The organism is Paenibacillus tyrphae (assembly GCF_000722545.1).
Taxonomy (GTDB): Bacteria; Bacillota; Bacilli; order Paenibacillales; family NBRC-103111; genus Paenibacillus_G; species Paenibacillus_G tyrfis.
Window position 1 is genome coordinate 230,686 of record NZ_JNVM01000002.1, and the last position, 115,343, is coordinate 346,028.

The 115,343-nt window shown below is 53.7% G+C and carries 92 protein-coding genes, 4 pseudogenes and 1 riboswitch (2 of these 97 only partly in view); of the genes and pseudogenes, 19 read left to right on the forward strand and 77 right to left on the reverse strand.

Going from position 1 to position 115,343, the window contains the following annotated elements; genetic code table 11:
• From ET33_RS01540 to ET33_RS01550, 3 genes are all read right to left on the reverse strand, one after another.
• Window positions 1-8,944, reverse strand: partial view of a non-ribosomal peptide synthetase gene (locus ET33_RS01540; protein WP_036675518.1) — the 5' end (the start) only. Its footprint begins 12,485 nt before the window's first position; the window shows 8,944 of its 21,429 coding nt (coding positions 1-8,944); it begins with the start codon at window positions 8,942-8,944; the stop codon falls past the left edge of the window.
• Between the two features lie 26 nt (window positions 8,945-8,970).
• Entirely contained in the window at window positions 8,971-10,149 is a 1,179-nt protein-coding gene (fabD, locus tag ET33_RS01545) for an ACP S-malonyltransferase (protein ID WP_051775030.1), read from the reverse strand.
• A 336-nt stretch (window positions 10,150-10,485) separates the two neighbouring features.
• Window positions 10,486-11,361 carry a LysR family transcriptional regulator gene (locus ET33_RS01550; RefSeq protein ID WP_036675521.1) on the reverse strand — a complete coding sequence of 292 codons (876 nt, stop codon included), beginning with the start codon at window positions 11,359-11,361 and terminating at the stop codon, window positions 10,486-10,488.
• 122 nt (window positions 11,362-11,483) lie between these two features.
• On the opposite strand from ET33_RS01550, the gene ET33_RS01555 reads away from it, so the two are divergent.
• A complete protein-coding gene (locus tag ET33_RS01555; RefSeq protein WP_036675524.1) occupies window positions 11,484-12,695 on the forward strand; it encodes an MFS transporter in 1,212 nt (403 codons plus the stop codon).
• A gap of 253 nt (window positions 12,696-12,948) precedes the next feature.
• Here the strand turns inward: ET33_RS01555 and ET33_RS01560 are convergent, their stop codons facing one another.
• From ET33_RS01560 to ET33_RS01670, 23 genes and pseudogenes are all read right to left on the reverse strand, one after another.
• Window positions 12,949-13,434: a MarR family winged helix-turn-helix transcriptional regulator gene (locus tag ET33_RS01560; RefSeq protein WP_036675526.1), complete on the reverse strand. Its 486-nt coding sequence runs from the start codon at window positions 13,432-13,434 to the stop codon at window positions 12,949-12,951.
• A gap of 75 nt (window positions 13,435-13,509) precedes the next feature.
• Window positions 13,510-15,018 carry a monooxygenase gene (locus tag ET33_RS01565; RefSeq protein WP_036675529.1) on the reverse strand — a complete coding sequence of 503 codons (1,509 nt, stop codon included), beginning with the start codon at window positions 15,016-15,018 and terminating at the stop codon, window positions 13,510-13,512.
• Between the two features lie 525 nt (window positions 15,019-15,543).
• A complete protein-coding gene (locus ET33_RS01575; protein WP_036675534.1) occupies window positions 15,544-16,566 on the reverse strand; it encodes a hypothetical protein in 1,023 nt (340 codons plus the stop codon).
• Window positions 16,563-17,882: a c-type cytochrome gene (locus ET33_RS01580; RefSeq protein WP_036675537.1), complete on the reverse strand. Its 1,320-nt coding sequence runs from the start codon at window positions 17,880-17,882 to the stop codon at window positions 16,563-16,565. The genes ET33_RS01575 and ET33_RS01580 overlap by 4 nt, the downstream gene beginning before the upstream one ends.
• Window positions 17,883-18,020: 138 nt before the next feature.
• A complete protein-coding gene (locus tag ET33_RS01585; RefSeq protein ID WP_036675539.1) occupies window positions 18,021-18,359 on the reverse strand; it encodes a DUF6262 family protein in 339 nt (112 codons plus the stop codon).
• 220 nt (window positions 18,360-18,579) lie between these two features.
• The gene (locus ET33_RS01590) at window positions 18,580-19,455 is read right to left on the reverse strand and encodes a sensor histidine kinase (RefSeq protein ID WP_036675542.1); all 876 of its coding nucleotides are present in this window, start codon (window positions 19,453-19,455) and stop codon (window positions 18,580-18,582) included.
• Between the two features lie 179 nt (window positions 19,456-19,634).
• Complete coding sequence (locus tag ET33_RS01595) at window positions 19,635-20,720, reverse strand: class I SAM-dependent methyltransferase (RefSeq protein ID WP_036675544.1); 1,086 nt, start codon at window positions 20,718-20,720, stop codon at window positions 19,635-19,637.
• Between the two features lie 20 nt (window positions 20,721-20,740).
• Complete coding sequence (locus ET33_RS01600; RefSeq protein ID WP_036675545.1) at window positions 20,741-21,748, reverse strand: ABC transporter substrate-binding protein; 1,008 nt, start codon at window positions 21,746-21,748, stop codon at window positions 20,741-20,743.
• Window positions 21,745-22,551, reverse strand: a complete 807-nt coding sequence (locus tag ET33_RS01605; protein WP_036675547.1) for an ABC transporter ATP-binding protein — start codon at window positions 22,549-22,551, stop codon at window positions 21,745-21,747. Before ET33_RS01605 ends, ET33_RS01600 begins: the two co-directional genes overlap by 4 nt.
• Before the next feature lie 17 nt (window positions 22,552-22,568).
• Window positions 22,569-23,651, reverse strand: coding sequence for a FecCD family ABC transporter permease (locus ET33_RS01610; RefSeq protein ID WP_081890157.1), 1,083 nt, complete (start codon window positions 23,649-23,651; stop codon window positions 22,569-22,571).
• A 162-nt stretch (window positions 23,652-23,813) separates the two neighbouring features.
• Window positions 23,814-24,016, reverse strand: a riboswitch (cobalamin riboswitch).
• 51 nt (window positions 24,017-24,067) lie between these two features.
• A complete protein-coding gene (locus tag ET33_RS36140; RefSeq protein WP_235206613.1) occupies window positions 24,068-24,616 on the reverse strand; it encodes a barstar family protein in 549 nt (182 codons plus the stop codon).
• Window positions 24,617-24,997: 381 nt separating this feature from the next.
• Window positions 24,998-25,657: a hypothetical protein gene (locus tag ET33_RS01620; RefSeq protein ID WP_036675548.1), complete on the reverse strand. Its 660-nt coding sequence runs from the start codon at window positions 25,655-25,657 to the stop codon at window positions 24,998-25,000.
• Window positions 25,658-25,778: 121 nt separating this feature from the next.
• Window positions 25,779-26,510, reverse strand: coding sequence for a barstar family protein (locus ET33_RS36145; RefSeq protein ID WP_051775032.1), 732 nt, complete (start codon window positions 26,508-26,510; stop codon window positions 25,779-25,781).
• 134 nt (window positions 26,511-26,644) lie between these two features.
• Window positions 26,645-27,244 (reverse strand): hypothetical protein, encoded by a 600-nt coding sequence (locus ET33_RS01630; RefSeq protein ID WP_152570573.1) that lies wholly within the window; start codon window positions 27,242-27,244, stop codon window positions 26,645-26,647.
• A gap of 5 nt (window positions 27,245-27,249) precedes the next feature.
• Entirely contained in the window at window positions 27,250-32,712 is a 5,463-nt protein-coding gene (locus ET33_RS01635; protein ID WP_152570574.1) for a DUF6531 domain-containing protein, read from the reverse strand.
• A gap of 73 nt (window positions 32,713-32,785) precedes the next feature.
• The gene (locus ET33_RS01640; RefSeq protein WP_051775035.1) at window positions 32,786-33,187 is read right to left on the reverse strand and encodes a DUF4280 domain-containing protein; all 402 of its coding nucleotides are present in this window, start codon (window positions 33,185-33,187) and stop codon (window positions 32,786-32,788) included.
• A gap of 402 nt (window positions 33,188-33,589) precedes the next feature.
• Window positions 33,590-34,084 (reverse strand): annotated as a pseudogene (locus tag ET33_RS01645) (imm11 family protein); the annotation flags it as partial.
• 26 nt (window positions 34,085-34,110) lie between these two features.
• A complete protein-coding gene (locus ET33_RS01650; protein WP_036675552.1) occupies window positions 34,111-35,241 on the reverse strand; it encodes a pentapeptide repeat-containing protein in 1,131 nt (376 codons plus the stop codon).
• Window positions 35,242-35,290: 49 nt separating this feature from the next.
• The gene (locus ET33_RS01655) at window positions 35,291-36,772 is read right to left on the reverse strand and encodes a hypothetical protein (protein ID WP_036675554.1); all 1,482 of its coding nucleotides are present in this window, start codon (window positions 36,770-36,772) and stop codon (window positions 35,291-35,293) included.
• Between the two features lie 3 nt (window positions 36,773-36,775).
• Window positions 36,776-37,408, reverse strand: a complete 633-nt coding sequence (locus ET33_RS01660; RefSeq protein ID WP_036675557.1) for a hypothetical protein — start codon at window positions 37,406-37,408, stop codon at window positions 36,776-36,778.
• A 240-nt stretch (window positions 37,409-37,648) separates the two neighbouring features.
• The gene (locus tag ET33_RS01665; RefSeq protein ID WP_235206614.1) at window positions 37,649-37,945 is read right to left on the reverse strand and encodes a helix-turn-helix transcriptional regulator; all 297 of its coding nucleotides are present in this window, start codon (window positions 37,943-37,945) and stop codon (window positions 37,649-37,651) included.
• Entirely contained in the window at window positions 37,935-38,057 is a 123-nt protein-coding gene (locus ET33_RS40205; RefSeq protein ID WP_268808304.1) for a hypothetical protein, read from the reverse strand. Before ET33_RS40205 ends, ET33_RS01665 begins: the two co-directional genes overlap by 11 nt.
• A 68-nt stretch (window positions 38,058-38,125) precedes the next feature.
• Complete coding sequence (locus tag ET33_RS01670) at window positions 38,126-38,740, reverse strand: superoxide dismutase (protein WP_036675561.1); 615 nt, start codon at window positions 38,738-38,740, stop codon at window positions 38,126-38,128.
• A gap of 656 nt (window positions 38,741-39,396) precedes the next feature.
• Here ET33_RS01670 and ET33_RS01675 point away from each other — a divergent pair.
• Window positions 39,397-39,900 carry a fascin domain-containing protein gene (locus ET33_RS01675; protein ID WP_036675565.1) on the forward strand — a complete coding sequence of 168 codons (504 nt, stop codon included), beginning with the start codon at window positions 39,397-39,399 and terminating at the stop codon, window positions 39,898-39,900.
• Window positions 39,901-40,009: 109 nt separating this feature from the next.
• Here ET33_RS01675 and ET33_RS01680 read toward each other — a convergent pair whose 3' ends face one another.
• The 13 genes and pseudogenes from ET33_RS01680 to ET33_RS01740 all read right to left on the reverse strand — a co-directional run bounded on the left by ET33_RS01680 (window position 40,010) and on the right by ET33_RS01740 (window position 52,611).
• Window positions 40,010-41,017 (reverse strand): hypothetical protein, encoded by a 1,008-nt coding sequence (locus tag ET33_RS01680; RefSeq protein WP_036675568.1) that lies wholly within the window; start codon window positions 41,015-41,017, stop codon window positions 40,010-40,012.
• A pseudogene (locus tag ET33_RS39585) lies at window positions 41,005-41,220 on the reverse strand (hypothetical protein); the annotation flags it as partial. The pseudogene ET33_RS39585 and the gene ET33_RS01680, both read right to left, overlap by 13 nt.
• A 223-nt stretch (window positions 41,221-41,443) precedes the next feature.
• The gene (locus ET33_RS36955) at window positions 41,444-42,631 is read right to left on the reverse strand and encodes a 2OG-Fe(II) oxygenase (RefSeq protein ID WP_063761609.1); all 1,188 of its coding nucleotides are present in this window, start codon (window positions 42,629-42,631) and stop codon (window positions 41,444-41,446) included.
• A 144-nt stretch (window positions 42,632-42,775) separates the two neighbouring features.
• Window positions 42,776-43,291: a DUF4358 domain-containing protein gene (locus ET33_RS01695; RefSeq protein WP_309599535.1), complete on the reverse strand. Its 516-nt coding sequence runs from the start codon at window positions 43,289-43,291 to the stop codon at window positions 42,776-42,778.
• 23 nt (window positions 43,292-43,314) lie between these two features.
• Window positions 43,315-44,463 (reverse strand): DHHW family protein, encoded by a 1,149-nt coding sequence (locus tag ET33_RS01700; RefSeq protein WP_036675576.1) that lies wholly within the window; start codon window positions 44,461-44,463, stop codon window positions 43,315-43,317.
• A 17-nt stretch (window positions 44,464-44,480) separates the two neighbouring features.
• The gene (locus tag ET33_RS01705) at window positions 44,481-45,887 is read right to left on the reverse strand and encodes an MBOAT family O-acyltransferase (protein ID WP_036675580.1); all 1,407 of its coding nucleotides are present in this window, start codon (window positions 45,885-45,887) and stop codon (window positions 44,481-44,483) included.
• A gap of 27 nt (window positions 45,888-45,914) precedes the next feature.
• Window positions 45,915-46,583 carry a GDSL-type esterase/lipase family protein gene (locus tag ET33_RS01710; protein WP_081890160.1) on the reverse strand — a complete coding sequence of 223 codons (669 nt, stop codon included), beginning with the start codon at window positions 46,581-46,583 and terminating at the stop codon, window positions 45,915-45,917.
• A gap of 23 nt (window positions 46,584-46,606) precedes the next feature.
• Entirely contained in the window at window positions 46,607-47,389 is a 783-nt protein-coding gene (locus tag ET33_RS01715) for a polysaccharide deacetylase family protein (RefSeq protein ID WP_036675584.1), read from the reverse strand.
• 121 nt (window positions 47,390-47,510) lie between these two features.
• Window positions 47,511-49,334, reverse strand: a complete 1,824-nt coding sequence (locus ET33_RS01720; protein ID WP_036675588.1) for a sensor histidine kinase — start codon at window positions 49,332-49,334, stop codon at window positions 47,511-47,513.
• Window positions 49,331-50,008 carry a response regulator transcription factor gene (locus ET33_RS01725; RefSeq protein ID WP_036675966.1) on the reverse strand — a complete coding sequence of 226 codons (678 nt, stop codon included), beginning with the start codon at window positions 50,006-50,008 and terminating at the stop codon, window positions 49,331-49,333. Before ET33_RS01725 ends, ET33_RS01720 begins: the two co-directional genes overlap by 4 nt.
• Before the next feature lie 127 nt (window positions 50,009-50,135).
• Window positions 50,136-51,254: an FtsW/RodA/SpoVE family cell cycle protein gene (locus ET33_RS01730; RefSeq protein ID WP_036675593.1), complete on the reverse strand. Its 1,119-nt coding sequence runs from the start codon at window positions 51,252-51,254 to the stop codon at window positions 50,136-50,138.
• A 149-nt stretch (window positions 51,255-51,403) separates the two neighbouring features.
• The gene (locus tag ET33_RS01735; protein WP_051775036.1) at window positions 51,404-51,784 is read right to left on the reverse strand and encodes a DUF1634 domain-containing protein; all 381 of its coding nucleotides are present in this window, start codon (window positions 51,782-51,784) and stop codon (window positions 51,404-51,406) included.
• Entirely contained in the window at window positions 51,781-52,611 is an 831-nt protein-coding gene (locus tag ET33_RS01740; RefSeq protein ID WP_235206624.1) for a sulfite exporter TauE/SafE family protein, read from the reverse strand. The genes ET33_RS01735 and ET33_RS01740 overlap by 4 nt, the downstream gene beginning before the upstream one ends.
• 144 nt (window positions 52,612-52,755) lie before the next feature.
• Here ET33_RS01740 and ET33_RS01745 point away from each other — a divergent pair, with 144 nt between their 5' ends.
• A complete protein-coding gene (locus ET33_RS01745; protein ID WP_036675600.1) occupies window positions 52,756-53,211 on the forward strand; it encodes an Lrp/AsnC family transcriptional regulator in 456 nt (151 codons plus the stop codon).
• 29 nt (window positions 53,212-53,240) lie between these two features.
• On the opposite strand, the gene ET33_RS39590 is transcribed toward ET33_RS01745, so the two are convergent.
• Window positions 53,241-53,585, reverse strand: a complete 345-nt coding sequence (locus ET33_RS39590; protein WP_235206615.1) for a spore germination protein — start codon at window positions 53,583-53,585, stop codon at window positions 53,241-53,243.
• Window positions 53,586-53,951: 366 nt separating this feature from the next.
• Window positions 53,952-55,667 (reverse strand): ABC transporter ATP-binding protein, encoded by a 1,716-nt coding sequence (locus ET33_RS01755; protein ID WP_036675603.1) that lies wholly within the window; start codon window positions 55,665-55,667, stop codon window positions 53,952-53,954.
• 573 nt (window positions 55,668-56,240) lie between these two features.
• Between ET33_RS01755 and ET33_RS01765 the strand changes: the two genes are divergently transcribed.
• Entirely contained in the window at window positions 56,241-57,926 is a 1,686-nt protein-coding gene (locus tag ET33_RS01765) for an alkaline phosphatase (RefSeq protein WP_051775038.1), read from the forward strand.
• Window positions 57,927-57,933: 7 nt separating this feature from the next.
• Here the strand turns inward: ET33_RS01765 and ET33_RS01770 are convergent, their stop codons facing one another.
• On the reverse strand, window positions 57,934-58,743 hold the full coding sequence (locus ET33_RS01770) for a DUF817 domain-containing protein (protein ID WP_036675615.1): 810 nt from the start codon (window positions 58,741-58,743) through the stop codon (window positions 57,934-57,936).
• Window positions 58,744-59,111: 368 nt separating this feature from the next.
• Here ET33_RS01770 and ET33_RS01775 point away from each other — a divergent pair, with 368 nt between their 5' ends.
• Entirely contained in the window at window positions 59,112-60,026 is a 915-nt protein-coding gene (locus tag ET33_RS01775) for a class I SAM-dependent methyltransferase (RefSeq protein WP_036675619.1), read from the forward strand.
• Window positions 60,027-60,126: 100 nt separating this feature from the next.
• Here ET33_RS01775 and ET33_RS01780 read toward each other — a convergent pair whose 3' ends face one another.
• Window positions 60,127-60,405: a DUF2277 domain-containing protein gene (locus ET33_RS01780; RefSeq protein WP_036675623.1), complete on the reverse strand. Its 279-nt coding sequence runs from the start codon at window positions 60,403-60,405 to the stop codon at window positions 60,127-60,129.
• Window positions 60,406-60,784: 379 nt separating this feature from the next.
• The gene (locus tag ET33_RS01785) at window positions 60,785-61,120 is read right to left on the reverse strand and encodes an ArsR/SmtB family transcription factor (protein ID WP_036675627.1); all 336 of its coding nucleotides are present in this window, start codon (window positions 61,118-61,120) and stop codon (window positions 60,785-60,787) included.
• A gap of 149 nt (window positions 61,121-61,269) precedes the next feature.
• Between ET33_RS01785 and ET33_RS01790 the strand changes: the two genes are divergently transcribed.
• From ET33_RS01790 to ET33_RS01800, 3 genes are all read left to right on the forward strand, one after another.
• On the forward strand, window positions 61,270-61,680 hold the full coding sequence (locus tag ET33_RS01790; RefSeq protein ID WP_036675629.1) for a VOC family protein: 411 nt from the start codon (window positions 61,270-61,272) through the stop codon (window positions 61,678-61,680).
• Between the two features lie 331 nt (window positions 61,681-62,011).
• Complete coding sequence (locus tag ET33_RS01795) at window positions 62,012-62,290, forward strand: hypothetical protein (protein WP_152570576.1); 279 nt, start codon at window positions 62,012-62,014, stop codon at window positions 62,288-62,290.
• Between the two features lie 145 nt (window positions 62,291-62,435).
• Window positions 62,436-62,723 carry a hypothetical protein gene (locus tag ET33_RS01800; protein WP_036675632.1) on the forward strand — a complete coding sequence of 96 codons (288 nt, stop codon included), beginning with the start codon at window positions 62,436-62,438 and terminating at the stop codon, window positions 62,721-62,723.
• 93 nt (window positions 62,724-62,816) lie between these two features.
• On the opposite strand, the gene ET33_RS01805 is transcribed toward ET33_RS01800, so the two are convergent.
• On the reverse strand, window positions 62,817-63,449 hold the full coding sequence (locus ET33_RS01805; protein WP_036675635.1) for an HXXEE domain-containing protein: 633 nt from the start codon (window positions 63,447-63,449) through the stop codon (window positions 62,817-62,819).
• 21 nt (window positions 63,450-63,470) lie between these two features.
• Window positions 63,471-64,055: a TetR/AcrR family transcriptional regulator gene (locus ET33_RS01810; protein ID WP_036675638.1), complete on the reverse strand. Its 585-nt coding sequence runs from the start codon at window positions 64,053-64,055 to the stop codon at window positions 63,471-63,473.
• A gap of 232 nt (window positions 64,056-64,287) precedes the next feature.
• On the opposite strand from ET33_RS01810, the gene ET33_RS01815 reads away from it, so the two are divergent.
• The 3 genes from ET33_RS01815 (at window position 64,288) to ET33_RS01825 (ending at window position 68,120) form a co-directional block, all read left to right on the forward strand.
• The gene (locus ET33_RS01815) at window positions 64,288-65,805 is read left to right on the forward strand and encodes a M36 family metallopeptidase (protein ID WP_036675640.1); all 1,518 of its coding nucleotides are present in this window, start codon (window positions 64,288-64,290) and stop codon (window positions 65,803-65,805) included.
• 240 nt (window positions 65,806-66,045) lie between these two features.
• A complete protein-coding gene (locus ET33_RS01820) occupies window positions 66,046-66,720 on the forward strand; it encodes an ArsR/SmtB family transcription factor (protein ID WP_036675643.1) in 675 nt (224 codons plus the stop codon).
• Window positions 66,721-66,803: 83 nt separating this feature from the next.
• Window positions 66,804-68,120 (forward strand): MFS transporter, encoded by a 1,317-nt coding sequence (locus ET33_RS01825; protein WP_036675645.1) that lies wholly within the window; start codon window positions 66,804-66,806, stop codon window positions 68,118-68,120.
• Between the two features lie 72 nt (window positions 68,121-68,192).
• Here the strand turns inward: ET33_RS01825 and ET33_RS01830 are convergent, their stop codons facing one another.
• The gene (locus tag ET33_RS01830) at window positions 68,193-71,063 is read right to left on the reverse strand and encodes an endo-beta-N-acetylglucosaminidase (protein ID WP_235206616.1); all 2,871 of its coding nucleotides are present in this window, start codon (window positions 71,061-71,063) and stop codon (window positions 68,193-68,195) included.
• Window positions 71,064-71,429: 366 nt separating this feature from the next.
• Between ET33_RS01830 and ET33_RS01835 the strand changes: the two genes are divergently transcribed.
• Window positions 71,430-71,711 (forward strand): ArsR/SmtB family transcription factor, encoded by a 282-nt coding sequence (locus tag ET33_RS01835; protein ID WP_025850439.1) that lies wholly within the window; start codon window positions 71,430-71,432, stop codon window positions 71,709-71,711.
• Window positions 71,712-71,782: 71 nt separating this feature from the next.
• The gene (locus ET33_RS01840; protein WP_036675654.1) at window positions 71,783-72,973 is read left to right on the forward strand and encodes an MFS transporter; all 1,191 of its coding nucleotides are present in this window, start codon (window positions 71,783-71,785) and stop codon (window positions 72,971-72,973) included.
• Between the two features lie 57 nt (window positions 72,974-73,030).
• Here the strand turns inward: ET33_RS01840 and ET33_RS37170 are convergent.
• The 3 genes and pseudogenes from ET33_RS37170 to ET33_RS01850 form a co-directional block, all read right to left on the reverse strand.
• Window positions 73,031-73,177: pseudogene (locus tag ET33_RS37170) on the reverse strand (SDR family oxidoreductase); the annotation flags it as partial.
• Between the two features lie 11 nt (window positions 73,178-73,188).
• Window positions 73,189-74,385 carry a hypothetical protein gene (locus ET33_RS01845; RefSeq protein ID WP_036675657.1) on the reverse strand — a complete coding sequence of 399 codons (1,197 nt, stop codon included), beginning with the start codon at window positions 74,383-74,385 and terminating at the stop codon, window positions 73,189-73,191.
• 105 nt (window positions 74,386-74,490) lie between these two features.
• Window positions 74,491-74,727: pseudogene (locus tag ET33_RS01850) on the reverse strand (DinB family protein); the annotation flags it as partial.
• Window positions 74,728-74,820: 93 nt separating this feature from the next.
• On the opposite strand from ET33_RS01850, the gene ET33_RS39595 reads away from it, so the two are divergent.
• The 3 genes from ET33_RS39595 (at window position 74,821) to ET33_RS39605 (ending at window position 76,791) form a co-directional block, all read left to right on the forward strand.
• Window positions 74,821-75,033 (forward strand): hypothetical protein, encoded by a 213-nt coding sequence (locus tag ET33_RS39595; protein ID WP_235206617.1) that lies wholly within the window; start codon window positions 74,821-74,823, stop codon window positions 75,031-75,033.
• Between the two features lie 39 nt (window positions 75,034-75,072).
• Window positions 75,073-75,567 (forward strand): hypothetical protein, encoded by a 495-nt coding sequence (locus ET33_RS39600; RefSeq protein WP_235206618.1) that lies wholly within the window; start codon window positions 75,073-75,075, stop codon window positions 75,565-75,567.
• 123 nt (window positions 75,568-75,690) lie between these two features.
• Window positions 75,691-76,791 (forward strand): hypothetical protein, encoded by a 1,101-nt coding sequence (locus ET33_RS39605; RefSeq protein ID WP_235206619.1) that lies wholly within the window; start codon window positions 75,691-75,693, stop codon window positions 76,789-76,791.
• 88 nt (window positions 76,792-76,879) lie between these two features.
• Here the strand turns inward: ET33_RS39605 and ET33_RS01860 are convergent, their stop codons facing one another.
• The 10 genes from ET33_RS01860 to ET33_RS01905 form a co-directional block, all read right to left on the reverse strand.
• Window positions 76,880-80,185 (reverse strand): DEAD/DEAH box helicase, encoded by a 3,306-nt coding sequence (locus tag ET33_RS01860; protein ID WP_036675659.1) that lies wholly within the window; start codon window positions 80,183-80,185, stop codon window positions 76,880-76,882.
• A gap of 24 nt (window positions 80,186-80,209) precedes the next feature.
• On the reverse strand, window positions 80,210-80,896 hold the full coding sequence (locus ET33_RS01865) for a serine/threonine-protein kinase (RefSeq protein WP_036675661.1): 687 nt from the start codon (window positions 80,894-80,896) through the stop codon (window positions 80,210-80,212).
• A gap of 364 nt (window positions 80,897-81,260) precedes the next feature.
• Window positions 81,261-81,914, reverse strand: coding sequence for a FusB/FusC family EF-G-binding protein (locus tag ET33_RS01870; protein WP_036675663.1), 654 nt, complete (start codon window positions 81,912-81,914; stop codon window positions 81,261-81,263).
• A gap of 313 nt (window positions 81,915-82,227) precedes the next feature.
• Complete coding sequence (locus ET33_RS01875) at window positions 82,228-82,674, reverse strand: DUF6376 family protein (RefSeq protein WP_036675666.1); 447 nt, start codon at window positions 82,672-82,674, stop codon at window positions 82,228-82,230.
• A 66-nt stretch (window positions 82,675-82,740) separates the two neighbouring features.
• Entirely contained in the window at window positions 82,741-83,628 is an 888-nt protein-coding gene (locus ET33_RS01880) for a CPBP family intramembrane glutamic endopeptidase (protein ID WP_051775039.1), read from the reverse strand.
• 258 nt (window positions 83,629-83,886) lie between these two features.
• Complete coding sequence (locus ET33_RS01885; RefSeq protein WP_051775040.1) at window positions 83,887-84,165, reverse strand: acyl carrier protein; 279 nt, start codon at window positions 84,163-84,165, stop codon at window positions 83,887-83,889.
• Window positions 84,162-85,220, reverse strand: coding sequence for an HAD-IIIC family phosphatase (locus tag ET33_RS01890; RefSeq protein ID WP_036675668.1), 1,059 nt, complete (start codon window positions 85,218-85,220; stop codon window positions 84,162-84,164). The genes ET33_RS01885 and ET33_RS01890 overlap by 4 nt, the downstream gene beginning before the upstream one ends.
• An 18-nt stretch (window positions 85,221-85,238) precedes the next feature.
• A complete protein-coding gene (locus tag ET33_RS01895; protein WP_235206620.1) occupies window positions 85,239-85,736 on the reverse strand; it encodes a GNAT family N-acetyltransferase in 498 nt (165 codons plus the stop codon).
• A 2-nt stretch (window positions 85,737-85,738) separates the two neighbouring features.
• The gene (locus ET33_RS01900; RefSeq protein ID WP_036675670.1) at window positions 85,739-86,902 is read right to left on the reverse strand and encodes a bis-aminopropyl spermidine synthase family protein; all 1,164 of its coding nucleotides are present in this window, start codon (window positions 86,900-86,902) and stop codon (window positions 85,739-85,741) included.
• A gap of 5 nt (window positions 86,903-86,907) precedes the next feature.
• The gene (locus ET33_RS01905; RefSeq protein WP_036675673.1) at window positions 86,908-88,893 is read right to left on the reverse strand and encodes an endonuclease MutS2; all 1,986 of its coding nucleotides are present in this window, start codon (window positions 88,891-88,893) and stop codon (window positions 86,908-86,910) included.
• 542 nt (window positions 88,894-89,435) lie between these two features.
• Here ET33_RS01905 and ET33_RS01910 point away from each other — a divergent pair.
• Window positions 89,436-90,614: an MFS transporter gene (locus ET33_RS01910; RefSeq protein WP_235206625.1), complete on the forward strand. Its 1,179-nt coding sequence runs from the start codon at window positions 89,436-89,438 to the stop codon at window positions 90,612-90,614.
• 31 nt (window positions 90,615-90,645) lie between these two features.
• Here the strand turns inward: ET33_RS01910 and ET33_RS01915 are convergent, their stop codons facing one another.
• Window positions 90,646-91,212, reverse strand: coding sequence for a TetR/AcrR family transcriptional regulator (locus ET33_RS01915; protein WP_051775041.1), 567 nt, complete (start codon window positions 91,210-91,212; stop codon window positions 90,646-90,648).
• A 151-nt stretch (window positions 91,213-91,363) separates the two neighbouring features.
• Here ET33_RS01915 and ET33_RS01920 point away from each other — a divergent pair, with 151 nt between their 5' ends.
• Window positions 91,364-92,794, forward strand: a complete 1,431-nt coding sequence (locus ET33_RS01920) for a carboxylesterase family protein (protein WP_051775042.1) — start codon at window positions 91,364-91,366, stop codon at window positions 92,792-92,794.
• 86 nt (window positions 92,795-92,880) lie between these two features.
• Here the strand turns inward: ET33_RS01920 and ET33_RS01925 are convergent, their stop codons facing one another.
• The 16 genes from ET33_RS01925 to ET33_RS02000 all read right to left on the reverse strand — a co-directional run bounded on the left by ET33_RS01925 (window position 92,881) and on the right by ET33_RS02000 (window position 114,684).
• Window positions 92,881-93,720 (reverse strand): alpha/beta fold hydrolase, encoded by an 840-nt coding sequence (locus tag ET33_RS01925; protein WP_036675678.1) that lies wholly within the window; start codon window positions 93,718-93,720, stop codon window positions 92,881-92,883.
• A 402-nt stretch (window positions 93,721-94,122) separates the two neighbouring features.
• Window positions 94,123-95,091 (reverse strand): helix-turn-helix transcriptional regulator, encoded by a 969-nt coding sequence (locus ET33_RS01930; protein ID WP_036675681.1) that lies wholly within the window; start codon window positions 95,089-95,091, stop codon window positions 94,123-94,125.
• 186 nt (window positions 95,092-95,277) lie between these two features.
• A complete protein-coding gene (locus tag ET33_RS01935) occupies window positions 95,278-97,014 on the reverse strand; it encodes an ABC transporter ATP-binding protein (protein WP_036675682.1) in 1,737 nt (578 codons plus the stop codon).
• Window positions 97,011-98,816 carry an ABC transporter ATP-binding protein gene (locus ET33_RS01940; protein ID WP_036675685.1) on the reverse strand — a complete coding sequence of 602 codons (1,806 nt, stop codon included), beginning with the start codon at window positions 98,814-98,816 and terminating at the stop codon, window positions 97,011-97,013. The genes ET33_RS01935 and ET33_RS01940 overlap by 4 nt, the downstream gene beginning before the upstream one ends.
• Window positions 98,817-99,675: 859 nt before the next feature.
• Window positions 99,676-100,314 (reverse strand): rhomboid family intramembrane serine protease, encoded by a 639-nt coding sequence (locus ET33_RS01945; protein ID WP_036675688.1) that lies wholly within the window; start codon window positions 100,312-100,314, stop codon window positions 99,676-99,678.
• Window positions 100,315-100,467: 153 nt separating this feature from the next.
• Window positions 100,468-102,975 (reverse strand): excinuclease ABC subunit UvrA, encoded by a 2,508-nt coding sequence (gene uvrA / locus ET33_RS01950; RefSeq protein WP_036675691.1) that lies wholly within the window; start codon window positions 102,973-102,975, stop codon window positions 100,468-100,470.
• Between the two features lie 352 nt (window positions 102,976-103,327).
• A complete protein-coding gene (locus ET33_RS01955; RefSeq protein WP_036675693.1) occupies window positions 103,328-104,173 on the reverse strand; it encodes an SDR family oxidoreductase in 846 nt (281 codons plus the stop codon).
• A gap of 28 nt (window positions 104,174-104,201) precedes the next feature.
• Window positions 104,202-105,353: a GNAT family N-acetyltransferase gene (locus tag ET33_RS01960; RefSeq protein WP_036675986.1), complete on the reverse strand. Its 1,152-nt coding sequence runs from the start codon at window positions 105,351-105,353 to the stop codon at window positions 104,202-104,204.
• Entirely contained in the window at window positions 105,334-106,677 is a 1,344-nt protein-coding gene (locus ET33_RS01965; RefSeq protein ID WP_036675695.1) for a F390 synthetase-related protein, read from the reverse strand. The genes ET33_RS01960 and ET33_RS01965 overlap by 20 nt, the downstream gene beginning before the upstream one ends.
• Complete coding sequence (locus ET33_RS01970; protein WP_051775043.1) at window positions 106,677-107,561, reverse strand: MBL fold metallo-hydrolase; 885 nt, start codon at window positions 107,559-107,561, stop codon at window positions 106,677-106,679. The genes ET33_RS01965 and ET33_RS01970 overlap by 1 nt, the downstream gene beginning before the upstream one ends.
• The gene (locus ET33_RS01975; RefSeq protein WP_036675698.1) at window positions 107,551-108,555 is read right to left on the reverse strand and encodes an NAD-dependent epimerase/dehydratase family protein; all 1,005 of its coding nucleotides are present in this window, start codon (window positions 108,553-108,555) and stop codon (window positions 107,551-107,553) included. Before ET33_RS01975 ends, ET33_RS01970 begins: the two co-directional genes overlap by 11 nt.
• Window positions 108,552-109,823 (reverse strand): ATP-grasp domain-containing protein, encoded by a 1,272-nt coding sequence (locus tag ET33_RS01980; protein WP_051775044.1) that lies wholly within the window; start codon window positions 109,821-109,823, stop codon window positions 108,552-108,554. Before ET33_RS01980 ends, ET33_RS01975 begins: the two co-directional genes overlap by 4 nt.
• A complete protein-coding gene (locus ET33_RS01985; RefSeq protein ID WP_036675701.1) occupies window positions 109,813-110,811 on the reverse strand; it encodes a beta-ketoacyl-ACP synthase III in 999 nt (332 codons plus the stop codon). Before ET33_RS01985 ends, ET33_RS01980 begins: the two co-directional genes overlap by 11 nt.
• Before the next feature lie 240 nt (window positions 110,812-111,051).
• Window positions 111,052-111,612, reverse strand: coding sequence for a DUF1700 domain-containing protein (locus ET33_RS36960; RefSeq protein ID WP_036675704.1), 561 nt, complete (start codon window positions 111,610-111,612; stop codon window positions 111,052-111,054).
• Window positions 111,609-111,950 carry a PadR family transcriptional regulator gene (locus ET33_RS01995; RefSeq protein WP_051775061.1) on the reverse strand — a complete coding sequence of 114 codons (342 nt, stop codon included), beginning with the start codon at window positions 111,948-111,950 and terminating at the stop codon, window positions 111,609-111,611. The genes ET33_RS36960 and ET33_RS01995 overlap by 4 nt, the downstream gene beginning before the upstream one ends.
• A 154-nt stretch (window positions 111,951-112,104) precedes the next feature.
• Window positions 112,105-114,684 (reverse strand): metallophosphoesterase, encoded by a 2,580-nt coding sequence (locus ET33_RS02000; protein WP_036675708.1) that lies wholly within the window; start codon window positions 114,682-114,684, stop codon window positions 112,105-112,107.
• Between the two features lie 261 nt (window positions 114,685-114,945).
• Between ET33_RS02000 and ET33_RS02005 the strand changes: the two genes are divergently transcribed.
• Window positions 114,946-115,343 carry the 5' end (the start) of an AraC family transcriptional regulator gene (locus ET33_RS02005; protein ID WP_036675711.1) on the forward strand. It continues 469 nt past the right edge of the window, so the window shows 398 of its 867 coding nt (coding positions 1-398); it begins with the start codon at window positions 114,946-114,948; its stop codon lies beyond the right edge, outside the window.

Below are 115,343 nucleotides of genomic sequence, written 5' to 3' on the forward strand. Positions count from 1 at the left end.
TATCCGCATGTTTTCTGCCGGATACCGGTGTCCCGACGATGATATCGTCTTGTCCCGAATAGTTGGCGAGCAGGACATTGTACGCCGCCAGCAGCACCATATACAGCGTCGTTCCCGACTCCTGCGCCAGCTTGTAAAGCGATGCCGTCAGCTCGGGGTCCAGCTTCTGAGAGAAGGTGTCTCCTTCAAAGCTTTGCAGCTGCGGGCGCGGATAATCGGTCGGCATGTTCAGCACCGGAAGCTCGCCACCAAGCTCGCTTAACCAATACGCTTCCTGCTGCTCAAAGGCGCCTTCGGCGATCCGGTTCTGCTGCCAGACAGCATAGTCTTTGTAATGCACGTTTCTTGGCGCCAGCTGCCTTCCCTGATACGTTTGAAGCAGCTCGTCCAGCAGCACCGCCATCGAAAATCCGTCAGCCACAGCATGATGCATATCGACCAAAAGCATAAAGCGGTCGACTGCAAATTGCAGCAGCTCGGCGCGGAACAACGGAGCCAGACCGAGATCGAACGGTCGGACAAACCGCGCTCGCGCTTCATCCGCCTCTTCTTCGCTAATCCGTGTCACCTGAACGTCCAATACGGCGTCCGGGCTGATTTTCTGAACGATCTCGCCATCCTCCAGCACAAAATAAGTGCGCAGCGACTCATGCCTCCCGAATACGTGCCGGAGCGCTTCGATCAAACGCGCCGTATCCAGCTCCCCTTCGATCTTAAGCTGCCCGGAAATGTTATATGTCGTGCTGTCGCCTTGCTGATGCAGTACGTACATACGCTTTTGCGAAGACGACACGGGGTACGCCTCCTGTGGCTCCACCGGTTCTATCGGCGCGTAGGCGCTCTTTTCCCCGCCCCGGATATATCGGACCAGTTCATCAATGGTCTGAAGCTCGAACAGGTGACCGAGCGGAATATGTACCTGAAATTCCTTGTTCACCCTAGACAAAATTACCGTTGCTTTCAGGGAGTCCCCGCCTAGCTGGAAAAAGTTATCACGACGGCCCACGTTCGCCGCCCCAAGCACTTCTTTCCAGATGCGGACCAGCGTCTCCTCCGTAACGTCTCCTCCGTGAACATCGGAGGCTGAGGCAAAGCCGCCCCCTTCCCCGGGCTCCGGCAGCTGCGCCCAGTCCGGCTCTCCGCTTGGCATAAGCGGGAGGCTTGCCATCTTGACCACGTAGCGGGGCTGCGTGTAATCCGGGAGCGCTGCGCTCATCGCTTGCTTGAGCCCGGACTCCTCCCAAGGGTGCGACGGATCGACAACGATGTATGCGGTCAGATCAGCAGCGGTGTCCGTATCTGCTTCAGAGCGAACGGTGAAGACGCAAGCGCGAAGACCGAACGCACGACGTACGTGCTCCTCCAACTGCTGGAGGTTGACTTGATGTCCGCGAAGCCGGACAAAACGGGACGTTTTCCCGACAGGCGTCAGCTTTCCGTCTTCCGCATAATGCACCCATTCCCCGGTGCGAAGGAAGGAGTCCCGGGAATTCCGGGAACTCCCGTCCGCAGGCCGCACGATATACAGCTCCCCCATCGTTCCTGACGGAACCGGCTGAAGGTATGCATCCAGCACGCAGGGATAGCTGCCTTCCGCATCGGCAAGGGCGGCCCAGGCCGCCCATTTTTGCGCGATTTCCCCGTCATCCAGCAAGGAAAGCCCGGAGATGTGCAGCGACTGCTCCTGTGCGATCGTATGCAGCAAATGCACATAGTATCTCGTCCATGTCCGGACCGTTTCGGCCGGGAACAAATCGGCGCTGTAATCGAAATCGAGCCGCAGCTCGCTTCCGATCTCGATCGCATTCAGGAAAAGCTCGTATTTGCTGTACGAAATCGGATTCGGCAGCAGCTCGGCATCCAGCTCATGGAAGCGTAGCCTCGGCAGACGGTCCATATTGAAGACGGCCGTGATCGCCGGCAGATGCCCGAGCCCCCTTTCCGCCAAGGCGGCGAAGCTGTAGGGCTGAAACGGTTCGATTTCGTTCATTCCGTTTTTGACGGCTTGCGCATATTCGGCAAACGTAAGCTCCGGCTTCACCTCGCTCGCGACCGGCAGCAGATTGACGCAGTTGCCAACGAGCGAGAACGCCTCCATCTGCGCTTGTCCGGCTGTCGGAATGCCCACCGTGATCTGCTGCAGCCCGGTCAGCCGGTGCAGAAACAGCTGGAACGCGGACAGCAGCGTCACGAACAAGCTGCTGCCCAGCCGGATGCTGGCCGTTTTAAGCTCCTTCGCGAGCCGGCTGTCCAGCATGACCGTATGCCGGCCTCCACGGGAAGTCGGAACCGACGTTCCCCGCCGGAGCGACGGCAGCTCCAGCACCGGAAGCCGCCTGTCGGACAAAGCCGCCCAGTACGCTGCGGCCTCCCGGCTTTCCGGCTGCTCAAGCTTATGCCGCTGCCAAGCGGCATAGTCCCGGAAAGCGGCGGGAGTAGGGAGCGCCCAGCTCTCCTGCCGTACGAGCGCGGAGTAAATACGCTCCAGCTCCTGGATGAACACGCCCATGGACCAACCGTCGGCGATCAAATGATGAAAAGTAAACAGCGCAATATGCTCGTCCTTGGATTTTTTCAGCAGACAAATGCGAAACAACGGCTCGCCCGCCGACATGGCGAACGGTGCTTCTGCATTCCGGTCCAGCCATTCGCGCTGGCGCTGCTTTTGTGCCCCGACGGCGAAGTCGCTCACATCGAACAGTCGAATGCGGATCGTCATCTCGGGTGCAACAACCTGCGTCTCCCCGTCTCCGCTCATATAGGTGCGCAGCGCTTCGTGCCGCCGGACGACGGCATTTACCGCTTCGCTCCACGCTTCGATGTGCAGAGGCCCGCGCAGCCGAAGCAGTGCGGTCTCGTGCAGCGATTGCGCCTCGCTCCGGCCGGACATCGAAGCGAACCATAGCTGCTTCTGCTCCGGCGTCAAAGCAATGACGGCGTCCTGCCCTTTATCCCGCGATTCCGTCCTAGGCACGGACCACTTACCCGGACCGCTCCCATCCGGAGGCACATCCGGCAAGAAACCGCCGTCTCGCAGCTCCCGGATGCTGTCTTTCACCGCCTGTACGATCCGTCGGATATCCGATTCCGAGTGGGCCGTCGACAGGAAGCAGTTGCGGCCCTCCCAGATATAGACCCCTTTATCGAGCATATGATAGAAGAACAGCTCCAAATCGCCTTTGAGCACGAAGCGGAACAAAGAACCGAAGTGAACGATTTTCATCGGTACGTTGTCTTGGACGAAATAGTCGTTCAGCTCCGCCGCCAAGGCGGCCGTTCTGGCGTTCAATTTGGCCTGCAGCTTCCCTCCGCTTTGTTCAAGCTTCTCCAGCACGGCCAAGGCTGCCGCCATCGCCAGCGGATGATGGCAGAAGGTGCCGGCAACGAACGTCCGACGCTCCTCCTGCCGTGGATATGAATCGTCACCGAAGCGCCAGAAGCCGCCGTCGATTCCGTCCATAAACGCCGCCTTCCCGCCCACGATGCCGATCGGCATGCCGCCTCCGATGACTTTGCCGTAGGTCACTAGATCGGCTTGGATGCCGAACCACGCCTGCGCGCCTCCAGAATGCACGCGGAAGCCCGTAATCACCTCGTCGAAAATGAACGCGGTGCCCGACTGCGCCGTAATCCGACGGATCTCCGTCAGAAACGCCTGCGGCTGGAAGTCGGGCCGCCGGCTTTGCACCGGTTCCACGAGCACGGCCGCCAGCTCATGCGCATGCGCGCGAAGGTAGGCCAGCGCCTCTTCCGTGCCGTAATTCAGCACGACCACATCGTCGACCATGTGCTGCAAGATGCCCGGCGCCAAAGGCACGGAATGCTCTTGATCCGCTCCGGCGCTGCCGAGCGCCAGCACGCCGTCGAACGTGCCGTGGTACGATCCGGCAAAAAGGACAACCTTGGCCCGTCCGGTTGCCGCCCGGGCCAGACGCAGCGCCACCATCACGGCTTCCGTGCCGGTGTTGAACAGCGCGATGCGGTCTACACCCGTCATTTTGCATATGCCTTCGGCTACCTGTCCAGCCAGATTGGACATCGGACCGACGCACATGCCGTTTTGCAGCCCGGCTTCAATTTTTTCCCGAATGAAATCCGGGTTGTGCCCGAATAAATTGACGCCGAAGCCCATAGTCAGATCGATATATTCGTTTCCGTCCAGATCCCAGATTTTAGAGCCTTCGGCGCGTTCCGCCACAATCTGGTACACCATTTCCTTCAGCACGGGCCGGAAACCGGCCACATTGCGGTTGTTCGCATAGACGGGGCGGTATCTCTGCGTATATTCCTTCGTCCGGCGGGTGCGAGCCGTATACCGTTCGATCAAATCGCGCAGATGCTTCTCTTGGCGGAACGGCATCGATTCGCGCGCTTTCACGTCAATCGTCTTGAAGGGCGCGAACGGCTTCGCCTCGGCGCTGTCCGGCTGACGTACGGCGGAAACACTTGATGCGGCCGCCACCTCCCTGCTCGCATCGGCATGCACGAGGCTGTCCGGCCGGGAAACAACGCTAGGCACAGGTAATGCGGCCTGCTCGCGCAGCACGGCTGGTGAAGGCGCCGGATGCAGCCGCAGCATGTCGAGCTGCTGGGACATCAGGCGGAGCTGCTGCTCCATGATGCGCTCCACCCCGGCAGAGGCGGCGCTCCCTGGAAGCGGCAGATGCGGTTCCGCTGCAGCAAGAGGCGCTTCCCAATCGCCGGACGCAGGTGCGGGTGCCTGGCTTGACGGTTGGGCCACCGCCCCACCGACTTCGGCAAGCCTGTTCCCCTCCTCCCGGACTTGCGGGACAAGAGGCTGCGTCAGCGCCGGATGCTGCGCGATGTAATCCGTTAACAGCTCCAGATTCGTTAACGATTCGAAGAAGCTGTTCATCGGAATATCCAGTCCGAACGTATTTTTAATACCGTGCTGCACCTGAGTTAAGACGATCGAGTCCAGTCCGAGCTCCAGAAAGTGCGTTTGCGGTTGAAGCTCGTCCATGTCAAGCTGCGATACGTTACGGATCATCTGCATCAGGGAAATTCTGACCGACTGCCGATGGAGATCGGAGACGGCCTCTGTGCCGGAATGGTCGTTCATCGGTTTAACACGCTCCTCTGCTATCTCAGCTATCGCAGCCAAGGTTGCCGTCTTGTTGCTGCGCCCCGGCCGTACTGCGGGCACATCGATCCAGCATCTTTTCCGTTCGAACGGGTACGTGGGCAGCGACACCCTCGGATAACGCCGATCCGCGTACAGCGAGCTCCAGTCGATCTTCGCTCCCCGTACATACTCTTGCGCTACTTGCGCCACTCCTTCCAACGTATCCCAGCGCAGAAGCCCCGTCTCCGTCTCGCCGGACGTACTCTCAGCCGTTCCGCCGGATCCGCTCCGATATACGCCTTCCTCCGCCAAGCCTTCGCTATGCAGCCGAATCACTTTCGTCCGCAGCTCGGCAGCTCCGGCAGCGGTCACCGCAATCCGGTGCGTCAAGTGGCTCCGCCCCGTATTCGCCGTAAAGCATACGCTGCGCATATCCAGCTCCGGCAGGCGTTCAAACAGCTCCGCATACCGCCCGACCATCGCCCGCAGCGCGGTTTCGCTGCGCGCCGACAAGGTCAACAGCATCGGCCCGCTGTCGGGTGAACTCGGCAGCTCCGGCGCCGTATTGTCAGGAGCATACTCTTCCAGCACCATATGGCAGTTCGTCCCGCTGAATCCGAACGAACTGATGCCACATCTTCTCGGAATCCCGTCCGGCTGCCAGTTTTTCAGCTCCGTATTGGGGTAAACCGGCGATTCCTCGAAGCTGATCTTGCTATTCGGCTGACGGAAATGCACCAAAGGGGCAATTTGCCGATGCTGAAGCGACAGCACCGCTTTGATCAAACCGGCGATCCCCGCTGCTTCGTATAGATGACCGATGTTCGTTTTCACCGTGCCCAGGGCGCAAAACTGCTTGCGCTGCGTTTGTTTGCGGAACGCTTTCGTCAAGCCGTCGATTTCGACGGGATCGCCCAGCTTCGTCCCCGTCCCGTGCGCTTCGATGTAAGTGATCGTTTCCGGATCGACGCGCGCGCTGCGCCAAGCCTGCGCAATCACTTCCGCTTGCGACGAGGCGTTCGGAGCGGAGATGCCGACCGTGCTGCCGTCCTGATTGATCGCGCTCCCTTTAATAACCGCGACAATGTTGTCCCCGTCCTGCACGGCTTTGCGCAAAGGCTTCAGAAGCACGGCTCCGACACCCTCGCCCCAGCCCGTTCCGTCCGAGTTGTCGTCGAACGCTCTGGCCCGGTCGTCGGAAGATTCCATGCCGATGCCCGCCTTGTGCGGCAGCATAATAGTTTTGACGCCGCCCGCCAGCGCCATCTCGCAATCCCCGCCGAGAATCGCCTGGCAGGCGAGATGCACCGCGACGAGCGAAGACGAGCAGGCAGTGTCGACCGTGACCGCAGGACCTTTCAAATCAAGCAGGTAAGCGATGCGGCTAGAAATGATCGACGGCAGGTTGCCGATCACAAAATGAGGCAGCGCTTCCGGCGCGACTTCCGTCAGCAGGCGCTCGTATTCAAAGCTCGTTTTGGAAAATCCGACGTATACGCCGACTTTTTTGCCGGACAACGGGGTTCCGCCGTATCCCGCGTCTTCGATGGCGCTCCACGCCGTCTGGAGAAAAAGACGCTGGTTCGGGTCCATCAGCGAAGCTTCGCGTGGCGTCAGCCGGAAGAACGAGTAGTCGAACGTATCGATCTCGTCCAAATAACCGCCCTCCACCGGTCGAAGATCCCGATCTCCGGTATGCAGATGAGCGATATAGGACTCGGCGTCCTTCGTTCTTTTTTCGTTAAAAGGTCCTATGCAGTCTTTGCCTTCCGCCAGATTCGCCCAGAACTGCTCCAGCGTATCTGCTTGGGGAAACTTGCCAGCCATGCCGATGATCGCAATATCCCGGTCTCTTGGATCTCCCGCCTCGGGTTCGTGCTCTGCAGACGCCTCCTGCTCTCCTTCGGCAATATAGGCAGCCAGCTTCGCGATGGTGGGATACGAAAAGAAATCGGTCACGGCGATGTTCACGCCGAGCTGGCTTTCCAACTGCTCCGCCATTTGCGTCAGCTGCAGCGAATTCGCGCCAAGATCGAAGTAGCTTTCGTCGGTGCCGATGGCATCGGTCTGCAAAATTTGCTTGCAGATGTCCAGCAGCTTGCGCTCCACTTCGTTCTGCGGAATAGCGACGGGCCTTGCCTCTTTTTCCTTCCGCAGCAGCTCTGCCAACTGCTTCGAGACCGGTTGAAACTGCCCGGCTTCGTACTCCTGCGCCAGCTTGAAGCGCTGCACCTTACCGCTCGTTGTTTTGGGGATGCGCCGGATCGGCACGATATCGTGAAGCTCCCAGCCGCCCCGATAGTTCAGATGCTTCCTTAGCCGTTGGGCAACCGGAGCGAAATCCCCGACCTTCTTCGTATGCATCACGAGGACGACAATGCGGTCCTGCCGGGCCTCGGCGTCATGAACGCCGCACACCGCTACCTTGCCAAGCTCCACGCCGTCGACTTCCTCGGCGACCCGCTCGATATCGTGAGGATAAACGTTCTGGCCGTTCACGAAAATAATATCCTTCGCCCGCCCGGTAATGACCAGCCGCCCGCTGCGCATAAAGCCCAGATCGCCGGTTTTGAGCCAGCCGTCCGCCGTCATCACTTTGGCCGTCGCCTGCGGGTTGTTGTAATAGCCGCCGGTCACATTTTTACCGCTGATTTGAATGTGCCCGATCACGTTGTCGGCCAGCACCGTATCGTCATCGCCGCAGATGCGGATATGGCTGCTTGCGAAAGGAGAACCGACATCGACGAAGGTTACGCAGCGATTGTCAGAAGGCTCGATGGGCACGACCGCTTCGCCGATGTTCAGCCGCTCCCGGTTCAAATGTACGGGAAGATACATTTCTTCGAGCGGTGGATAGGAAAGGCCGACGCAGGCTTCCGCCATCCCATAAACGCACAACATCGCCGATCTCTGGAGCCCGTGCTTCTCCATGGCATCAAGGAACTGATCGCAAACTTCGGTAGAAATCGGCTCTGCGCCGTTGTAAACGATTCGAATGTGTGACAAATCCCAGTCTGCAGCCGTCTCAGGCTTATATTGGGCCAGGAAAAATTTATAGCCGAAGTTCGGAGAGCAGATCTGGGTCACTTGGTGCTCGGACGCCTTTTTCAACCATAAGGTCGGGCGCCGGATAAAAAGCGCCGTCGGCATAATGTACTGATTGGCATTGCCGATGACGCAGGTCAAGTGAAAAGCGATCAACCCTAAATCATGCGTCAAGGGCATCCAGCCGAGGTAGCCGTCCCGCTCGTCCATGTGCGCCCCCAATGCCGCATCGCGAATATTGTGAACCAGATTTTCATGCGTCAGCATGACTCCTTTCGGATCGCCCGTTGACCCGGAGGAGAACTGAATGAAGGCAAGCTGCTCCGCTTTGGCCGGATAAATAACCCCTCTATTCTGAGAGGAAAAATCAAGTTTATCTGTAAATAAAACCGTTTGCTTCATCGCTTCGAACGAATGTTGCAGTTCGCTTTGTCCGACGTACTTCTCCAGATGGTCCAGCGCTTTGGCATCGCTCATCAGATAAGGCCGGTTCAGCATCCCCCATATTTTGAACAGCTTCATTTTGTGCTCGTCGTTGTTGCCTACCGTGACGGGCACCGGAATGATGCCTCCGAGCAGGCAGCCCCAGAACACCGACAAGAACGTGCGGTTATCGTCGATCTGCATCAGCAATTCATCCCCGGGCTTCATGCCGCTGCTCTGCAGCTCGTGCAGCGCGCAGAGCGCCCGGTCGAACAAGGTGCCGTAAGACTCGTACTCTTCCTCCCGGTCTCCGGAAATGTAAGTGATGCCTCTTGTTGCCAGCTTGCTTCGGTCCTGCAGGACGTCGATTAACGTTTGAAACTGATCCATCGTATCCCTCCGCAACTAGGTTGAAGTCATAGAGAACGCTTTTTTCCTTCCGGTCCCCGCTTGGTCTGCAGTACAAGATTCATGCAATCCAATGCTTCCTTTCTTTGCGCATGAGCCTGAGCTCCTGTGATACCGCTTTCTTTTTCATTTTGCAGCATTTCCTTCAGCCTGCGCACAGGCTGCATCACGCCGGTATGGTACTCCTCCTCGTTCCAATTGGCATTGGGCGCAGCTACCGCTTCCGACAGGCAACGGGCTATAAAATCGTGAAGCGGAAACAGCCGGGCCAATTGGACGGCGTCCTCTTCCCGCTCGAAAGCGAACGTCCGGATCTTATCGGTCATATCTTTCGCCAAATTTTTCAAGACGGACCGTGGACCTAATTCGACGGCCAGCTCCACCTTCTGCTCCTCCAAATACCGCATCGTTTGCAGCCATTTGACTGGATGTGTCATCTGTAAGATCAAGCCGTCCCGGATTTGCTCCGCATTGGCATACGGGAGCGCCGTCACGTTGGATATGACCGGCCATTGGCTTTCCCGGAACGTATACTTTCGCATCACGCCGGACAAACGCTCCGCAGCTTGCGACATCAGCGGACTGTGAAACGGACCGCTGACCTGCAAACGGGTAACTTGAGCGCCTCTCAGCTCCGCTGCGATCGTTACCCGGGCAACGGCTGCTTGATGGCCTGTCAGCACATACTGCCGTGGCGAATTGTAGCAACCGATGGCAACGGGCTGATCCGGCAACGAATGCTTTTCGCACAATGCTTCCAGCGTCTCAAGCGCCACGCCCCGCACGGCGGCCATTTCGCCCAGACCGGCATCGGCGGCCTCCTGCATAGCAATTCCCCGCTGCTGCACCAGGCGCAAGGCGTCCGCAAACGAGAGAACACCGCTGCTCACCAGCGCGGAGTATTCCCCGAGGCTGTGTCCGGCGGAAAGCACGGGAACGATGCCGATCTCTTGCCTGTACTGTTCCAAGGCAATGACGCTTACCGTCAGCAGAGCCGGCTGCGTATACTCCGTTCTCGACAGTATGGCGGCGCTGCCTTCGGTGCAGATCGACTTCAAGTCATACCCGAGGATGTCATTCGCTTCCTCGAACCATCGGTCGGCGCCTTGAAATTTTTTGGACCAAACTTTGCCCATTCCTTCGTATTGGGACCCTTGACCTGGAAATAGTAAGGCGACACGCTTCATGTCTAACCCCTTTCCGAGCACCGACATAAGAACCATGGAATGCTTCTACAAGAAGCTGTTAGCTAAATCGTAGGATGAGTGATTTACAAATGAAAACGAAATAGGAAATGCAGTATGCTGAAGTCACGAAGCTGAGGAGTGAGTGATGGAGGGTGCATGTTTCAAACAAAAAACCATTAACTGCCATTAAATCTTGATTCATGTAATTATTAAATATATTACATATTTTATGATAGATTATAAGATAGAGCACAAAGATGTCAATCCAATTAATTACAAATTAAGAATTAATTCATAAATAATTTAGGCAACATAACCGCCAGTAGGACGGTTACGTCAGCTTCTGAAATAATCGATGACAAAATCCCGGAACCGCTCCGCCGCAGGCGACAGGTAACGTCCTTCGATCCAGCCGATGCCGATCACCCGGCGGCACTCGGGCCAACGTACGCGCAGGAATGAAATGTTGGCGCGTTCGATTCCTTTCGTGTCGGGGATGACGGCAACGCCAAGCCCGGCCGCGACGAGCCCGGCGATCGTATGGACTTCGTCCCCTTCGAATCGGATATCGGGAGCGATTCCGGCTTGCTCGAACAGCTTGTCGGTAATTTTTCGCAGTCCGTAGCCTTTCTTGAACGAAATCAGCGGCTCGCTGCGTATTTCCTCCAGCAGAACGGATTCGGAAGCGGCAAGCGGGTGATCTTTAGGAACGATAACAAATAACTCTTCGTTCCATAGCGAGACCCATTGCATGTGCTTCGTTTCTTGAGGGGCAGCCATACAGAGGTCAATCCCCCCTGCCGAAAGCTGATCCAGAAGGAACTGGGTGCTGTTTTGATGCAGTTGAAAATGGATCTGCGGGTAAGCCGAGCGAAAGGACCGGATGACATCCGGAATCGAGTGGACGCCGAGCGTATGAAGAAATCCCAAGGATACCTCCCCATGCTCCGGATGAATCAAATCCTCCAGCTCCCGCTTGCACTCTTGATATTCGCTCATGATCCGGTTGACGCGGTTCAAAAACAGTCGTCCATACCGGTTGAGCACGATCGCCCGGCCGCTGCGCTCGAAGAGCGGGACGCCGAGCTCTTTCTCCAGCCGGGCAATCGAGCGGCTTAAAGCCGGCTGGGTAATACATAGCGTCTGCGCCGCTAAGGTCATATGCTGCAAACGGGCAACCGTGTGAAAATACTCGAGCTGCTGCCATTCCATTCCGATCCCTCCGTTTTCTCATTACACAAAAAACATCGTTATAATAAAAACAATGCATTAGACAGCACTCCTTGTCAATCCTATACTTAAATTGTCAATTCAACGGATGGAGGCGCCACAAGATGAACTATATCGAACTCGGTAGCCGGGCGCATCGGAAGGCTTCGGTCAGCATGCTGCTGGGGAGCATCGTCACGTTTGCCATATTATACAGTCCGCAGCCGCTTATCAGTTTATTTTCGCAGCAGTATCAGCTTTCGCCGGCCACCGCCAGCGCTTCGATTTCGGTAACGACCATCGCCTTGGGGATGAGCTTGCTGTTTTTCACAGTCGTCTCCAATATCTGGGGCCGAAAAGGAATCATGAGCCTCTCGCTGCTGCTCACTTCGATATTCGCCATCGCTTCGGCCTTTATTCATGATTTTCAGGCTTTCCTCGTATTGCGGTTTCTGGAGGGCATCAGCATCGCAGGGTTTCCGTCGATCGCCATGGCTTATTTGAACGAGGAATTTTCGCCCCGGGCCATCGGGAGAGTCGTCGGGGTCTATGTGGCCGGAACGGCTATAGGCGGTTTCATAGGCCGGATTATCATCGGAGGATTGACCGATCTCTTCAATTGGCAGTTCGCCATGCTGATGATGGGGATCGTCAGTTTGCTGCTTAGCTTGTGGTTCTGGTTCTATCTCCCGGCCTCCGGCAACTTTACCCCTAGCAAAACGTCCGTACGGCAGTGGCTTGCCGGGATGCGAGCCAGTCTGGGCGATAAAAATCTGCTGTCCATGTTTGTCACGGGCTTCCTGCTGATGGGCGGTTACATCACGGTATTGAACTATATCGGTTACCCGCTTACGCAAGCGCCGTATCATGTCAGCCAAACGATTTTCGGCTTTCTGTTCGTAGTCAATCTGGTAGGGACCTGGAGCTCGATCTGGTTCGGGAAGCTGGCGGACCGTTATTCTCGAAGGCGGGTTATCGGCCTTGCGATTGCCATTTTTATTCTGGGCGCACTGATGACGTTAAGCAGCCTTCTTGCCGTCAAGGTATTGGGGATTGCGGTCGTCGCGTTCGGCTTTTTTGCCGGTCATTCGGTGGCGAGCGGTTGGGTAGGCGTATTGGCGGTAAAAGATTTCAAAGCGCAGGCTTCTTCCTTTTACTTGCTGTTTTATTATGCGGGGTCGAGTTTGGTCGGCTGGTCGGGCGGCTTCTTTCTGAACCGGTTCGGCTGGAACGGTCTGGTTTATTATACTTGCGCCTTGCTGATGGTCTCGATGCTGGTCTCATCGCAGGTGAAGCCGAAAGCAGAAAAGAGGGGGCTCTCCCCCTCAGAATGTTGACAAAATGGTCAAATGAAATAATAGAGGTTACGAGGGGGCGGGGTATCCACTTCCGACCGCTCTTGTCATCGGGAAATTTTGATTGGAAGCCGCTNNCGCTATCGCTTCTCCAGTGGATACTCCGCCTCCGTATGCATCTCTATTTTTATAAAGCCCTCTTTCTCAACAAGCTCAGGGGGCTCTCCCCTTCTTGAACGCTCCTTACCATACAATAAGCTTAGCTTCCGCCGGCGTGCGGGTTTTCGTTGACCGCTCAGTAATCCCATTCCAGCAAATCCTGCAGCAGCTCCCGGGCAAAGGCCAGTTGCTCCGGCGTATATTTATCCAATAAGAGCATAAACCGCTGCTCGATCTCGCCATGTACCCGGTCATGAATTTTGTACAGCTTCTGGCCTTTGGCCGTTAAGCGGAAATAAACTTCTTTCTTATTGTCGTGAAGCTGCTGCTTTTTGATCAAATCCGAGGCTAGCAGCTTTTGGGTGATCCGCGTGACGGAACCTTTCGTCAAATCGGTTTTCTCCGAAATCGTCGTCACGTTGATGGGCCCATGATCCCCAATACAGGCGATCAGGTGAACCTCGGACAAATGGAGATCCAGCTTCTGGCCCAGCTCGGATTCTACCTTCTGCTTCTCTTCTCCGAATCGGACGGCAAATTTGCTGTCTCTCGTCTCCTGCTGCGTGATAAGTTCTAGGAAAAGCTTGAAAATCCACTGCTTGTTAAGCTCGGTTTTGGACATCGGTTTAGGGTCTCCTCTTCGCGCATCATCTCCTTCTTATTATACACTTATTGTTTTACACGAAACAATCTATTTTTAAATAGGACGGCTTCCGCACCAACGGGCGATTCCCCGCTTGACGGCTTCCAGCGGCTGCAGCTCCGATCGTGGAACCGCCCATGCTATATATCCGTCCGGGCGAATCAGCGCCGTATGCACGTCGTCCCATTCGGCTTCCTTCCCGGCGATCGAGGCGCGAACGACCCGGATATGCCCGTACTCCTCCCAAGGGACAGCGTTGTTCAGCCGATCATCGGAAGCGAGATGGAGCAGGACGAAGCAGCCGGAGTGAAAAAGCTCATAAGCATTCAGAAAGGCACCGCTATCCAGCCGCAGCTTCAATTCCGTAAAGCGGCGTCCGTTCAACGCGTGCGGCAGCGCCTCCTCATCCGGCGCATACCGGACAGCGAACGCCCCGATCCGGGTAGCTAACTCCTTATTCGCCTCGGGAATACGAAGCAAGTCGGACAGCATGCTGCGCAGTTCTATCATTCTCGGCGAGAATTCAGATCCCATCAGCAGCGTTTGCGCCTGGGTATTGCGAAGCAGCGCCGTATTCACGGGGAATCGTTCCGTATGGTAGCTGTCCAGAAGCCAAGCGGGAGCCCGCCCCTTCAGCTCCGCCGCCAGCTTCCAGCCAAGATTCATCGCTTCCTGCAGCCCTACGTTCAGCCCCTGACCGCCGGCTGGGAAATGAATATGCGCCGCATCCCCCGCGAGGAAAATCCGTCCCTCCCGGTAACGCTTCGCTTGACGAGTCGCATTGCCGAAGCGGGATAGCCAGTACGGCTCGGAAATGCCCAGATCGCATCCGAGAATGCGCTCCAGCCCCGAACGCAGCTCCTCCAGCGTTACCGGCTCTTCCTTCGGCACCATCGTCCTCGTGGGATCGATCATCACAATCCGATGCAGCCGGTCCGTCACGGGGAGAATCATGACCAGCCCGTGCTCGGTGAAGCGGGTAAGCACTTTCGTTTCCGGAGGATACGCCAGAACGACGTCTCCAAGCATCGCGGTTAAGGTCGCGTCCGTACCTTCGAACGGGATGCCCGCCTGCTTGCGGACAAGGCTGCCTGCTCCGTCTGCGCCGACAACATACGCTGCGGTCAGTACGGCTTCCCCTTTCGGACCGACGACAGTAACCTCCACGCCTTGCGCATCCTGGCGCACCGACACCACCTCCGCCTCCCGCCGAATTTCCACGCCGAGACTTTGCGCCCACACTTCCAGCACTTTCTCGGTATCGTGCTGCGGAATATACAGGTTGAAATTGGAGGAAGAATCAAATACCGAAAAATCCAATTTGGTATCCAGCGCCGCATAATGCCCTATTGGAAGCGGTTTTCCGATGCTCGCCAGCTTCGTTTTCAAGCCGCGCAAATCGAACGTCTCAAGCGAGCGGGGGTGGAGATTCAGCGCCCGGGAATACGGCATCGTTTCCTTCAAGCGCTCAAACAAGCATACCTTTACTCCGGCCAAAGCCAGCTCCGATGCCAGCATCATACCGACCGGACCTCCGCCGACAACGATCACTTCATAATCCATTCGTATCCTCTCCTTTTCTCCAATTACCGCTACGGTTTTTTTGTTTCGCACTAAATAATATAGGTGTTTTGTTTCGCGAGAAACAATATCATTATAGCAGATTGGCAATTTTATACAACCCTGTATTTTTGGCTCTTTTCTAAAAGTTTGTTACCATAAGACGACTCTGCTATAATTAAAACCAGAACGTTTGTTTGCGCGAGTAAATAACAATGCGCGTAGTAAGATAGCGTCATATGGAGATGAAGATGTTGAACAATAAAAACATGAAACTCAGGATTGCCTGGATTGTTCCAAACGTATTCATGTACCTTCTTTTCATTGGCTTTGGAGGCTTCGTACTTATTCATGCGGATGAATTAAGAGTTATCAATCGAATTGGCATTTGGCTATTCTTGTTGCTTCTTGTGCTACTTGTGGCATTGTTGGGATCCTATCGAATTTAGTCTTGGATAAAGCAAGGAAAATTGTGAAAAAGGGCCGAGCATCGGCCCTCTCCCTATTGCCTAAGCCCCCTCCGTGGACTTATTTTTGCACGGTGCGCGGTGACTCTTCCATATACGGCTGCAAGTAAATCTCCCTCACCTCATGCCGGATCCAGCTCATCAGCGTCAGCACGATCAGCAGCACGCTAACAGTGGTGGCGAAGAGCCTTCGCCCGTCCTGCCTGACCAGGCGGACCAGCAGCCAGCATAAGCCGATGGCCAGCAGCACTGCGACCGCGAGCAGCGCGGTATGGAACGCGGAACCGCCCATAAACGCATGTTGGACGCGTCCGTCCATACTAAGCAGCAGCAGCGGTCCTGCAAGCAGTTGAAGCAGCGTGAAGCCCGCCGCCATCGTTTTGCCGTAACGCTTGGCTGCATCCGTGACCGGTCCGGTGCCGTTCCGCTCGCGGCGTCTCGCCCACCCGTACAGGAACAGGCCGAGCATCGTGAAGCTCGCCGCCATAAAGTGAAGGTAGCGCTGCCAGATGGTCGGATACGCGAACAGCGAGCGCCAGAAGCCGCGCTCCGGGTCCCACAGCTCGGGATGGAGCATCGAGGTCACGTTCGTGATGAACAGCAGCGGAACGAACAGCAAGATCAGCGTGCCGAACAGGCCGAAGCTAAGGTGCAGCGCCTTGCGCTTCTGCCAGCGCTCCCATGTGAATTTATAGACGTACAGCGCCAGAAATGCGACGGTCAGCAGCGGAATGAGCAGCAGCCACATTTTCCCGATCAGGATCGTCGACGGATAAAAAAACTGGGTGTAAATGGTGCTGATGATCAGCAGCGGCGCAATGCCGAGCACGACGGCGATGCTTTTGACAATCGATACATGCGTCGCCATATGCTGCGCTAGACGGTCCAGAACCGCGTCCTTTCGGACGATACCCTTCAGCTCGTTGTACACCGCGGACACGGAACCGGCCACCAGAATATTGACGAAAATGATATGAAGAATAAATCCGACGACCATCAGCACTTCGAAAAATGGCAGGTCGCCCGGAATGGCCAGCCCCAGATCGTTGGGCACCGGCGATTTGGCGGTCAAATAGGCGTTCACTCTGCACCGTTCCTCTCCGAAACCATCTTGTGAATATAGGCGGCCAGCGCCTTAACTTCCTCCTCCGTTCCCGCAAACGGTGGCATGACCGGACGGATATTGTGCATTTGAGGGATGAAGGACGCCAGCGCTTCCTCGCTCCAGCCCTTCGCCCTCTCCGTCATGACCCGGCTGCGCCGGGGACCGTCGATGCTGTGACAGGCGATGCACTGCATGCGGAACAGCTCTTCCCCGGCCTGGAGCTTGTTCGCCTCGGTCACCTCCCGGATCGGAGAAAGCTTCGCTTGCGCCAGCGCGCCATCCTTGCGAAACCGCTCGACATCCGTTTTCAGCACGCCGTTGGCGTACATGTAATTGTAAATGACGTAGGGCTTGCGAATATTTTCCCGGACGATCTCGAATTCGGTAATCAGCAGCAGCGAGAATGCCGCCGTGAATACGGTGAGCACAACCGGGTACTTCGTTCGGCCATCCATCAGCATGACGCCGAGCACGAACATGAGCAGCAGCCCGAGCACGTTGATAAAGGCGAACGTGAAGTCGCTCATCCCCGACGCCCAGACGACCAGCGTTTGCGCTTGATCGGGCAGCGTCTTTAGATACCACCACCCGGATGCGAGCATCAGCGGCACGGAAACGACGAGCCATTTGCCGTACAGCTTCAAGACAATGTGACGGTCAAGCGAGTCTTTTACAAACCATCGGTTCAGTGGCGTCAATACCGCAACCCCCAGCGTAATAGCGGCGAAGGTGCGGAACAGCGTCGAAGGCACCCAAGTCGTATTCAAGAACGCGCTCCAGAACGACAGCGTCTCGACCCAATCGCCCGGATTGATCTGGGCGGCCAAAATGCCGGTAATGATCACCATCGTGAACCAGGACATGATGCACAGCGCAAGGCCAGTCCGCAAATGCAGCTTTTTCTTCTCTCCCTTCCAGCGGTCCCATGTGTAAAAATACGTCAACAGCAAGACGACTTCCGATACGAACACCAGCCATTCCGTAAACCAAGCCCAATGGAAAATACGCAGCAACGAGCCGATCGCATTGGGCAGTATAACGGTCGTTGTAAACCAAATGCCTACTCCCGTCATCGCTCCGGCCGTCGTCGTGATGATCAGAATCCATTTGCTCAGCCATCTGGCGTAGGCCTCCAGCCTTTCGTTACCTCTTTTGAAAGCGGCATACTCCATGGATACCATAAGAACGGACCCGCCGATGGCTACGGCATGATTGATCATGACGTGCAGCACCGCCATCATGCCGATCAGGTTGCCGTTGCCGACCCAACCGAAATCGATTGTCGGAAATTCCACCTTCCCGCACTCCCTTTCTATAAAAAAAATAATCCTTGCCGCAAGCGACAAGAATTATTGTATAGAAGTCGTTTTCGTTCAAAATGACTCCCCAGGGCTAATATATTGATAAAAAAGTGAACAAACACGTCATTTACTTTAAATAATAACCGGTATTTTCGATTTTCTCAGAATTTCTTGCAATTTCCGCACTTCTTTTCGCAACTTCTCGTTTTCTTCCTCCAGCCGCTGCGTAAGCCTGCATTTCTCGCTCGACTCCGTCTGCTCTTGCATGCGCAGCCGCTCGATCTTGTCGCGAAGCTCAGGATGGGTATACAGAAACGGCTTGGACACGCCGGCTTCAATCGATACGGTATTGAAATTAATCTTCAGCTTTTCCTTCCTCAACCGTTCAATGGCTGTTACGGCCTTGCGGTACGCCTCAATCGTCTTTTGCTCGCTGAATTTTTTAATCCCTTCGACATTTCTACGCTGCATAAGGCTACCTCCCTGCATTCAGTTCTTTTCGCGAAACCTTGTCTTTATTATAACGAACAATAAAAGGCGAAAAATGACCCCTTTGAGTCAATTTTCCGCCTTTTTTATGAACAAACGGTGGATGACCGGCTTCCGCGTCCTTCTGTCCATTTGGGCCATCGGTGCTTCAATAAATTCCCACCGTTTCTTGCTCCATTTCCAAGGAAACGGTGCGGCTTACTCAAACACGTATTTGGCTTTCTTGTCCCTTATGCCCGAATGCCGCATCATCCGGCTTGCTCACAGTCAGCACGGTGCGCCCGTTCTCTCTGCGGAGAGCGAACGACCAGCCCATCTTCGCCGTGCGGTCTTGGATGATTTTCAAGCCGTAGCCGTTCTTCTTCGACAGTGGATCGGATACGAAGCCTTGGCCGTCGTCCGCAATCGTACACCTCCAGCCGTCATCCGGTCCTGGGGCGTCCTTGCCTTGTATCCAGACGTTCGCCGCCGCCGCATGCTTGAAGACATTGATTAAAGCTTCGCGAAGCGTAGCGTACAGCTCCACCTTTTCTTTCACGGTCATGCGCTCCTCGGACAGCTCCCATTCCAGGTGGACGGCAATGCCGGTATCTTCCCTGAAATCCGCAATCAGGTGCTGGACGGACTCCATCCACGGCTGCGCTTGCGGCACGGCCGGATACCGCAAGCCGTCGATCGCCTGGCGGACATAGTCGTTCACTTCGTGTACGGTTTTCCGCAGGCTTTGATACAACTCTCCCATCGGAACTGCATGGCTTTGTTCCATCCGGTCCACGCGGACCGATAACAAAAATAACGATTGGGCGATGCCGTCATGAAGCTCCGAAGCCACTCTCTCCCGCTCTTCCAAAGCCGCCTTCGCGGCCTGCTCCTGCTGCAGTTGCTCCTGCAATTGCTCCATCAGCGCAAATAGCTTCCGAAGCAGCGTCATCGTGACGAGGTAAACGAGCAAAGGCGCCAGCCAATTGCCCAAATCCATCGAAATGTAAGGAAGCAAAAACGCATGCCGGGTATACTCCCATATCCCGATCGTTAGCGTAGGAATGATTAAAATCAAGCTTTTCAAATGCTTATACAATGAGACAAATCCTCCCGGTATGAACTCGGCGTCGGCGAAACCACGCTCCTTCATCTAAACATAATTAAGCAACCATGCCTATGACTCGCCGGGGCTATCTTTTCTAACGAAAAACGTCTGCAAAAAAATAATCCTTGCCGCCTTCGACAAGGATTATGGTATAGATGCAGCCTGCCCGATCAGCGCTTCTTCGCTAGGATCGTGAAGGACGTGGCCGCCGCGTGCGCGTTCATTCCGACGTCCGTTCCAACCGGAAAGCTTCCTGCGCGCCATACCTCCGGCGTGTAGGGCAGCGTCGCCGAGCCGAGACGTCCCTCGGACTCAAGCGTCTCCAAGGTTTCGTCCGGCTTCAGATCGGACATGACCCGGTCAAGCCCGCTCGGAAGCACGGTGCTCCACGGCTTGCTGCCGCCTTCGTTTTCCACGAGACCGACCACCTCGAAGCCCTCCGACTCCAGCAGCAGCACGAGCTCCTTCGGCGTCATCAGGGCCAACTCCCGTTCCACCCGGTATCTGGGCTGCTCCAAGCCTTGCACGAACGTTTCGTAGGTGGCTGTCAGCCGGTAGATTTGACGCCGCAGCGACGTTTCCCCTTCCACGTGCTTGTAGACGATTTTGTCCTTCGGCAGCACCTTGCGCTGCACCGTTTTCCAGCTCGCTTGCACGGGCGGCAGCAGCAGCTCCACGGCAAGCAGCCCTTGGGGAACCAGATGCTTCCGGATGTTCCCGAGCACGGTCCGTTGCTCGCTCATCCGGGTCACATGCTGGATAATTCCCTCGGAGCACAGAACATGCGTGAACGTCTCGGCCAGCTCCAGCATGTCCTGCTCCGCCAGCTCCAGCGTGTCCGCACGGTCCTTAAGCACGCGCTGGCGCTTCGTTTCCGCGAGCTTCAGCATGTCCGGACTGTGGTCCACGCCGCATACCCGGATGCCATGCTGCGCCAGCTCGACCGCGATTCGACCGGTGCCGGTGCCAAGCTCCAGCACGCTGGGCGGCTGGGAGAAGCCAGCAGCGGTGCCCATGATCCAGTCGCGGGCAAAGACGATGCCGGCCTTCCCCGCAAACTGGTCGTACAGCTCCGCTTCCAGCCCCGCATACGGTGCATTGGCCCGCGGCTCGTGCCGTGCGCCCTGGAGGCCGCACCGCGAACAGACCGTTCCGGCCAAAGCCCCGATCGCTACGCCCGCCGGCACGCCGTTGCGGCAATCGCCGAACCACTCGTCATAAATATAATGGCAAAATGAACATTCCCTAGTTGTCAATGCCGCTCCTCCTGACGATGTTAGTTAAACTTCTCGGGGTAAAAGCCCTTCGCCATTTTTTCCAAAGCCGTCGTGTTTCTTACCCCTTCGAACACGTCGGAAAGCGGCATGATGACGAATTTGTTGTTCTTGATGGCTGTTACGTTCGCCAAGGCCGGAAGGCTCTGCAGAAACTTAATCTTCTCCGCGGCTGACGGCTTGTCGTAGTCGAAAATCAGAATAACCTCCGGATCGCGCTTGACGACTTCCTCCCAGCTGACCTTCGCCCAGCCTTTTTCGACATCGTCGAATATATTTTTGCCGCCCGCAAGCTCGATCAATTGAGTCGTCAACGACTTGCCCGCCGTATAGGCTGTGTCTTGTCCGCTATCAAAAGCAAATACCCGCAACGGCTTCTCGGGCTTCCCAACCTTCGCTTGAATCTCTTTTACTTTCGCTTTCATCGACTCGACGAGCGCGTCGGCTTTGGCCTGCACGTTGAATATCCGCCCGATATTCGAAATATCCTCGTACACGTCCTCCAGCGTGCCGAACGGCACGTACGTCCCTTTGGCCACATAGGCCTCGATTCCTTTTTCCTTCAACGCTTCGACGGTGCCGACGCCTTTTTCGACAAAAGCGCTTTTACGGCCGTAGACGAAATCCGGTTCCGCGCCGAGCAGCACTTCCAGCGAAGGATATTTATCGGCCAACACCGGAATGGCGGCATACTTCTCCTTTAGTTCCGGGAGAATCTCGTCGTCCATATATGCGGTACCGACCATCGATTTCTCCAGGCCGAGCGACAGCATAATTTCCGTCGTATGCTGGTTTAAGCTGACGGCCCGCTTGGGCGCTTCCTTGAAGGTCAGCGTGCGGCCCATATTTTCTATCGTCACGGGGCTGTAGGCCGCCGTCTTGGACGTACCGTTCTGCGGGGTGTCCCCGCTTGCCGCCGGGCTTTTCGACGTCGTTTGACCGCAAGCGGCCAAGAGAAGCAGTGAACAGACGAACAGTAAGGATATTGTATTAGCTAAGATGCGTTTCATGAAATTAAAGCTCCTTTTTGCGTCAAATGATGTTGTAGCGATTCTGGAAAATACGTAATGCTGAGCTTCCGGGTCACCGGGTGTACGATCAACTGCGCGCTCACGCCGAACACCTGGCGCAGCAGCTCCGCTGACATCACTTCTTCGGGCGTGCCCGAAGCGTACACTTCGCCCTCATTCATCACAATGAGCCGGTCACAGAAATAACAGGCCATGTTCAAATCGTGCAGCGCGGATAAGGCGGTCATCCGGAGCGTTTTGACCAAGTCCATCATTTGCAGCTGGTACCGGATATCCAAGTGGTTCGTCGGCTCGTCCATAATTAAAAATTGCGACTGCTGCGCCAGCGCCCGGGCGATCAGCACGCGCTGCTTCTCTCCTCCGGACAGGCTGGAGAAGCTCCGCCGCGCATACGCTTCCATCCCCACGCGCTCCAGCGCTTCGCCGACCAAGGCGTCGTCTTCCCGCGTGTCTGCGGCAAACATCCGTTTATGTGGATGGCGTCCCATGAGCACGATATCCCATACTGTAAAATCAAATGCAGACGAGCTCTCTTGGCTGACGACGGCCATCCGCTGCGCGGTTTCCTTATGGGTCAGCTCAGACAGCTGCTGCCCGTCCAAGGAGATCCATCCCGCTTGGGGCTTCAGCACGCGGTAGATGTTTTTGAGCAGCGTTGATTTGCCGCTTCCGTTCGGGCCGATAATGCCAACAAACTCGCCGGGATGGATCTGCAGGTCCACGCCTTGAATAATAGGTACTCCCTTCACGCCGTAGGAGAGCCCTTGAACCTCCACCTTCATCTTCTTGGTCCCTCCCTCTAGAACGAGTACGTGCTGCGACGCAGAAGCCAAATGAAGAACGGTCCGCCGCACAACGCCGTCACAATCCCCACCGGAAGCTCCTCCGGCGCAATGACGAGCCTCGCAAACACGTCGGCCCAGATCATAAACGACGCTCCGAGCAATACGCTGACCGGTAAAACGCGGCGATGATCGGAGCCGACCATCAGCCGAACCAAGTGCGGGATCATCAAGCCAATAAACCCGATGGCTCCGCTCACGGCAACGATTACCCCCGTTAGCAAGGAGGTCAGAATAACCAGCACTTTACGGAAGCGATCCATGTTCACCCCCAAGGTCACGGCCGTCTCTTCCCCCATGAGCAGCGCGTTCAGCGAACGGTATTGGAGCAGCAGATACAGCGTACCGGCAACGACAATACAGGACGGAAACGTTAAGAAGCTCCATTTGGCCCCGGTCAGGCTTCCCATCATCCAGAACATCGCCGAGCGGATGCCTTCTTCCTTGGGAGCCATCGTGACGATGAAGCTGGTCAAAGCCGACAACATCATCGATACCGCAATACCGGCGAGTAGCAAGCGGGTATTGGACAGCGCGCCTCCTACGCGGGCCAGCATGTACACCAGAACGATGGCAATTAACGAACCGATAAAAGCCGACACGGATAAAGCGTACTGCCCGAACAGCTGAAAAGCCCCGAATAAAATAACGAGCGTCGCGGCAGTCGATGCCCCGGAGGACACTCCCAGAATATACGGGTCCGACAGCGGGTTGCGGGTCAATGCTTGAATCGCGGTGCCTACCACAGCCAGTCCGCCTCCGACCACGGCGCCAAGCAGCACGCGCGGGAAGCGGATATCCCAGACGATGTTACCCTGCGCCTTGGACCAATCCGGCTCCAGCCACAGATCCAGTCCAGGTATATGCGAGAAGGCAATTTTCCAGACGGTCGACGGTTCGATGCGAACCGGTCCCATCATAACCGCAAGTGTAATCGAACCAAGCAAAATTCCGAACAGCCCCAGCAGCACCAAGGGGAAACGTCCTTCGGCTACGGCCAGGTCCGCTCGTGCAGACCTCTCTTGTGTGATGCTGCTCATCGGACTCCCCCTCTTTTTCCTATGTACATGCAAAAAGGAGCATCTCCAACCACAACCAGCGGTTAGAAATGCTCCTCCATAAGAGATGACGACCCGATGGACCCATCAAGGTCTCGAATTAGCTCCAGCATCCTAACACCTCCCCATTCTCCGCAGGTTATAGCAGTGTTGTCAAAACAGGCAGGTCTCCTGACTCAGGGTTTCTCCTTCGGCGTCTTCCCGGAAATAAGCTCCAGTGACGCAATGCCGAAAAATAGCCGGACCTTCCGGCTCCCATAACAGTGGCGGGACCGCGACGGATTTGCACCGTACTTCCCTTTTAAGCTTCAGCCGTTTGCTGAAGCACCTGTTTCCACCTATTCGGTTGTCCACAGTAAGTCTATAGCAGTCCGGAAGCCAGTGTCAACTGAAATTATTCATGCAAAGACAACCGTGACGCCCTGTTCTTGCAAGTTTTCAACGATCGCTTGAAATAACGGCCGGTTGCCTAACTCTTCGAATATGGCTTCTGCGTTGAGTTTGACATCGCGCTTTCGCTTATAGTCAATCTCTTTGAGCCATGCTTGAAGATCTAAGTATTTTTGCGCGACCTGCACATTTTTCCATATCAGAGTGAAAGGCGCCCTTGCTCCGAATCCACCGTGCAAGCAATCGATGAAAGAATTAAAATCGAATCCGTAATAGCCTCCCGGACCCCGAATTGCTTCCCCTAACGCGCAGAAAAAGGAACAATAATCCGTGACGTAGGTTCCATCCAAGAAAAATAGCCTTTGTTCGCTTTCTTCATCATCACGTCGTTTGGGTTGGTAGGTAGAAACTATTTTAAGCCAAGCTCTTCGGTGATCCTCGTCAAGCATCGCCCATTCATTGATTGCCACAGGATAGGATGCTCTCCATTTCTCCCAAATGTCCAACTCTTCGCTCGTCATCACATAGGGCAAATCGCCGTTCAAAACAACATTCACAGAGCCTTCCGGGAATCCGTCTTTATGGTAGTAAATCTTATCATAGATATGGAATGGATATTTTCCTATTACCTTTTTTTCATGGTTTACGATACCTATATAAGCTAGTATCTTGTCAATCTTTAAATTGTGGATAAAGGCGTTTTAGTTTGATTCTTGCATCGGAGGTCGTGAACTGCCTGTCCACACCCCTTTGGCTTTGGTTCGGACACGCTCCCATGCCGATAGTTCACGATCCAATTCGGAGATGGAAGGGATACGTCGTCCCAGATGAGGATAGACAGTAAATACACGGAAGAACAATTCTATTTCTAACATACGTAAATCAATCGAATAAAACTATTTAATCCTCATATGGAATCTTAGCGGATTGTTAACATTTTAAAGCTCGTACAAATAATCTAAAATGTTTTCAATTTGTGTATCATCGTCTAGGATAGTTCCTAACGCAATTCTTAGATCATCAAGAAATTTCTCACTAATCTCAAACCCATCGTCATTCATAATTTCACCATGATATTTCTTGTACGTAACCTCTATTACAATAGACAACACCTCCAAAAACTCTGCAAAAGATTTAGCGATTATTGTGAAATCATTCATTTCGTAGCGTGCAAGAACAGGCGAGCCTGGTTTACTTGTATCTACCATAATAGGATCTTCATTTCTATCAGCAATGATAACCCAAGCACGTTCCCAGCTATCATCTTCCCTATATGGTTCTTTTACACCGACCCAACGAAATCCTAATTGCCTTTTATACAGCATCTCTGGTGTACTTATATATGCAATAGACGTGCCGGTGTCAATACTCACTCCATTTAGGATGGAACCATCTTCTAAAATAGCCTTTTTTAATGTGCAATTATCATAAAAAAATTTCAATTCAGGTGAGAGTGGTATACGTTTGTCGATCAAATTTGAAAACATATTCGTTTCAAGAATAATTTCGTCTTCTTTAAATTGACAATGAGTATAGTATTCTCGATATGTATTTCTAATTTCTATAAATTTTTTTAACGCTGCTTCTAATTGTTTCAAATTAATTCAACCTTTCTTGACAACGCTAATACTAGTAGTATGAATAATGGGCATCTATAACAACTATTTTTCATTTATAGTCATTACAGATCGCCCACCTCATACTATCCATTACTGTTTCTCATTCAAAAGTGGCTACCATATGTTTTTTAAAAATATCCATCAAATGGTTAGAAAAATTTTCGTTGGCAATTTTATAATAGGGTATATCAAGTGTTTTTAGATGTCTAAAATTTTTAAAGTGGATACTAAATTCATTTATATTTTTCAAGCATCGCAAACAATCAACTAAGGCATCTAAATTCCGCCCCATATATCCACTGTAGCCTAAAAAAGTTTCACCAATCAAACAATACACATCCATCTTTGAATTAATAATAGAACAGTCAATTATTAAATCCTTATCCGAACTATTGATTGTTTGTTGTAATCCATTCCAGTCTAAGCAAGCATTAAGCCAGACTCTTTTTTTAAAGATAGAGAGGTCTCTCCAGTTATATTTTTGTTCTCTATTGCTCCATGATTTAATTAAGTCAAGGTAAAAACTACAGAAGTCCGCTCTTATCCAACCATATTCTGCTTTAATGCATATGGGTTGAGGTTTCTCTCTTTGGATTAGATATTGCTTTTCGAGACAGTATATAGACATAATTGATGAACCAACATTTGTTTTTACAAAAAGTAAGCTCCCTTGTTCTAATGGATAATCACGTAACATTATCGCATTTTCCAGTTCTATTAAGTATATGCCATTGCTTTCTTTGATATGGAATCTATCAGCCTTTAAAAGAATACTTTCTGACCCTAGTTCATCAATCTCTAAGTGTATTTCTAGCTTTTTTATCCTGGACATCTATTTTACTCCAATCATCATGAATCTTTGTATAATAATCTTTGGAATATCCTAATTTTTTTACTAATTTCCCATTTTATAACACAAAAAAACATATGTAAAGAAGAATTATATCTTCTCTACATATGTTTAGTCTATGGATTGATCCCCATGATTTTACAGAGTTGATTATACTTATTTTCAAAATTTTTCTTAAAGTAATCAATACCTTTTTTTGATAATTTCTTTTCTTCAAAGCTCCAAGACAAAAGATATTCTTTAAACGAGCAATCTAAATCTAATTCACAGGGAATAATATCAGTTTCATCTACTCCTCTTTCTTTTGAAATTGAAAGTAAATAGCTTGTCCGTAACATTAAAGGATATTCTATCCATTCATGATGTAAACCAATTTTTTTTATTAATTCTTCATCATTAAGAATCTTACATACCATTTCATAAGATATGAGATCATTCGAGAAGTAGCGATCCATAAATGTAGCCCTCTTACTTTTATCATTCACTTCACTAAACAATTGTAAAAAATCATCATTTTTTTTAATCAAAAAAACAATTGTATAGTTTATAAAATAATCTATATAGCGATGAAAAGTTGTTTTGGCAGAAGAATCTAGCTTTACATCTAAAATCAGCGAAAGAACTTTAGAGAATTCCTTTTTCTTATCCCAAAAGTTCTCCATAGATTTTGGATTCCTATAATAACTATCCAAAATATCAAATAAATTTCCGTTCATATTTATTATGGACATCCTCCTTTTGGACCTCTAGCTCCTGGTTTAAATGGTCGACCACCTACCATTGATCCTCCAACTTTTCTAATGTAATTTGCTATTCTTTTTTCCGCTCTACGCATTTTTCCAATCACAGATTTATCTTTTAGCAATTCGGTTACTTGTTTATTTAATTTACCATCAATCAATTTACCATCTGCCTTTATTTTACCTATAGACTTCCCGTTTTCCTCAATATGGAAATGAATAGGATCAGCATGCTCCCTAACTAAATCTGCATAATAATGCACTATACTTGTACTCCCACTTGAAGCAATTACTCTGTTTGGTAAAGACGGTAGCGTATTCAATCCAAATGGATCAATCCATGCATTTGGATCACCAACATACGCATAAAGCGTCGGATTTCCACCAGCAAGTCCGATGGGGTCTGGCTGTGTATAAACACCCTCATGTGGCAAGTAGTAACGGAAACGGTTGTAATACAGCCCCGTCTCCTCATCCTCATACTGACCCGGATACCGGAACGGGCATGCACTTCGCTCCCCAAAAAGATCTTGCCGCCGAACCTTCCCGTAAATGTCCAGTTCACACGACCAAATCTTTTCCCCTGTATCGTCGTAGATCTCAACAGGCGTACCCAGATGATTTGTTATGATACTGTACGAGCCTTCCGGTGTGATTTTCGCTGCAGGATGAAATGTTCCGTCTTCGAAGATCCATGTAATCAAACCATCAGGATTCAGCACTCGTCCGTTCCATGCTACCCCACTCTCAGTTTGGGACTTCTCCACTTTCCACTCATGCAGGATAATGTTTTCATCCCATACATAACAGTGTACCACACCGTTAAAATGCTTCTCAATCCTGCGACCAAGGCTATCATACGTAAACGTAACTTCCTGCCCGTCCGGCCGCACAACCTTGCTCATCATATTATTACCATAATACTCATAGCGCCAATGCGTGCCGTCCGGTTCTATTTTCTCCGTGAGATTTCCTTCTTCATCGTAGCTGTATTTCGTTCCATTGAACTCCAGTAACCGCCCGCCGGCTCCGTATGTCCGGTCCGTTTTGTGACCGGTGCTATACAGGTTACCAACATCGTCGGCCATGCGGAAGATTTTGATGAAGTCGTTTGTAGCCCCGATCAAGGTTCCAAAATCGTCGTATCCGTACTGCGTTTTCTTGCCTGTCAGCTCGTTGAGCACGGACTTTAGACGGTTATTCACATCCCACGTATACTTTCGTTTGCGCGTTTCCCGTCCGCCTGCTTTTATACTGTGTCGTTCAGGCCGTCCCGCGATATCGTACTGCCAGCTGCTGATTACTCCGCCGGGCAACAGTCTCTCGATCTCCTGTCCAAGCGCATCGTACTTCATCTGCGCCGTCCACGGCGTGCCGACGTTCTGAGCTGCGTCGCCTCCGCGCTGCTGTTGAGCCTGCATCTGGCTAACTTGTCCCGAAATGTCGCGTTCCATCGTCACATATGCGCCAAGGCTGCTGCTTACTTCCGTCCGGTTACCCATTTCATCGTATTGGCTTGCTACCCAGTACGCATCCCGCCATTCCTTCATTACGCGACCGGCCCGGTCATATTCCAGCTTCACCGCTGCAAAAGGATTGGCTGTCTCCAGTAACTCCCCCATCCGATTATACCTAAACGTCTCCACAAGACCGTCGCTATATTCCACTTGCGTTACGCGCCCCATGACGTCATGGCTATAAGCCGTCCATCGTCCTCCGGGCCGCTCCACCTTCTGTAGCAAACCCGCGGGGCTTCGCACGTATTGCCGTACAATTCCGTCAAAGCCTGTTTCGCGAACGATGCTTCCGTTCGCATCGCGCTCCAGCACATACCGCTCGCCGCGCTCGTTGATGACTTCGGTCAGTTCATCTTCCTTATTGTAGGTCAACTTGACACGCTTACCCTTTTCTTCGCGCCAAGTCAGCTTACCAAGCGGGGTATACCCGAATGCTACACGGTGCTGGTTATCTTCCGCGAGGATCACTTCGTCGTAGGCGTTATACTTCAGCTTAATTACATTGCCATCCGGCAGCTCGGAACGCACAACTCGGCCCAGCGCATCGTAAACCAGCACTTGCTTTGCTCCCAGTGGATTCGTCTCCTGCAAACATTCTCCCCGGTGGTTGTACGCCCACTTTCCGCTCGTCCCGTCGGGCAGCGTGACCTCGATCAGGTTATCCTGCCCATCGTAAACGAGTCGCGTTACCGCCCCTTTCGGATCGTGTACTTCGCTGATCCGATGCCGCTCATCGTAGGCAAAACGCGTCACCGTCTGATCGGCCCCTACAACTCCCTTCACCCGACCCAGCTCATCATACTGCCATGCCCGGATGCCGCCTTCCGGGTCCATCACCTGCTCCAGTCTTCCGTCTTCACGGTACGTATACTTCCATGCGCCTCCATCCGGCTGCACTTCCTCGACGATCCGTCCGAACTCATCGTACGCATACCGCGTGATCCGGCCTTCCTCATCCGTTTCGCTCAGCAGTTCGCCCAGCTCGTTGTACTCATACTGCACAACGCCGCCCAGCGGGTCGACGATCCGGGTACAATAATACTCCGAGTTGTATTCGTACGTCGTCGAATGCCCCTGGCTGTTGCTCACTTCATTCCAGCCGTCATTGTACACGATGCGTCCTTCCAACAGCCCGTCGTCCCCGTACGTATGAACGCAGCGCGCTCCGGTGGTCGGGCCGTCATAACGCCAGTGGAAGCTGTACCCGTTGCGGTCCGTCTTCTTGAGCATCAGGTGACCTTCATAAGACATGCGGGTCGTCTGTCCCAACGCATCCGTTACCGCAATAAGGTCCCCTGCCTCGTTATAGCCGTACTGCACCAGCACCTCGCGCTGCTCCCCACGGTAGACATGGGTCACTTTCGTGATGCGTCCGGCTTCGTCCGTCTGGATGTCCAGCCTCCGGTCCACACTATCCGTCACCTGTTTCAAATACCCGCGGTCATCGTACGAGAGGACGATGGAATGTCCCCATTCCTGCCCGATCCGTTCCAGACGGAATTTCGTTTCCATCCCAGTCTTTTTTCCAAAATGATACGTCAGACGGCTGTCTTCCTCGAAAAGCGCATACCCGGTTCCCTCCCGGCGTAAGACCATCTGTTCCTTCAGGTTTCGCGTTTCCATCAGGCCCCGATGCAAACGTTCGAACGAAACCGCCCGTCCGTCAGCGAGCAATACACCGATGCCATCATCCAGCACCTCCAGTCGCATATCCAGACTGTGATGCACGCCATGACCGAGCAAGCCCCGATGACCGCTGTCGCTGATCCAGCGTCGATCCCATTGGAGCGGTAGCGGGCCCGGAAATTCGAAGTCTGTCGCTTCGCTCATCATCCGTCCCGTGATCAGATCGACCGGCTCAAAGCCCCATTTACAGAAACGGTCGCCAAGGCCTTTGGTGCACTCGAATTTCTTCAACACTTTATGGTTGAACTTGGTAAGCGCCTTCTTCACCCCGGATTTTTCCAGCGCTTTCTGGAGCAGCGCCTTCCCCTTCTCCGCCAGATTCTGCTGCATATCCTGCAGCTTCTTCTGCAGAAGCTCCCGCAGCTCCTCGGCCTTCTGCTTCAGCTTCCTGGCTCCCGTCATCACCTTGTTCAACGTATTTTTCCCGAACTGTACCGCCTTCTTAGCCGCGGCCCGGCCGATTTTCCCAGCCATCTTGCTGCCTGCCTTCGCCGCCGCTTTGGCCGCGACCTTGGCTACGCCTTTCGCCGCCAGCTTCGCTGCGCCGAACGCCGCGCCTCCGATCGGCAGCATCGAGCCGATAGATAAGGCCGCGCCAAGGAAGTCCCCGCGGCAAATGCTCACGACTGCGCTTGCCGCTCCCGCGATGATGCCAAGACCCGGCACCATGCTCAGCACATCTAGCGCCATGCCGAGCTTTTCCAGGAAGCCGTCCTTCTCCTTGTCGCTCTTGGCCTGTTCCGCTTCCGGGTTACTGAGCGCCTCGAACGATTGCCGCTCGCTGCCCGTCATCATGACCTGCTGGCCCATCACGTCGGTCATGTCGGTCAGCATCATGCTGCTTTTGCCGCCTGCGATCCACAGCTCTTCCTGAGCCTCCGCACGGAACGTTTTCAGCTCGCTAAACGATAGTTCCTGCTCCGCCATCAGCACGAGGTCCCTATCGCTTTGCAGAGTGATCCCGTCTTCTTCGCCGATGGTGATGAACAGCGCGCCTTCCTTCGCTGTAAACGAAATATCCTTCGTCCCCAGTTCGAATTCCTTGCCTCCGCCTGTGGAGAACGACTTTACGGTCGTATCGGCCATTTTCTTGTTCGCCTTCTCTGCCGCCTCGCCCTGCTGAGAAAACGGCGTTCGCACCGACTGGATCAGCATCGCTTCCGCTTCGTCGTGCGTCGGAAAATACAGCTTGATCCGCGATCCGACCGGCGGCATGGCATGGAAAATATGGCTCGTCGGCGACGAGTACGGGAACCAGACGGCTTCGTGCTCCGGCTGGTTTTTGTCAATATCCAGATGCACTTTCGCTTTCTTGACACCGATCGCTAAAATTTTCCCATCCATCGCCAGACCCGGCAGGTTCTCGTTATATCGCTTGTTTTGCCGCAGCCCTGCCGGTGTGGTGCACAAGTATTCGAACTGCAGGATGCCATGGTCCAGTGCTCCCTGAATGCCAGCAACGACAAACAGACGGTCGTTTCTCTCCACCTCAGCCCCAAGCTCCAACCACTGGTCCTTTGCGACGATAAAACGCGTAAAATCTTCTTCCTGGAAGCGTTCCACTTTCGTTTCCACCGCTGTCAGAAACGATTGCACATCGTGCCGGATGCCGTATGCGCCCTCTTCCAGCTTCACATGCTGCCTGCCCGACGGCGTACCGATCCACAGACGCGGGGCATGGGTGCTGACGTCCGGCATCACCACTGCGCCTGCATGGGAAGCAATCCGTTGAATAAATTCCCAGTCGGTCTCCTCGTATTGGAGCACCAGATCGCCGAGCGAAGCCCCGCGCTGGAATGCGTCGGTTTCCAGAAAGTTTCCACCCGGATACGCGTGGATCACTTCAGACAGCACATCCGTATAAAGCATGCCCGCATGCTGGAAGGAACGGCTTTTGCGCCCAACGTCCAACTGGTACGTATGCGAGATGACGTCCACTTGTACGTTGTATACCCCATGGATATGATCGACTTGGATTTCATGCAGTTGCCCGAGGAATAAAGGCTCCTCCGGCTGCCCTTCCCGAGCCACATACAGGCCTATATGGTCGCGATGGCTGCTTTGCCGCAGCAGCGCTTGGCTGTCTTCCTCGCTCATGATACCCCCGAACTGCATGCGTGCATGGGCTCCGGGAAACCGCGTCATTTTTATTTCTTCAAGCCGTAGCTTTCCGTACGGCCATTTCAGTACTAGATCCTGTACGGTCAAGCCCGACAGGCGATCCGATTCGTTATTTGACACGTCCATCCCCCTCAAATCTATTGCAAGTAAAAGATGGCGTAAGGCTCAATAAACCAACTGCCGCTGACGGAAGCTATTCTTTCTTCTGCCCGTCATCGGCAATATAGATGACTCCGTTCGCATGCTTCATGCACATGATGTAGGAGTCGCTGGTTAACACCGGCTTACCGTCGATGAGCACGTCCGCTTTCCCGTTCATCCACTCCATGTTCACCTGCGGTTCGCACGGTGCATCCAGCGCCTCGCATACGCCGAAGGTCACCGGAATATTGACGACGGGCTTGCTGTCCGCGACATTCATGAGCGGCTGCCCTTGAATGTATGCGCCATGGCACGTCGGCAGATTGAGCAGATTCGGGTTGCTGCCGCATTCGCACTCCAGCATGGCTCCCCTTACGACATAGCTGGCTTCCTGCCCCGCTGGCGCTTCAACGGCAGGACCCGCGGGCTTTATGAACGATCTGACACTAGGCATTTGTTTCCCTCCTCCGGGCTTTGCTTTTGCAAAGCCGACTTCGTAAGCGTTACTAGGCTTTGCTCTGGCAAAGCCTGCTTCGTAAGCGTTACTGGGCTTTGCTCTGGCAAAGCCATCTTCGTAAGCATTACTGACTTTGCTATCTTACTAGGATTTGCTTTGCGAAACTTAGAGTGTTGGGAAAGTGGTTTTGACTAGAATAGAGATACATACGGAAGTGGGGTATCTACTGGAGGAGCGATAGCGTGCGCCTTTGTCTGCGGGAAATATCCGCTGCTAAGCGGCTTCCAATAAAAATTTCCTGCAGACAACAGCGACCGGAAGTAGATACCCCACCCCCTCGTACACTCTATTACCTCAATCTGGCCACTTTCTCAACAAGCTCAGAGCAACGCTATTCCCCTAATCCAACTCCACCGGGGTCAAATGAAGCCCGGTAAACGCCCGTCGGAGCAAGCTTTCCGCGATGTCCAGCCGGACGATCAGCACATCTTCCTGCAAGCCCGCCACGCGAAAAATGCGCTCCCGCCGCACGTTTGGCGCCGACAGCACCAAGCGTCGGCAAGTCCTGCCGGCGTCCACCTGCGTCTTCCCGGACAAACAATCCAGCTCGCCCGGCTCCATAAACCAGTAAATGTCTTGACGCTGCGTGCTTCGCCCGGTCACGATAGCGGATTGAAACCGCAGCCGGTCGTCGTATTTCTCAAGCAGCGCTTTCAGCCGGTCCGATACGAGCCGGCGCGGGTGGTCGATGAAGTCGAGGTAAACCGGCTTGTCCCCGTCCTCTTTCACAAACACGATGTTCCGCTCCTTAATCTCCATATCCCGGCTGACTTGCTCCAGCCTCAAGCCGTCGATGAACCGCTTATCCTGCTGCAAACGAAAATAGTACATGAGCCCGTTCTGTCCTCCCCGGCATGGGTCTAGTTCCGAACCTCAACCAGCCGCCCCGTCTCGTCTTCTTCCATCCATCGCACCTGCCGCTTCTGCTCCTCGCTAAGCGTAAACTTGGCCGCCTCCTGCAGAATGATCTTGGCTTCCCGCAAATCGGCTCCTTGGAAGTCCGCATGCTCCAAGTCCGCAAACATCAGGTTCGCCCCTTGCAGGTTCGCCCCGGCAAAGCTGACGCCGAAGGTGCCCATAACCTGCCCTTCATGAATAAGCGGCTCACCACCGACGGCTTCCTGAAAATTCGCCCCCTGCAGGTCGCAATGGCTGAAGTTAGCGTCATACAGCACGCTTTGGCTCAGATCGACGTCCCGCATGCGGCTGCCACTGAAATCGACCCCTAAGCAGACGCTTTTGTTCAGGCGGCTTCCCGTCAGATTAGAGCTGGCCAGATGGCTGTAAGCCACATCGGCCCCTTCGTAGCGACCGCCGCTCAAATCGAGCTTGCGCCAGTCCTGATAGCGGAAAAGCGTGCCGTCCTGCCGCTCCAGCGAAGCGCGGATCGCCGCCGCATCCTTTTCCTCGCGCACTTCCACCCACACGTCCTCGCTCAGATCAAGGTACTCGCCCGCGCGAATGCGGAACGTATCTGCCCGCTGGATTCGTTGAAACTCCGGCAGCTCCACAATATGCGAAGCGGCCGCCCGGACGAGGCTGACGACATAATGGCCGGCGATAGACACGTCTTCCATCCAGACGCGGTCGCTTTCCAAGGGCAAAATATCGGTGCCGTAGCTTTTGCGTGCCTCGTCTATTTTTTTCCGGTACATTTCCAAATGATCATACAGCCAAGGCAGCTCGTGCAGCTCCATACAAGCCGCCCGGTCCAAATACCAAGTATCGTCGTACGCTTCCAGACTGCACATGAGCTTTCCTTGTCCAAGCCACGAGCGCAAATAAGAGACGTGGATATAGGCTATGGGACGCTTGTCACCGGCCTCTTGCATCGCATGAATGCGAAGGCAAAGCTTGCGGAACGGCTCGATCCACTCCCGAATGCGGGCCTTGGCCTGCTCCCGGACCTCCGCGCCCAAACGCTTAATCAATGCCTCCTGCTGCGGCGCGACCTCCTGCGTCAGCCATCGTTCTAACGGTTCCTGCTGCAATCGTTTCTCCTCCCCGGCATTTGTCCGCTCGCGCAAGCGTGCGCTTCGTTTAGTTGTTATGAACCTGGGTGCCTTTCACATCGACGCGGTCCTCCAGCACGACGGAGCTGGCTTTGCAGGTCAATTCGATTTTTTCCTGAGCGGAAATCGTTATTTTTTTCGAGGTCATCGTCACTTCCTCGGTCGCTTTCACCGTTACGTTTTTGCTGCTGATAATCGAGATGCCGTCCGCATCGCTGAGCGTGATCGACACGCCGTCGCCTGTGATGAGAATGTGGTCTGGAGCGAGCACGATCATTTTGCCGTTCTTAGTCTTGATCGTTTTGATGCTCGGGTCTTCCATCGGATCGCTTCCGCCACCGCCGGCCGCCCCCGACGCTCCGCCTCCTCCTGCCGCTCCACCGCCGCCTACGGCTCCCGCCTCGGGCTTTGGCTTTGGCACGGAGCTGATCGCAATCGCATCCTCTTCCTTGTGCGTCGGAAAATAAATGCGCACATCGTCCCCGTTCTCGGGCATGCAATACCAGCCGGCATTGTCCTCGGAAGCATAGATCGTCGAGTATGGAAACCAGAACGCTTTTCCTGTGTCCTGCGCTGGATCGATGTTCAAATGCGCTTTGATTTTGTCTTTGGCGACCGCAATCACTTTCCCTTGCAGCGACGCCCCGACGATGGACATGTTATACTGCTTCCGCACGCTCAGACCCGGACGCGTGGTCAACAGATACTTATATTTCAGAAGTCCGTCGAGCATGCTCACCCGGACCTCATAGACAACGAGCCGCTGCCGGTCAAACGTCACTTCCATGCCGATTTCGAACACTTGATCGGTTTCCACTTCATAAAAGATGCAATCGCTCTCGCTTAACTCCGGAATCAGCCCCTGTACTGATTGTTGGTACAGCTCCATCCGTTTGTGCACGCGGTAATGATAAGCGTTCACTTCCCCTTTGAAGCCGAGGTCCGGAACGCCGAAATGGACTCTTGGGGAATCAAAGGCGACGGCAGGCACGAGCCCGGTATGGAAATGGGAGGCTAACCGTTTCAGCAATTCCCAGTCCGTCTCCCGGTACTGCAGAACAACACGGCCGATCGCAGCGCCGTTCGAGGCCGCATCCATCACGTCTGCGCCGTCATAGTCCTGCACGACCTTGTCCACCAGCTGCGAATAGGCCATTCCCACGTCCTGAAACGTGCGGTCCTTGCGCGTCACATCGAATTGATACGACAGCGATACGGCTTCCAGCTCCAACTGGTAAACGTCCCGCACTTGATGAATTTGCATGCTCATAATCATGCCCTGAAACAGGTGGATTTTCCCACCCTGCTCGGTCTTTTGGGAAACGGTGATATTCGTCCGGGCATGATTCATTTCCATGTAGCTGGCTTTCAGCTCTTCCGGGACGATGCCGGTCAAGCGAAGCGTGGCATGCTCGTTGATTTGCTTGACGATCGCCAGCTCCTGGATCGATTCGAACGCAAAAGGCGTAACTTCCAGATCCTGATAAGTCGCATAAGACCGTTCTGCCACCCTTTATTCCTCTCCTTCCCGCTTCGGATTGATTTGTAGGACGTCCATGATGCCGTGGGCGATCGGGCGCCACTGCTCCGTATATTTCTCCATGCAGTTCAAGCCAAAAAAGACGCCTTTTCCATCCAGTTCAATGAAAAAGATGCCGTTATACATGACTCCGTCCAGCACCGGCACGGAAAATTCATAAAAGCCCATCTTGCGGCCGCCGACCTCGCGGACGCCTTCGCCGATCCATTTGGCATTCGGCTGCATCCGCCGGATCATGAAGCTGAGATCCTTGACGAACGTGTCCATTTCGTCGTTTACCATCCGGTTGGCCGTCGGATTTACGGTCAGGTTAATCTCCAGCGTCGGGTCGGTATAGATCAGCTTCGGCCGGCGGTCGGCCGGATATTTGATCTTGGCGTAATCCTCCGGCATAGGCTCGAAGGAATCCGGCACAAACATGAACACTTGTCCGGGGACCACTTCCGTTCTGGAAAACGTGATCGTCTCGTCGCCCAGCACAAGCTCCCCCGCTTGAATCGCCCGGCTGACGTTCTCTGCCGACAAGGCCGCCTTCAGCGCCTTCTGACGTTCTTCCTGCTCCTGCTTGCCTATTAGCTCAAGCCACTGCTCGTCCATATGCTCCATCGTTCAGCCTGCCTTCCGTTCCGTCTCCATATTGCGCGGAATCTTTGATTTTTCTGCAAATTCGTTCCAGATTACACTTTTCATTGTATATCGGACAGGGCGCTTGAGATTTTTAGATATTTTTAGTAATTTTTCCATAAGTGTGTTAACAATCACAAATTTGAGCCGCAGGCGGCAGCCAAAACAAAAAAAGCAGCTCATCCTCTAAGAGGCTGGCTGCGTCGCTATGCTTACATCGTTTTAAGATTTGCGGATCTCGCTCGGGTTGTAGCCTAACGTTTTGCGGAACAGCAGGGAGAAATGACTTAAATTATGATAGCCGACCATCCCGGCCGCTTCGCTGACATTGACTTTGCCCTGCTCCAGCAGGCTGCGCGCTTCGTTCATCCGCAGTGCGCACACATAGCCGAATACCGTCGTGCCGAACAACTCTTTGAAGCCCAGCTTAAGCTTGTAATCGTTGAGACCGGCCATTCTCGCAAGCTCAAGCAGACCGGGAGGCTCTTTCCACATGCGGGACAAAATATCATTCGCCAAGTGCAAGCACCGGATATCTTCCACCTTCAGCTTCGATTTCGCCTGATGCCCTGCCGCATTCTCCGTCGCCGCGTCTCCCTAGGTCTTTGGAATTTACTTGCAGCTTCATCATGCGGACCTCCTTGTCGCTGTACGCGGAAAATGGCCGAAGCAGCTTGCCGCCTCGGCCAACATTGCATTTTAACGAATCGCTTCGTTATATCGGCGGTTGACCTCTTCCCAGTTGACGACATTCCACCAGGAAGACACGAAGTCCGGCCTCTTGTTCTGATACTGCAAATAATAGGCATGCTCCCACACATCGACGACCAGAATCGGGGTTTTATTTTCCATAAAAGGAGTGTCCTGATTCGGTGTACTGGTCACTTCCAGTTTGTCTCCGTCGACAACAAGCCATCCCCAGCCCGATCCGAAACGGCTGATTGCCGCTTTCGTCAGCTCGTCCTTCATTTGCTCGAAACTGCCGAAATACTTCTCGATCCCCTTGGCAATATCTCCATAGGGCGCTCCGCCCCCGTTAGGACTCATGATGGACCAGTACAGGCTATGACCGTAATGCCCGCCCCCGTGATTCCGGATGGCCATCCGAATATCCTCCGGCACATCGTTCAGATTGCTGATCAGCTCTTCGACGGTTGCATTCTTAAACTGCGAATGGCCCTCCAGCGCCTTGTTTAAATTCGCTATATACGTTGCATGATGCTTGCTATGATGAATTTCCATCGTCCTGGCATCCAGATAAGGCTCCAGCTCGTCATATCCGTAAGGCAGCTCCGGCAAAATAAATTGTTCCATTCCATAATCTCCTTTTTCCAATTGTTTGTTACACCCCAAGTTTACACGATTGGAACATTTTTGTATATATACAATTATGTTTCCTTAGGTAAACATTTATTCAGTAGAATATCTGCTGCCTCTCGCCATAGGATTGATACAAACAATTTCATAAATACTTCGTTCGCTGCTCGTCGCCGTTCCGTTGATCTCCACGCTGGGATTTTTCCCAAGCTTTTTTGCAGGTATTTCTCGTGTTTACCCTTGTCAGTCTGGTTGATCTTGTTGTGGTGGATTGGCTTATCTTTTGCTTCGTCGCACCTGCCTTCACAGATGCGACCGCTCCCGTTTCACTTAAAAAGATTGCCGCTAATCGGCTTTGAGCCGTGCTGGGTCGGCAGTCTTTTTTTATTTTCTGCAAAACGGTGAAAACCACGCAGTTCTTTGTCGTCCACGCATCCAGAAAATAAAGACATTTTTTTAGTAGTTCTAACCAATGGATTTAATAACATATATTGTAATAATTTACATCAAAAGGAGGTGAATGAGGTGGCATGGATTGTTCCGCGCAAGGATCGTCTGAGGACGACGGGTTTTTACCCTTAACTCCAAGAGCACGGAATTAAGCGCGAAGAAATCAATAAAACGAAAAAAAGAATCAAAAGGAGAGTTACCATATGAAAATGTTATTGAAAAAAGTTCCGCTTTTCCTGTTCGCTATCGTTATGGCGTTTTCCTTCTCGCTCGCAGCAAGCGCGGCTCCGTCCGCCGACCAAGCCGCTGCGGCGTCTGTCATCAGCTTTCAGTCGGCTAATGGATCGTGGATTAAAGTTAATGGAGACGGCAGCGTAACGGCAGACGCCAGCTCGGCGGATCAAGCGGCCAAATTTGATCTGGTCCCGGTGGACGCGCAGTATTTCGCATTAAAATCTCATAACAACGGCAAGTTTGCTTCCTTCAAGGCCGACGGCACCGTAGTCGCGAATGCCGCTTCGATCGGCACGACTGAAAAAGTAACCATCACCTACGTGGTTAACACGCCTCAAGAAAAAGCGATTCAGGCCAAAGCTTCAAGCAACGGCAAATATATCAGTGCCGTCAACGGCGGCGGCGGAAAAGTTGTCGTAAACGTTGCCACTCCGTCCAAATTCGAAACATTCAAAGTGAAAAACTGGCAATAACCCGCACCCTTGACCGTCAGGGTGACGATTAAATAAAGAAAGGCGCCAAGAAGTCGCGAACGCGACATCATTGGCGCCTTTTGCGGCTGAGAATTCAGAGACTGAGGTCTTACTTTAGGCTTCCGGGCAGACCTGTTCTGACCGCCAGCCCCCAACCAAAAAACTCGGTGTGCGCCACTTCCGCGCGAATCGTATTGGACCCGGCCTTCCATTGCACCGGGATATGGGCATGATCGGGCCGGATTCGTCCGTCGCTGGCCGGCGGATTCCACTTCCAGCTTCCTTGGTATACCTCTTTTTCATTAACCCACAGGCGAATGTGGTCGGAGAAACCGACGGTTAACAGCGACTCCGTATCCTCCGCAACAGAAATCTCGGCACAGGCTTCGACACAAAGACCCTGTTCCGCTTTATGCAGTCTGTTCAAATTGAGGACGCCGTTTTCTTCCACCACCGCTTTCGTCCTGTGCGGCTCCTCCGGTCGTTCGTCTTGTACATATGGCTGCGAAACGTGCCATTCCGTAACGAAATCCTCTTCGGCCGATTGCCGGGCGTTCGCTGCTTTGCTTCCTATGGTTGCAGGCGCCAGTTGCTCTACGGTCAGCTTGGAAACGTAGCAGGGCAAGAAGCTCCACAGGCCAATCTTGCCAACAGCGCCTCCGTGCTGAAGGTTCGAGATCACGAGTTGAGGCTCCGGGTCGTCTCCCAAATAAGCGGCCGCTCCGTCCGGATGAACCTCGACGGTGAACGTTTTCCATCCCCCCGTCGTATTCGGCAACGGCTTTTGATACGAAGGGCCGTTGTAAATCTGCCATGTCATCGACCCGTTCATCACCGGATCGTATTGAATTTCCTCCGGAGCAAGATAGATCAACTCGTAATTGGCCGTATCCTTGGTTCCGAACGCGAAACCTACAAACCCTATGGGTTCGGGTATCGCTACCTCCGCCCGAAGACGAAAGGAGCGAAAAGGTATTTCGTCACGGAGAAAGACAGCAGAGTTCATTTTTTCCATATAGAGCGCCTTCCGGCCATTCCACACCGCTGCACGGGCTTCGGAATCGCCCAAGTCCCATTTTTCCAATTCGTCGCCTGGATAATAAGTCAAGCTTGCCATCCTTGCACCTCATTTTCGAAAAATTTTGCTGCTGTAACATCAATATAAAACGGCTGTCGGAACCGGATGCGGTCGAATTGCTCTATGGACGACGACGGCACATGCTTGCCGACGCGGACCAACAGACAGTTGGCCGGATGGGAGCAGATCTCCGGGTCGTCGGTTGCGTACCAGACCATATCGACGCATTGCATCCGCCGCTCCGCCGAAACAGGCCCTTCCACTACAAACGTATTATTTTGCCGTTGTACCGTCTTGGAGTGATAAAGCTTGGGATGCGCTCCTATCGTTCAGATCGGGGATATTTGCAGTCCTCGGAGTTGGAATATTTCCCCTCACTATCTATCATTGACCGCGCTTTCCGCGGGTGTCAAGTTTGTTTTCAAATAAAAAACTATCATGAGCCTTCATGATAGTTTTGCGCTATTAATCGTTTGTTTTGATATGAGCGAAGCTCCCGCTAACCGGCTGAGGATCGGTCAACAGATGCAGGCTGGGACAAGACCTCTCAATTGCTTTATGAAGCCTCAAAATCTCGTCCGTCGAGTGTGGCGACCGGATGTTAAGCTTGTAAGTGATGTTCCGAGGGGCCGCGGGAGTCCAAATGTCAATCGCGCTCAGCTCGCCTGTGACTTCAACGTCCACATAATGCAGCGTAATTCCTCTTGCAGCGGCAAGCGACAAAGCGACTTGGACGAGCCCGCTGCCCAGCGCACCGAGCATCATCTCCGCCGGACCGGGCCCCATGCTGTACCGCTCCCCGGCTACGGCTATAATATCCGTGGTAATCTGGAAGTCGCGCATATGGATTTCCCGTTTCCCGGAGGCCCCTTTCGCTACGACTTTGGCTTGCAGCTTGGGCGGCTCGCCCGAACGAAGCTGCTCTTGTCTCCGGGCGGTCACGTCCTCTTGCAGCTTCATGACTTCAGCTTGTTGATCCGCCTTCGCAGGAGGCAGCATCGCCGGGACGGACGGAGCGGTCTCTTGCGGATCGGAAGCCGCCCGACGAGACTCGTACTGCGGCCGCTCCCGAAACCATAAGGTCGCGATCCATTTCTCCCCTTCTCTTAGCTCGCGGGAGCCGTGTAAAGAGAGCGAGTGCCGTTCGTTGGTGCCTCGCTTGCACGTTTCGAATACGATCAAAGTGCCTTCGGAAGGGGCAATGTCCAGATTCAACTCCGGAAAATAGGTTTCCCCGCCCGCATCGACGGTATTTAAATACAGGAGAGCCGTGTAAAGACGCTGGCCCCCTTGATCGTAGAACCTTTTACCGTCCACCGTATGCAGATCGTACGTATCGAAATGCGCTCCGAACTTGCCGCCGACCCCGTATCTCGCAATTTGCAAACTTTCCGCGTAATGAAGCGGCCGGCCCACTAGAGCTGCGAGCCGTTCGGACACTTCCCGTACGAGCGGATGCGAATCATGGTGAAACCAGGCAAATTCCGATTTTCGGAATTCGGAGGCGACGACTTCCTTTTCCCCGATCACCTTGGCAGGCTCCAGCTGATGTCTTGCCAATTCGATCAACTGCCTGCATTCCGGCCCGGATACGGCTTGCTCATAGCTTGCGACAAGCGGCTCTTCATGAAAGACAACCGAAGGTTCCTTCACCGTTACTCTCCTCCAGTGGTTTAATATGCATGCGGATAAGCACCATCCTTCATAACATATTAAAAGTCGCCGTGCCCCGTGTGGACGAATGAAAAGGCGCATAAGCCTTATTCAAAATCCATCTCGCAACAAGCAGCAGCGCGGTCAATTCCGCCGAAGAGCCTCGTCGAAGACTTGCTCTATACGGTCGGCGTCCTTCGAGACTGCGAATAGAACAAAGCGGCCTACTCGCTTCAAGACATGCTTTTGGATTAAACCGTACTCCTCCGGGCGGTAATCTTTAAATTTCGCCGTCTGCGCATCGATTCTTTTCGATACGTTTTGCTTGACGCGTTCCGCTTGGGCCGCATCCTTCGCTTGAATGACAGCTACTTCATCTGCTTTCACATTCGATGCGGCCGTATACAGAACGAAGTCCTCGACTTCGTCGTCGCCGAGACGATACAACCGCTGGAGCGTTTCCTTGTCCCGCCGCTTCAGCTCCTCCAACTTCACCGCTTGCTTCAGGCGCTGTGCCAGTTCGCCGATCGTCACCTCGCTGCGCTCCCCCTCCGGTTTGCCGGAGCATCCTGTCATCACGGCGGTGAAAACTGCCGTAATCGCCAGCAGCAGGATCAAACGCTTCCTATTTACAATTGCAAACAAACTTATCATCGACATCGTACTTTCCTCTCCTCTTCGGCTCATTCCGCCGGCTCACCCAACCTGTTCAACGACGGATCTTCAAAAAACGTATTGGCGTTATACAACAGCAGCACGTCGCGGATGCTACGCTCTTGAATGAGCGTCTTCAAGTCCTCCTCGTAATATCTCGGATCAACGACATAAATTTCGCTGAAATGCGGCGTCAGAAAAGGAATGAGGCTGTTGGCATACGAATCCTTGACTACCAGCAATTTCGCTCTGTCGCGAAGGCCTGTCGTTATCCGGATTAACGAATGATTGCCGTCGAAAAATACCGTGTACTTGTCCTTCTTGCCAAGATTGTCCATCGCATACATGGAATCCGAGGTTCGCCCCTCTTCGACGTAGGCTACGGTACAGTTCCCTCCCGCCTTCGGCATATAAAGCTCAATGCTGTCGGGCTCGACATGCCGGAAGCCGCTCTTCGAATACAGCGATCCATAGAACTCGTCCGTCACTGTGCGGATCGTAAAATCCTCTTCCTTCCTCGGGGTCAGCCCCATCCGCTTGCTTAGCTCCTGATAGGCGTAGAATGCGCCTCTTGTCGTCCAATGGTGATCGGTTTTATAGTAAACGGACTGTTCCCGCTGCGCACGAAGCGCGGGATATACGTCGACGAAACGGATATCCCTGTTGAGCGACCGCCTCATCTGATCGAGATACGCCAGCTCCTCGCCGGCCGGAGCGTAGTCCGGAAGCTTGTCCGCAAGCACGCTGACGGCGGTAGGTACGAGCATGACGAACATGCGCAGTCCGGGCGCAGCCTTCGCGAGGGAATGGATCGCATTGACTTTCACTTCCAAATCGCCGTCCGCAGACGGGGTGAACTTTTGAATCAAGTAGCCGTCTTTCCCGAGGTAAACCCCGTTGCTCTCCTTCTTCCCCATCGCCCGATCCGTATCGGATTTGATACCGATCCAGAAATCTCTGGCCATAAATTGATCGGAGATATATTTCTCAAAGCCGGAAGTAAATTTCCCCGAAACGAGGCTGTGCAACGAAAGCTGCGGAATCTGCTCCAGGCTTCGGTTTTCCGCTTCCGAAAACGATGTGCTCGGCTTGAACAAATTTACAATCAGCACGCCTCCGAGAAAAAGCAAGAGCAGCATAGCAATAAGCGATTGCGATCGTTTACCGTACTTGTGCATGAATAAGATCACCGTCTTCAAAATCTAAAATAGAGGAAAGGATTGTAGGTGGCATTGACCAAATATGCCGTTGACAGAAACAGCAAGACGAAATACACCGCAGGGACGGCGATAACGCCAGTCCTTTGGAACCTTGCAGTAAGCCAAGCTAGAGCTTTACTCGGAAACGGGGTCGAGCATAAAGCCAATACGATCAACAGGAGAAAATTCGCCGACAAATCGTACCATGTGCGTTTGTCCGCGAAGCCGTGCGCCCCGAAGCCAAACATCGTTCCGATATATGCGGTGGCTGACGACAGCTTCTCGAATTCGAAAAATACCCAGCCGATCGTTACGATCACCAGTGTATACGCATGCCCGACCATGCGGGGCTTACTTTGCAGCCATCTTAACAGAAACAGCTTTTCGACCGTGACGAAGAACCCGAAATATAAGCCCCAGACGACGAAATTCCAGCTCGCCCCGTGCCATAATCCGGTTAAAAACCATACAACCAGCAAATTCCGGAATTGGTTCAGCATGCCCGCCCGATTGCCACCAAGCGGAATATATACATACTCCCGAAACCAGGAGCCTAACGAAATGTGCCACCTGCGCCAAAACTCCGTGACGCTTCTGGACATATACGGATAGTTGAAGTTTTCCATAAAATCAAATCCGAACATTTTGCCAAGGCCGCGCGCCATATCCGAATAACCACTGAAATCGAAATAAATTTGAAACGTAAAAGCGATGATGCCCAGCCAGGCGGAAGCCGCGGTCAGCTCATCCGCGGGCGTCGCTTTCACACTTGCCCACAGCAGCCCGATGTTGTTGGCCAGAAGCACTTTTTTGGCAAGTCCCCGGACGAACAGCGCCGCTCCTTCGCCGAACCGGTCCAGCGTCACGCTCCGGTCCGCAAGCTGATGCGCAATATCGCCGTACTTGACCATCGGACCCGCAACAAGCTGCGGAAACATCGTAATATAGGTGCCGAACGACAGCAGATTGCGCTGCACCGGGATTTTGTCCCGGTACACGTCCACCACATAAGACATGGTCTGAAACGTATAGAACGAGATGCCGACCGGAAGCGGGAGCGCGGCCGCCTGAATCGACAAGCCGAACAGCTGATTGAGATTGTCCACGAGGAAGCCGTAATATTTGAAGAAGCCGAGAATTCCCAAATTGACGGCGATGGAGCCGACGAATATCGTTCGGGCGACGCCTTTGCGGCTTCTGTACTTATCGATCAGCAGCCCGTTCACATAGTCGAATAGCGTAGAAAAGACCATGATAACGATATATACGGGCTCTCCCCAGGCATAAAACACCAGACTGACGAAGAGCAGAACGGCATTCCGAAGCCCGGCAGGCGACACATAATAAACGAAAAGCGTCAAAGGCAGAAACAAGAACAGAAAGATCAGACTGCTGAATACCAATGCCCGTTCACTCCTTGCCGAAAGCTCCTATTTCACTTGATCCTGCAAAAGCTTCAGCAGCTGCGCATAATATTCGGCCTTCATATGGATGCCGTCCGTATCGTGAAGGTCCGGATGAGCCGTAAAAATCGGGGATACATCGGTATAATCCACCTTTTCCTTGGCAGCAAGCTCCTTCAGGCCTTGATTATAATCCGCAATGTTTTGATAACGGGACTCGCTCTTCTCCGCTTCCGCCGTCACCGGAGTGACCGACATGATCGTAATTTTGGCTTTCGGCAGCTTTTCCTTGATTTTACCGATCAGCTGCGCGTAGTTTGTCAGCGAAAATTGCTTGGGATTGTCCGTAGGCCACAAGAGGTCGTCCGATCCTAATTGGATGAAAACATGCTTCGGGTTTCGTCCGGCCAAGTCGTCTACATCCTCCAAGGCGAACATCGCGGTCGCCCCCGCTTTGCCCATCACGTTTTTATCATCCAGCACTCCATGGAACGATAGCCCTTCCGTAATTGAATCCCCGAGAAAGACGCTTGAGCTATACATCGATTTATACGAAGAAGCCTCGGCGGTCGCAGCAGCCGCTTCCTTCTCTCGGGTCGCAGCGGCCAGGCCTTGCTCCCGTTCTTGATTTCCGCAGGCCGCCAACGTTAATGCGATAGCTCCTGCCAGTACGATGGCCGTCATTTTGTTTCCCATTTCAATTCCCACTCCTTTGTGATTTACAAGCGATGATCCTTCATGAAATTCAGGTGAAAATGCTTCGTTTCGTCATAGACGGCGAACTTGTAGCCCTTTTGCTTATAAAAATCGATGATTTCCTGCAGCACTTGCAGCGTTTGCGGTTTTTCGTGCATGAGCACGACTTCCAGATCCGCCTTCGTCTGCTTCTTGATGTTGTCGACGATCTCGCTCGGGCGGTCTTTGAGCTTCCAATCGTTCGAATCAATGGTCCAGTCCCACACCTTGACTCCCGCTTGCACAATTTGATCGCGGAGGCGCTTATCGTTTAATCCCGGCGCCGAACCGTACGGCGGGCGCACCAAATGCGGATTCTCGCCCGTGATCTGGTGGATGAGCGACAACGTTTGCTTCATCTCCGGCACGAATTGCTTCTCTTCGTACAGCTTCTTATATTGATGCGTCATGCTGTGGCCGCCGACGTAGTGCCCTTCCCGTACGGCACGTCTCACTTGATCCTGCAAATTGGCGCGTTTTAAATTGCTCCCCTGCATGTAGAAGGTCGCCTTGATGTTATTCCGCTTCAGGACGTCCAGAAATTCCCCCGTCCACTCGCTCGGGCCGTCATCAAACGTTAAGTAGACGACTTTCCCTTTCTGCGAGTCATCGGCAGCCGCTGCTGACGCTCTCGCAGCTACAGGCACTCCGTCGGATTTCGGGACCTCCTTTTCAGGAAAGACCGGCAACTCCGACAACCCGATGAACAGCAGCCCTGCGGCAGCCAGTATGACGCCCCATCTTCTTGCTCTTTTCCTGCTTCCCACTCCATCCATCTCCTTTCTCTGTTGATAGATTAATAGAGTAAGATGAAGTGCAGATCGCATTCAGATGAGTTAAAGAATAGCAAGCGCTGCAAGCACACAAAAAAAGTGCAGAACCGAAGTTCTACACTTTCTTATTCAGACGGAAAAAGAACAGCACGCCGTCCGCCGTATTGGTCACTCCATAAGCTACCCCGTGCAGCTCCAATATTTTTTTGCAGATCGCAAGCCCCAACCCGGTTCCTCCCGTGGAACGATGACGGGAAGGCTCGCCGCGGTAAAACCGATCCCAGATTTTTTCCAGATGCTCGTCCGGGATGGAAGCCCCTTTATTTTCAATACGGATCATCACCGTATCGCGCTCCTCGACGGTCGAAACGTAAATGGATTCTCGTTCCGGCGTATACCGAATGGCGTTGGTTAAGAAATTGACGACCACCTGTTCGATCCGATGCTGATTGGCAACCACGACAGCCGGGGACAGCTGGAGGTGCAGCTGCAATTGCTTTTGCTCGATTTCGATGGCTAACTTCTCGCATACCTGCCCGATGACAGCATCGATCGCGAACGAATCCATCTTCATCCTATACGTCCCCGACTCGTATTTCGCCAGATCGAGCATATCGACGATCAGCAGGTCCATCTTCTTCACTTCGTTCTCCATGGCGGCGAAATAGTGGTCTCTCTTGTGGCTTGCCACCCCGTCCCTCAGAATCGACAAACAGCTTTGGATCACGCTCAGCGGCGTCTTCAATTCATGCGATACACCGGAAATAAATTCTTTCCTCGTATGCTCCAGCTGCTTTTCTTTCTCGATATCCTGCTGCAGCTGTTCGATGTAGGAATGCAGCCGGTCGGAAAGCTCGTTAATATTGCGCGACAGGTCCCCGATCTCATCCTTGGTTGTAATCGGAATTTTTTCAGAAAAGTCCAGGTCCGCAATCTTTCTTGTCGTATGGTTGATGCGCAGTAAAGGACGGGCAATCCCGCGGGAATAATAGAACGATGCCAGCAGCACGAGGAGCAGTGTAGCGATAATGATATACACATAGTAATCTTGCATCACCCCCGCGGCCTCATCTACAGGCTGCAGTGACGTCATCGCGAAAATGTACATGGGATTCCCTGCCGGATCTTCGATACGGTCCACGAATATTTTGTAATTCACATGGTTTTCTTCATAATTCATGATCCGGCTCGCATTCGAATCACCGTCATAGTCTCCGTACAGAAGATCCGCCTGAAAAGCTTTGACCCGTTCCAGAAACAAATGGTTCGTATAGCGCGAAACGCCCGCCCCTTCCGGTGTCCGGACTTTCGTAATCGTTCCGGTTACAAGATGGGATGGATATTTTTCGTGATATTGGACCGGATTCTCGAACCGGGGGACGACTTCATACTCCTTCTTCACCAGTTGCTGATTTTCCAGACGGTTTTCCTCTCTCAGATTGGATGCATTCGATCCCATCCGCTGCGGAAACAACCGATTTTTCACCATGATGCCTTCCATAGCAATCCGCTGCCCCTCTTTAATAAATGGTTCAAGGAACGGATTGCCTTTACTGAAATCCTCCACATTCATGACACTGTACAGCGGGATGGCCATCGTATTATTGGAAAGGGCGTGGGTGTCAGTAGAGCGCTCCAAGCGGAACTCCATGTAAAAATCGTCCGTATATTTCAAATTGCCCATGGCGTCCAATGCCGTGATCCAGGTGCTATGCTTTTGATAAAAATCTTGCTCAAGCCTGGCCATGGCCTGTGCGTCTCCGGCATTTTTCAGGTAGTCTTGTTTATAAGCTTGAAGGGCCGTCTTGACCTTCCCTTCTTTTTGATGTACATAAAATTGCTTAAAAAATACGGCTTGTCCGCCAAAAATGATCGTCAGAATAAGCACGCATAAAGCAGTTGTCAGCAAAAACAGCTTAGATACGATGCCTCTCTTCATGCGTGATCCTCGAATTTATAGCCCGAACGGACAACCGTGCCGATGCATTTGGACTTGTCCCCTAATTTGTGGCGCAGATTGCGGATATGGCTATTCACGGTGCGTTCGTCGCCTACGAAGTCGTATCCCCATATTTTGGTAACGAGCTGTTCTCTTGTGATGACGATCCCTTTATTTTTCATTAAGTACGTTAATATTTCGAATTCGGTATGCGTCAAATTGCAGTTCGTCCCGTCTACCGTCACGGTGCGGGAGGGAATACGCACCACAATGCCGCTGCTTTCCAACCTATCGCCCGCAAGCTCGCGAACTCCCCTGCTGTCCAGCAGCCGCTTCGCTCTTGCCAATAAAATGGGAGGGCTGTACGGTTTAGCCACATAGTCATCCGCGCCGAGTTCAAATCCGAGCAGCGTATCATCCTCGTCCACCCGGACCGTCAGCATAAGAATAGGAACGTTCGAACTCTTGCGGATGCGCAGGCACACGGACCAGCCGTCCAGCTCCGGCAGCATGATATCCAAAATAATCAAATGCACTTCGCGTTCCTGAAAGAGCGACAGCGCCTCTTTCCCGTCCCCCGCTTCCAGCACTTCATATCCTTCGTTGATGAAATAGTCCTTCATAATTTCGCGTAAAATAGGTTCGTCTTCTACAATTAATATCGTTCTGTGCATCGATTGCTCTCCCATTGCCGTCGTTGTCCCTATCATTCTATTCCCCTCCAGACCCCGCTTCAAGAAAGAATAATAGGAAAAAGTGAAGATAAAATGCAGATCCAGTGCAGATCGGGTGAAGAAACGCTCATTCGAACGAGCCCTGATGAATTTTAACGCTTAAGACAAGGCCGAGCGCAACCATATTGGTGAGCAGCGAGCTTCCTCCGTAGCTGATGAACGGCAGAGAGATCCCGGTCAACGGCACCAATCCGATATGCATTCCGATATTCACATAAATCTGAAAGACGAGCATAGCCGTCATCCCCGCTACGAGGTAGGAGCCTGCTAATTCCTTCGTCTCCAAAATAATGCCGACCATCCGGTATACCAGCAAAAAATACAGCATGAGCAAAATCGTCGCGCCCAAAAATCCGTACTTTTCGCCGACAACCGCAAAGATCGAATCCGAGTAGGCATAAGGGACAAACCCTTGCTGCTGGTACAGACCGTTATTTCCATGCAGTTGGCCCGAACCGATGGCGATCCGCGCTTGTTCGTAATGCCACGACTTCTGGGGATCGCTTGCTGGGTCCAGGAACGTCTGGATTCTCGCCATCTGATGCGGCTTGATGATCTTCGACAGCAGTTCATGGTCGGCATAATACAGCCACAGCACTGACCCTACCGCAATCCCGGCAGCGCCAACGGCGGTCAGCATATACGACAATCGGATGTTGCCCGTCCACAGCATCCCGAAGAAGATCCCGACAAATACGAGAGCCGTCCCCAAATCGGGCTGCTTCAAAATAAATAGGATAGGCAAGGCAAAAACGGCACAGACGGGAAGAAGATCCTGAACAAAACGCAGCTTCTCTCCCTCCCGCTTTTGTAGCAAATGCGCAGCAAGCAGAATCGTGAACAGTTTCACCGGTTCGGAGGGTTGAATTTCCACGGAGCCGATGCTTAACCACCGGGCCGCGCCGTTCACGACCTGCCCCTTCCAATGGACGTAGGCCAGCATTCCGATGCCGAAGGCGTACAAATAATATGCCAGCTTGCCTGTGAGCAATCGGTAATTGAGTACCGTGACTAACAGCATCGGAATGCAAAAGACGCCGAAATACATCATGCTGCTGATTTGCAGTCCATCCAGTTTAGTCCCCGCGGTGGCCCGGTAAACCGCCACTGTGCCGGCGGCCATCAAGCACAGCATAAGCACAACGATGCCGCGGTCTATTTTTTTCAGCTTATCTAAAAATATCATACGGATACCTCGACCTTCGATTCTTGGGATTTGCACAATCATTCCGCCATAAAACCCTGCACTATAAAGACGATCACCATGGCAAAAAGTAGCAAGGTGCATTCCCAAGCCTTCAGAATAGCCCGGGGAGAATCGAAGCCGTCACGCGCTTAAGCCTTGCCGAGTAAAAAACTGACGATCAGAATGAGAAAAACAAGCAGGCTGATGCCCGCGTATAAATAATCTTTTTCCTTCAAGAAGACGAGGATCGAAACCCCTACGCGAAATACCGGCGTCAGGATTAACATTAGTAGCCCCGTCAAAATCACGGCGTATGGTTTAAGCTGCAGCAGGCCTTGCCCGATTTCCGGCAGACGGGCCGGAAATGTCCGCCCCGGATATCCGCTGTCTCCCAGAATCAGGAAGAGTGCCAGCCCCAATAAAATGACGGCCGCGCTGAGAAGCACTCCCGCCCGCAAATATTGGCTGATCCTAAGCTCAACGACAGCGATCGAACGGCCGCTCTCTTTACGCCCATCCCCTTGGCTCATACGATAACCCCCGTTCCTTGCAGGATCATTTGTACGGCAACGTACGTCAGCACGGGAATGAACCATTTGCGAATCGTCGTGCTTTTCATCCGCTGCATGATTCTGGCCCCGGCCGTCGCTCCGATCAATACGCCCAAAGCGACGGGAGCGGCTATCCCCGGATCGATGTCCCCCCTGAACAAATACACGCCCGCGCTGGCCGCCCCGGTCACGCCCATCATAAAATTGCTCGTCGCGCTGGATACCTTGAGCGGAAGCTTCATAAACACGTCCATCGCCATCACCTTGAAGCTGCCGCTGCCGATCCCAAGCAAGCCGGATACGACGCCGGCGCCGTACATGACTCCGAAGCCGCCGTACACATTGTCGACGTGATAGGAGACGTTTTCGTTCAACGCCTTGTCATAGTACGTGCCTTGCAATTTGAGCTTCCGGGCTACCGGATGCAGCGGGACGTCTTGGGGCAGCTCGCTCTTCCCTTTCTTCAGCATCGCCAATGCGGAATACAGCAGCAGCAGCCCGAAAATGACATACAGGATCGCAGGTGACATCAGGCCGCCCAGGAAAGCTCCCGTAATCGCCCCGATCGTCGTCGCGATCTCCAAAAACATGCCGACTCTGACATTGGTGATCCGGTCTTTGATGTAAGCAATCGCCGCTCCGCTCGAAGTCGCGATAACGGATATGATGCTTGCACCGATGGCAAGCCGGATGTCTACGCCGAACAGAAGCGTCAGCGCCGGCGTCACGACGATGCCTCCTCCAAGCCCGAGGACGGAACCGACAATGCCCGCCAAGATGGAAATCAATAAAATTTCCGCTGCCATGATAGTCAAAATCTCCCACTCCCTTCGTGTTACCCGCATACATATGTATACTACATAATTTACTTTCGATCAATATATGTACATGTTAACTTTACATTGTATATGATATAATGAGCATAAAGTTTCCGCGAAAGGTTGAAGCGAATGCAATTTAAACATTTGGACGAGATCGACACGCAGATTCTGAAGCATTTATCCGAAAACGGGCGGCTGAGCAACGCAGAATTGGGCCGCCTTGTCAACCTGACCCGCGCGGCCGTCCGCGACCGGATCAATCAATTGGTCAGCAACGGCATTATCGACCGGTTCACAATTACCGTGAATCCGCTCAAAGCGGGCAAAATGCTGTCGATGTATTTTGACATCGAAGTCACGTGGGAAAGCATGCAGCAGGTGATCGGTGAATTGAAGGCAGACGAGGAAATCACGAACGTGTACCAGATGAGCGGCTCGCCTCATTTGCATGTCCACGCTCTGCTGGACGATCCGGAGCATGCCGAGCAGTACATGAAGAAGCTTCAGTCGATTCGGGGGATCACTTCGGTTCACAGCGAGATTGTCATCGCTCGCCATAAGGAGCGGGGCGGGTTATTAATTTAAGAGGACGGCGGCTTGGCCTGTCGGGGCGCTTATAGGCCTGCCCGGTCGAGCAGCCAGCCAAGCCACCGGAGCGGATTGATTTTGTGATGGACAAAAATGCTTATCCATACGATACAGCCAAAGCAGGACAAGGTGACGAACAGTCCGATTTCCTTTAGCGATTTATGGCTGCGCAGCATCATGGCAAGGTCGGCGCCGGGCGTCGCGAGGAAACTGCAAAGGCTGAAACGCAGAGCGGCCGTACGGATTCTTTTGCGGATCAAGCCGCCATTCGTGGCAATGTCCTCGATAAACGCTTCGTGCGGTCCCTGCACCATCGTTTCCGTCTTGGGCTCGATCACAGCACGCTGGTAAAATTTCGCCGTATCGAGCACGAGCACATGCTCCGATTCCGGAATGACGAGCAGGCACTTTCCTTCCAGAAGACTTATAGGTGCCTTCCAGGTTGGGGCCGAAGGTAAACGATTGATGAAAGAGGTCCGGCGGATTTCCAACCGTATGAATCAGCAGATCGACGAAAGATCGGGCGTCGCTTTTGTCAAGTTGAGGGTTATCGATTGGCGGTTTGGTCCCTTCGATCATACGAAACCTCCAGCTTTTCGTTATGCTTCATTTATTTTCAATCGATGGAGGAGTAATACTAGAAGTCCAAAAGAAAAAACACCGCCGAAAGGCAGTGTTTGCGTGAAAAAGCGTCTCCCGGACAATTCGCGGTCTCCGGTCCGCGAGACGCCGGTTCATCAGGTGCCGAACTGCGCCCGGTGCAATCGGCTGTACATGCCGCCGGCAGCCACCAGCTCCTGATGCTTCCCTTGCTCGGTAATGCCGTTTTCCGTAACGACGACGATGCGGTCGGCATTTTTGATCGTAGCCAGACGGTGCGCAATCACGAGCGTCGTACGCCCTTTCGACAGCTCGGCTAGCGATTGCTGGATCACAGCCTCCGTCTCCGTATCCAGCGCCGACGTCGCTTCGTCCAAAATAAGAATCGGCGGGTTCTTCAGAAACATCCGGGCGATCGAGAGCCGCTGCTTCTGTCCTCCCGACAGCTTGACGCCCCGTTCTCCGATGACCGTGTTCAGCCCTTCGGGCTGCGACCGTATGAACTCTTCGAGCCGCGCGCGCCGGGCCGCCTCCCAGATTTCTTCCTCGGACGCTCCCAGCTTGCCGTACAAGATGTTCTCGCGAATCGTCCCCGAGAACAGGAACACATCCTGCTGCACGATGCCGATCTGTTTTCGGAGAGAGCTCAGCTTCATTTTCCGGATATCGGTGCCGTCGATGGAGATGGTGCCTGTTTCCGCCTCATAGAAGCGCGGCAGCAGGCTGCACAAGGTTGTTTTTCCCGCGCCGGACGGACCGACGAAGGCGATCGTCTCCCCCTTGCGGATGGTCAGATCGATGTTATTCAATACACGTGAGCCACTATCGTAACCGAAGGAAACGTTGTCAAAGCGGATTTCCCGCTGCAGCTCGCCGATCTCCACCGCATTCGGGGCATCGGCGACGTCCGGTTCGGTCTCCAACAGCTCGACATAGCGTTTGAACCCGGCAAATCCTTGCGGATAACTCTCGATAATGGCATTAATCTTCTCGATCGGCCGGAAAAACACGTTCGCCAGCAGCAGGAAGCCGATAAATTGGCCGTAGGTCAGCTCGCCGCGGATAACGAACCAGGTGCCGCAGACCATGACGAACAGCGTAACGAAACGCATCATCATGTAGCTGATGGAACCGTTCTTGGCGATCAGCTTATAAGAGATCAATTTGCTCAAGCGGAAACGGCTGTTGTTTACAGCGAACTGCGCCTTTTCATGCTCTTCGTTCGAAAACGCTTGGACGACACGGATGCCGCCCACATTGTCTTCCACCCGCGCATTGAAATCGCCGATGTCAGTGAATAATTGGTCCACCGCTTTCGTCATCTTGCCGTTGAAATAAACGACGAGCCAGATGATTGCGGGAACGACGATAAACGTAAGGATCGCTAGCTTCCAGTTGATGAATAGCATCAACGTGAACGACCCGGCGAGGGTCATCACCGCAATGAACAGATCCTCCGGACCGTGATGGGCCATCTCGCCGATCTGCATCATATCGTTGGTGAGTCTGGACATGAGATGTCCGGTTTTCGTATTGTCAAAAAAACGGAACGATAATTTCTGAAGATGGTCGAACAACTTCTTGCGCATATCCGTTTCGATATTAATGCCGAGCATATGTCCCCAATAATTCACGATATAAAGCAAAAAGGTATTCAGCATATAAAGGGCCAGCAGACCGACCGATGCCCATACGATCAGCTCCCATTCCCCCCGGGGCAACAAATCGTCGACAAACCGGTTGACGACAAGCGGAAAAGCAAGCTCCATCAGACCGGCGAAAACCGCGCAGCCGAAATCGAGCAGAAACAAGCCTTTATAAGGCCGGTAATAAGAAAAAAAACGGCGGATCATCGCGAGCCCCAACTCCTTTCATCACATGCTTATCGGAGAATCCGCAGGGTTACCGGGCCTTTCCGCCCTCCCCGCTCATCCAGGCGGCCAGCTTCTCCGTTTGGGACAACGTCGCAATCGGGTCAACGTCTCACGATTTGTCCCGCTTCCAAATATATACGCGGTCCTTCTTCACCGCATCCAGCGTTGCCCAGATCGAATCGGTTTTGCAGCGAACTGCGCTTGAAATGGATCACTCCTCTCTAACATCGCCACCAGCCGGCCGAATATCCAGACACATGCCTTTACCGCCATGAAGCGCAGCTTGATTCCATCGTACAATTTGGTCATTCCATTGCAGCTGCCCCAAGGGTCCATGCTCAAACTAAAGATCATTGTAAATGATAATCATTCTCATAGTCAATCCTTTCCAAGACATTGGAAACCGCTGCTAAGCGCGCGCATCCCCTTTTGACTTTGATCGTGAGCCTGCAGATCGGCTTTCATCTTTTTTCATCATTATTTTTTATAAATAACATAATTAACCTCATACTATTATTTGTTGGGATATGGCAATACCGGTGGGAGGAACAGATGATGATGAAGAAAGCCGCAAGTCTTTTTATTGCATCCTTTATATTGTGCAGCCCGATCCAGGCTTCACTGCATATTGAGAATAAGGCGGCAAAGCCGCTGTCCAAAAACCTGATCGTGCTGATCGGAGACGGGATGGGCCCTGCTCAGGTCACGGCCGCGCGGCTTTACTCCAAAACCGTTTCGGGAACGGAAAGCTTGCATCTGGACGATTACTACGTCGGCCAAACCAGTACGTTTTCGGAACGTATGGGAGTGGACGGCAGCATCGTATCCGGCATGATCACCGATTCCTCAGCGGCAGGAACTGCCTTGGCTACCGGCCGCAAAACATACAATTCCGCGGTCAGCGTCTCCAATGAAGAGGTGGCCATGCCATACGCCTCCGTTATTGAGGCCGCGGAAGCAAAAGGAAAAGCGACCGGAATCGTCACGACGGCAAGAATCACGCACGCAACGCCGGCCGCGTTCGCCTCCCACGTACGGAACCGCAAGAACGAAGCGGCTATCGCTTCGCAACTGCTGGAAAGCGGCGTCGATGTTTTGCTCGGCGGGGGCGCGGCTTATTTTACGGGAAAGATTCTTCCCGATTTCGAGGCCAAAGGCTACTCCGTCGTTAAAGATCGGGCCGGACTTCAAACGCTGACGGCAAAGCACGATAAAGTGCTCGGCCTGTTCAGCCGCTCGCACTTCGACTACGCCATCGACCGCGATAGCTCTTCCCCAAGTCTGGCCGCTCTGGCGGGGAAAGCCATCGAGCTGCTTTCGGCGAAGCCCGAAGGCTTCGTAATCATGATCGAAGGCGGCCGGATCGACCACGCCGCGCATGCCAACGATTTGCCGACCATGGTCAAGGAAGTGCTGGACTTCGACGCGGCCGTGAAGACGGCGATGGATTTCGCCAAGAAAGACGGCAGCACCTCCGTTGTCGTAACCGCAGACCATGAGACGGGCGGTCTGTCTCTGGGCCGCGATAATAGGTACGAGTTAAATATCGACCTCTGGAACCGGCAAAAGCAATCTTCCCAAGCGCTGAATGCAGCGCTTGAGCAAGCCCGAACGCCGGAGGAAATCCGGAAGTTCGTTCAAACGAACACGACGATTACGGATTTGAGCGACGAGGAGGCCCGTTTCATTCTGAAAGGAGACGGTACGAACTACGAGCGGGAAGGCGCTTATAACGCCGTCATCTCCAAGCGGCTGCTGGTCGGATGGTCCGGCCACGGGCATTCCGGGGTGGACGTGGGCGTCTGGGCCTACGGGCCGATTGCCGAGCTGGTGAAAGGAAAAATCGACAATACGGACATCGCCAAAGCGGGCGCGACAACGATCGGCACCGATCTCGATGCCGTAACCGCCGGGCTGCAGGCCAAGTATTGGTATCCCAAATTCAAGACGATGCCTGACCGATCGGTCGTCTATCCGGCCAAGGCGCTCGCCGCGAAGCTGGGCGCATCGGCGGACTGGGACGAGACTTCCGGCACCGTGCGGATTGCCAAGGGCGGCACAACGATCCTTGCGAACCTGAAAGACGGCAGCGTGACGCTGAACGGCCGGGCGGCGGCCTATACCGTTCATGTCGAGAAAGGTACGCTGTATTTATCCCTGGACGCATTCAACGAGCTCAGCGGGCTGAACATGACTTGGGACCCGCTTTCCGAGCGGCTGGTGCTGCAAGCTGGCTGACCCTCCTCTACCCTTTGTGCTTCATACTCGTATCGGCAGCATTCTTTTTTGGGCGAAGCTCCTTTACATGCTTCAATTGGGCAACAATAATAAAGCTGACGATGACCAGCAGAAACCAGGAGCTGAATTTGCTCCACGACACCATGCTCCAGCCGTTTTGTTGATGGGGGTAACGCCATGCCCCCAGCCAAGTTCCGATATTTTCGGCGATCCAGATAAAGAAGCCGACAAGCGTAAAACCAAGCGTGAGCGGCATCCGATACACGCTATCTCCCACCTTGAAATACAGCGTCGTGCGGAAAAACACCACAAATAACAGAGCCGCAAGCAGCCAGCGCAAATCGGGAATGAAGTGGTGGGTCATAAAATTCAAGTAGATCGCCGCCCCTAGCGTTACCGTCCAGATGGAAGAAGGCCACCGGTCCAGGCGGATATGAAGTCTGCGCCAAGCTTGACATATATAACTGGCCACACTTGCGTACATGAAGCCGCTATAGAGCGGAACGCCGCCGATTTTGGTCCAGCCCGGCTGCGGATAATCCCAAGAACCCATATGTACTTTGTACAATTCAAGCGCCAAACCGATGAGATGGAACACGCAGATGACCTTCATCTCGTCGATCGTTTCCAGCCCTGCCCGCACCATGATGATTTGCACGGCGATACAGATAACAAGCATCCAGTCGTAAGCCGGCATTCCGGGCAGCGGCGCGATTTTCAACAAGGCCAACGAGAGAAAAATGCAAGCGGGAAATACGCAGGACATCGCTTCCTCGTAGCCAAAGAGCAGCAGTTGCTTGCCCCATTTCCAACTCATGCCATTCCCCTCCATTTGTATCGTATGGCAGCGTTGCATGGATTGCCGCCTCTGCATTTATTGTAATTCGAAAAACAAGAACAAAAAGAGAAATGTGAAAATGATAAATTTCATATTTTATAATGCAAGAAGAACCTATGCCGCCTACCGGCTCAAGCGCAGTATCGGGCTGCATGCAAAAGAACCGCTGACGTTAGAACGGATTGCCAAGCGGTTCGGAATGAGTATTTCATGTGCCGGTCGAGAATATTTTTCTATTGACAAATTTGTTTATTTGTGCTATAATTTACATATAATTAAATCGTGTGTATAATAAGATTCTCCTGGCTAGGGGAATCTTATTTTTGTTTATGCTGGAGGGTAATTGTATGAAGCCGAATGAGTCCAGTTTAACTTCCTTAGTATCCGCTTTTGGTCGAGCCTATCACAGCCAAAATGACACACCCAAAATTTTCGATGATTTTCTCGCAATCGATCTCATTTCCCCAAAAGAGCTTTCGGACATCAGAGAAAATATGATTCGAGGCATTTCGTTTTTCAATCAAGATATGGCCCAAAGGTTTCAGGATGATCCGGATGAAATCTTAAAATGGATTGTACAAGTCCAGCTTTCTCCGACACCACTGGCACGTGCTGCCTATTGCGAAAAAGTATTGCTTCATGAAGTGAAGTTGGGATTAAAGCAGTATGTTATCCTCGGAGCCGGGTTAGATACGTTTTGCTTCCGCCATCCGGAATTGAAACATAGCTTGGAAATATTTGAAGTTGACCATCCGGCTACCCAGGAATGGAAAAAGCAAAGGTTGGAGCATGCCAAATTTGACATTCCGCGTCATCTTCATTTTGTTCCTATGGACTTCACCCGTCAGTTTGCTTACCAGAATCTATTAGATGAAGGGTTTGAACACCACAAAACGTTCTTTAGCCTGTTAGGTGTTTCTTATTATTTAACGAAAGAAGAGATTTCAAGCTTGATCCATCATTTATTTGTCAAAGTCCCGGCAGGCAGTTCTATCGTTTTGGATTACGCGGATGAAAACCTGTTTACAGAAAAAGGGATGTCGAATCGCGTTGAAAATATGGTGAAAATGGCCGCGGCAAGCGGAGAACCCATGAAATCGTGCTTCTCTTATGACGAAATCGAGAAACTGTTGGAACAATCGGGCTTGCTCATCTATGAACATTTATCGCCGACTGCGATCCATGACCTTTACTTTCGTCATCGGACGGATTATTTGTCTGCATTCGAAACGATTCATTATATCCATGCTATAAAAAAATAATATTGCCGTTAACAACAAAATTGCCTCTCAATCTGCCGCCAAGCCAAGGATTGAGAGGCTTTTTATTTTATCCCCGCTTCTCCCGCTCGACCACGGGGTCTTACTTCTCCCCAGCACCGAACCGTTTCGCCGATCGAATGCGGGCGCGTTCGATTTCCACCTCGCGGTTGCGGGGCTCGGCCTGGGTAACCAGCGAGTCCAGCAGCTTCCGCGCAGCCGCGGTGACCTCCTCGATAGCCAGATGAAACGCTTCCTCGTTCGCCTTCGAAGGCTTGTTGAAGCCGGACAGCTTCCTCACGAATTGAAGCGAGGCGGCTTGAATCTCATCCTCGGTTGCAGGAGGATCGAAGTTGAACAGCGTCTTAATATTTCGGCACATAGCTTTTCTCCTTTGGACATCTTTTTGTGGTCATCTTACTATAACTCTTCTCCAAGTGCCAGCTATCTCCCGCCTGAAATAGCAATCCGGAAGAAACCGCGGCACGGACTTAGCTGGTGATGGCCTAGCGCTAGTGCTTGTTTTTCTCGCCTTGGTCATCGCTTCGTGGTCACTTCGCCCGCCCAGCCGGAAGCTCAAGTCTCACTGAGCTCATGACAACATCATTGTTGTGAAAAAACCTCCCAAAAATGTGGGAGGTTCTTAGCAGTTATTCCTATTACGCATGTTGAACCTCACTTCCCACAGATGACCGTCGACGAAATGACGACCCTCCTCTCCTACGGTTTGCCATCAGCGCACGCTGCCATGCGCAGCGCGGCTACGGTTTGTCGTCATGCTTCTGTTCTAACTTTTGCAGTTCCAGCAAATATTCGTCCAACCGGTCGAACCTTTCCTCCCAAATGCGGCGGAATGACGAGAGCCACGCATCCAGCTCCATTAGCGGTTGGGGCCGCAGCTTGTATATCCGGCGGTTAGCGACCGGCTGCATCTCGACAAGTCCGGCTTCGCTAAGGACGCGGAGATGCTTGGAGGCTTGCGGCTGATGGAGCCCGAGCCGATCGGCGATTTCTCCTACGGTGAGCGGGCCGTCACGCAGGAGCTCGACGATATGTAGACGGTTGGGCTCCGCAAGAGCACTCAAGATCGAATTCATGAATTAAATGTATCCGAATTGGAATATTCCTGTCAAGGTATATTCAAGAGGCTTCTTTGGAATCCTTTAATTTTAGAGGATTGATCCGGATGCTTTACGTCAATACTTCTGATGGGAACAAACATATTAAATAAAGGGGTTGGGTTAAGATGGGAAACGCGAAGCAAAAAATCACCACATTCTTCATGTTCGAAGGCAAAGCTGAAGAGGCCATGAACTTCTACATCACTTTATTTGACCGATCGGAAATCATCAGCATGCGGCATTACGGACCGAACGAAGCCGGTACCGAAGGAACCGTGGTGCAAGCTTTATTTTCATTGAACGGACAGGTGTTTATGTGCATCGACAGCAGTGTGAAGCACGGTTTTACGTTTACTCCTTCCATGTCGTTATATGTAACATGCGATACGGAAGCAGAGATCGAGCGGGTGTTCGGGAGACTGTCCGACGGGGGATTCGTTTTAATGCCGCTGGGAGCTTACCCGTTCAGCGAAAAATTCGGCTGGGTACAAGATAAGTTCGGCGTCTCCTGGCAATTGAATCTTGAGAAAAAATAAGGGCAGCCGGACGGCTCCCGACCAGGGGGCTCGCGGTTTTACCGAACGTTAACAAATGTTTACGAACCAAGGACAAAAGCGCCAAGAATCGCCGCCAAGAGGCAGCGGTTTTTGGCTTTTTTGTTTCAAATGAACACTTAAACATCGACACAAAATGACGCTAAACAACATTTCACAAAAAAATATCTTGAAATTATACGGAATATAACATATTATTTTCTATATGAGCAATATATTGGGCGGGATATTAGATTTTTTGTAATATTTAACGCACACCTTTGAATTCATATTCTATGTTGCTCAAGAAAATATATTTAGGGGGAACCTCCAAGTGAACACAAATGTAAATCCCGGGGCGAACGTGAACTACGCGAATCAGCCTCAATCCGCGCCGATCCTGACGGTGAAAGATTGGCTCGTTACGCTGCTGATTTTGATCATTCCGGTCGTAAACCTTATTATGCTGTTTGTATGGGCCTTCGGCGGCGGAGCAAATCCGAGCAAATCGAATTATGCGAAAGCCGCGCTGATTTGGATGGCCATCGGATTTGTCTTGTACTTGATAGTCGGTGTTCTGTTCATAGGTCTCATTGGCAGCTCAACGAAGTAAGTTCATTCAATCAAGCGAGCCTGTGCTAAATCTCAAGAAGATTTAGTACGGGCTTTTTATTTTGCCCATTCCGAATAGGACAAAATCCGACTGCCATACGTTATATCGTAGGTCGGCTATATCCGACGAGCAGGAGGACATTCGATTGCATATCCCAAAAGCCAAGCCCAACCCCTATCCGTTCCTTGCGATATCCGCATCGGATCTCAAGAAGGCCGTTATGATTGAGCTTATCTCCGGCACCGGGATCTACGCGATCGTCCGAAAAGCGACGGCATCGGAGCTGCTCGCCATTGCAGCCAGCATGGCCGTGAGCACCGCGCTGCAAAAATGGTCGGAGCGGCATCGGGAGAAAAAGTTGCCGAATACGCGGCCAGCCAAAACCATCCCTTGGCCCAGTCCGGGGAATGCAAGGCGAACCCGCCTAACCTAACTGCTTATATCGGCAAGTTCGGTTCAATTTTTAAGGTTTTTTCAAAATAAATAAACAGGCCCGTGCGCAAAAGTCGCATGGGCTTGCTCCGCATTATATCGCCTTCGGCTTATACGGTCCTAACTGTTGGGGAGAAAACCGGTAACGGGTGTTCGGGTCCTTCATCCACATATTCCCCTTGATGATCAAAATATACACGGCGATAACAAAGTAAACGGTGCCCGCAATCCAATCCGTCGCGGTAGCCAGCCCCTGCGTCACGATATAGTGGACATACCATCCTCCCACAGGAATATGAAGAAACACGACGGCGAACAAACCGGGATTATAGAATGTTCTTCTTTTCAGATTGGCGAAAATGCCGTGCCAGATCAACTGGAAAAAGCCCATAAGCATCGGAGCGAGACCAAGCCAGATGACATTCGGATACAGCAGCGGAAGCAGGTAAAAGACGTAGGCGATGACCAAATTAATAACCATGGCCGATTGCGGATTCAGCGGATACCGATCAGGCTGTCCGCTTTTAAAAATAAGAGCATTGAACAAGCCACCGAAATAGCCCGGCCAGCGGTACTCCTCGAATTGATGCACTAGAATCGCAACAAAGCTCAGCCACAGCATCACGTTAATTTTCGGAATCCCGCTGCCGCTCACGATCAAGTAAATGCACACGGCCAGAGCTACGAGCATCCCCAGGTCCTGCCAATACTTTCTTAAGAAATTCATGGCTTCTCTCCCCTATCCTCTTCATTTGTCGTGAAAATAGCGTTCAAAGAACCAATCGATCTGCTCCCCGATCGGCAGCATTTTCACTCCAGCCCCCGATTCGAGAATGGGCTTCATTAGGGCAGGTAGGAAAATCGCGCCGAACAGCTGAGTGATCATCATCATGAGTTGGTCCGGACGGTCCTCCTGCGTGATCTGCTGTAAAACAGCTTGAATTTTATGAAATCCCATCTCACGAAGGAACTCACCGTATTCGACTTGGGATGCGAACATGGCGGTTCCGGTGGTGATGATTCGGGAGACGAGCTCCGGATACTGCTGAATGACCTGAACGTAAAGCGTCAGAAAGGTTTTTAGCCTCTCTTTCGGCGGCAAGGCAGAGTCGTCCAACACATCGAACGTCCCGCGAAAGCCAAGCAGCATAATTTTAATCGCTTCGCTGATTAATTTTTCTTTGGAGCCGAAATAGTAATTGATCAGCGCAAGATTGGTGTCCGAGTGGGCAGCGATTTTTCTTATCGTGACGCTCTCAAAGCCTTCCTTCTTGATCATGTCCAAGGTCGCTTGCAAAATTTTGTCTTTGGTTTCCATTTGATCCGGCGGCATAGGCGCCCCTCCTATTCAGAAACGGCGAATTTTGTTAATCATTGTTTTAAACAACGTTTTAATCATTGTTTAAATTGATTCTATCATCCTTTTTATTCCAATGCAATGGGTCAAACGCTGCCGTCTGTGTCTAAGCCATGACATAACCCAAGCTATTTATGACTGTCATATATTACAAATTAAGTAATACAATGAATTTCGTAACGTATTCCATCCTGTTGGAGGTGTTTTTATGTTCAAGCGTCACAAGCTTTGGAGTACGGTGGCTGCCGCAATCGTACTCACCCTGGCGGTTCCTACGGCTATGGCGGAAACGGAAGCCCCGATCAGCGCCGAGCAGAAGCAGTCCGCCGATGCCAAAGCTGCTGCAGACCGGTATCTGAAGGAGCACGCCAAGCAGTATCAGCTCAAGGCCGATTTGTCCGACTTAAAGTATGTCACCACGATTCAAACCGACGCAGGCCAATATGTCCGTTATCAGCAAATCGTGAACAACGCCCCGGTGTTTAACCGGCAGGTAACCGTCACCTTGGACCGTTCTTTCCACAATCCTTTGGTCATCTCCGGTTACGAGCCCTTCACCACGGTTCAGCAGGTATCGCAGCTGCTCCCGCCCGGCGATTTGAAGGCCAAAGCGCTCCAGTTCGTCGAAGACCAGGCCCAGGGAGAATGGGCGCCATCCTCCGAGGAGTTCGGCTATACGATCCAGAAGGGCGTCGCTACGCCTACCTACCGTGTCGTCGTCCACAGCAAGGCCCCGTACGGCGCATGGGAAACCTACATCCATGCAGGCAGCGGTGAGCTGCTGCGCAAACGGAATTTGAACCAGCGCGTGAACGGCACCGGCAAAGTTTTTCTCCCCAACCCCGTTGAATCGCAAGGCTCCGTCGGCAACCTCAAAGATAACAACGACCAGGATTCCCCCGAATTGACCAAGCAGCTGAAATCCGTTACCCTCCTTGGCTTGGACGGCTCCGGTTACCTGCGCGGGCAATACGTTTACATTATTTCCGCCGCCAAGACGTATTCGGCCTCCAACCAATTCAACTATACCCGTTCCAACGACAGCTTCGAGGATGTCATGGCCTATTACCACATCGATACGCTGCAGCGGTATTTGCAGCAGCTTGGCTTCAAGAATGTCAACAACCGTGCCATCAAAGTAAACGTTAACGCATCTCCGGACGACAACTCGTACTATCAGCCGTCGACAGGCGAATTAACCTTCGGTACCGGCGGGGTAGACGATGCGGAAGACGCCGGCGTCATCGCCCACGAATACGGCCATGCGATTCAAGATAATCAGGTGCCGGGCTTCGGCGATTCCCATGAAGGCGGCTCGATGGGCGAAGGCTTCGGCGATTTTCTCGGCGCGACTTATGAAGACGCTACCTCATCCACCAGCTTCGGCAAAGCGTGCGTAGCCGAATGGGACGCCACGTCTTATTCCAGCAGCAATCCGCCTTGCCTGCGGCGCCTGGACGTAAACAAAGTGTATCCGCGCGACCTTCAAAATGAAGTGCACGCAGACGGCGAAATTTGGTCCCAAGGATTGTACGATATGGCACAAACCTTCGGGCGCGACGTCGCCACCAAAATCATCATCCAATCCCACTTCTCTCTCACGCCGACAGCCACCTTCAAGGACGGCGCCAAAGCGATCAAACAAGCCGATCTCCAGCTTTACGGCGGCCAGCATGCCCCAGATATCGACCGGATCTGGAAAGCCCGCGGCATTCCCACCAGCTAGCCAATAGCCGAAAAAGCAAGAGCCTGCAGTCCGCCGTACACGGCGGGTTGCAGGCTTTTTTTCTTGCATTGAAAGCACGCTGTCAACGATCCCGGACCCCTGCGCCAAAGTAAGTAAAGTGTGAATAGAATGATGCCAATTTGGAGCATGAAAACAAAGTCTTGACTCTACAAGACTGTTCCCTTACATTATAACTATTCAATAATTTAATTGAATAATTGAGGTGTTATTACGGTGAGCATGGAACGAATATGGAAAGATCAGTTGTATCAAGAATTTGCTCGTATTGGTAAGTGTTTATCCAGTCCCAAACGCCTAGAATTGCTTGACTTGCTTTCCCAAGGTCCCAAATCTGTGGATCAACTCGTTAAAATAACCGGGATGAGTGTTGCAAATGTATCTCAACACCTACAAACGTTGCATGAATCGAGACTGGTTCGTTCCCATAGACAAGGGAACTTTGTTATTTATGAAATTGCCGGACTTTCTGTAGCGGATTTCATGGTGTCCTTACATCGTCTCAGTGAAAAGCAATTAGTGGAGGTTCAGAAGCTTAAAACCGAAATATTGCAAAATCATATGAGTATGGAGCCTATCGGTTTAAAAGAGCTCCTCGAGCGGATGGAGAGAGGAGAAGTTGTATTAGTAGATGTTCGACCGCAAGATGAGTATGAAACGGGCCATATTCCAGGCGCGATATCTATACCTATGGAAGACCTGGAGAAACACCTGGCGTCCTTACCAACGGATAAGGAAATAGTAGCTTATTGCAGAGGACCCTATTGTCTCATGTCCGCCCAAGCGGTTGAAATTTTAAAAAACAAGGGAATCCAAGCATCTCGTTTGGAAGAAGGGGTAATCGAATGGAAACGCTACATGGAACAATCAACTAGGTCAACCAAGGGGCTCATGTAGAATACCGACCTCGCGGAAAGAAGCGACAAAGTGCTGACTTTTTTAGAGGAGTCAATAATCAATGAGAAAGGTGGTTCTAAGCGATGACGCATGAACCCCAAATCAAAGACAGCTTGCTTCGCGAATACATAGATTCCCCGGATTTGCGAAGCAAGCTGTATAAACGTTCCCTCCTCATCGTAGTCCTTTCCCAAATTTTTGGAGGTGCAGGGCTTGCCGCCGGTGTAACCGTCGGAGCGCTCCTGGCACAAGAGATGTTGGGAATGGAAAGCTTGGCGGGGGTTCCTTCTGCCTTGATTACCCTTGGTTCTGCTGCGGCCGCCTTATTGGTAGGGCGACTATCAGAGCATTACGGACGCAGGCTTGGGCTTGCAGGAGGATTCTTTGCCGGGGGTCTTGGCGCACTAGGAGTAATATTAGCTGCAGTAAATCATAGTGTACTGCTTCTGTTCATATCGCTGCTTATTTACGGTGCAGGAACCTCAACAAACTTACAAGCCCGTTACGCCGGAACAGACTTAGCTATGCCTAATCAGCGGGCAAAAGCGATTAGCATTGCTATGGTTTCGACCACCTTAGGTGCAGTTGCAGGTCCAAATATGGTAGATGTTACAGGTCATTTTGCAACTTCCATTGGGATTCCAGCGCTTGCGGGTCCGTTTATCCTAGCTGCTGCAGCTTTTATTCTTGCAGGAATTGTCTTTCTTATTTTCCTGCGTCCTGATCCCTACGTCGTTGCAAAGGCTGTGTTTAAGTCGCAGCAATCCATGGGACAGAGTCAAGGAGCCGATGAGGGTAAAAGAGTTTCTAAAAGCAGCAACAGCGGCTTGATCGTCGGAGCAACCGTCATGATTTTAACCCAAATCGTTATGGTTGCCATCATGACAATGACACCAATCCACATGAAACATCACGGCCATAGCTTGGGAGATGTAGGACTAGTCATCGGAATTCATATCGGCTCGATGTATTTCCCTTCGCTCATTACCGGCGTTCTGGTAGATAAAATCGGTCGTACAGCCATGTCGATTGCCTCGGGAGGTGTTCTATTGCTTGCAGGGATTATAGCGGCAGTAGCTCCACCGGATTCTATCTTGGTACTCATTATTGCTCTATCGTTGCTTGGAATCGGTTGGAACTTTGGCTTAATCAGTGGAACAGCCATCATTATAGATTCAACTGATCCAACAACGCGTGCAAAAACTCAAGGAACGATTGATGTCTTGATTGCACTTGCCGGGGCCTCAGGTGGTGCGCTATCCGGTATGGTTGTAGCCCATTCAAGCTATGCGACCTTGTCGCTTGTTGGCGGAGGAATTGCCCTTTTGCTAATCCCTGTGGTTATATGGTCTCGAAGTAAATCAAATATAAGCGGAGAAAATGCTTCATTGAATTCCTAAAACTGATTCCGCCCCGCCAAAAAGGCCCCTCGTCGCATAGGACGAGAGGCCTTATCGTATTGCACGCTTGAACTATTGGAACTGGAACCAGTCTATATCTGCGATGCCGTTATCGCGGACGCTCCACTTCGTATAGTTTGGATTCTTAAAAGTCACATGAACGGTCTGCTTGCCAGTAACGGGCTTTTTCAGATCGACGGTATAGTTCTTGTTGAACGGCGCCAGCTGCTTCGCGTCCACAGGCAGCGCCACATCTGCGATGAGCTCGCCCTGCGGGCCGCCCAAGCGCACTTCCACCCGGGTGTCCTTCGCAAGAACAGCCGCCCGAACCGTCAGCTTCGACGCTGCTTTTGCCCCAAAATCGACATCCTTAAACGACAGCCAATCGGCAAAATTCAAGTCGCGTACGTTCACATAAGTGCCCGGCACGAACAAGCCGTTGGATTGATCATATTTTTCCGCCTGCAGGACGACGCCGTTCTGAGGAGTTTCCGGCGCTACGACCTTGACGCGGATTTCCGTCTTCACGCCCGGCTGGCCGTTGACCGGACCCGTCTGCGCCGTCAGTACCGCATCGCCCGGGCCCATCGCGGTCACTTTGCCCCGCGCATCCACTTTGGCGACAGCCTCGTTATTCGATGTCCAGGTGACGTTTACATTTGCTGCCGTGGAAGGCATGACGCGGATATTGACATAGTTCGTCCATCCGGTTTCCATCGTCAGCTTGTTGTCCTGCAGGTGCATCGCATGAATGGAAGCTGCGGCAACCGGACCTTTGTTGAACTGAACCTTATCCCCAGTTCCCCATTTCCAAGTAAGCGCCTTCGGCTCGCTCGCCGATCCGTCTTTGCCGACGGCGTACAGCTCCAGCTTCACATCATTCTCGCCGAGACGAGGAAGCGACTTGATGTAATACACTTCGTCGTAAATCCGTCCGACCCATTCGCGCTTGCCGTTTGCCACGCGCATAAGGTCGTAATACCAAACATCCTGCTGCTTCGCGTTGAAGTCCCACTTCACGAACATCGCGGCTTGATTGTCGTCGAACATCGCCTTCTCGACCCGAAAGCCCGTCGGAGCGGCAGGCGCCTGCGGTTTCTTGCCGTCCGTCAGCTTCAACTCGCCGATGTTGGCCTTAAAGGCCACATCATCCGCCGATTGCGAGCCGACACGCAGACCGATCGCGGCGATGGTGCGTCCCTCGAACGGCTTCAGCTTGGCCGTAGCCGTGGTCCAATCGTCGCTCGGTCCGGCTTTCAAATCGACGGCGGCCGGATGCTGCGGGTCGTCCTTGAACGTAAGCAGCGCCTGAATGTCCGCCGCCTTCTTCAGATGCCCTTGCGCCTGGCCGTTGCCCTTCTTGTCCGGCAGCTGGACGTCCGACTTGTACGTCAGCGACAGCTCCACGTCTTTGGTCACCGGCAGTTCGGTCTTATACAAATGAACATCCGCAGCATGGCTCGAATTCAGCGTGCCTTCCACCTTCAAGGAAGAACCGCCGTTCCATGCCGTTTCGTAGTCGTAGCCGACCGCAAGCGGCTTGCCTGCCGACTGCGTCCACCACTGCCATGTCGGCAGGATATCCTGCGCCGCCATGTTGTTCCACTCCGTGTCGCTGGACTTCCGGCCATTCACGAAGAAGTCGAGCCCGTGCCCGTTGTTGAAGCGGGTCACGAACGGATAGGAGCCGATGACGGAGCGCTCCGGTATGTAATGGGCAATTCCCGGCCAGCTCTCATATTCGGTGCCGACCGCCCGGCCGCTCTCCACAGGGTTGCCCTTCGGCCCAGACCAATAGGCCTGCTCGCGCTTCTCGATTTCCGGCTGCATGCGGATGTCGAACGGATTCGGGCCTTTGTTCCAGACCATGTCCGTACCGAAAAGAGCTACGCTCGTCCGGGGTGTTCGGGAGGCGTCGTTTTTGAAAATCGCATCCAGCTCCAAGCCGCGGTCGAAGCGGAATTTGTCGTTCTCGATGCCGGCGAAGAGCGAGGCATACGGATCAAGACCAAGCTTGCGCGCATGGTCGGCGCTGCTCTCCAAGCCTTGCGGAGTATACGCGTAGTTCATGAAAATGCTGTCGTTCGCGCGCTTTCCGTCACGCTCGTCCAGCAGCCACGGCGAGTTTTCCCCATTGAATCCGTTTACATAGGAGACCTTACCGTCCACGGTCAAGCTATCGTACCAGCTCATATATAAGCCTTGGCTGCGCATATATTTCAGCATTTCCATCAGCAGAGCCGCATGCTCCTTGCTGATCGTCGCTTCTTGGTTGATAAAATATCCGTCGAAGCCGAAATACTTCGCCATTTCGATCATTTTATCGGCCACAGGGAATTTGCCGTCCGGCGTCTTCTCGACCAGCTCCGCGAAGTTGATGTTGCGCGGCCAGAACCAGCCGCCCAGACTGATAACCCCGTTGCGGTGGGCTGCATCGGTATAAGCCGGATTGGGCAGGTTCACCACGCCGTAATCCCGCTTGCCCTCTTCGGTCGGAGAGCCGTAAACCGGCAAGCCGTGCCAGGAAGCATAAATGTCCTGATACTGCCAATATTTCAGCACGTTGCGGCTGAAGCTGTCGTTATAGCGGTACCCCTCGAACCATTCCTCCTTATCGTAGTCGGCAGAAAGATTCATGACTTGGGCCGTGCTCGTCAATTCCGGGTGCGCCTGCGTCGGCTGGAACGCTCCAATCCGCTTCGCTAACGGAACGCGTGAGCGAAAATACTTCGCATACGGGTCGCTCTCCGGAGTCCATTCCTTAATCTGCTTGGCGTTATAGCCGTACAAATAAGGCTGCTCCGGCCCTTTCGGCGTTTCCATCGCCAGAGCCGCTTTCGGCCCTAACATCAGAGTGGACGCCATAACGGCCGTCAACCCTATTGATACCGCTTTCGTAACGGTGTGAGAGAAAGATTTTTTCCGTTTTTTACGTTCTGACATAATGCACCTCTCTTCGTTTGATCCGGCCTGGTACCATCCTAGTAATTGCTGCAGCTGCCAATCCAAGGAAAAGAAACGACTCGTCTATTCCACCCTAACACCCGTTCGCAGCAGCAGTAAAGTGGCCAAACAAAAGATTTTATGGACATATTAAATGAATGTAAGCGCTGCAATAACATTTTATACGGGCGGAGGAAATTCCCAATAAATCCGACAATTTCGTGACCAGCCCTCTTCCGTTTCCATTCCGGCACCGTCGTGCAGTCTGCTTGTCCCGTCAAATTACCTATTTACATTTACGGAGAGGTATGCTATCTTAAATTTCGATATATATAGAAATAATACACGGGCAAGGATGAGGCAACGATGGAGCACAATAACGCGGAACTACAGCAGGCTGTCAAAATATACAAAGCTCTCGGAGAACCGACCCGGCTTAAAATCGCCCTGCTGCTTACGGAAGAAAGGAATCTGTGCTGCTCGGATATCGGGAGCAAGCTCGAATGCGTTGCGGGCTCGACGCTATCCCATCATTTGAAGCAGCTGACGGATTGCGGCCTGCTTAAGCTCCGCAAGGACGGCACGTATATTTATTACAGCGTGAATCGCGAAATCGCCCAGAAGTATGCGCCGTATTTGCTGGAGTAGTTTTTTTGGTTTTATTTCTATATTTGTAGAAATATAAAAATATTGGAGTAGAGAGAGGAGTATTTACCATCATGTCAAGCACGTGGAAAATTTACATGCTGGCCGTCGTCAGTTTTCTTGTCGGCACGTCGGAGTTTATTATCGCCGGGATTTTGGATAAAGTCGCGGCGGATATCGGGGTCCCGGTGTCCGCGGCGGGTCAGCTCATTACCGTATTCTCGCTGGCCTATGCTTTTGGGACCCCTATTCTTATGGCGGCGACCGCCCGTCTGGAGCGGCGCAAGCTGCTGCTCTACTCTCTCGGCGTCTTCGTCGTCGGAAACGGGATGGCCGTGGTGCTGCCGGGATTTGAATTTCTGATCGTTTCCCGGATCATTCTTGCGCTCAGCACCGGAGTATTCGTCGTGACCGCCTTGACCGTCGCTTCCAAGCTGGCCCCGCCGGAGAGACAAGGACGCGCCATCGCGACGCTCGTCATGGGCTTCAGCACCGCCTTGATCGTCGGTGTCCCTCTCGGGAGGGTCGTCGCCTCCATTTACGACTGGAAGATAACCTTCGCCGGAATCGGCGTGCTGGGGCTGCTTGCCATCCTGGCCGTCTCCTGGACGATTCCGCAGACGGACGGCGAGGAACCGGTGCCGCTGCGCAAACAGCTCGCACTGATCAAAGAGCCAAGAATCGCCGTAGCTTTGCTTGTTACCTTCTTCTGGATTTCCGGCTATTCGATCGCTTACACGTACATTTCGCCGTTCCTGCTCACGGTGACCGGCATGAGCGAGCAAGGCGTGAGTGCGGGCTTGTTTGCCTTCGGAATCGCCAGCCTGATCGGCTCGAAGCTCGGAGGCTACGGCACCGACAAATGGGGCGTCCCTCGTACGCTAATCGGAGGCATGCTGCTTCACGCAACGTCTCTTATCCTGCTGTCGCTAGCCGCTCACTCCCCGGCAGCCGTCTTCCCGCTGCTCATGCTATGGGCCTTCTCCGCATGGTCGTCGGGTCCGACCCAACAGTACTATTTAATGACGCTTGCTCCCGAAGCGTCCGGCATTATGCTTAGCTTGAACAGCTCGGTGCTTCAGCTGGCCATGGCGGCCGGCGCAGGGATCGGCGGTGTCGTCGTACAGCAAGCCTCGCTGACCTCCATCAGCTGGATCGGAGCGGCAGGCGTCGTCGTCGCAGCATTGACGGCCGCCGCTTCCCTTGGCATCACCCGCTCCCACCGCCTGGCGGAGGAACGGAAGCTTCAGCAAGCCGGAGCTTAAAAAACGACAAGCCGGTCATAGCACGTAATGACGTGTTGGACCGGCTTGTTTTGTTGCTTACAGATGCGTACCCCCGCTGACATCGATACATTTGCCGGTAATCCACCGGCTGTCGGGAGAAGCGAGGAAAGCTGCGACGTCCGTAAGATCCTCCGACTGCCCCCATCGGTCAAAAACCGAAAGACCGGTGGCAAATTTCCGCCCAAGCCCCCTGCTTACTGCTTCACCCACTCGGTACCGCTGAACGTCTTGATGTGGTACCAGACTGTGCCTTCCGGCGACGTCCATTTCTCGAACGCCTGCACCTCTTGGGGAGCAAAGAACCCTTTAAGATGAGCCATTTCACCGGTCGCAGGAAACCGATATGTCTGCGTCTCCGCCGTAAGCTTCACCGTCTCTTCGATCGGTACGATCCCCTCGGGCCGCTCCAATAGCGCCCGTTTCAGATTTACCCACTTCATACCTGCCGGCGTTTCCAGCTTCGTCCAGTCGCCCACGTTCTGCACGGCTTTGTAAACTCCCGGCTCCAACCAAAGATTCCGATCATAGCTGGGCATCCGTTCCTCAAAATATCGCGTTTTCGTGGTCAGCTTCACAGGCTCATTCAGCGCTTTATAATCTTCCAGCACTTCATTTTTAGGCTTGATCCACCGCTCGCCTTGCGGGAGTCGGACCTTGTACCAGGTGAAGACGAAGAAAGCTTGCGGCGAATACTGCCATTTGGCGATGGCGTGCACGACACCCGGCTCCACCGCTTCCCCTTTCCCCTCGCCGTCATACGGAACTTCATAGGCGGTTTCGGCTCCCGACAGCTTCAGATCATAGTCCACTGTCTTGGCATAGACATCCTCCATGAGAGCCGGTTTAAAAATCCATTTGGGACCCATCCATGTTGTTTCTACTTGGTACCATGTGCCAGTCTGTGCGCTGGCGCTTGTTGCATTGATCACGTATTTCGGTCCGTAATGGAGCTCTGCGGTAGTCACAATTTCCTGAGGGGCAAGCGACTGTCCCGTGTCCGTCTCGACGTCAGGCCGGTCGAACAGCCTCACTGTGCCGATAAGCGTCAGCGTCTTCTTTCGTTCTTCATAGGTCCCGTACAGCACTCTCTCATCGTCACGAATCCACCGGTCTCCGAGCCAGGTCCGCACCTTGAGCCATTCCTCCGGCTTCCGCTCGTCATAGAAGCTAAAAGGCGCGCCAGGCGCAAGCTTCACGCTCTGATACGGCGAAATCGAGCCCAACGGACGGCCTCCTCCTCCCTCCCGAGCGTACAGGCCCGTCTCCCCGATAATCACGAAGCTCCTCTGGGGCTCCTCGGCGTAAGCGGCGGCAGGATACTTCACTGTGGCGGGCAGCATCAGCAGCATGGCGGCCCATACCGGGGCTAGCTTCCTTAAGGCTTTCCTCATCCAATGTCAATCCTTTCCTGTTTTTGTAACAGACGCGCGGCAGACAGGAAAGTTGCGAAGCTTCATAAAACTTCATCGCACGGCTTGACAGCAGGCAAGCCTGCCTTAGGCTTGATCCTGATACCAGAACAAGGCATACTCCGTCATGACCGAGGCATACCCCATCTGACGCAGCATCGCCGAAATATTGCCGCGGTGATACGTACCGTGATTCACGACCTGCATAACGATTTCCGATAAACGGGTTTCCCGGATTCCGGCATACGGATTATCTAGTACGATCGCCTTTTCCAAGTCGGCTTGCTGTCTGAAGAATGCTCTATACCGCTCAGACGAAGTTCTTGTAAAAAAGTTACAATCAACCTGACACCACTTACCGAATAAAACTAGAATATGGTATTATAGCAAATTGAAAGTTGGATAAGGAGACCTGCTATGCGGAATAAATCAACTCTGGCCTTCCTCTTGGGAATTGGTCTGTCTCTGGCCGCGGCCGTTCACGGGAACGCCTCGGAATATGCGGATACTCCGACGGAGCCTGCTGATGCCGTTCGCATTCCTCGGACATTAACGCTGCTTCAAGATACGCCGTATTATGTCATTCCGAACGCGCTGGTGAACAAAGCCGAGGGAGCCTTTTCCCCGTAAACGGTTGAAGTCATCGAAGCCGAAACGCGTTGGGCGGAAATGCCGAATTGGTGGAAGATTCGTACGACCTTTGGTGATAAATGGATCAAGACCGAACCCGTGAACATTGACGTGCCCCCTCCCTCCAAGATCACCTTAATGGAAAATGCGCCGATCTATGCCAAAGCCAGTACCCAACTGCGGCCTTCTGCCGTTTTGTCCCCTCAGCAAGTGGAGGTGGTCGGCGCGGAGAAGCAATGGTTTTACAGTCCCAAGCATGACGAAAACGAATTAAAATGGTTGAAGATCCGCACGTCTTGGCTAGGTGACCAATGGATTCGGCTTCCGCTCAAGCAGATTGGCTCTTATTCTAGCCATACCAAGAAAAAGTATTATTCGACCGCCGAATTTAGCAGCGTTCCCCTGTGGAACCATGCCGCGGATTCTTCGGCCTCCCCCTGGCAGATCCGGGGCCAGATATTGACGGAAACAGGAGAATTTCAAACTCCATTAGGGAGCTTCTACCAAGTGGAGACCCCGGAAGGCACAAGCTAGACACGTCATCCCGGTGAATTTATTACGGAAGCGAACGAGACGATCACCAGACGGCAGCCGACGCCGTTATATCCTTCGCCGTCTCCCTATAGCGGTAAGCCCAATGCAGCCGCTCCCCAGACGATGACCGTTTTTGAGAAAATCGAAGCAAATCCGGTCCGGGACTGGGAAGGAACCTGGTACCATGTCAAGGCAAACGAAGGCGAAGGCTGGTTCAATCCAAAATTCGCGGAACCGGAAGACGCCAAGCCGGATAACACCGAAATCGATCTGCGGTCGGATACGACATGGCTCTACCAATATCCGGACAACTCTCAGCTGCTAAACTACGGGGTGCTCGGCCCGCAAAAAGTTCGCGCCTCCGCTGCTTGGACAGCCTCCAACGGAGTGCGGTGGTTTCAAATTCCCACCTTCCTGGAAAACGCGTGGATTACCCTAGACCCTATCCGCGACCAGCTTCAGCTACCGGGCCGCGAGCAGGATATGCAAATTTCCGGGGAGATAAGCCATACGGGAGCTATATACAAGACAGATAACGCGCTTACGTTTGGGGATGCAAAAGTAGGATATGAGCGCGACGGAGAGTTGTTTTTCCACTCCGGCGTTGTGGCAAAAATGTATCAGTACACCGTTTCGGGTCCGGATCGGGAGAACGGGTGGACCTTCGCCCATCCTTCGGGCTATTCCTTCCGAATTAAACCTGGGGAGAAGAAAGCCGTGATTTCGTGGAAAGGCAAACCCCGCCGCAGCGTCATTTTATCGGCGGCTCCGGTCCCTTCCGCAGATAAGGAAGCGCCGGATCTGAGGATTGACGAGATGAGGACGCTGCTCGGCGCCTCAACGGAAGTTACCCCGAATCATAGTGAGGTGTTGCTGCATTCTGGCGAATATACGCTCGGCGATTTTAACCCGCCCGCCGAGGTGAAAGGGAACTTTCTACATCTATCCGCCCTATGCTATGATGCGGGAAGCCTGCAGCCGAACGAAGTCGGCAACCGGCTGAAAATCTATGTATATGACCGTTCTTCCGATGCGCCATCCGATTCATTTGCCCACACGGCCGTTGCATCGGAAGAAATGCTGTTTTCCTTCGACATGAACCGCGCGCTTTACGACCTGTCTTTAAAGAAGCCGCTGCAGCCTGGAATCAACCGGCTTACCGCTGTATACAAGGTCGGCGAGCGCATCATCTTTGAGCAGGATTTCGATGTAACGGCCCGATAAGGAACCATCGTCCACACCACAAAACAGGACCCGTCGCCTCACCGGCGTCGGGTCCCTTTACCATCCCAGTTCCGTCGCAGAAGCCTGCTCAATCCAGCATCAGCAGCTCCCGGACGTCCCGTTCCGTCAGAGCGGACAGCCCCTCCTCGCCTGGCTGAATGACTTCGTCGATCAAATGTTTTTTTCGCTGCTGAATCTCGTGCATCTTGTCTTCTACCGAGCCTTGGGTGACGAGACGGATCACTTGGACCACCTTCTTCTGCCCGATCCGATGGGCGCGGTCCATAGCCTGCTGCTCCACGGCGGGATTCCACCACAGATCGTACAGGATAACGGTGTCCGCTCCGGTCAGATTCAGTCCGGTTCCCCCGGCCTTCAAAGAGATCAGGAACAAGTCCCGCTCGCCTTCGTTAAACCGGTGGCAGCGCTCGACGCGCTCGGCGGACGGAGTTTTGCCGTCCAAATAAAAATACGGTACGCCCCGGTAACCAAGCTCCCGCCCGATCAGCCCCAGCATCTCGGTAAATTGCGAGAAGACCAGCATCCGCCGCCCGGCGCTACGGCATTCCTCCACCAGCTCCAGCAGCTGCTCGAATTTCGCCGAGCTTCCGGTATATCCTTCGACGAACAACGCAGGATGGCAGCACAGCTGGCGCAGCCGGGTGATGCCCGCTAAGATTTTGATCCGGTTTTGCTGAAACGTATCCGCATCCAGATGCTTCAGCGCTTCCTTTTGCAGCTTGGCCAGATAGGCCACGTACAGCTTCTTCTGCTCCGGCAGCAGCTCCGAGGCTTGCAGCGATTCGATTTTCTCCGGAAGCTCCTTTAGTACATCGCTCTTAACCCGCCGCAGTAGAAACGGACGGGCACGCCTCGCCACGGTCTCGCGGGACAGCTCGCCGAACGCTTTGCGATCCGGGAACAGCTCAGGGAACACCGCGTCAAAGATGGACCACAGCTCCTCCAGCGAGTTCTCGACCGGCGTTCCGGTCAGCGCGAATCGGGACCTGGCCCGGATCGCTTTCACCGCTTGCGCCGTCTGCGTCGCGTAGTTTTTGAACGCTTGGGCCTCGTCCAAAATGAGCGTATGAAACGCATGCCCGGCATAACGCCCAATATCCCTGCGCAGCAGCGGATACGAGGTGATGACGACGTCCGCATGGGACAGTTCCTTCAGTACGCGGGCACGTGCCGCACTGCTGCCGTCGGCAATAACGGCTCGAAGCTCCGGCGCGAACCGGTTCAGCTCGTTCCTCCAATTATATAGGAGAGACGCGGGGGCGACGACCAGCGCAGGCTGCCCCAGATCTCGAATCTCCGGCAAAACGGATACGAGAAAAGCGATGCTCTGCAGCGTCTTGCCAAGCCCCATATCGTCGGCAAGAATGCCGCCGAAGCGGTAGTGGGCCAGCGTCTTCAGCCAGCCATACCCATATTTCTGGTAATCTCGCAGCACAGGAGTCAAACGGTCCGGCAGCGGGAAATCCAGATTGTCCGGATTCCGTATGTTCTCCAAGAGCCGGCGAAGCGACTTGCCCAGGCTGACGGCACGGCTCTGCTCCCGCGCATCGATCAGATGCAGCCCGCGGACAGCCGACAGGCGCAGCTCCGTTCCTTTCACATCCGCTTGGCGGATACCCATTTCGTTCATGAATCGGACGATCTCCTGAAACTCCTCGCTTTCCAGCGGCAGGAGCGCGCCGGTCGGCAGCCGGTGGTATCTGCGCTTCTCTTCCAAAGATTTCAGTACTTTGCGAATTTCCGCTTCCGGGATTCCGTCGATATCGAACTTAATTTCCAGCCAGTCGATCCGCTTGTCCACATCCACCCGGATCTTCGGCGGAACGTGGCCGGTATGAAGCCTGACTTTTACAGCCGAAGTGGCATATACCTCGGCCAGCTTTTCCAGCTGGGGCAGGACGCGGTACATAAACTCGTATTCCTCGTCTTCGCCATCCAAGAAATAGCCGCTTTCCGTCCTGACGAAAGCGCTTTGCTCCATGATCCCAAGAATCGCCTGCTCCTTCTCCCCGTCCCGCACCAGGATTCGTCCTTCGCCGCGCTGGGTTTTTCCCTCTTCCAACGGATTAAGGACGATGTCGCCGTAATGAAACTCTAGCCCGGCAAGCAGCCGGTCCCTCACCCGGTCCAAATACAGCTTGGCCTTCAGCGATATGCGCATGATCCGATCGGACACGGCTTGGGCGACATGGACGGTTCCAAGCTTCATCAGACCGGGAATCGCCTTCTCGATGAAAGGCTCGATCTGATCCGCCGAAATCTGAAGCTGGCGCGTGCGAGCCGAATCCAGCATTTGTTTCAGCTCCGAGAGGCGCTGACTGCTGTCGGGCGGCAGCTTCAGCAGCTTCCCCTCGGCAAGGACCAGCCCGTACATTTCCATAACGATGATCTCGTCCAGCCCATAGACGTCCAGCCGATATCCTTCCCCCGGCGCTTGGTCGAAATCAAAGCGAAGCGGGATCGGCTCGTCGGAGACGCGAACGCCCTCGTAGATGCAGCCATCCTGCTCAAGCTGTGCGGAAGGAGCCGCCGCCAACAAGGGAAGCAGCGATTCCCACGAGAACGGAGGAATCAGCAGCATCCGCTCGCCGCTCATCCGGTTGAGCTGAACGGCAAACGTACTCGACGTTTCGCGATACACCTTCTCGTTGCGGCAGATTTGGATGAGCTGGCGTAAGATGGCGTCATCCTCGATTTTAAAGCTGTGAAGCTCCGGGTCGTAAGTGAAATGCTTGGTAAATACGTAGGCTTGTCTCCGTTCCACACGCTCCAGAAACTCTCTTATGTTCTGTACGATGTACAGCCGTTTAGGCCCGACCTTAAGCTCGATTCCGAACATGTACTTCCGGTAACCGTAAGCAAAGGGCGTGCAAATAAACTCCACCTCAAGCTGCGTTCTTGTATCGAAGCGCGGCCGGGAACCGGTCGGGATCATCGGCTTGCCGACGAACAGTCCTAACACGCTGTTCGTGAGCCGGAGCTCTCCCGCCGGAATCGCGGAGGCGCTTGCTGCCGCTCCGCCTGACGGAGGCGTCGCAGATAATCCGTCCTCCGGCCGAAGCCTCCCAACAGGCAAGCTGCCGGCCTGCTCCGTATCGTGAATATACAGCAGCACCGCAGCGACATGCTTACAATATTTGTCGTAGGAGCCCAAGGTGGGGCACGTACACGCCGCTTTGACTTCCCCTTCAAGCCCGATTTCGACGGTTACTCGGCAATTGTCGCCGCCGCCGACCGTCGCTTCGTAGCTCTCAGCTACGGGATCGCAATGCGTGAAGGCCACTTTTCCGGCGCGGCAGTAGGCTTCTCCCTTTTTGTAGGAGAGCTCGCCGCACAACGATTTAATGACCCGTGGTGTCAACGGTGCGTTCATCGCCTGAAACCTTCCTTACTTCATCTATTTCAAAAACTTGGAAAACAACTGACTGACTCTCTGGGCGAAATCGTCAAGACTCAGATTCGCCTGATCCAGTCTGGCGTAGCCGTTCTTGATCGCATCCAGCACCCAGGCGGGAATTTTGATTCCCTCGATGCCGGGATAAAAGATGCGGTACGCCCAGACCAGATGCTCCCACCGGTGGTCGTCTCCCTCCAGCGCATATTCGGATACGTCCAGCACTTTGCCCCGGCCCGATTGCAGGATGACATTTTTCAGATGAATGTCGCGCGGATTCAAGCCTCGGCCGCGCACCAGCGCGCGCGCATCTTCAACGTCGAGGATCGCCTGCTCCGGTACGGGAATACCCTCCAACAAACAATCGAGCAGGGTGACTCCGGATTCGTGGCTCATGACAAGATAGTGTTCCCCGCACCCGTAATATACCGGAAAATAAGGAATCCCTTCCAGCCGTTCGTACACTTGCTTCTCCATATCCCGTTTCCCGAGCGCAAGCGCGTGATCCGAGTACATTTTAAACGCGTAGCCCGGCGTCCGATCATAAGTGAACACGGCCGCATCCGTTCCGATGCCGATACAGCGAAGTCCTTCCGAATCGCCGGATACGATCACAGGTTCATTCCGTTCGCTGCCGATTACCGTAATGCTGCGAAGTGCCTTATCCGCCAAAGTCCAATCCTCGTTCATCCTGGAGCCCTCCCCTGTAACATCTACTGGAAGCCTGTGCCGATGCAGCATTGAGATAGGTGCAAAATACCCGGCGGCAGGTTAACTCTTGTAGATCATTACGTGAAACAAGCACCCAGGGTGCAAAATGGATTGAGGTCGTTAGAGCGATTATACCACAGAACAACCGTTCGCCAAAAGACGAGTACGATATCGACCTTGCCGTCTCTGAAATTGGGCTGAATAAAACGCGTTTCTTCTGCTTCAAAAATAATCCATACGGGTAACTATTGGTTAGCTGGTTACAATACCAGAACATGGGAACACAACCGCAAGCAAAAAACCATTGAATCCGGAAAAGTCCGGAGATTCAATGGTTTCTTGTCTAGCCTATAACCGTGTTAATAAAGTTCTCCAAAGAAGAAACATCCGTAATGTTCTTATTGCATTCGTGACCATGCATGCACAAATAATTGCCAACCGCTTTATAATAATCGGCTGAAGCTTTCGCCGGCCTTTTTTTGGATATCGCCGAAAATAAAGCAAGATCTTCATACTTATTGCATACGAAGCAATAGCTTTTCTTGTTGGTGGGAGTATATTTGCCTTCTACACCGACAAATTGCCCGTCCAGATGATACACGATGAACAATTTATTCGTAGAGATATCAATCCAACTGAGATAGGTGACGTAACGACGGTCTATCTCGGATAAATTAGGAATCTTTAGCTTCTTATTCTTGGGAAACAGCTTTTGAATCTGCTTCTCCGTAATATGCGGAAATTCCACGATATGCGGCTCTAGCGTTCTCAGATACTTATGGAAATCTTCTGACGTTTCCAATGTGACAATGTCTTCCAGCATCTGTTTCTGAAGGCTGGAAGCGTCGGGAAACAGCTCTGCGATTTTGGCTGCCGTACCCTGCCTGACCGATTCCAATACCTTTCGATCGGCAATCGTTCTGAGAGCATGCTGCAGGTTTCCTGCCTGCTTCTTGATATCGTTATACTGATGGTTTCTAATAAATGGTCCACACATGGAGGTCAGCCCCTTATTTTATAAGATTGAAAATAAGGTGCAAAGCCATATTATTAGAAACGATAGCTGCTCATTCGGGCGATTTTATGTTGCTCCCTTTTACGCCCATGCAAAGTATCGCCCTAAAAATAAGGCTTTGCATGAGACTGGCCAATCCGGCAATCGCGAATTGCCATCCGTACCAACTCCCTCGTTCTAACTTACGATTAGTATAAACAAAACAAATGTCTGTAGCAAGAACAAGACCACATTCCATTCCCTTCTATAACAAAAGGATGCTTTCACTTCATGTGAACGGCATCCTTTTGTTGCATTATGGAGTTAAGCTCTGCACTGTATCCGAGATTTGAGTGACCTGGTTCAGCGTGTCGATGAACTGGGAATTTTCGATCGCCTTCCAGTCGATGGCGCTGTTATTGATCTTCTCCAGGTAACCGTTAATCTCCTTCGTCAGTGTCTCGTTATAGCCGACGAGCTGACCATGAACATTTTTGGCAAAATCAGGGGCCTGAAGTGTGTTAAATTTTGCGATCCGTTCCTTCATACCGGTCAATTCGTTCTTCAATGTTGTTCTGGCTTCAGAATCGGTGACCGCCTGCCCGGCAAGCGTCGGCAATTGCTCCGCAAACCGTGTAGTGTCATCGATAAATTTAGTAGCTTCTTCCACGTAGTTTAACGAATGATTCACTTTGTCGACGAGCCCGCAGCCTGATAACAGACCGACCGCAAGCATGAGCAAAAGCATGATTTTCAGCTTCATCCACCGGACCTCCAACTTTTTTACAAGGTAATACTGCTCCAAGCCGGCTCCGGTTTCAAAAAATAACTATAAGGACAGCGGCTCCTGAACCGGCCGTTCGCCTTTTCCGGGAAGGGTTCGAATGATTGCCCATGGCTTTCTCGTAACAATGAACGCCACCGCCAACAAAGCAAGTGCAACGAAAACACCAGACTCTCCCGTCCACAGCAAGGCCGAATCCCCTTTTGTAAACAGGTCAAAGACGTTCTGCGTGATGGCATTCCATGAGGCGTGCAGCAAGACGACCGGCCAAATGCTTCCCGATGTCAAACGGAGGTACGCCATCACATACCCGAAGGACGTAACCGTGATCATAAACAGCACGACGGATAAAAGAAGAAACGGACCGGCGTAGTACACTCCAGCTATCATGAGCGGCAGATGCCACACGCCCCATACCAGTCCACTTACGAGAACAGGCCGGGGGACCTGGGCGTCGATCAGGCGTGTGAGCATGTAGCCGCGCCACCCCACTTCCTCGCCAAAAGATCCAATCAATCCTCGAATCGTTCCGAGAGTTGCATTTGCCAACAGGAAGAATACGAATAGAACGATGGGTGAAGCGGTTAAATAAGTGGCAGGCGCGGCAAATTGCGCGAGTCCGAACATCCATGCGATGCCATAGGCCGCCAGATCGCCCGCTATCGGCAGGAGAAGCACGATCGGTATGAATTTAAGAGTACGTCTTCCCCCCAGACGGAGCGAGATATCGGCAAAACCCTCGCGCAGCAACAAACGCGAGAGTAAAGACGCCAAGGCGGGCGTCCACATCAGAAAAAGTACCCATTTCTCGTCATGAAGAGTCAGCCAATACCCCAGACATGAAAGAGGAACGAGGAAAGCAAAAAAGACCGTAAGCCCGCGTCGGGCAGACTGTACGCGCTGATGCGCCGTATCGTGGTTTGAGGTTGTCATTATCGAACACTCCTTATTGTTGCGGCTCCCACCAGAAACCACAAATTGATAATTACATTTATGTAAATTTGATCCTTATTATAACAGCGTCTTTCGTCGAAACAACGGCCTCAAGTCTAACCCCCGACTAGCCAAAGGAACAAACGAAAACTGGCCTTAAGACCGTTGAGAACCGGGAACATGTGCCGTCACGCAAAAGAGCCGACCATCCGCATGGGACGTCGGCTCTTCGCTGTTCCAATTTTTCAATCCGGAGTTTCAATTTTTCAATCCGGAATAAGCCCCGCGAGACAAGCTCCTACTCTCCTCGATAAACGAGACGATACGATCTACGCTCGATAACGATTCGATCGTAAGGTCCTCCTCATCGAATGCTACTTGAAACGCCTGCTCCAGCCAGGCGATCAACCGGACCACCATAACGGAATCCAAAACGCCCTGCGGACCCAGCAGCGGCGCAGATGGTTCCACATCCGGCCTGCCGAGCAATTGCGCTACGATAGCCGTAACTTTTCGTTCCATTTCTTCACGATTCATCCTAAGGTTCTCCCTTCCGCTTGTCTAAAATGCCCCGTTTTCACGGTAATCCAATCCGGTGCGCCATACGAGAACGGTAACGGCAGCGCATAGATGGAATCATGCTCCCGCCTCTCCTTCCGGGCAAACCCCAATAGCTGCAAAAGCATCAGCGCCGGACGGTTGCGGCCTGCGGCCCGGTAGATGCAGACCGCTTCAAGCATCGCCGGATGCTCCTGCTGCGCCAGCTTCAGCACCGTCCCGAGAAATGCGGTTCCAATGCCGCGCCCTTCAATGCGGCAAGAGATGCAGAACAACCGGATGTCCAGCCGTTTCTCCCCATAGTCCAGCATGGCTGCCCCGACAATGCCATGGTCGCCGAACCGGTCCTTCAGCGCCGCGACATAAAGCCCTTTCGCCGGCGATTCCAGATAAGAGCGGACGACGTCCTCCGACACCCGCTCCGTGAAATTATTGAATTGATTCGTTCTCGCAGCCAGCTCGAAAGCCCGGTCAAGCTCCTCTTTGCGTGCAGCGCGAACCTCCAGCTCCATGAAGCAGGAGCGCAAAAAGTCTTCCCGCGTTCCGGCGAACCGCTGCTCCGCCGTTTTTCGCTCCAGCCGGGAAAGCATCATCTCGCGACGTTTCCCAGCCTCCCTTGTCAGCTTCCCGGCTTGGAACTCGGGGTATCCGGCGAGCTCCAGCGCCTCATACGCTCCGTAGACGGTCAGCTCCGGCAAATACGTTCCCGCCTCGTAGCGTTCGAACGGATTGTCGTCGATGAACGCTACCGCATCGAGCCCGATATTCAGCTCGCTTGCAATCCGTCGGATGCCTTCCGCCTTCGTCCCCCAACCGATCTGGGGATACAGAAAATAACGGCCGATGCCTAGTTCCTCCAATTTCGCCATAGCCAGACCATGGTCGTTCCGGCTCGCGACGCTCTGCAAAATGCCGCGCCCGTCCAACTGCTCCAGCACATCGCGAATGCCGGGACGCAGCGACACTTCTTCGTCGTCTGCCAGCGTTCCATGCCATAACGTTTCGTCCAAATCCCAAATCAGACATTTGATCATCTACCTGTCCTCCGCAGCCTAAGCTTCCTGATCCTGCACCTTGTACTCCATCGTCAGATGAGTCGGCGCGAAGCCGTAATTTTTATACAGCACGCGCATGGGCAGGTTGCCGACGTGCACGTGCCCGACGATGCGCCGGGCTTTCCGGCTGGCGGCAAAATCCATCCCCGCCTCGAACAAATCCGTCACCGCCTCCGTACCGCGGCACGATTCGGCGGCGTAGAAGCTTTTGAACTGGATATAGTTTTCTTTCGTCACGAAATTCTCTTTGAGCGTCATCCAGAGCCAGCCGGCCACCCGGCCTTCCAGCTCCAGAACGAGCATGCCTTCCCTTTCCCGAGGAATCGCCTTTTCCAGCTTGCGCCGGTGGAATTCCAGATCCGTTACCGCCTCGCTGCCAAACGAAATGACGGAAATTTCTTTCTCAAATTCTGCCACTGAGGCCAGGTCCTTTTGCCCTATCGGCCGGATATTCATCTTGTCTTCTTCTCCTTTTTGAGCCATGATTCGCCGCATGCTTATACGCTCTTCTTTTCGATCAATTGAAACGTATCGTTCTTGCAGCGGGGACATCCTTGATTTTTGAGCTGCTCGATCGTAGGCACGTCGCCTTGGAAGCCGACGTAGACCGCTTCCCCGCACTGCTGGCAGCGGTAAGTGCGCAGCGTCCGCTTGACTTCGCCTGTATACAGCGCATCTTCAAAAGCGTCGGCATATTCGGAACGCGTCTGGTCCGTCGTCTTCAGCACGATCATTTGGCTCCGGTTCGCGATCATTTCCGCGCCTTCGTACTCGTTAAAGCGTGGGAACGTGGCGCTGACCATGAGCCCCATCCGCACAAACTCCCGCTGCATCGCCAGCATAAATTCCGGCGACTTATGGGCAAAAGACAAGAAGATCGGAGCCCCTTTTCTCTTCTTCAAGCCGCTGATCCCGCGGGAAAGGAACAGCGTCATGCCCTGCAGCGTATAGGGTGGATCGGTGAAGAAGCAGTCGTAATGCCCCTGCCATTCCTCGGGTAGCGGGTTCCGCAAATCCCAGCTCCTGTATTGGATAGGCAGCCCCTCTCTGGCTGCGGTCTCACCGATATAGCTCAGGAACCGCTCGTCGATATCGACAACGTCGATCCTCGTCCTCGAATGCCCCTCCGGGAAGAGCTTCCTGAGCAAAAAGCCGAGTGACACGCTGACCAGATCGTCGTCGCCGATGCAGAGCACGCGCTTTCCGATTAGCGTCTGCTGCTTCAAGCACAGAACGGCGCGGCGCAGACTCGTCTCCGCGGTGCATTTCGATTGATCGATCCGGACGTCCACCTGCGGGCGCAAGCGGAAAATTTCCTGAAGCTCGCTTAGCACATCCGCCAGCTCTGCCTTCCAATCCGCATCACCTGCCGTCAGCCTCAGGTACAGGCTTCTGTTTAATCCGCCGTATCCCAGCTCTTGCTCAATCCATGCCGTTCCCGCGCTGCTGCAGCGCGTCCCGTTCTCTTGCGTCAGCGCGCCTGCTTTGACGAGCTCCTTCTTGATGGCCGCGGCAACGGGAATCGGCAGCAGCGTCCGGCGCGCCAGCTCTTTGGTCGAGATGCCCGGGCTGAAATAACATTCCAGCAAAAACTGCTCGATGACGACGGAACCTTCTTCCAAACGGACTTTCGCGCTGATTTCATCCACATAATTTTTCATTTCAATCACTCCTCCGATTGGGTTTCGATGGTAACGCCCGGTGCATGCTTGCGCCCCATCAACTTGCGTTTTTTGCGGTTTTCTTTCGTCTCGAACACGATGTCAAAATCGTAATTATCCGGGTACAGCTCCTTGTTCTCGATGTGCAGCTTCAGCCGCTTCTGGTTGATTTTGAACTTCTGGTTCTGGATCATTACCCCGACGTTGCCCCGGGCATCCTCGGTTTCAAACACAATGCCAGTACGGCCCAAATAAGCGATGTACACGCAATCGCCGAGCTGGAAGCTTCTGGGAGCCTCCTCGGGAACCGGCTGAGCGGCGTCCTCCGGCTCCTTCTCCGATGGAGGCAGAGGCGCAGGCACCGGTGTCGTTTCTTCCTGCGGATCGTCTTTGTCGGCCGTGGAAGCTTCGTCCGGCTCCGGCCCTGGCCCGGCGGCCTGTGTCCCCTGCGGCAAGCTTTCCGGCAAGCCACGTGCGGTAATTTCGCGGGACCGCTCAATAAGGCCGGCCGGCAGGCCCAGCTTCAACGCGATCAGGAAAGCGTAGCTCTGGCCCGCTTCCCCGATCCGCAGCCGGTACAGCGGCTGCAGCCTATCCGCATCGAACTCCATGCGGGCATTCTCGAACCCCGGCGTCATGTCGGCGAAGTTTTTAATTTCCGTAAAATGGGTCGTCGCCACCACCGTCGACCCTCTTCGGTGCAGCTCCTCCAGAATGGCCACCGACAAGCCGACGCCTTCCCCCGGATCGGTCCCGGAAGCCATCTCGTCGATCAAGATGAGCGTCGAACGATCGGCAAACTGCAGCATTTCGTTGACGTTCCGAATATGCGCGGAGAAGGTGCTGAGCGCATGCTCGATGCTTTGTCCGTCCCCGATATCGACGGCGAGATGGTTGAATACGGAAAGCAAGCTTCCTTCCCGTACCGGAACCAATAAGCCCGACTGCGCCATGACGGTCAGCAGACCGATCGTTTTCAGCGTTAGGGTCTTGCCTCCGGTATTCGGTCCCGTAATAATCAGCGACTTATACCGCCGTCCGATGACGAAGTTCAAGGGAACCATTGGCCGGTTCAGCAGCGGATGCTTCGCTTCGCGCAGGTCGATGATCCCTTGGTCGCTCAGCTCCACATTGGAGCCTCCGATAGCCAGAGCGTATTTGGCCTTGGCAAATATGAAATCGTAGGTGCCCACCGTCTCGACGTTCGTCAGAAGCTGTTGATCGCAGCTTTCCGCCAGTGCGGTCAAATCGCTCAGTACTTTCAGCTCCTCCCGCGCTTCCTCCGCTTTCAGCCCCGTAAGCTCAAACTGAATCGTCATGACCTCGGCCGGCTCGATATAGACCGTTTGGCCGCTTGCCGACTCGTCAAGCACTGTTCCCTTCACCAGCTTGCGGTGCTCTTTCTTGACCGGCAGCACATACCGCCCGTTGCGCGTGCTGAGGACATGCTCTTGCAGAATAGAGCGGTGGCGGCTCATCAAGGAGTCCAGCTTGGACTTCAGACGCTCCTCGAATACGGCCAGCCGCTTGCGGACTTTCATGAGCTCTTTGCTGGCGGAGTCGGCGATCTGCCCGTGACGGATGCACCGTTCGATCTCCGATTTCAGCGCATCCATCGTATACATGGAAGCCGCATAAGAGCTAATGTGAGGGGCTGCCCCGCTTTTCGCGGCCATATACCTCATGAGCTGCGCGCAGCTGGTCAAAAATTGGTTCATGTGCATGAAGTCCTTTTCACTGAACACGTAGCCCGTTCCCAGCAGCTCCAAAATATTTTCCATGCCTTCCAGCGAAGGAATCGGAACGCTGGCCCCATGCTGGAGCAAAGACTTCGCTTCCGCCGTTTCGTCCAGCTTCGCCCGCACGACGGACATCGCCGTGATAGGAAGCAGCTCGGCGATCTGCCGCTTGCCCAGATACGATACGGCATATTCCGCCAAAGCCTCTTTGATTTTGCCGTATTCCAAACGTTGCAATGCTTTTTCATTCATGGGTGATCTCTCCTTGTAAGAAAATAAAAAAAGGGCAGAGAATGAACGTACGTCATTCTCTGCCCTTTTTTGACCATGCCTAAATAAAAGCGCCCGATAAAACAGAAAATCCGCGCTGAACTCAGCACGGATGATAGGCGCAATGAATAGGCATGTACCTAAGGCATTGTATGATATCCGTTGTTCTTAACTAATTCCAAGGTACCCGTAAACCCATGACAAAAAAACCTTGCTATATAGCAAAATTTACCCATGAATTTCCAGAAACCTCAAATATGGAATTGATTAGTTAAGAACGACCACCGACATCAAAATCTCTCCCTTAGGCAATAAGTTAATTTTTACTCTACCTTACTTCCCCGGTGAATGTCAAGTGCTGTAAAATCTACAGCCGCAATCGCAAGCTCATACGCTTTCAAAAAAACCATTGACACTCCCCTTGCAGGAGGCCGTAGGATGAAATTCCAATCGATGACGAAGGAGGAAATGTTCAAATGTCGGGATCTGTTCGACTGCTTCACAACGGCTTTGTTCGGGCCGTTATGATTTCAAGTTTATTTTCGCAACTTGGAATTTGGATTCGTAATTTCGCTGTTCTCTTGTTTGTCATGGAAGCGACGGGCGGGGATGCTTTTGCCGTTTCTATGATTTCGGTGGCGGAATATGCCCCTATGTTTATCTTTGCTTTCATCGGCGGGGTGTTCGCGGACCGGTGGCGGCCCAAAAGCACCATGGTCTGGTGCGAGTGTTTGAGTTCGTTGTCCGTATTCCTTGTCTTCCTTGTGCTTGAAACCGGATCATGGAGGGCTGTTTTTTTGGCCACTTTATGCTCCTCCATCCTATCGCAGTTTGCTCAGCCTTCCGGAATGAAGCTGTTCAAGAACCACGTACGCGAGGAAGACGCACAAGCCTGCATGTCTTTATTGCAAACGTTATTTTCCGTCTTTATGGTTCTCGGTCCGATTCTGGGGACGTTCGCGTATCAGCAGCTTGGTATTGAAGCTTCGATATTGGCAACGAGCGTATGTTTTCTGTTCTCCGCAGTGGCTCTAATCTTCGTCCCGTCCGATCCAAAGCAGCCGAAGAGTCAAACAAATCATCCGTCCTCGCTGTTTCGCGAAATGGCGGATGGCATGAGCTATGTCTTCCTCAACAAGACGCTCTTGCAGCTAAGCTTATGCTTCCTATTCGTGGGACTGGGAGTCGGTTTAATTTCACCGCTGGGCATCTTCCTCGTGACGGAGCAGTTGGACTTGCCCGCACAAGCTTTGAAGTGGATTACCATTCCGTATGGGTTAGGCGAAGTGATCGGAGGAATCGTAACGTTCGCTCTGGCTGCCAAGATTGCCCCCCAACGCTTCCTGATGATCGGATTGCTCGTCGATGGAGCCGGCATTGTTTTGACAGGGTTATCAACCGGATTAGGGTTAACGATGATCGCGCAATTCCTCATTGCCCTACTGCAACCAGCCATCTTCGTCGGCAATAATGCTTTGGTTATGAAGCATACCGAACAAAGCTTTATCGGCCGGGTCACGGGAATCCGTACTCCGCTTATGACCGGAGCCATGCTTCTCATGATGAGTGTCGCAGGTATATTGAAAAATGCGCTTTCTCTTTCCGTGGTATACGCATTGGCCGGTTTATGCTTTTTTGCCGGGTTCCTTATTATCCTTCCACTTTGTCGAAATAAAGGGAAGGCGGAGCCGTCAGCCGCATAAAATCAATGAGTATTGCTGGGTTAAGATACGGTCAGCCTTGCTGCACAACCCCGAATACAAAGCTCTGGAGCTTATCTGCCAGTTCAATGGTATCCGGATTTTTTCCGTTTTTGATCGTCCAGGAAATTAACGTTATGACATTAGCCGAATACAAGCTCGCTATATAATCCAGCGGAACTGACGGTTCTTTTACCGTATCGCTTAAATAGTGCAGGCTGGATTGATACAGGATGTCCTCCATATTTTTCCGCAAGTCGGCATTCGGAAGATGCACCTCCAGCAGCGTTCCGATCTCATCCCTGTGCATGACGATGCTATTCAGTATCTCCTCAATCAGCCTTCTGACTTCTTGCGGCCGGGTAGCTTGATACCGTTTCTCGATCAGGGTCCTGAACGCTCGGGTATGTTGTTCGACAAGCTGCTCAAGCAGATCGTATTTATCCATATAGTGATTATAAAACGTAGAGCGTCCGGTCAGCGCTTTATCTACGATATCCTGTATCGTAATCTTGTTAAAGCTTTTCTCGTGCAGCAATTCAATGAACGCCCGCCTAATATTTTGTTTCGATTTAAAAATTCGAATATCTTCGTCCATCATGGTTAATTCCCCGCTTATTGGCCATTTTAGGACAATAATAGCACAGCGTGTCCATTTTCGTACATTGGATCCAATCCTGTTTATTGGCTGCCGTTCCGCCGAATTTTATAATGCTGTTATGGATCGCAAACTAATAAAAGAAGGTATACCTATGGAAATCGTCGTTGAACTGAAACAAGGGAAGCTAAAAGGGAAACTCGAACGTGACGTGCTGTCTTTTACAAAAATTCCGTATGGCAAAGATATGGGAAGATTCAAGGCTCTGGCACCGCCCGAAAAATGGGAAGGCACCTACGACGCTACGGTTCCCGCCCCAGTCTTTCCGCAAACGCTTAGCCGTTTGTCTACCGTGATCGGGACGCTGCCGGAGGAGAACCATCAGAGTGAAAGCGCATTTTATTTGAATATTTACGCGAAGAATTCGACCCGGAAAAAGCCCGTCTTGTTCTGGATTCATGGCGGCGCGTTCATTACCGGCGGCGGTACGCTTCCATGGTATGACGGCACATCCATTGCCGGTAACGGGGATCTTGTGGTCGTAAGCGTTAACTATCGCTTGGGCGTTCTGGGCAATCTGCATATCCCCGGCGTATCGGAGCCGAACCTTGCTTTTAAAGACTTGATCCAGGCTTTTACCTGGGTAAAAGAAAATATTGCCGCATTTGGCGGCGATCCCGAACAAATGACCATTGCTGGCCAGTCCGCTGGCGCCTGGTTCGCGACTGCTTTCATGTCCGTACCAAAACTGCAAGGCCAGTTCAAGAACGCAGCGATTCTAAGCTTTCCGGGCGGCCTCCGGCCATTGAAGGAAGCTGAAGAGCAAGTGCTGAGAGCCGAATTTTTGAAAGAGCTGAGCTTGGATCGGGAAAGCTGGAATCAGCTATATGATTTGCCGGTGGAAACGATTTTGGAGGCCCAGCAAAAAACCGCAGCGAAGCTCGCGGCAGAGGGTAGTATTGCCTCCTTTACTCCGGTATACGATAGAGAACTGCTCCATGAGGATATCATTCATGGCGCTGCCGACGTATCCAAAGACACAGTCCATGTTTTCATCGGTTTTACAGCCGACGAGACGACCAGTTTCTTCCACTCGCTGCCGGAGTCGGTCCCGGAAGAAGCTCTACACAAAGTCATCGGGAAATTAACGGCGGCCGACGCCCGACAAATCGTTGAAGCGTATCGCAAAACCTATCCGAATGATCATAATCAACGTCTGCTGGTCAACATTTCTTCGGAGCTGATCTTCGATCTTCCGACCATTGCGCTCATGGACCGACTGGCTGACCGCGGTGCGAACATCTACGCTTACCGTTTTGATTATCCTTCGTCAAATCCGAAATTGGCCGCATGCCACTGCTTGGAACTGCCATTCCTATTCGGCAACTTCGGAAGCTGGAAAAGCGCTCCGATGCTGCTTGGCTGCAGCGATGCCGAGAATCGACTGGTCTCCGGACAATTCCAGAAGATGGTGATTGAACTGGCACATCAAGGCGAGCGCTTCGATCTCTGGCCGAAATACGAAAGCCGCAGCCGCAAAGCAATGTCGGTTCGTGTTAATAGCGAAATGATAGAGCTTGGGTAACGGAGTCCAAACCGTTTATCAAGCCCAAAACCGGAAGAAGCGGCGGTCCGAAGCCGAAAATCAAGCTCCAGACTGCCGCTCCTATTTTATCGCACCGACGTGTGCTTGATGATCGCGTCGATCATAACTTCCCAATCGTCATGGTACAGCTCGTGCCCGGTCCCTTCCAGCGTGAGCAGAACGGCTCCCGGAATTTGCTTCGCAAGTGCCACCCCATGCTCGTAAGGCAAAATTGGATCTTCCGTTCCGTGAATAACCAGCGCGGGAGCTTCGATCTCGTGAACCCGGGCGATATCCGATTCGCCGCCTGTCAACAGGCCGTGATTGAACATGCTCGATAGGCGGCTCGCCCTCCTTACCTCTTCAATAGCCAGACGTCTGACTCTTTTCTCGTTAAACGGATGCTTGGAGCCTTTCGAGATTTTCCATTTCTCTACAGTCAGATCGACGGCCGCCTGCTCATTCGTCAGATCCACGTTGGCCGTACCGGCAAAGAAAGCTTCCACCTTTGCCTCCATCGGCGGTAAATCCGGCGCAAAAGCCGACGTCATCACCAGCGTAGCGGTCATCACTTTTTGCGGGTGCCGCAGCGCCGCAAACATCGTAAGCAGCCCACCGAGCGACATGCCGACAAAGTGCGCCTGCGATATCCCGTACCCGTCGAGAACGCGAACCGTATCGTCCGCCATATCTTCCAAGGTATATTCCGGGCGCCCCGGTTCATACGTCGTCGAACGCCCGACATCGCGGTTATCGTAGCGGATCACATACCTCCCGCGATCCGCAAGACGTTGGCAAAACTCGTCCTCCCACCAAATCATCGACGCGGTGGCTCCCATAATCAGTAAAACGGCCGGGTCGTTTGGATTGCCAAAGCTTTCGGCACATAATTCGATTCCGTCTATTCGCAGCATTTGTTCGCTCATATTCCGATTTCCTCCTGTAACTGTACAAAATAAAAACACAGACTGCTGCCTGTGCCAAGAGTCATCGGAAAAGGACATACGAATCCCCTTAAGAAGAACCTTCCCCGTTCCAACATATGTCAAAATCAGGGCCGTCTTCAAACGGACGGATTATTGGCCCTTTGTATTACAATTTGCGGGCATAGCAAAAAGAGGGCTGATTCGTCCCTCCCTCTGATAGCCATATTGCGCATAACTAAACAGGGTTACCCGTATATGCAGGCAGACCAATCCCGATTACTCTGTACACAGACAGAGCCTTTGAGCACTATTTAATTCGTGAACTCAAGTACGCCGGAATTGGAATTGTCTAACACACGTAACCCTCCGTTCTGCTAAATTTATCCTATCGTAACACGGCATTCAAGTTTTTGCAACATCTCTGGCATAATTGCTTGGATTCACGCCGTATGTCTTTTTGAATAAGGCGGCGAAATGGCTAAAGTTATTATAGCCTACCAGAGACGCGGCTTGACTGACGTTCAGCGAGCCGTTCTCCAACAGAATCCTGGCTTTCTCCATGCGCTGATGGCGGACGAATTCGAAGACGGTCATCCCGAATACCTCCTTAAATCCCACCTTTAGCTTATAGTCGTTGAGGCTGATTTTTCGCGATAAGGCAAGCAAGCTCGGCGGCTGTGCCAGCGTCTGCAGCAAAATATCTCTGGCGTTGTAGATCTTGTCGACATCTTCCGTCTTCAAGCTGGAGCTTTTCCTTGCCCGGCTATCGTCCGCTTCGTAGATAAACGACGCCAGCAGTTCGAGGCATTTCCCTTCCAGAAAAAGCCGCTTGGCCGAGCCGCCGTACGGACAATTCCGCAGCTGCTGTACAAGAACCTGAAGCTTGGGACCGATCAAATCTTCGAAGCAGAAAAAGGACTGCTCCAGCCGGACATCAAGCTCTTGAAAAAGGGGCCGCCAGAGCCGGGCGTCCATGCGCAGCTCCGCGTGCAAGATTCTTTTATTTTTCTTGTGCTCCGCCCGGATACGGATATCGTTAAAGTAAACAAGCTGCGCGGAGCCGGACTCGCTCGATATTTCCCTCCGCTGCCCTTCAGCGGACCAGCAGCCGTTCCCCTCGATATTCAGCGCAAGTTCCAGATGCGGATACCGAACGCCCATGTCGAAGGTAACGTCCTCCCGCCAGATCATATCGCTCAACTGCAGCTCCATGCCGTCCCGAAGCCGGATGAAGCAAAATTGCCCTTCGCCATATTCCGGCGCAAGCGTTCCCGTCTGCTCGTACGGCTCCGTCAGCGGATCGGTGTTCAAATAGCTGCACACGTTCGTCGTCATCTCGTGAAGCTCGGCAAACTCTGCCCGAATGTTCATTGGTTCCCCCTGGCGAATCTCTACAATGACACAGGATCGCACTTGTGTATATGATATTGATAATCATTTTCATTAAGATACAGTATATCATACCCCTCCTCGATTCAACAAAAAAATCCAGCACAAGGCTGGATTAGAGATTGTAAAAAGCGGCCGGCCACACGACGGCGGCAGCTGCGTTGCCGCTCATGAAGAGATGCTCCAGCCTCTGGTTTGCTGCTGCAAATTCCAGAGCCGGGCGTATAAGCCTTCGCGCTTCAGCAGGTCGTGATGCCGCCCCTGCTCGACCACGCGGCCGTTGTCTAACACGATAATGTTGTCGGCGTTCTTTATCGTTTTCAGACGATGTGCGATGACAATCACCGTCCTCCCTTGGACCAGATGATCGATCGCGCGCTGAATCTCCACTTCGTTTTCCGGGTCCAAGGAAGCCGTCGCCTCGTCCAGAAGGACGATCGGCGCGTTCTTCAGAATCGCCCGCGCAATAGAGATCCGCTGCTTTTCCCCGCCCGACAACGTGCTGCCTCCCTCGCCTACCATCGTATCGTAGCCTTGCGGCAGCTTCATGATAAACTCGTGGCAGCAGGCCAACCGGGCCGCTTCCTCCACCTGCTGCTGCGTTGCGCCGCTCCGCCCAAAGCGGATATTGTTGCCGATCGTATCCTGAAACAGATAGACGTCCTGGAACACCATCGACACCTTGCGCAGCAGCGCTTCCGGGTCCATGCTCCGCATGTCCTGCCCTCCGAGCAGAACTTTCCCTTCGCCGGGATCGTAGAACCTGGCGGCCAGCCGAAGAATCGTGCTCTTCCCGCTTCCCGAAGGGCCGACCAGCGCGGTGAACGAACCGGCGGGCATCCGAACGCTGATATTTTTGAGGGTGGATTGCTCGTTGTACCCGAAGGTAACTTGCCGCAGCTCGACGTCGTGCTCTTCGGGAGGAAGCTCACTGCCTGTCATGCCAGGTTCTTTCAACAATTGGACGATACGCTCACCGGCCTGCTCGTGATAGCGGAACTCCGCATAGTTCACGAGTGCGGTTGTGAGAGGATCGAAAATCCGCGTTCCGATGAGCAAAAACGTAACAAGCGTCATGACTTCGAGCTTGCCGCCCAGCAGCAGATGAACCCCTACGATCACCATCAGGGTCAGCCCGGCGCGAACAAGAGCGATGGCACTCAGCACGATCGGCCCAAGCAGCCCTTCGATCCGGATGCTGTGCCGCATCAGCTCCTTGAACGATTGTTCCAGCCGGACGAAGCGCTCGCCCGTAATATTGTAAGCTTTAATGACTCGGATGCCGTTCAAATATTCCTGAAGACGGTTCGCAGCGTCAATCTTCGCCCGCATATGGTTCGCCCCCAGCTTCCGCTGAATGCGGGAGGTGAGAAGCACCAGCACGACCGCCACCGGAAAAGCGGCAAACATCGCGGCCGCCATGCGCCAGTCCAGAATGGAGAGCCCGGCAAGGGCCAACACCGGCATGACCAAGGCGCCGAGCATCTGCGGTACGAGGTGCGAGATGCCGTGCTCCACCAGCGTAAAATCACCCATCATCATGTTCGCCAAATCGCCGGGGTCACGTCGGTTCAAGTAGCCAAGGGAAAGCTTCCGCAAATGCTCAGCCAGCTGAGCGCGACCTTCGGCCGCGGTCTCGTAAGCGCCCCGGAACTGGGCACGGTATGCCGGCACTTCGCAGAAGAACAATACAATCAGCGCAGCCGCCATGCCCCCGCACACCCACCAAAGCCCCGTTACATCCAGTGGCGCGCCCGGATGAACGAACGGCTCGAAGATCAGCCTCGCGCCTCCGACCAGCAGGGCAAAAGGCGCGATCGCCATCAGGTTGGCGAGCGTCGTATACAGTACCGGCTTGATCAGCTTCTTCGGCTGGCCCGCCGTAATGTTATGAAGCAGACTCATGTCCTCACTCCTCCCGTCTCGATCTGCCATTGCCCTGCATCCGTGTATGCCTTCCACATTCTGGAATACAAGCCATTCGCACCAACGAGTCCGTCATGCGTTCCCCGCTCTTCGAGACGTCCGGCGTTCAGCACGATAATTTGATCGGCATCCCGGATCGAAGAAAGCCGGTGCGCGATCACGATAACCGTTTTTCCCTGCATCAGCTGCTTCAGCGCCAGCTGCATCTCGTACTCGTTCTCGGGATCGGCAAAAGCAGTGGCCTCATCCAGCACCAGAATGGGGGCATCCTTCAAAATCGCCCGGGCCACCGCAATCCGCTGCTCCTCGCCGCCCGACAAGTAAACGCCGCCTTCCCCGATCAACGTGTCGTAGCCTTGGGGCAGCCTGCCGATAAACTCATGGCACTGGGCCGCCTTTGCGGCGGCGTACACTTCCTCCGGGGACGCTTCCGGCCGCCCGACGGCGATATTGTTGTAGAGCGTGTCGTAGAACAAGAATGTTTCCTGAAAAACAAAAGCGACGGTGTTCATCAGATCGGACGAGGCCATCTCTCGGATGTCTACGCCTCCGATGCGGATGCTTCCTTGACTCACGTCCCAGAACCGGGGAATGAGGTTGGCAACAGTGGACTTGCCGGAGCCTGACGGACCGACCAGCGCCGTTACCTTGCCCTGCCGTGCGTTGAACGAAATATCGGACAGCGCTTCGCTTCGGGAAGATCTGCCTTCCGTCTCATAGGAGAAGGAGACGCTGTGAAACGTCAAATCGTACGCGTCCGGTTTTTTCGGAGCCTCCGGCTCCCGTACCGGCTCCTCCGCCAAAATGCGGTCGATCCGCTCGACCCCCTCGTTGATATCGCGGAGCGAGGAGCTGATATTCATAATCTTGAACATCGGAGCGGAGATGCCCGGGGCCATGATCAGAAAGAACAGCAGAACCGAGGCGAACGCCACGCTCCCCGGGTCCCGCGCCAGCAGATAGACGCCGACCGGCAGTACAAACGCCGCAAACGAGCTGAGAATGACTTTAAAGATCAGATACCCATTCTGAAACTGATCGGTAAATTTCACGCAATAATCGCGGTAGTGGATCATGTCGTCGTAAAACTTGCGAAACGAATGGACCGTCTGCCCGAACACCTTCACGGCCGGCATCCCCCGCACATATTGAACCGCCGAGCCGCTCATCCGTTCCAAAGAATCGTAATACAGCTTGACGTTCTTCTTCGACTTTTCTCCCGTCGAGAGCAGGATCTGCACGGTGAACCCGGCCGCAATCGGAACGAGGCAAGCCAGCGCCAGCCATACGTTTAAGGCGAACATCGCGACGATCATCACCAAGGTAGACACCGCCACATGAATGAGATCCGGGAGCTGATGCGCGACGAAGGTCTCCACCTTTTCCACGTTTTGCTCCAGCGTCTTCTTCACGACGCCAGTCGAGGTGCCGTTCAGCCAACCAAGCGGCAGCCGTCCGATATGGTTGGACAGCTTGACGCGCAGACCGTACAAGATCCGGAACGCCGCCATGTGGGAGAACATCCCTCCCGCATACATCAGCACCAGGCTTCCCAGCAGCCCTAACAGCGCAACAATCCCCCAGCGGATCATCCACGGCCCGTCGGCGGAAGCCGGATTCGTCGCATGCTCCAACAGCTCGCGGATTATAAAATATACCGATACGTAAGGAATCAGCATGCAGACCGCGCTCAAAGCCGATAAAATGCCGGAAACGATCAGCAGACCGCGCTTCTCGCCCGCAATCTCAAGCAGTCTTGCGATTCCGTTTTTTTGGTTCACATGTATCCCTCCCTTTCGTTGAACCCGTTCATTGATAAAGATTATCACCAGGGCTTTTCTTTGTCTCCCAGAGGACGGATTATTTATACGGTTCTACGGATAACTCACAGTTCATGTGAGGCGAAGTTCGAGGAAGGCGCACAGGGTTTTCGTGGAGGGTATGAGGTAAAGGGAAACGAGAGGCAGCGTCGTTTTTTTGTAAGCGCATTCGATTGAAGAAGCTAAAGAGCCGCCTGCGTAACTCTCGAAATGATCTATAGTTCTTCTAAATTGCCAAGAAACCTCGTTTTGTGCTCAGGAGCCGTTATTTTGGGGGTTCATTTTGGAGGGGTGTAACGGATGAGTTGGTGGTTTTAGGGGTTTTAGTGGTTTTCGGGGTTTTGATGGTTTTGATGGTTTTGATGGTTTTGATGGTTTTGATGGTTTTGGTGGTTTTGATGGTTTTGATGGTTTTGATGGTTTTGATGGATTTGATGGTTTTCTGGGGTTGATTAGAAGACTGGTTTTACAGGGGGAATTTTTTAGGATTGAGTTTGAATTTTGAAGAATAAACTGGCGGGCTTCTGCATAAGAAGCAAATTCACTTCACGGCGCATGAAGCACCGTCCTCGACGCGCGGCTCGTAAACTTAGGGGAACTGAGATGCGCTATACCGGCCAAAATCGTCGAATGGCCCAATATAGAGAACCTGTGATGCGTTATCGGGCCGATCACGGGGAGCATTAACATTTTTCGACACACTTAAATGCTCCCCAGTTCCGCTATACTTCCATCACCGTCTTCAAACTCCGTTTAGCGCACCGGCGTTCCTCTATTCTCCAACCAATTCAGACTATTCGAGGTTTTCGAACCCGCTGCACTACTCCGCTCCGGGCCCGTCCCAGCTCTCCCTGCGCCGTCTCCGCTTGACGAACAAGGTCATCAGTGCCGATACGGCCAACCCGCCGACGAAGCCGCCGGCATGAGCGTAAATGTCGACATTCGGGATAATGAAGGAATAAACAAAGCCGATGATTACAATGGTCCATACCGTTTGTTTCGTCTGGTAGTCGATCAGATCGCGGCGGAATACCGATAAGTACAAGTAAGCGGCATACACACCGTAGATCGCGCCCGACGCACCCGCTCCGATAAAGGGGTCCGAGTGGAACCAAGCACTCGCCAAATTCCCAGCGATTCCGCTTACAAGATAGAACGCGGCGTAGCGCAAAGAGCCAAGCATGCGCTCCAGCGGAGCCGCGAATACGTACAAGGCGAAGCTGTTAAAAAGCAAATGCTGGAACCCGATATGCACGAAGATGGCCGTCACATAGCGCCACGGTTCCGGCTCGAAGCCCGGAATGCCGAACATGGCGCCGAACCGGAGCAGCGTTTCGCTGTTTTTGGACGATCCGTACCACTCCATTGCCACCATCACGAGCAATTGAATCAAGATGATCGCCGTTGTCACCGGATAAAGCCGAACGTACTGACCTAAGCTTTCCCTACGCGCAAACATATACTCGCTTCCCTTCCCTGCGATGCAAAAGTATCTCCTAATTATAGCGGCTTCTGCTCTTATTGTGAAATCGGCATAAAAAAGGAGATGCCCGAACGGCACCTCCTCCTGCACGGTCTGGTTTATGGCGGGACATCCAGCCTGCCGCCTTTACTAGCGCAGCGCTTGCCTCAAGAAGCGTCCGGTGTGAGAAGCTTCGCATGCGGCCACTTCCTCCGGGGTTCCCGCTGCGACAAGCGAGCCGCCTGCTTCTCCCCCTTCCGGGCCGAGATCGACGATCCAATCCGACTCGCGAATGACGTCCATGTTATGCTCGACCACCATTACCGTATGGCCCGCATCGACCAGTTTGTTCAGCAAAACAAGCAGCTGCCGCACATCACCGGGATGCAGGCCGGTAGTCGGTTCGTCCAGCAAATAGAGGGTATGGGTCTTTGTTTTTTTGCTCAGCTCCTTGGCCAGCTTGATCCGCTGCCCCTCTCCGCCCGACAGTGTCGTTACGGACTGGCCCCACTGCAAATAGCCGAGCCCCACCTCGCAAAGCAGTTCAATCGTTCTTGACATTTTGTCCTGATCCTTCAGGACGGACAAGCTTTCTTGAACCGTCATATCGAGCAGATCGGATATCGTATGGCCTTTGTAGGTAACACGCAGCACCCTGTCCTGAAACCTTCTGCCACGGCAGGCGGGACACCGCACTTCCAAATTCGGAAGAAAATGCATGTGCAGCGACAAAACGCCGAGCCCCTGGCAGTTCTCACATCGGCCGCCCGGCGTATTGAACGAAAAATGCTTCGACGTCAGCTTGCTCCGCTTCGCTTCCGGCAAGCCGGCGAACAAGTTCCGAATCGAGGTAAACACGTCGGTATACGTCGCAATATTCGAACGCTGCATCCGCCCGAGCGGTGACTGATCGACGGTAATCCAGTTCCCGATATGCTCCAGCCCAGTAATAGCTTCGCAGCCTTCACGCTTTGCGGCTTGTTCGTCCGGCGCGAGCAGATCAAACAGGAGCGTCGACTTCCCCGAACCGGATACGCCGGTTACCGAAATTAGGCAGCCGAGAGGAAACGAAACGGTAATGTGCTTTAAATTCCGTGCGTGGGCATCCCGGATTGTCAGGAAGCTCCCGTTCCCCTGCCTTCTGGCCCGCCCCGGAGCCAAGCGGTGGCTCTCGTCCCGCAAATAAGCCCCCGTAACCGAGCTCTCGCACAACTTCAGAGTTTCCAAGGGACCCTCGCCGACGACGGTTCCTCCCATGGCACCAGCGCCAGGTCCCATGTCAATGACATGATCCGCCGCACGCATCACCTCGACGTCATGCTCGATGACAAGCACCGTATTTCCCAGATCGCGAAGCTGCTTCAGGACATGAATCAACCCTTCCGTATCCCGCGGATGCAGCCCTGCCGAAGGCTCGTCCAAAATATACAGCACCCCTGTGAGACCGGAACCGAGCAAGGAAGCGAGCCGAATTCGCTGCGCCTCCCCTCCGGACAGCGTCACCGTCTGCCGGTGAAGCGACAAGTACCCTAAGCCGACATCGATTACCCGTCTCAGCCGCTCCGGCAAATCGTTCAGCACCGGCTCCAGCATCTCTCGTCCGGCCGGCGGCAAGCTGCTCGGCAAATCATTTAGCCATAACAGCACGTCATCCAGCGCCCAGGACGAAATCTCGGCAATCGCTGCTCCGCGCACCGTCACTTGGCGGCTTTCCTTGTTCAATTTTGTTCCTTGGCAGCCGGTGCACGTTTGCTGACGGAAATACGCCCCTACGGACGCCGAGCCGTTCGGGTCGCCGTCTTTTTCCAAATAGCGCCTCCACAAGATCGTAACGACGCCTTCGAATTTTCCTCTGCCGACCGTTTTCGGGGGCTGAACGTTCGGGAAATGCCGCAGGAAGTCTTCGCTTTCCACGCCGTAGAATAATAAATCGCGCTGAACCCGGCCGTATTCTTTCAACGGCAGATCCGGATCGAAGACGAAGGCGTAATGCTTGGCGGCAGCCTGTAGAATGCTGTTTTGGTAATCAATCAGGGATTCGTACCAAAAGGTCACGCATCCCCCGCGCAAGCTCAGCTCTTCGTCGAAGACGGCCTCCAGATTCAGGCTGGCTACGCTGCCGAGCCCGTCACACGTTCCGCAGGCGCCCTCCGGCTTGTTGAACGAGAAATGTCCCATCGTCAGCTTGGGAAGCTCGGCCGCACAGTTCGGGCAGCGGACGTACTGCGGTTGGCCGGACGCTTCGTCCTCCTCGCTCAAGCCGCCCGCCTCTTCGAACGAAGGCGGAACGGTCGAGCCGCAGGACGGGCACGGCCGCTCCCCCAGCTTGGCGTACAAAAGCCGCAAATACGTGTAGATGTCTGTCACCGTGCCCACCGTCGACCGCGGATTGCGGTTCGTGACGTGCTGTCCTACGCTGATCGACGGAGATAATCCGGCGATGGAATCCACCTTCGGCTTGCTGATCGAATCCGTGACCATTCCCATCGATTCCATATACTGCCGCTGGCATTCCTTCTGCAGCGTATCCATCGCGAGCGTCGATTTCCCGGATCCGGACGGCCCGGTCAAGACGACCAATCGATTTCTGGGAATCGACAACGAGATGTTTTTCAAGTTATTTTCACGGGCGCCTTGGATCAGGATAGCTTCTTTCAACTATACTCCTCCTTTATCGTAGATCTTGCGAACGAATCATAATCGTTTCGACTCCTTTCCTCATTCGAGCTCATCCCCATCATACTACATTGATGCAAATGTGAAGGTTCGAGAGATTATATCCCCGCTAAATAAGTTTTTTCTTATCGAACATTCGACACGTACTTTAGAGTTTTAAATGAAGACTCCGGTGTGAGACACCCTGAACGCGAAATCTTCATCCGGAACATCCTCCGTGCCGCCCCGAAACGCGCCGGGAAAAGGCTCGGTCAAGATGCCGGTAAACAAATAGGCCGATCCCGCGGATTCATCTCCGACCAGGAACGGCCTTGCCTTATGTCATATATGTGCTTCATTTGTTGAGCAGACGCAGCACAATCGATTCATACCATCGCCATGGGAGCAGCGCCTTGCTCCCCAGACCCAGTCTAGCCCCGCGCCCGAGCGGATAACGCAGCTTGGGATGCTTCGAGCGGACGACGCGGACGATGGTATCCGCCACCTCCGCCGCGTCCGGAGCGGTAGCGGCAGCTTGCTTCGAGTAACGCAGCACCTTCTCCAGCAAATGCCGGTAAGGCGAAGCTTCGGAGGTGCACATCGAGGCGAAGCCTTTTTGCCAAATGTCCGTCTTGTAGGCGCCCGGCTCGATAAGCACGACGTTAACGCCGAAGGGCTTCATTTCGAGCCGTAACGACTCGCTGAAGCCTTCCACGGCGAACTTGGACGTGCTGTAAGGCGCATAGCCGGGGAAGCCGCTGCGGCCGCTGATGCTGCTGACGTTGACGATGCACCCGGATCTCCGTTCCCGCATATGCGGAAGCACGGCCTTGGTCGCCGCGATCACACCGAATACGTTCGTCTCCAGCTGCTGTCTCCATAGCTCCATCGGCACATCCTCCACATAGCCGCCGACGGCGAAACCGGCATTATTCACGAGCACGTCGATCCGGCCGTACGTTTTGACAATCGAACCGACGGTTTGCCCAATCGCCTCGTGATCGGTAACATCCAGAGGCATGATGTCGATCAGCTCCTGTACCCCGCTGCGCTCCGCGTGCTCCTGAAGCGCATCACTTTTGTCCGGATTGCGCATCGTCGCCACGGTTCTGTAGCCAGCGCGAGCAAGCGCGACCGACGTCAACAAGCCGAAGCCGCTGGACGCGCCTGTCACCAAAGCAACCGGTTGGGCATTGTCCATGGAATTCCCTCCTTCTCCTGCTCCTATCTCAAAATTTATATTTTTTCATAAGCGGGATGCCGATGCCGTTCAGCGTCTTGTGCAACAGCGTCCAGCCCGAACGCCGGCGGAAGGGCAGATGCCGGTCGTAAACGGCGCTGTATTCGATATCCGCGACCGCTCCGCGGTTGCGCTTAAACTGCGCGGCCCCCGAGCTTTCGTGGAGCAGATGGCCGTTCGTCCGGGCAATGCCGATCAGCACCGACGACAGCATGCGGTACAAGCCGAGCTCCTGCGGGAGCGACGTATCGTAACCGAAGATCGGCGTGGTCATCACCCCGTTGCGGCAAAAGAAGCCAAGCACCGCATCCAAGCGTCCCGTCGGCTTATGACGAAGCGCATGAAGCTCCAGCAGCCCTTCCTTCCAAGCCAGCTTGAAAAAGCTCGCTCCAAACTGCGGATTGTGGTACGAATATTTGTCCAAATAAAGCGCCCGGTACAGGTCCGCCAGCCGGGGCATATCCGCCTCCGTCAGCTCCTCCGGACCGACGGCTTCGTAGCGGTGTTTGTCCAGCAGTCCGTAGTCTCGTTTCAACAGCCAGCGGGCTTTGGCATTCATCCAGGCATCGTCCGACGGCTTGAGCATGTAAACCTGCCGGCTCGGAACCATGCGGAAGCCCAGCTTCTCCAGCATATCCATCATCGTGGCGTTCGTCGTCCGGTTGAGGGACCGGAAAATCAGCGTATGCTGCGGAAACGAACGGAGCAGGAAACGGACCGTATCTTCCATTTCCTCGTCAGACAGCTCGGGATACAAATTGGTCGACAGCAGCCAGTTGTTGACGTGTACCGTACGGTTGAACCCGCTCCCTTTTAGCAGCCAGCCCATAGCGGTAAGCAATCCGCGGAGCGCAATCTCCGTCGGGCGGGAGTTCAGCATGTACAGCTCCTGCTTCGCGTAGCTGACGTAGTGGGTGTACGGAGAACAGACATACGAATTATCGTATTCCTTTTCATTGACGGTCACCGGCAGTACCTTATCGTTCAGTTGAAGCACGTGCAAAGCCGTGGACAGGTTGGGCACGAAAGTTTCGACCGGCTGGCGGAGCAGCGGAAGCAAGTAACGCTTGGCATAGCTGCCGTCCGGCGTCACAGGCCAATCAAACTGCCCGACCGATTCCCTATCGAATAAGCGCAGCATCGAGGTCAAGGCCGAACCTCCTCTCCACCCGCCGAAGCTTCCGGTCTCCCGGCCGAAAAGCATACGCCGTAAATTCGAATCCTGGCGTACGGCAGCCGATCCGATCGCACAGACCGGTCAAGGCGTTCGCCACGGCCGTCTCGGTCTCCGCCCGTTTGCCGTCCGCTACTTGCAGGGAAACTTCCAGCCGGTTCGGCGCGTGAAGCACGACGCGATACGCTTCGATGTCGCTGGAGGCGGCAAGCAGTGCCCGGCTGACGAAATCGGGGAATACGCGCACCCAGCCTTCCCCATCGCGCGCCGGAAAATAGAACAAGTCGTCGCAGCGCCCTTCGATCGTTTCAATCGCCATAAACGGCGATCCGCAAGGACAAGGCGCCGAACGTTCGGTCAGCACGTCATTCAGCCGGTAGCGGATCATCGGCTGCGCCATTCTGGAAAAATCGGTAATAACCGGAACGAACTTCCGCAGCTTAAGGTCAACATATTCTTTCTGAATGACTGCGATATCTTCATTCATATGCAGCGTACCGTGAGCGCATGTAGCGGCAAGAAAACCTTCGGTACACTGGTAAACCTGATGCAGCGTCAGGCCGAATGTTTCCTCGATATACCGGCGGTCGAGCGGGTCCAGCACCTCGGCTACCGACACGATGCGCCCGGGCGCAATCGATAACCGCCCCTCTCTTTGCCGCTCCGCAAGCAGGCGAAGCATGGAAGGCGGCGCAACGAGCAACGTCGGCTGCTGCTCCCGGAGCCGGCCCAGATGACGCTCCAAAGGATCGAGCAGATCGTAGAACCAGAATTGCAGCCGCCGGCTTCCTACAGCAGCATACAAGTTGCTGTTGGCGCGCAAAAAAAAGGCAATGCGGTGCTTGCCGAGCAGCGATCCCGGCAGCACCTTGGCCAGCACGGCACCCACCCAGGCCAGCCGTTCCTCCCGGCTGACGAGAAACAGTCCCCGGTGGCCCGACGTTCCGGATGATAAGCCGATGGTCGTCCCGCCGATCATCGGAGTGAAATCCCGCGTTTGTTCCGCGCGGAGCGCCAGAGCAAAGGCATCCTCTTGAAGGATTCCTGCCGTATTCAGACGGTCAAACTGCTCCATCATGATTTGTTTGTCGATCATCGGAAACTCCCGCCACTCCGACAGCGGACGATTCCCCCACCATTCGCGGTAAAAGGGGGATTGCAGCCGAACCTGGCTCAAATGGCTCCGGATGCGCGCTTCCTGCCACCGCTCAAGCGAAGCCCGGTCCGTCCATCGGCGTCCATGGCGGGTAAGCCAATAACGGAATAAAATGCGCAGAGAATCAGTGAGCATCAGAGCGGTTCCCCTCCTCGAATCCACTTCCCCCAAATCTCCGGGCAGTGAGAAGGAACGATACGCAATGTTGGGTAACGCTCGTGTAGCCGAACGAGTCGTTCGAAGCTGTCCCGGTACTGGCGCCGGTCCGGCATGATCAGTCCGGCAAGCGGGTGCGGCGGGCGATTCTCGCGGATCGCCCGGCTCGACCAGGCCGCATCGGCACAGAGCAAATAATCGTGGCGCTCCGTTGACAAAAGCAGCCCGATCTGCCCGTCTGCATGCCCGGGAAGGTCGACTGCAAGCAGACTGCCGTCACCCATCACATCGATGCCGTAGGAAAAGGGGAAGTCTGCCGGCAGCTCGACCTTCCGGTCCCGGAGAATCGGCTGCGAGCGGCGTTCGAACGATTCCGGCAGCAGCCCCGGCAGGTACGCTCTGCGCAGCGCTGCCAATCCGCGCAAAGACTTCACCGCGTTGTACGCCTCCGGCACGTACAAAAATGTGGCGTTCGGGAAATCGCGCAGACCGGCCACATGATCGGCATGAAAATGCGTCACGATCACCGTCTGCACCTGCTCCGGAGTCACCCCGCACGCTGCAAGCTGCCGCACCGCGCTTTCCTCCTCGCGGAATACGACGGGCGTAATCATACGGTACAGCCGCTCCGGCAGCCGGTTCGTTTCCCGGATGAACCGCTCCGAATATCCGGTGTCGACGACAATCGCGCCGAACACCGGATGCTTGATGCAGGCAAATATCGCCGGAATGTGGCACGAACGCAGCGAGCCGCCCCGAAGCGTGACCCATTCCGGGTGCGTGCAATAGCCTGCCGCGAACAAGCGCAGCTTGACCTTAGGGATCGGCAGCCCTCTGTCTTCTCTCTGTTGTCTAGATGTCATGCTTACTCCTCCACCAATGAGCAAAAGCTTCCATTCCTTCGTTCACGCGAATTTTAGGCGAATAGCCCAGCTCCCTTCGGGCCGCGCTAATATCCAGCGTCTGGCTTCTCCCAATCATGCCCGCGACCGCCCGGGTGAGCATCGGTTCTCCCCGGCCGGGAATCAGTCGGGTGGACAGCTCCATCAGCGCAGCCACGCCGTAGGCTGCGGCATAAGGAAGCCGTTTGAACCGGACCGGAACGCCCAGTTTCCCAAGCAGCTTGCTTACCGCCTCGCCAAAAGCCATCGGCTCGCCATTCGTAATATTGTAGACGCGTCCCGCCACAGTAGCGGCCGGAGCCGCTTCGCACAGCAGCAGCGCATCGACGGCATTATCGACATACGTCAAGTCGATGAGCGCCTTCCCGCCTCCGATCAGTGGGATACCCTGCACCGCATTGGCTTCGATCAGCCGCGGCAAAATCGAAGCGTCGCCCGGACCGAACATGGCGCGCGGCCGCACGATAACGGTCTCCAGCCCTGCCGCCCCGGCCCGCACCACGGCCTCCTCGGCCAGCCGCTTCGTCGCGGCGTACGGGCTGGCTTGACGGCGTGGCAGCGGGTCCGATTCCCGGACGCCCAGCCGGTGGGTACTGCCAAAATACACGCTGGGCGTCGACACGTGAATAAGCCGGCCGACCTGATGCTTCAGGCAGCCGGCGATAACATGTTCCGTTCCGAGAACGTTGCTATCGTAAAAGTCGTTGTATGGCCCCCACGATGCCGACAACGCGCCGCAGTGAAAAACTGCCTGCTGACCGGCACAAGCGGCGTCCATCCGCTCCCGGTCCCGCAGGTCCGCCTGCATGAAACGGATGCCCTGCCGCTGAAGCTCTTCCCCGATCGCCGGTTGTCTGCCTATCGCGGTAACGCTCCAGCCCTCGTCCCGGAGCCGGAGAGCAAGCCGTCTGCCCAGAAAGCCTGTTCCTCCCGTCACTAAGGCATTCCTGTTCATGATGTCCCTCCGTTCCATTCGATATCGCCGGTCGAAGCTTCCATAAGCGTCTGCTTGCGGGCAGACGCGGCTCTCCGCAGCTCCAAGAGCAGAAAAAGCTGCTCCGCAAAAGGCCGCGGGTCGCTCCAGCGGAACACGACATCCCGGGCCGCGGCATACTTCGATAGCCATGCCGCGAAGGCTCGCCACGAGCGGCTTTCCGTAAGCCCGCAAGCCAGCATGGGCACTCCCAGCATCCCCCGCGCTTGCGGCTGCGGCTCGATCACCGATTCGCCCAGCGCTTCCGGCTGAAGCAAGGTCGAGGCCAGCCCATCCTCCGGCTGGAACAGATGGATGCCGCTTGTCGTCCGCGGATTGCATTCGATGGCGTACAGCTCTCCCTGCTCCGTCTCGATAAAATCAAACGCGATTTGCCCGGTGAACCGTTCCATGCGGACAAACTGCCGTACCCATTCAAGCAGGCCGGAATGGTACAGCGGCTCGAAATATACGCTGGCTCCGCCGCGAACCGCGTAATCCGCCGCGTAGGCGGCATGCGCCGCCAGCCGGCCTTCATGCGCGATGCTGTAGGTACACAGGGTTCGCCCGGGGATGAACTGCTGAACAACCCAAGGATAGCTTTCGGCTTCCAGTCGGACTTCGGTTGGGAGTTCCCCGGTAATCCGAGTCCTCTCCGTCGCTGCCGCCCCTGCTTCCCCGCCGCCTGGCCTCACGATTCGAACCTTGGAAGCGAAGCGTGAAAATTCCGGCTTCACAACATAGCCGTCGCGGAACGCTTCCTCAGAGTTAGATGCGATTCGTACCGTGAATTGAACCCACTCCTGCGGAGAGCGTACCCGTTCTGTATGCGGAACAGACAAGCCGAGCTCTCGGGCCCGGCAGATGAATTCCCATTTGCTGTGCAGCCGCCGAAGCTGCTCCAGCGGCGGAGCGACGACGCCGCATATCCGGCTGAGCCGTTCCAACCCGGCCGACACGTAAAAAATCTCCTCGCAGGTCGGGATCAGCCAAGTGATGCGTTCGCGCCGCACGATCTCTTCGAGCGTCGCAACGAAGCATTCGGGCTCGCGTACCGGAGCGGGTACCGCATGACTGCGGGCAACGGCTTTCGATGCGCGGCACAGGTGATACCGCACGCTTTCGGCCGCGTGCACCTCGCAGCCGGCGGCAGCGAGCAGCCGAGCCAGCTCCAGGGCTGCAGGAGCGCGGCCGCCGGTAATCAACACCTTAGGATGCTCAGCCCAAGCTCCTAACCGTCTAGTAATCAAGCACAACGCCTCCCAGCGTTAATCCAGCCGATGTGCCGATCAGCAGTACGCGGTCGCCTCGCTCGATCCTCCCTTGTCGGATCGCTTCGTGCAGGCCCATCGGAATCGAAGCGGCGATCGTATTGCCATGGTTAGGCGTAATGTACAGCAACTGCTCTTCGGAAATGCGCAGCTTGCGGCTGAGCAGCCGCATCGCCATCGCGCTGCCCTGATGCGGAATGACCAGCTTGATGTTCGCGATGGAGCACCCTGCCCCGGCAAGAAGGCGATTCATAAAATCCGGCAGCTTCTTGGAAGCCATCCGAAACAAGGGCTCTCCCTGCATGTCGAACAAGTAATGCTCCGCCGTCTCCGGAGCGAAAGCCCCTGCGGGACGGCCGCTGCCGCCTCCCCGAATCTCCGAGAGATGCGCCCCGGCGCTGTACGTTTCCATGCAAGCGGAGAGGATGCGCGAACACTCTTCCGGCCCGGACTTCGCAATGACGGCTGCCGCCGCCCCGTCGCCGAATAGAGCTGCGCTTTCCTTTTGCTTCCAGTTTAAACCTTTAGAGGCGATCTCAGTCGACACCAGAAGTACACGGCGGTACCGCCCGGCATCTACCATATAGGACATTACATCGAGTCCGGCGACAAAGCTCAAGCACGTCGAGTTAATGTCAAAGGCGGGAACACCGGAATACTGCTGCCCCATCGCTTCTTGAATTAAAGCGGCGGTGCAAGGAATCGGCTGCTCCATCGTCCCGCTCGTGCACACCAGACAATCGATATCGTTGAACGCCAATCCAGCCGCATCCAAAGCGGCATAAGCCGCCTTCGCTCCCATAAAAGAAGCCGTTTCGTCCTCTGCGAAATGGCGGTGAATGACGTTTGATTTTTTGCGTACCCAACCTTCCTGTACGCCCAAGGCCCGATCCATCTCCGAATCGGTGACCCGGCGCTTCGGCATATATTTACCGGTTCCGATAATTTTCACATGACGAGTTTGCATACGTATCCTCTGCTTTCCGTGTGTGCGTGTATGATTCAAGCCATAGTTTTATTGTAAAGAAAAATCGGCCGGAACATAGTACTAACTTTGTCTAATACCCTCCGTAGGCCTATTAACCATTCGCGAAAGCCCCGCCGTATCCCTTTTCTTCAAGCAAAAAAACCGCATATTCCGACACGGAATGCGGTCATTGCACTGCGGTATTCCCCCGCTTAACTATGGACCTTTTATCGTACAACACTACGCTGCTCTGCTGCTGGGCAGCAATTTTTTGTAGCTCGCGGAAAGGAAGTTCATATAGGTACGCAGGCCTCTCCAGCTTAAGTAAGCAATCCCCCCAATGATGCCGCCGATGATGGTGGAGTACAACATGCTCCACTCGGTCGGAACTTCTATCCCGGGTCCGAGATTCATCTGAATCCAGGTGACGCCAAATGTGCGGATGAGCCCGGCGATGAAGATGAGAACCGAGCAAAACCCAAACCCATAGGCGATGGTGGCAAGCACAGGGATGACCATGATGCTCAGCAGCCCGGTCGAGCAATAAAAGCCGGCCATTAGCATGACGTCTTTGAACGATCTCGCCGAGCCTTTTTCCATTATATATTCGCTCCGGTACGCTTTCGCCAGCACTCGCGGGTCGCCGAGCCGGGCCAGAATGGCGTCCTCCGACTGGCCGCCCGCCACACCTTCCGCAATGTGGCTCTCGATTTCCCGGATCGCGTCCAGCCGCTCGTCTTCCGGCATTCTCTCCAATAGTTGATACAGTTTTTCCAAGTACGCTCTCGTCTTCGGACTCATAACGCTTCCTCTCCCCGATACAATTGAATTTGATACACTGCCGCGTCCAGCTTGTTCCATTCGCGGGACATCGTCTCCAGTAGGAGGCGTCCGTCGGCAGTCAGGCTGTAATATTTGCGTGGCGGGCCAGCTTCCGATTCCTTCCAGAAGGACTCGATATAGTTCTCTTTAAGCAGCCTGCGCAGAAGAGGGTACAGCGTCCCTTCCGTCACGGCAAGGGGCTCCCATCGATCTAACAGCGTCACCAGCTCGTAGCCGTATCGCGGCTGCTTGCTGACCAGCAGCAAAATGCAGTACTCCAAAATTCCGCGGCGAACCTGGGAGGTCCACTCCGTCATATCCATACGATCTCCCCTTCCACTACTATGTTATCATATACTACTTTGTGCTGCAAGGTACTTGGCGGAATATTTTCCCGAATCAAAAAAACACCCGTGCCTACGCTCCTTCAAGTTATCGAAGAAGCCGCAAGCACAGGCTGCGATTTTCAGATCACGGATTCGTTGACGTACTTGCCTCCACCGGGTCGGAATTCGATCTTGCGCCGACCGCTTTGATGACGAAGTCGTACGTTAGGGCCGGGTCCGCATTATTGACGGTGTATTGGTAAGCGCTCTGCCCTTTCACTGCCGGAACGTATACGCTCCAGTTCGTGCCGGCCTTGTCGTTCTTTTCGTAAATCCGGTAGCCTCTGACCGGTTCGGACGTGGACGCGGGAGCGTTCCAGGAAATGACAGTGCTGCGGTTCTTCAGCTCGGCCTTGGCATTCTCCACTTTGGACGGCTTGCCGTCCGTCCGCTTGATGCTGTACTGGTCGTAAACGGCCAGCGGTTCGTTTTTGGCGGCGGTATACGAGGTGAATTTCAGGATGCCGTCCGTCACTTGGACGTCCACGAACATTTTTTTGTTCGGCTGAGCGTTTTTCACGGAGAAGAAGTCCTTGATGTTCGGATTGATCTTATAAAACTTGGCGGCGCCCGAGTTGCCCATCAAATATACCGAGCCCTTCGGGTTCACCACATTGCCCTGCCCGTCTACGACAACGTCTTTGATCGCCTTGTTGTCCAGCATCTGATGTGATCTCATGTACAGGTGGTCGTGGCCTTCCAGCACCATATCGATGCCTAATTCGTCGAAGACCGGAATCAAATATTTGCGGTAAAACTCCACGCGCTCCGATTCCGCATCCGCGTTGTCCCCGGAGGAATACGCTCCCTTGTGCATCGTGACGATTTTCCACTTTTTATCCGTCTTCGCCACTTGGCTGCGCATCCAATCCACCTGCGCTTTAAAGCCGGCATCAGCCTTGTACGGATCGACTTGACCTTCGTACTGCGTATTGATCTGCATGAAGAGCGCATCGCCGTATTCGAAGGAATATACCGTGCCGTCTTCGGTGCTTGTGCCGACGCTTTTGGGCAGGTTGAAATGGTAGTAGAAGTTGTTGTTCGGATGATCCTCAATCTCATGGTTGCCGACGATCGGGGCGAATGGCACGTTCGCAAATTCTTTCTGCGGGATCCCCAAGAACCATTGCCACTGCTCCTCCAGATCCCCGTCATCGACCAGATCGCCCGTCAGCAGCATAAATTTCGGGTCGCCGATATGATCGATCGCTCGGCGGAACGTATCCTGCCACAACTCAAAATTTCCTTTGCTGGAACCCTGCGTGTCCGTCGTATAAATAAAGTGAAAATCGTGATTGTTCGCATGGTCGGTCGTGAACGAGCCGACCGGACTCCAACTGTCCGCTCTTCCGCTGCCTGCGCGGTACTTGTATTTCGTGCCCGGCTTCAGGTTATTCGCCGTCACCTTGTGATTGGCGAATGAAGTCGTTTTATTCGAGCTTCGGTCGCTGCTTTTCATGAGCGTCTTTATGATTTCTGTCGTTCCGGTGAAAGTCATTGCCTCCTGCTCGGGGAAGCTTCCTCCCGGAGCTTTGGAAGCCTCGACGACCTGGACGACGGTCCCCGTGACGTCCGTTCCAGTATACCAGTCAAACGAAATGCTGGTCTTCGTATCCCCGTTAAAGGTCATATTCAACAAGGTCGGCGCGCCCGCCGCCGAAGCTCCTCTCGTTGTAAAGCTCCAAACGATCGGACTCGTCAAAGGCACGTTGTCTGAGGCTCCCCGGACAAGCTCCTTCGGAACGGTGACCGTATACGTTTTGCCATCGGTAAAATTCGGGTGACTAATCGCCAGCGTATCGCTGTTGACGACGCCTACGGACAGATTGCCCAAAGAGGTGTTGTTCTGGTCGACGATGCTTACGCTCGGGTTGCTGTTCAAAGCGATCGCTTTGTTGAATTTGACGGAGACGGCCGCGTTCGGCGCAACGTCGCTCGCTCCGCTAGCAGGAGCTTGCTGCACGCCTAAGGTCGGAGTCGGGCCGCCGGTTTTCTGGTCGCCCTTGACGATCACATCTTTGATCCGGCTGGAGCCGGAGTTGGACACGGTCCCTCCGCTCACGTTCTTCGTCGAATTCACGACCCAACGGATGTACAGCAGGTCGTTGTCGTCGGCTTGGCTCGGGAGCGGAGCGTCGGCCAGCTTGCAGCTGTTGTTTTTGCAGTTGAAGTTGGTCTGCTCCAGCACCAGATTGCCCCCGGGAAGGTCGGTCCAGTTCGTTTGGTCCGTGCTGAATTGCACCTTGAAATCGCGCGGTCCCGTGCTGGATGACGTCTGCTGGGACGACAGCGTCAAGTTCTCGAAGCCTTTGGTGGATATCGTGGCAAGCCAATATTTTTTGCCCGTTCCGTCGTTCCACCCTTGATTGCGGATACTGCGCTCCCCCGAGTCGTAGGTGTATTGATCCGTGTTCGTGCCTATGTCCCGAAACGTCGACGATGTATTATGCACTCCGCTCGTTGCGGGGAACACGCCGTCGGTTCCTTTATCCTTGAAGATCCATTCCGCCACGGTTTCTTTGGTCGCCGCTGCCCGGCTGTCGGCAGCCTCCTCTGCTCCTGCGCTGCCGGCCCATTGAAACGCAAATAACAAAGAGGCGAGCAGCAGAGATACCGTTCTGCGCCACATTTGCTTCGGATACCCGTTCTTTCGTTCATTTTTCACTTGATCGACTCCTTTCCCATGTGTATTTGCAACCGTAAATTCCGCCGGACGACTCCGACGGCTTCATGCTTGCGGGGACCGCCTCCTTTCTTTCCTTATTCATAGGCTCATTATCTTTTTTGCCTACGCTGCCTCTATTGCCAGGCTACCACCATCGTACCGAAAACCGGCTCCTTGCAGTATGTGTATCTGTAACTCTTTCATGGAATATCCTAACCTCCCATTCCATGGTATACTTGGCTGATAAAGGAGGATGTCAAGATGGGCGGAAACCGGAACGAGATCATTCAAAATTATTTCAAAACGCTGCAGTTGGAGCTTATGGTTGCCAGCTACTGCGAAAGAGTCACCCAGAATTGGCGGAGGCCGCTAAGGACGGACGACTTCAACCGCTTTTATTTGATCCTGGGTGGAGAAGGCTGGCTTCAAGTCAAGCGTCAGGAATATTATCCCGTTCCTGGCCAACTGTATTTTTTGCCGTCGGACACCCCTCTGGCGTACTCGATCATCAGCGACAACACCTTTCACAAGTATTGGTGCCATTTTTCCGCGAACGTCGGCAGCTTCCATCTCTCCCATCTGATCGACTTTCCTTACTATATCGAAGTGGATGACATGCCCTATATGCAGCACTTGTTCGAGAAGCTTACAAAAGCAAA

Coding starts and splice junctions, on each gene's coding strand:
- ET33_RS01555 (WP_036675524.1), top strand. CDS start 11,484: ATGAACTATATCGAACTCGGTAGCCGGGCGCATCGGAAGGCTTCGGTC.
- ET33_RS01670 (WP_036675561.1), bottom strand. CDS start 38,740: ATGGAACAATTTATTTTGCCGGAGCTGCCTTACGGATATGACGAGCTG.
- ET33_RS01930 (WP_036675681.1), bottom strand. CDS start 95,091: ATGAACATTCGGGCAGAGTTTGCCGAGCTTCACGAGATGACGACGAAC.
- ET33_RS01835 (WP_025850439.1), top strand. CDS start 71,430: ATGGAGCACAATAACGCGGAACTACAGCAGGCTGTCAAAATATACAAA.
- ET33_RS01560 (WP_036675526.1), bottom strand. CDS start 13,434: ATGTCCAAAACCGAGCTTAACAAGCAGTGGATTTTCAAGCTTTTCCTA.
- ET33_RS01965 (WP_036675695.1), bottom strand. CDS start 106,677: ATGCTCACTGATTCTCTGCGCATTTTATTCCGTTATTGGCTTACCCGC.
- ET33_RS01815 (WP_036675640.1), top strand. CDS start 64,288: ATGTTCAAGCGTCACAAGCTTTGGAGTACGGTGGCTGCCGCAATCGTA.
- ET33_RS40205 (WP_268808304.1), bottom strand. CDS start 38,057: ATGATGAAGCTGCAAGTAAATTCCAAAGACCTAGGGAGACGCGGCGAC.
- ET33_RS01905 (WP_036675673.1), bottom strand. CDS start 88,893: ATGAATGAAAAAGCATTGCAACGTTTGGAATACGGCAAAATCAAAGAG.
- ET33_RS01895 (WP_235206620.1), bottom strand. CDS start 85,736: ATGCGGCGAATCATGGCTCAAAAAGGAGAAGAAGACAAGATGAATATC.
- ET33_RS39595 (WP_235206617.1), top strand. CDS start 74,821: ATGCGGAATAAATCAACTCTGGCCTTCCTCTTGGGAATTGGTCTGTCT.
- ET33_RS01915 (WP_051775041.1), bottom strand. CDS start 91,212: ATGATGGACGAAGATATTCGAATTTTTAAATCGAAACAAAATATTAGG.
- ET33_RS01970 (WP_051775043.1), bottom strand. CDS start 107,561: ATGACATCTAGACAACAGAGAGAAGACAGAGGGCTGCCGATCCCTAAG.
- ET33_RS01810 (WP_036675638.1), bottom strand. CDS start 64,055: ATGCCGCCGGATCAAATGGAAACCAAAGACAAAATTTTGCAAGCGACC.
- ET33_RS01995 (WP_051775061.1), bottom strand. CDS start 111,950: ATGACGGAGTGGACCTCCCAGGTTCGCCGCGGAATTTTGGAGTACTGC.
- ET33_RS01975 (WP_036675698.1), bottom strand. CDS start 108,555: ATGAACAGGAATGCCTTAGTGACGGGAGGAACAGGCTTTCTGGGCAGA.
- ET33_RS01820 (WP_036675643.1), top strand. CDS start 66,046: ATGGAACGAATATGGAAAGATCAGTTGTATCAAGAATTTGCTCGTATT.
- ET33_RS01955 (WP_036675693.1), bottom strand. CDS start 104,173: ATGGACAATGCCCAACCGGTTGCTTTGGTGACAGGCGCGTCCAGCGGC.
- ET33_RS01725 (WP_036675966.1), bottom strand. CDS start 50,008: ATGCACAGAACGATATTAATTGTAGAAGACGAACCTATTTTACGCGAA.
- ET33_RS01790 (WP_036675629.1), top strand. CDS start 61,270: ATGGGAAACGCGAAGCAAAAAATCACCACATTCTTCATGTTCGAAGGC.
- ET33_RS01675 (WP_036675565.1), top strand. CDS start 39,397: ATGAAAATGTTATTGAAAAAAGTTCCGCTTTTCCTGTTCGCTATCGTT.
- ET33_RS01630 (WP_152570573.1), bottom strand. CDS start 27,244: ATGAACGGAAATTTATTTGATATTTTGGATAGTTATTATAGGAATCCA.
- ET33_RS01730 (WP_036675593.1), bottom strand. CDS start 51,254: ATGATATTTTTAGATAAGCTGAAAAAAATAGACCGCGGCATCGTTGTG.
- ET33_RS01770 (WP_036675615.1), bottom strand. CDS start 58,743: ATGAGTTGGAAATGGGGCAAGCAACTGCTGCTCTTTGGCTACGAGGAA.
- ET33_RS01805 (WP_036675635.1), bottom strand. CDS start 63,449: ATGAATTTCTTAAGAAAGTATTGGCAGGACCTGGGGATGCTCGTAGCT.
- ET33_RS01735 (WP_051775036.1), bottom strand. CDS start 51,784: ATGAGCCAAGGGGATGGGCGTAAAGAGAGCGGCCGTTCGATCGCTGTC.
- ET33_RS01680 (WP_036675568.1), bottom strand. CDS start 41,017: ATGGCAAGCTTGACTTATTATCCAGGCGACGAATTGGAAAAATGGGAC.
- ET33_RS39600 (WP_235206618.1), top strand. CDS start 75,073: ATGCCGAATTGGTGGAAGATTCGTACGACCTTTGGTGATAAATGGATC.
- ET33_RS01775 (WP_036675619.1), top strand. CDS start 59,112: ATGAAGCCGAATGAGTCCAGTTTAACTTCCTTAGTATCCGCTTTTGGT.
- ET33_RS01875 (WP_036675666.1), bottom strand. CDS start 82,674: ATGAAGCTGAAAATCATGCTTTTGCTCATGCTTGCGGTCGGTCTGTTA.
- ET33_RS01660 (WP_036675557.1), bottom strand. CDS start 37,408: ATGGAGCATATGGACGAGCAGTGGCTTGAGCTAATAGGCAAGCAGGAG.
- ET33_RS01900 (WP_036675670.1), bottom strand. CDS start 86,902: ATGAAAAATTATGTGGATGAAATCAGCGCGAAAGTCCGTTTGGAAGAA.
- ET33_RS01640 (WP_051775035.1), bottom strand. CDS start 33,187: ATGCCTAGTGTCAGATCGTTCATAAAGCCCGCGGGTCCTGCCGTTGAA.
- ET33_RS01765 (WP_051775038.1), top strand. CDS start 56,241: ATGATGATGAAGAAAGCCGCAAGTCTTTTTATTGCATCCTTTATATTG.
- ET33_RS01880 (WP_051775039.1), bottom strand. CDS start 83,628: ATGACAACCTCAAACCACGATACGGCGCATCAGCGCGTACAGTCTGCC.
- ET33_RS36960 (WP_036675704.1), bottom strand. CDS start 111,612: ATGAGTCCGAAGACGAGAGCGTACTTGGAAAAACTGTATCAACTATTG.
- ET33_RS01925 (WP_036675678.1), bottom strand. CDS start 93,720: ATGAGCGAACAAATGCTGCGAATAGACGGAATCGAATTATGTGCCGAA.
- ET33_RS01740 (WP_235206624.1), bottom strand. CDS start 52,611: ATGGCAGCGGAAATTTTATTGATTTCCATCTTGGCGGGCATTGTCGGT.
- ET33_RS01565 (WP_036675529.1), bottom strand. CDS start 15,018: ATGGATTATGAAGTGATCGTTGTCGGCGGAGGTCCGGTCGGTATGATG.
- ET33_RS01920 (WP_051775042.1), top strand. CDS start 91,364: ATGGAAATCGTCGTTGAACTGAAACAAGGGAAGCTAAAAGGGAAACTC.
- ET33_RS01985 (WP_036675701.1), bottom strand. CDS start 110,811: ATGCAAACTCGTCATGTGAAAATTATCGGAACCGGTAAATATATGCCG.
- ET33_RS36145 (WP_051775032.1), bottom strand. CDS start 26,510: ATGTCCAGGATAAAAAAGCTAGAAATACACTTAGAGATTGATGAACTA.
- ET33_RS01860 (WP_036675659.1), bottom strand. CDS start 80,185: ATGAACGCACCGTTGACACCACGGGTCATTAAATCGTTGTGCGGCGAG.
- ET33_RS01610 (WP_081890157.1), bottom strand. CDS start 23,651: ATGAGCAGCATCACACAAGAGAGGTCTGCACGAGCGGACCTGGCCGTA.
- ET33_RS01780 (WP_036675623.1), bottom strand. CDS start 60,405: ATGTGCCGAAATATTAAGACGCTGTTCAACTTCGATCCTCCTGCAACC.
- ET33_RS01910 (WP_235206625.1), top strand. CDS start 89,436: ATGATTTCAAGTTTATTTTCGCAACTTGGAATTTGGATTCGTAATTTC.
- ET33_RS01840 (WP_036675654.1), top strand. CDS start 71,783: ATGTCAAGCACGTGGAAAATTTACATGCTGGCCGTCGTCAGTTTTCTT.
- ET33_RS01745 (WP_036675600.1), top strand. CDS start 52,756: ATGCAATTTAAACATTTGGACGAGATCGACACGCAGATTCTGAAGCAT.
- ET33_RS39605 (WP_235206619.1), top strand. CDS start 75,691: ATGACCGTTTTTGAGAAAATCGAAGCAAATCCGGTCCGGGACTGGGAA.
- ET33_RS01600 (WP_036675545.1), bottom strand. CDS start 21,748: ATGAAACGCATCTTAGCTAATACAATATCCTTACTGTTCGTCTGTTCA.
- ET33_RS01825 (WP_036675645.1), top strand. CDS start 66,804: ATGACGCATGAACCCCAAATCAAAGACAGCTTGCTTCGCGAATACATA.
- ET33_RS01945 (WP_036675688.1), bottom strand. CDS start 100,314: ATGTTTGCGCGTAGGGAAAGCTTAGGTCAGTACGTTCGGCTTTATCCG.
- ET33_RS01845 (WP_036675657.1), bottom strand. CDS start 74,385: ATGAGGAAAGCCTTAAGGAAGCTAGCCCCGGTATGGGCCGCCATGCTG.
- ET33_RS01700 (WP_036675576.1), bottom strand. CDS start 44,463: ATGCACAAGTACGGTAAACGATCGCAATCGCTTATTGCTATGCTGCTC.
- ET33_RS01890 (WP_036675668.1), bottom strand. CDS start 85,220: ATGATCAAATGTCTGATTTGGGATTTGGACGAAACGTTATGGCATGGA.
- ET33_RS01585 (WP_036675539.1), bottom strand. CDS start 18,359: ATGCAGCGTAGAAATGTCGAAGGGATTAAAAAATTCAGCGAGCAAAAG.
- ET33_RS01695 (WP_309599535.1), bottom strand. CDS start 43,291: ATGTCGATGATAAGTTTGTTTGCAATTGTAAATAGGAAGCGTTTGATC.
- ET33_RS01870 (WP_036675663.1), bottom strand. CDS start 81,914: ATGTGTGGACCATTTATTAGAAACCATCAGTATAACGATATCAAGAAG.
- ET33_RS01935 (WP_036675682.1), bottom strand. CDS start 97,014: ATGAGTCTGCTTCATAACATTACGGCGGGCCAGCCGAAGAAGCTGATC.
- ET33_RS01960 (WP_036675986.1), bottom strand. CDS start 105,353: ATGCTGCGCTTATTCGATAGGGAATCGGTCGGGCAGTTTGATTGGCCT.
- ET33_RS01885 (WP_051775040.1), bottom strand. CDS start 84,165: ATGAATCGTGAAGAAATGGAACGAAAAGTTACGGCTATCGTAGCGCAA.
- ET33_RS01710 (WP_081890160.1), bottom strand. CDS start 46,583: ATGGGAAACAAAATGACGGCCATCGTACTGGCAGGAGCTATCGCATTA.
- ET33_RS01550 (WP_036675521.1), bottom strand. CDS start 11,361: ATGGAATGGCAGCAGCTCGAGTATTTTCACACGGTTGCCCGTTTGCAG.
- ET33_RS01755 (WP_036675603.1), bottom strand. CDS start 55,667: ATGATCCGCCGTTTTTTTTCTTATTACCGGCCTTATAAAGGCTTGTTT.
- ET33_RS01785 (WP_036675627.1), bottom strand. CDS start 61,120: ATGAATTCGATCTTGAGTGCTCTTGCGGAGCCCAACCGTCTACATATC.
- fabD (WP_051775030.1), bottom strand. CDS start 10,149: ATGAAGCGTGTCGCCTTACTATTTCCAGGTCAAGGGTCCCAATACGAA.
- ET33_RS01830 (WP_235206616.1), bottom strand. CDS start 71,063: ATGTCAGAACGTAAAAAACGGAAAAAATCTTTCTCTCACACCGTTACG.
- ET33_RS01865 (WP_036675661.1), bottom strand. CDS start 80,896: ATGAACGAGGATTGGACTTTGGCGGATAAGGCACTTCGCAGCATTACG.
- ET33_RS01720 (WP_036675588.1), bottom strand. CDS start 49,334: ATGAAGAGAGGCATCGTATCTAAGCTGTTTTTGCTGACAACTGCTTTA.
- ET33_RS01605 (WP_036675547.1), bottom strand. CDS start 22,551: ATGAAGGTGGAGGTTCAAGGGCTCTCCTACGGCGTGAAGGGAGTACCT.